97 protein-coding genes (2 of these 97 only partly in view) are annotated in these 113,711 nt (G+C 70.4%); 55 read left to right on the top strand and 42 right to left on the bottom strand.

Annotation, left to right across the window (positions count from 1 at the left end):
- From BM393_RS06765 to BM393_RS06750, 4 genes are all read left to right on the top strand, one after another.
- Positions 1 to 906 carry the 3' portion of an FAD-dependent oxidoreductase gene (locus BM393_RS06765; RefSeq protein WP_091723822.1) on the top strand. The gene continues 270 nt to the left of window position 1, outside the view, so the window shows 906 of its 1,176 coding nt (coding positions 271-1,176); its start codon lies off the left edge, out of view; the stop codon is at positions 904 to 906.
- A 221-nt stretch (positions 907 to 1,127) separates the two neighbouring features.
- Entirely contained in the window at positions 1,128 to 1,637 is a 510-nt protein-coding gene (locus BM393_RS06760) for a hypothetical protein (protein ID WP_217648394.1), read from the top strand.
- A gap of 121 nt (positions 1,638 to 1,758) precedes the next feature.
- Positions 1,759 to 3,765: an ABC transporter ATP-binding protein/permease gene (locus BM393_RS06755; RefSeq protein ID WP_091723816.1), complete on the top strand. Its 2,007-nt coding sequence runs from the start codon at positions 1,759 to 1,761 to the stop codon at positions 3,763 to 3,765.
- A complete protein-coding gene (locus BM393_RS06750) occupies positions 3,762 to 4,310 on the top strand; it encodes an MgtC/SapB family protein (RefSeq protein WP_091723814.1) in 549 nt (182 codons plus the stop codon). Before BM393_RS06755 ends, BM393_RS06750 begins: the two co-directional genes overlap by 4 nt.
- A 34-nt stretch (positions 4,311 to 4,344) precedes the next feature.
- On the opposite strand, the gene BM393_RS06745 is transcribed toward BM393_RS06750, so the two are convergent.
- Positions 4,345 to 6,474: a hypothetical protein gene (locus tag BM393_RS06745; protein ID WP_091723812.1), complete on the bottom strand. Its 2,130-nt coding sequence runs from the start codon at positions 6,472 to 6,474 to the stop codon at positions 4,345 to 4,347.
- A gap of 154 nt (positions 6,475 to 6,628) precedes the next feature.
- Here BM393_RS06745 and BM393_RS06740 point away from each other — a divergent pair, with 154 nt between their 5' ends.
- Positions 6,629 to 6,865: a hypothetical protein gene (locus BM393_RS06740; protein WP_091723810.1), complete on the top strand. Its 237-nt coding sequence runs from the start codon at positions 6,629 to 6,631 to the stop codon at positions 6,863 to 6,865.
- A 114-nt stretch (positions 6,866 to 6,979) separates the two neighbouring features.
- Here the strand turns inward: BM393_RS06740 and pdeM are convergent, their stop codons facing one another.
- From pdeM to BM393_RS06720, 4 genes are read right to left on the bottom strand one after another with little or no spacing between them, the layout of a single operon-like run.
- Positions 6,980 to 7,663, bottom strand: coding sequence for a ligase-associated DNA damage response endonuclease PdeM (gene pdeM, locus BM393_RS06735; protein WP_091723808.1), 684 nt, complete (start codon positions 7,661 to 7,663; stop codon positions 6,980 to 6,982).
- Complete coding sequence (locus BM393_RS06730; protein ID WP_091723806.1) at positions 7,660 to 10,338, bottom strand: ligase-associated DNA damage response DEXH box helicase; 2,679 nt, start codon at positions 10,336 to 10,338, stop codon at positions 7,660 to 7,662. Before BM393_RS06730 ends, pdeM begins: the two co-directional genes overlap by 4 nt.
- Positions 10,335 to 12,089, bottom strand: a complete 1,755-nt coding sequence (locus BM393_RS06725; RefSeq protein ID WP_091723804.1) for an ATP-dependent DNA ligase — start codon at positions 12,087 to 12,089, stop codon at positions 10,335 to 10,337. Before BM393_RS06725 ends, BM393_RS06730 begins: the two co-directional genes overlap by 4 nt.
- Entirely contained in the window at positions 12,086 to 13,237 is a 1,152-nt protein-coding gene (locus BM393_RS06720; RefSeq protein ID WP_091723801.1) for a ligase-associated DNA damage response exonuclease, read from the bottom strand. The genes BM393_RS06725 and BM393_RS06720 overlap by 4 nt, the downstream gene beginning before the upstream one ends.
- A gap of 242 nt (positions 13,238 to 13,479) precedes the next feature.
- On the opposite strand from BM393_RS06720, the gene BM393_RS06715 reads away from it, so the two are divergent.
- The 4 genes from BM393_RS06715 (at position 13,480) to BM393_RS06700 (ending at position 20,713) form a co-directional block, all read left to right on the top strand.
- On the top strand, positions 13,480 to 17,205 hold the full coding sequence (locus tag BM393_RS06715) for a response regulator (protein ID WP_254783235.1): 3,726 nt from the start codon (positions 13,480 to 13,482) through the stop codon (positions 17,203 to 17,205).
- Entirely contained in the window at positions 17,202 to 18,374 is a 1,173-nt protein-coding gene (locus BM393_RS06710; RefSeq protein ID WP_091723796.1) for a two-component system response regulator, read from the top strand. The genes BM393_RS06715 and BM393_RS06710 overlap by 4 nt, the downstream gene beginning before the upstream one ends.
- A gap of 206 nt (positions 18,375 to 18,580) precedes the next feature.
- Positions 18,581 to 19,642 (top strand): S1C family serine protease, encoded by a 1,062-nt coding sequence (locus BM393_RS06705; RefSeq protein WP_091723793.1) that lies wholly within the window; start codon positions 18,581 to 18,583, stop codon positions 19,640 to 19,642.
- A gap of 78 nt (positions 19,643 to 19,720) precedes the next feature.
- Positions 19,721 to 20,713, top strand: a complete 993-nt coding sequence (locus BM393_RS06700) for an LLM class flavin-dependent oxidoreductase (RefSeq protein WP_091723789.1) — start codon at positions 19,721 to 19,723, stop codon at positions 20,711 to 20,713.
- Between the two features lie 281 nt (positions 20,714 to 20,994).
- Here BM393_RS06700 and purL read toward each other — a convergent pair whose 3' ends face one another.
- Positions 20,995 to 24,999 carry a phosphoribosylformylglycinamidine synthase gene (purL, locus tag BM393_RS06695; RefSeq protein ID WP_091723787.1) on the bottom strand — a complete coding sequence of 1,335 codons (4,005 nt, stop codon included), beginning with the start codon at positions 24,997 to 24,999 and terminating at the stop codon, positions 20,995 to 20,997.
- 148 nt (positions 25,000 to 25,147) lie between these two features.
- On the bottom strand, positions 25,148 to 25,396 hold the full coding sequence (locus BM393_RS06690) for a hypothetical protein (protein ID WP_091723783.1): 249 nt from the start codon (positions 25,394 to 25,396) through the stop codon (positions 25,148 to 25,150).
- Between the two features lie 358 nt (positions 25,397 to 25,754).
- Between BM393_RS06690 and fusA the strand changes: the two genes are divergently transcribed.
- The 4 genes from fusA to BM393_RS06670 all read left to right on the top strand — a co-directional run bounded on the left by fusA (position 25,755) and on the right by BM393_RS06670 (position 33,174).
- The gene (gene fusA, locus BM393_RS06685) at positions 25,755 to 27,857 is read left to right on the top strand and encodes an elongation factor G (RefSeq protein WP_091723779.1); all 2,103 of its coding nucleotides are present in this window, start codon (positions 25,755 to 25,757) and stop codon (positions 27,855 to 27,857) included.
- A 298-nt stretch (positions 27,858 to 28,155) separates the two neighbouring features.
- Positions 28,156 to 28,428 (top strand): helix-turn-helix transcriptional regulator, encoded by a 273-nt coding sequence (locus BM393_RS06680; RefSeq protein WP_091723776.1) that lies wholly within the window; start codon positions 28,156 to 28,158, stop codon positions 28,426 to 28,428.
- Positions 28,409 to 29,647 (top strand): type II toxin-antitoxin system HipA family toxin, encoded by a 1,239-nt coding sequence (locus BM393_RS06675; RefSeq protein ID WP_254783233.1) that lies wholly within the window; start codon positions 28,409 to 28,411, stop codon positions 29,645 to 29,647. Before BM393_RS06680 ends, BM393_RS06675 begins: the two co-directional genes overlap by 20 nt.
- A gap of 161 nt (positions 29,648 to 29,808) precedes the next feature.
- Entirely contained in the window at positions 29,809 to 33,174 is a 3,366-nt protein-coding gene (locus BM393_RS06670; protein ID WP_091723774.1) for an amidohydrolase family protein, read from the top strand.
- 140 nt (positions 33,175 to 33,314) lie between these two features.
- Here the strand turns inward: BM393_RS06670 and dut are convergent, their stop codons facing one another.
- From dut to BM393_RS06615, 11 genes are all read right to left on the bottom strand, one after another.
- Positions 33,315 to 33,764 (bottom strand): dUTP diphosphatase, encoded by a 450-nt coding sequence (gene dut, locus BM393_RS06665; RefSeq protein WP_091723772.1) that lies wholly within the window; start codon positions 33,762 to 33,764, stop codon positions 33,315 to 33,317.
- Between the two features lie 128 nt (positions 33,765 to 33,892).
- Positions 33,893 to 35,122, bottom strand: a complete 1,230-nt coding sequence (gene coaBC / locus BM393_RS06660) for a bifunctional phosphopantothenoylcysteine decarboxylase/phosphopantothenate--cysteine ligase CoaBC (protein WP_091723770.1) — start codon at positions 35,120 to 35,122, stop codon at positions 33,893 to 33,895.
- A gap of 125 nt (positions 35,123 to 35,247) precedes the next feature.
- Positions 35,248 to 36,009 (bottom strand): tRNA (guanosine(46)-N7)-methyltransferase TrmB, encoded by a 762-nt coding sequence (trmB, locus tag BM393_RS06655; RefSeq protein WP_091723768.1) that lies wholly within the window; start codon positions 36,007 to 36,009, stop codon positions 35,248 to 35,250.
- 54 nt (positions 36,010 to 36,063) lie between these two features.
- Positions 36,064 to 37,383: a thymidine phosphorylase gene (deoA, locus tag BM393_RS06650; protein ID WP_091723766.1), complete on the bottom strand. Its 1,320-nt coding sequence runs from the start codon at positions 37,381 to 37,383 to the stop codon at positions 36,064 to 36,066.
- A gap of 166 nt (positions 37,384 to 37,549) precedes the next feature.
- Positions 37,550 to 38,314: a deoxyribose-phosphate aldolase gene (gene deoC / locus BM393_RS06645; RefSeq protein ID WP_091723764.1), complete on the bottom strand. Its 765-nt coding sequence runs from the start codon at positions 38,312 to 38,314 to the stop codon at positions 37,550 to 37,552.
- A 155-nt stretch (positions 38,315 to 38,469) separates the two neighbouring features.
- Complete coding sequence (locus BM393_RS06640; protein ID WP_254783231.1) at positions 38,470 to 39,327, bottom strand: purine-nucleoside phosphorylase; 858 nt, start codon at positions 39,325 to 39,327, stop codon at positions 38,470 to 38,472.
- 38 nt (positions 39,328 to 39,365) lie between these two features.
- Complete coding sequence (locus BM393_RS06635) at positions 39,366 to 39,809, bottom strand: cytidine deaminase (protein ID WP_091723761.1); 444 nt, start codon at positions 39,807 to 39,809, stop codon at positions 39,366 to 39,368.
- Between the two features lie 2 nt (positions 39,810 to 39,811).
- Complete coding sequence (locus BM393_RS06630; RefSeq protein WP_091723758.1) at positions 39,812 to 40,777, bottom strand: ABC transporter permease; 966 nt, start codon at positions 40,775 to 40,777, stop codon at positions 39,812 to 39,814.
- On the bottom strand, positions 40,770 to 41,903 hold the full coding sequence (locus tag BM393_RS06625) for an ABC transporter permease (protein ID WP_091723755.1): 1,134 nt from the start codon (positions 41,901 to 41,903) through the stop codon (positions 40,770 to 40,772). The genes BM393_RS06630 and BM393_RS06625 overlap by 8 nt, the downstream gene beginning before the upstream one ends.
- Entirely contained in the window at positions 41,900 to 43,495 is a 1,596-nt protein-coding gene (locus BM393_RS06620; RefSeq protein ID WP_091723752.1) for an ABC transporter ATP-binding protein, read from the bottom strand. The genes BM393_RS06625 and BM393_RS06620 overlap by 4 nt, the downstream gene beginning before the upstream one ends.
- Positions 43,496 to 43,520: 25 nt before the next feature.
- A complete protein-coding gene (locus BM393_RS06615; protein ID WP_254783229.1) occupies positions 43,521 to 44,525 on the bottom strand; it encodes a BMP family protein in 1,005 nt (334 codons plus the stop codon).
- 310 nt (positions 44,526 to 44,835) lie between these two features.
- On the opposite strand from BM393_RS06615, the gene BM393_RS06610 reads away from it, so the two are divergent.
- The 4 genes from BM393_RS06610 to BM393_RS06595 are packed head-to-tail and all read left to right on the top strand — an operon-like array spanning position 44,836 to position 49,169.
- On the top strand, positions 44,836 to 45,168 hold the full coding sequence (locus BM393_RS06610; RefSeq protein ID WP_091723750.1) for a FeoA family protein: 333 nt from the start codon (positions 44,836 to 44,838) through the stop codon (positions 45,166 to 45,168).
- Positions 45,161 to 47,026 (top strand): ferrous iron transporter B, encoded by a 1,866-nt coding sequence (locus tag BM393_RS06605; protein ID WP_091723748.1) that lies wholly within the window; start codon positions 45,161 to 45,163, stop codon positions 47,024 to 47,026. The genes BM393_RS06610 and BM393_RS06605 overlap by 8 nt, the downstream gene beginning before the upstream one ends.
- A 50-nt stretch (positions 47,027 to 47,076) precedes the next feature.
- A complete protein-coding gene (locus BM393_RS06600) occupies positions 47,077 to 48,930 on the top strand; it encodes a DUF885 domain-containing protein (RefSeq protein ID WP_091723746.1) in 1,854 nt (617 codons plus the stop codon).
- Positions 48,927 to 49,169 carry a SlyX family protein gene (locus BM393_RS06595; protein WP_091723743.1) on the top strand — a complete coding sequence of 81 codons (243 nt, stop codon included), beginning with the start codon at positions 48,927 to 48,929 and terminating at the stop codon, positions 49,167 to 49,169. Before BM393_RS06600 ends, BM393_RS06595 begins: the two co-directional genes overlap by 4 nt.
- A 71-nt stretch (positions 49,170 to 49,240) precedes the next feature.
- Here BM393_RS06595 and BM393_RS06590 read toward each other — a convergent pair whose 3' ends face one another.
- From BM393_RS06590 to BM393_RS06575, 4 genes are all read right to left on the bottom strand, one after another.
- A complete protein-coding gene (locus BM393_RS06590) occupies positions 49,241 to 49,951 on the bottom strand; it encodes a glutathione S-transferase N-terminal domain-containing protein (protein WP_091723740.1) in 711 nt (236 codons plus the stop codon).
- 117 nt (positions 49,952 to 50,068) lie between these two features.
- On the bottom strand, positions 50,069 to 50,770 hold the full coding sequence (gene lepB, locus BM393_RS06585) for a signal peptidase I (protein ID WP_091723737.1): 702 nt from the start codon (positions 50,768 to 50,770) through the stop codon (positions 50,069 to 50,071).
- Between the two features lie 144 nt (positions 50,771 to 50,914).
- The gene (locus BM393_RS06580) at positions 50,915 to 52,663 is read right to left on the bottom strand and encodes a hypothetical protein (protein ID WP_091723734.1); all 1,749 of its coding nucleotides are present in this window, start codon (positions 52,661 to 52,663) and stop codon (positions 50,915 to 50,917) included.
- Positions 52,663 to 54,405 (bottom strand): Hsp70 family protein, encoded by a 1,743-nt coding sequence (locus tag BM393_RS06575; RefSeq protein ID WP_091723731.1) that lies wholly within the window; start codon positions 54,403 to 54,405, stop codon positions 52,663 to 52,665. Before BM393_RS06575 ends, BM393_RS06580 begins: the two co-directional genes overlap by 1 nt.
- A gap of 189 nt (positions 54,406 to 54,594) precedes the next feature.
- Here BM393_RS06575 and BM393_RS06570 point away from each other — a divergent pair, with 189 nt between their 5' ends.
- The 3 genes from BM393_RS06570 to BM393_RS06560 all read left to right on the top strand — a co-directional run bounded on the left by BM393_RS06570 (position 54,595) and on the right by BM393_RS06560 (position 58,260).
- Positions 54,595 to 54,957: a hypothetical protein gene (locus BM393_RS06570; RefSeq protein ID WP_091723728.1), complete on the top strand. Its 363-nt coding sequence runs from the start codon at positions 54,595 to 54,597 to the stop codon at positions 54,955 to 54,957.
- Positions 54,958 to 55,065: 108 nt separating this feature from the next.
- Positions 55,066 to 57,252 (top strand): TonB-dependent receptor, encoded by a 2,187-nt coding sequence (locus BM393_RS06565; RefSeq protein WP_091723725.1) that lies wholly within the window; start codon positions 55,066 to 55,068, stop codon positions 57,250 to 57,252.
- Positions 57,253 to 57,360: 108 nt separating this feature from the next.
- Positions 57,361 to 58,260, top strand: coding sequence for a class I SAM-dependent methyltransferase (locus BM393_RS06560; RefSeq protein ID WP_091723722.1), 900 nt, complete (start codon positions 57,361 to 57,363; stop codon positions 58,258 to 58,260).
- A gap of 12 nt (positions 58,261 to 58,272) precedes the next feature.
- On the opposite strand, the gene BM393_RS06555 is transcribed toward BM393_RS06560, so the two are convergent.
- Together BM393_RS06555 and BM393_RS06550 are read right to left on the bottom strand one after the other, a co-directional pair.
- A complete protein-coding gene (locus tag BM393_RS06555; RefSeq protein WP_091723719.1) occupies positions 58,273 to 59,352 on the bottom strand; it encodes a substrate-binding domain-containing protein in 1,080 nt (359 codons plus the stop codon).
- A 140-nt stretch (positions 59,353 to 59,492) separates the two neighbouring features.
- A complete protein-coding gene (locus BM393_RS06550; RefSeq protein ID WP_091723717.1) occupies positions 59,493 to 60,542 on the bottom strand; it encodes an SRPBCC family protein in 1,050 nt (349 codons plus the stop codon).
- A 108-nt stretch (positions 60,543 to 60,650) separates the two neighbouring features.
- Here BM393_RS06550 and BM393_RS06545 point away from each other — a divergent pair, with 108 nt between their 5' ends.
- The 3 genes from BM393_RS06545 (at position 60,651) to BM393_RS06535 (ending at position 63,031) form a co-directional block, all read left to right on the top strand.
- Positions 60,651 to 61,139, top strand: coding sequence for a MarR family winged helix-turn-helix transcriptional regulator (locus BM393_RS06545; protein ID WP_091723715.1), 489 nt, complete (start codon positions 60,651 to 60,653; stop codon positions 61,137 to 61,139).
- A 169-nt stretch (positions 61,140 to 61,308) separates the two neighbouring features.
- Positions 61,309 to 62,292 (top strand): alpha/beta fold hydrolase, encoded by a 984-nt coding sequence (locus BM393_RS06540; protein WP_091723713.1) that lies wholly within the window; start codon positions 61,309 to 61,311, stop codon positions 62,290 to 62,292.
- A gap of 169 nt (positions 62,293 to 62,461) precedes the next feature.
- Positions 62,462 to 63,031 (top strand): N-acetyltransferase, encoded by a 570-nt coding sequence (locus tag BM393_RS06535; RefSeq protein ID WP_183478701.1) that lies wholly within the window; start codon positions 62,462 to 62,464, stop codon positions 63,029 to 63,031.
- Between the two features lie 112 nt (positions 63,032 to 63,143).
- Here the strand turns inward: BM393_RS06535 and BM393_RS06530 are convergent, their stop codons facing one another.
- From BM393_RS06530 to BM393_RS06515, 4 genes are read right to left on the bottom strand one after another with little or no spacing between them, the layout of a single operon-like run.
- Positions 63,144 to 63,860, bottom strand: coding sequence for an ABC transporter ATP-binding protein (locus BM393_RS06530; RefSeq protein WP_091723709.1), 717 nt, complete (start codon positions 63,858 to 63,860; stop codon positions 63,144 to 63,146).
- Between the two features lie 24 nt (positions 63,861 to 63,884).
- On the bottom strand, positions 63,885 to 64,676 hold the full coding sequence (locus BM393_RS06525) for an ABC transporter ATP-binding protein (RefSeq protein WP_091723707.1): 792 nt from the start codon (positions 64,674 to 64,676) through the stop codon (positions 63,885 to 63,887).
- Positions 64,677 to 64,698: 22 nt separating this feature from the next.
- Entirely contained in the window at positions 64,699 to 65,823 is a 1,125-nt protein-coding gene (locus BM393_RS06520) for an ABC transporter permease subunit (RefSeq protein ID WP_091723704.1), read from the bottom strand.
- Positions 65,824 to 65,833: 10 nt separating this feature from the next.
- Positions 65,834 to 66,757 carry a branched-chain amino acid ABC transporter permease gene (locus BM393_RS06515; RefSeq protein WP_091723702.1) on the bottom strand — a complete coding sequence of 308 codons (924 nt, stop codon included), beginning with the start codon at positions 66,755 to 66,757 and terminating at the stop codon, positions 65,834 to 65,836.
- 283 nt (positions 66,758 to 67,040) lie between these two features.
- On the opposite strand from BM393_RS06515, the gene BM393_RS06510 reads away from it, so the two are divergent.
- Entirely contained in the window at positions 67,041 to 68,933 is a 1,893-nt protein-coding gene (locus tag BM393_RS06510) for an ATP-binding protein (RefSeq protein ID WP_091723700.1), read from the top strand.
- Positions 68,926 to 70,266, top strand: coding sequence for a sigma-54 dependent transcriptional regulator (locus BM393_RS06505; protein WP_091723698.1), 1,341 nt, complete (start codon positions 68,926 to 68,928; stop codon positions 70,264 to 70,266). The genes BM393_RS06510 and BM393_RS06505 overlap by 8 nt, the downstream gene beginning before the upstream one ends.
- Before the next feature lie 319 nt (positions 70,267 to 70,585).
- Here BM393_RS06505 and BM393_RS25605 read toward each other — a convergent pair whose 3' ends face one another.
- Positions 70,586 to 70,960 (bottom strand): response regulator, encoded by a 375-nt coding sequence (locus BM393_RS25605; protein WP_175538209.1) that lies wholly within the window; start codon positions 70,958 to 70,960, stop codon positions 70,586 to 70,588.
- Positions 70,961 to 71,252: 292 nt separating this feature from the next.
- On the opposite strand from BM393_RS25605, the gene BM393_RS06495 reads away from it, so the two are divergent.
- From BM393_RS06495 to BM393_RS06465, 7 genes are all read left to right on the top strand, one after another.
- Positions 71,253 to 71,960, top strand: a complete 708-nt coding sequence (locus tag BM393_RS06495) for a biliverdin-producing heme oxygenase (protein ID WP_175538208.1) — start codon at positions 71,253 to 71,255, stop codon at positions 71,958 to 71,960.
- Positions 71,957 to 74,326: an ATP-binding protein gene (locus tag BM393_RS06490; protein WP_175538207.1), complete on the top strand. Its 2,370-nt coding sequence runs from the start codon at positions 71,957 to 71,959 to the stop codon at positions 74,324 to 74,326. Before BM393_RS06495 ends, BM393_RS06490 begins: the two co-directional genes overlap by 4 nt.
- An 11-nt stretch (positions 74,327 to 74,337) precedes the next feature.
- Positions 74,338 to 74,796 carry a response regulator gene (locus tag BM393_RS06485; RefSeq protein ID WP_091723694.1) on the top strand — a complete coding sequence of 153 codons (459 nt, stop codon included), beginning with the start codon at positions 74,338 to 74,340 and terminating at the stop codon, positions 74,794 to 74,796.
- 4 nt (positions 74,797 to 74,800) lie between these two features.
- The gene (locus BM393_RS06480; protein WP_175538206.1) at positions 74,801 to 76,825 is read left to right on the top strand and encodes a hybrid sensor histidine kinase/response regulator; all 2,025 of its coding nucleotides are present in this window, start codon (positions 74,801 to 74,803) and stop codon (positions 76,823 to 76,825) included.
- A gap of 264 nt (positions 76,826 to 77,089) precedes the next feature.
- Complete coding sequence (locus BM393_RS06475) at positions 77,090 to 77,641, top strand: antitoxin Xre/MbcA/ParS toxin-binding domain-containing protein (RefSeq protein WP_254783228.1); 552 nt, start codon at positions 77,090 to 77,092, stop codon at positions 77,639 to 77,641.
- Positions 77,638 to 78,114: an RES family NAD+ phosphorylase gene (locus BM393_RS06470; RefSeq protein ID WP_091723690.1), complete on the top strand. Its 477-nt coding sequence runs from the start codon at positions 77,638 to 77,640 to the stop codon at positions 78,112 to 78,114. The genes BM393_RS06475 and BM393_RS06470 overlap by 4 nt, the downstream gene beginning before the upstream one ends.
- A gap of 105 nt (positions 78,115 to 78,219) precedes the next feature.
- On the top strand, positions 78,220 to 78,444 hold the full coding sequence (locus tag BM393_RS06465; RefSeq protein ID WP_091723688.1) for a hypothetical protein: 225 nt from the start codon (positions 78,220 to 78,222) through the stop codon (positions 78,442 to 78,444).
- Between the two features lie 118 nt (positions 78,445 to 78,562).
- Here the strand turns inward: BM393_RS06465 and BM393_RS06460 are convergent, their stop codons facing one another.
- Both BM393_RS06460 and pmbA read right to left on the bottom strand, forming a co-directional pair.
- Positions 78,563 to 79,645 carry a TRAP transporter substrate-binding protein gene (locus BM393_RS06460; RefSeq protein WP_091723686.1) on the bottom strand — a complete coding sequence of 361 codons (1,083 nt, stop codon included), beginning with the start codon at positions 79,643 to 79,645 and terminating at the stop codon, positions 78,563 to 78,565.
- A gap of 191 nt (positions 79,646 to 79,836) precedes the next feature.
- Positions 79,837 to 81,204, bottom strand: coding sequence for a metalloprotease PmbA (pmbA, locus tag BM393_RS06455; RefSeq protein WP_091723683.1), 1,368 nt, complete (start codon positions 81,202 to 81,204; stop codon positions 79,837 to 79,839).
- 121 nt (positions 81,205 to 81,325) lie between these two features.
- Here pmbA and yjgA point away from each other — a divergent pair, with 121 nt between their 5' ends.
- From yjgA to BM393_RS06440, 3 genes are all read left to right on the top strand, one after another.
- Positions 81,326 to 81,937 carry a ribosome biogenesis factor YjgA gene (gene yjgA, locus BM393_RS06450; protein WP_091723680.1) on the top strand — a complete coding sequence of 204 codons (612 nt, stop codon included), beginning with the start codon at positions 81,326 to 81,328 and terminating at the stop codon, positions 81,935 to 81,937.
- Positions 81,930 to 82,544, top strand: coding sequence for a molybdopterin adenylyltransferase (mog, locus tag BM393_RS06445; protein ID WP_091723678.1), 615 nt, complete (start codon positions 81,930 to 81,932; stop codon positions 82,542 to 82,544). The genes yjgA and mog overlap by 8 nt, the downstream gene beginning before the upstream one ends.
- A gap of 86 nt (positions 82,545 to 82,630) precedes the next feature.
- Entirely contained in the window at positions 82,631 to 83,134 is a 504-nt protein-coding gene (locus tag BM393_RS06440; protein WP_091723675.1) for a peptidylprolyl isomerase, read from the top strand.
- Between the two features lie 60 nt (positions 83,135 to 83,194).
- On the opposite strand, the gene cysE is transcribed toward BM393_RS06440, so the two are convergent.
- Positions 83,195 to 83,962 (bottom strand): serine O-acetyltransferase, encoded by a 768-nt coding sequence (gene cysE, locus BM393_RS06435; RefSeq protein ID WP_091723672.1) that lies wholly within the window; start codon positions 83,960 to 83,962, stop codon positions 83,195 to 83,197.
- Between the two features lie 109 nt (positions 83,963 to 84,071).
- The gene (locus BM393_RS06430) at positions 84,072 to 84,893 is read right to left on the bottom strand and encodes an RNA methyltransferase (RefSeq protein WP_091723670.1); all 822 of its coding nucleotides are present in this window, start codon (positions 84,891 to 84,893) and stop codon (positions 84,072 to 84,074) included.
- A 122-nt stretch (positions 84,894 to 85,015) separates the two neighbouring features.
- On the opposite strand from BM393_RS06430, the gene BM393_RS06425 reads away from it, so the two are divergent.
- The 10 genes from BM393_RS06425 (at position 85,016) to BM393_RS06380 (ending at position 96,993) form a co-directional block, all read left to right on the top strand.
- Positions 85,016 to 85,975, top strand: a complete 960-nt coding sequence (locus BM393_RS06425) for an inositol monophosphatase family protein (RefSeq protein ID WP_091723668.1) — start codon at positions 85,016 to 85,018, stop codon at positions 85,973 to 85,975.
- A 240-nt stretch (positions 85,976 to 86,215) separates the two neighbouring features.
- On the top strand, positions 86,216 to 88,816 hold the full coding sequence (gene mutS, locus BM393_RS06420; RefSeq protein ID WP_254783227.1) for a DNA mismatch repair protein MutS: 2,601 nt from the start codon (positions 86,216 to 86,218) through the stop codon (positions 88,814 to 88,816).
- A gap of 44 nt (positions 88,817 to 88,860) precedes the next feature.
- The gene (locus tag BM393_RS06415; protein WP_091723666.1) at positions 88,861 to 89,688 is read left to right on the top strand and encodes an alpha/beta fold hydrolase; all 828 of its coding nucleotides are present in this window, start codon (positions 88,861 to 88,863) and stop codon (positions 89,686 to 89,688) included.
- Positions 89,689 to 89,759: 71 nt separating this feature from the next.
- Positions 89,760 to 91,436 carry a CTP synthase gene (locus BM393_RS06410; RefSeq protein WP_091723663.1) on the top strand — a complete coding sequence of 559 codons (1,677 nt, stop codon included), beginning with the start codon at positions 89,760 to 89,762 and terminating at the stop codon, positions 91,434 to 91,436.
- 71 nt (positions 91,437 to 91,507) lie between these two features.
- Complete coding sequence (locus BM393_RS06405; RefSeq protein ID WP_091723661.1) at positions 91,508 to 91,795, top strand: DUF1330 domain-containing protein; 288 nt, start codon at positions 91,508 to 91,510, stop codon at positions 91,793 to 91,795.
- Positions 91,796 to 91,974: 179 nt separating this feature from the next.
- Positions 91,975 to 93,261 carry a phosphopyruvate hydratase gene (eno, locus tag BM393_RS06400; protein ID WP_091723658.1) on the top strand — a complete coding sequence of 429 codons (1,287 nt, stop codon included), beginning with the start codon at positions 91,975 to 91,977 and terminating at the stop codon, positions 93,259 to 93,261.
- Between the two features lie 182 nt (positions 93,262 to 93,443).
- A complete protein-coding gene (gene ftsB / locus BM393_RS06395; protein ID WP_091723656.1) occupies positions 93,444 to 93,713 on the top strand; it encodes a cell division protein FtsB in 270 nt (89 codons plus the stop codon).
- Between the two features lie 29 nt (positions 93,714 to 93,742).
- On the top strand, positions 93,743 to 94,408 hold the full coding sequence (gene pnuC / locus BM393_RS06390; protein ID WP_091725116.1) for a nicotinamide riboside transporter PnuC: 666 nt from the start codon (positions 93,743 to 93,745) through the stop codon (positions 94,406 to 94,408).
- A gap of 40 nt (positions 94,409 to 94,448) precedes the next feature.
- Positions 94,449 to 95,120, top strand: coding sequence for an AAA family ATPase (locus BM393_RS06385; protein ID WP_091723653.1), 672 nt, complete (start codon positions 94,449 to 94,451; stop codon positions 95,118 to 95,120).
- 103 nt (positions 95,121 to 95,223) lie between these two features.
- Positions 95,224 to 96,993 (top strand): bifunctional UDP-sugar hydrolase/5'-nucleotidase, encoded by a 1,770-nt coding sequence (locus BM393_RS06380; protein ID WP_091723650.1) that lies wholly within the window; start codon positions 95,224 to 95,226, stop codon positions 96,991 to 96,993.
- Between the two features lie 3 nt (positions 96,994 to 96,996).
- Here the strand turns inward: BM393_RS06380 and BM393_RS06375 are convergent, their stop codons facing one another.
- The gene (locus BM393_RS06375; protein ID WP_091723647.1) at positions 96,997 to 97,977 is read right to left on the bottom strand and encodes an Hsp33 family molecular chaperone HslO; all 981 of its coding nucleotides are present in this window, start codon (positions 97,975 to 97,977) and stop codon (positions 96,997 to 96,999) included.
- Positions 97,974 to 98,543: a gamma carbonic anhydrase family protein gene (locus tag BM393_RS06370; RefSeq protein WP_091723644.1), complete on the bottom strand. Its 570-nt coding sequence runs from the start codon at positions 98,541 to 98,543 to the stop codon at positions 97,974 to 97,976. Before BM393_RS06370 ends, BM393_RS06375 begins: the two co-directional genes overlap by 4 nt.
- A 29-nt stretch (positions 98,544 to 98,572) precedes the next feature.
- On the opposite strand from BM393_RS06370, the gene BM393_RS06365 reads away from it, so the two are divergent.
- Together BM393_RS06365 and BM393_RS06360 are read left to right on the top strand one after the other, a co-directional pair.
- The gene (locus tag BM393_RS06365) at positions 98,573 to 99,451 is read left to right on the top strand and encodes a ferritin-like domain-containing protein (RefSeq protein ID WP_091723642.1); all 879 of its coding nucleotides are present in this window, start codon (positions 98,573 to 98,575) and stop codon (positions 99,449 to 99,451) included.
- Positions 99,452 to 99,508: 57 nt separating this feature from the next.
- Positions 99,509 to 100,402 carry a DMT family transporter gene (locus BM393_RS06360; protein ID WP_091723639.1) on the top strand — a complete coding sequence of 298 codons (894 nt, stop codon included), beginning with the start codon at positions 99,509 to 99,511 and terminating at the stop codon, positions 100,400 to 100,402.
- A gap of 16 nt (positions 100,403 to 100,418) precedes the next feature.
- Here the strand turns inward: BM393_RS06360 and BM393_RS06355 are convergent, their stop codons facing one another.
- Positions 100,419 to 100,892 (bottom strand): Lrp/AsnC family transcriptional regulator, encoded by a 474-nt coding sequence (locus tag BM393_RS06355; RefSeq protein WP_091723636.1) that lies wholly within the window; start codon positions 100,890 to 100,892, stop codon positions 100,419 to 100,421.
- A gap of 157 nt (positions 100,893 to 101,049) precedes the next feature.
- On the opposite strand from BM393_RS06355, the gene BM393_RS06350 reads away from it, so the two are divergent.
- The 6 genes from BM393_RS06350 (at position 101,050) to BM393_RS06325 (ending at position 107,542) form a co-directional block, all read left to right on the top strand.
- On the top strand, positions 101,050 to 102,369 hold the full coding sequence (locus BM393_RS06350) for an aspartate aminotransferase family protein (protein ID WP_091723632.1): 1,320 nt from the start codon (positions 101,050 to 101,052) through the stop codon (positions 102,367 to 102,369).
- Between the two features lie 53 nt (positions 102,370 to 102,422).
- The gene (locus tag BM393_RS06345; RefSeq protein ID WP_141225246.1) at positions 102,423 to 103,463 is read left to right on the top strand and encodes a DMT family transporter; all 1,041 of its coding nucleotides are present in this window, start codon (positions 102,423 to 102,425) and stop codon (positions 103,461 to 103,463) included.
- A 103-nt stretch (positions 103,464 to 103,566) separates the two neighbouring features.
- On the top strand, positions 103,567 to 104,505 hold the full coding sequence (locus tag BM393_RS06340) for a PIG-L deacetylase family protein (RefSeq protein ID WP_091723629.1): 939 nt from the start codon (positions 103,567 to 103,569) through the stop codon (positions 104,503 to 104,505).
- A 125-nt stretch (positions 104,506 to 104,630) separates the two neighbouring features.
- Positions 104,631 to 105,626: a succinylglutamate desuccinylase/aspartoacylase family protein gene (locus BM393_RS06335; protein ID WP_091723626.1), complete on the top strand. Its 996-nt coding sequence runs from the start codon at positions 104,631 to 104,633 to the stop codon at positions 105,624 to 105,626.
- Positions 105,627 to 105,648: 22 nt separating this feature from the next.
- Positions 105,649 to 106,338, top strand: a complete 690-nt coding sequence (locus tag BM393_RS06330; RefSeq protein ID WP_091723623.1) for a DsbA family oxidoreductase — start codon at positions 105,649 to 105,651, stop codon at positions 106,336 to 106,338.
- A gap of 187 nt (positions 106,339 to 106,525) precedes the next feature.
- Positions 106,526 to 107,542, top strand: a complete 1,017-nt coding sequence (locus BM393_RS06325; protein WP_091723621.1) for a recombination-associated protein RdgC — start codon at positions 106,526 to 106,528, stop codon at positions 107,540 to 107,542.
- A gap of 225 nt (positions 107,543 to 107,767) precedes the next feature.
- Here the strand turns inward: BM393_RS06325 and BM393_RS06320 are convergent, their stop codons facing one another.
- The 3 genes from BM393_RS06320 to BM393_RS06310 are packed head-to-tail and all read right to left on the bottom strand — an operon-like array spanning position 107,768 to position 110,003.
- Positions 107,768 to 108,349, bottom strand: a complete 582-nt coding sequence (locus BM393_RS06320) for a methylated-DNA--[protein]-cysteine S-methyltransferase (RefSeq protein WP_091723618.1) — start codon at positions 108,347 to 108,349, stop codon at positions 107,768 to 107,770.
- A 25-nt stretch (positions 108,350 to 108,374) separates the two neighbouring features.
- Positions 108,375 to 109,421, bottom strand: a complete 1,047-nt coding sequence (dusA, locus tag BM393_RS06315) for a tRNA dihydrouridine(20/20a) synthase DusA (RefSeq protein ID WP_091723615.1) — start codon at positions 109,419 to 109,421, stop codon at positions 108,375 to 108,377.
- Between the two features lie 9 nt (positions 109,422 to 109,430).
- The gene (locus tag BM393_RS06310; protein WP_141225245.1) at positions 109,431 to 110,003 is read right to left on the bottom strand and encodes a hypothetical protein; all 573 of its coding nucleotides are present in this window, start codon (positions 110,001 to 110,003) and stop codon (positions 109,431 to 109,433) included.
- Here BM393_RS06310 and BM393_RS06305 point away from each other — a divergent pair.
- Entirely contained in the window at positions 109,981 to 110,595 is a 615-nt protein-coding gene (locus BM393_RS06305) for a hypothetical protein (protein ID WP_091723609.1), read from the top strand. The genes BM393_RS06310 and BM393_RS06305 overlap by 23 nt on opposite strands.
- Positions 110,596 to 110,628: 33 nt before the next feature.
- Here BM393_RS06305 and BM393_RS06300 read toward each other — a convergent pair whose 3' ends face one another.
- The 3 genes from BM393_RS06300 to BM393_RS06290 form a co-directional block, all read right to left on the bottom strand.
- Positions 110,629 to 110,907 (bottom strand): DUF3325 domain-containing protein, encoded by a 279-nt coding sequence (locus BM393_RS06300; RefSeq protein WP_091723607.1) that lies wholly within the window; start codon positions 110,905 to 110,907, stop codon positions 110,629 to 110,631.
- Entirely contained in the window at positions 110,904 to 112,499 is a 1,596-nt protein-coding gene (locus BM393_RS06295; protein ID WP_310732146.1) for a PepSY-associated TM helix domain-containing protein, read from the bottom strand. The genes BM393_RS06300 and BM393_RS06295 overlap by 4 nt, the downstream gene beginning before the upstream one ends.
- Positions 112,500 to 112,591: 92 nt before the next feature.
- Positions 112,592 to 112,951 carry a DUF3649 domain-containing protein gene (locus tag BM393_RS06290; protein WP_091723602.1) on the bottom strand — a complete coding sequence of 120 codons (360 nt, stop codon included), beginning with the start codon at positions 112,949 to 112,951 and terminating at the stop codon, positions 112,592 to 112,594.
- Between the two features lie 156 nt (positions 112,952 to 113,107).
- Between BM393_RS06290 and BM393_RS06285 the strand changes: the two genes are divergently transcribed.
- Positions 113,108 to 113,711 carry the beginning of a penicillin acylase family protein gene (locus tag BM393_RS06285; protein WP_091723599.1) on the top strand. The gene runs 1,910 nt beyond the window's last position, so only the first 604 of its 2,514 coding nucleotides appear in the window; its start codon is at positions 113,108 to 113,110; its stop codon lies beyond the right edge, outside the window.

Raw genomic sequence — 113,711 nt, 5'->3', positions numbered from 1 at the left:
TCCTGGGGCTCGGCGACGCTGGGGGCGCTGCCCTTGATCCGTCGCACCGGGGAGCGGCGCATCGCCGTGATCGGCTGCGGCGCGGTGGGCCTGACCACCGCGCGCGTGGCGCAGCGCGCCGGCCTTCGGGTGCGCATCTACTGCCGCGAGCGCCCGCCCGCGGTGGCCTCCACCTTCGCCACCGGCATGTGGTCGCCCGACTCGCGCGTGGTCACGGCCGAGCATGCGACGCCGGCCTTCAACGCGATGTGGGAACGCATGGCCCGCCACAGTTTCCGGGCCTGGCAGGACCAACTCGGGTTGCCCGGCGCGCCGGTTGAATGGCGCGACGGCTATGTGCTGTCCGACCTGCCCTTCGACCAACCGCTGCCCGCCGGACAGGGCGGCCATGGCGGCCCGGCCGAGCCCGACTATCCCGAGCTGCTGGACCTCATCCCCGACCTGCATCCGCGCTCCGCGCCGCTGAGCCCGGCGCAGCACCCGTTCCCGGTGCCGCATGCGCGCCGCTTCACCCAGATGACCTTCAACATCCGCCCCTACCAGCGGCTGCTGATGGAAGACTTCTTCCGCGAAGGCGGCGAGATCGTCACCCGGGACTTCAACGACGCGCGCGATCTGGCCGGCCTGCCCGAGCGCACGATCGTCAACTGCACCGGCTACGGCGCGCGGGCGCTGTTCCGCGATGACACGCTGATCCCGGTGCGCGGCCAGATCGCGCGGCTGGTGCCGCAACCGGAGGTGGACTACATGGTCGCCTGGCGCGGGCACAACCTGATGGTCGTGCCGCGGCGTGACGGCCTGCTGGTCCAGGCCCAGGGCGAGCACGACTTCAACAACCCGGACCGCAGCATCGATCGGGCGATGAGCGAGGCCGCCGTCGCGCGCTTGGCCGCTCTGTTCGCCTGAGCCGCGTCGCGGACGTTCCCACGAAACGCGCTCGTGACGCGATGCGTTGAGGTCGATCAAGGACCTCGGACCTTTGACCTCGCCGCCACACCGGGCCATGCCGACGCCGACCTAGCATCGCTGGTTCCTCCCCTCTCAACAGGAACCCGCGCATGCATCACCGCTCTCCCTATCCGACCGCCAAGCCACAGCCCTCTTGGCATCCTGACTTCCCGCTGCTCATGCATCGTCTGGATGAGCACTCCGTCCACATCCACGAACTGCGCGGCGACGTCCGTGAGCTCAAGACCTCGATCGACGCCGTGCGCATCGAATCGCGCGACCAGGTGGATGCGCTGCGCAAGGACTCGCAGCAGCAACTCGAGACCTTTCGCAAGGATTCGCAGCAGCAACTCGAGACCTTCCGCAAGGAATCGCAGCAGCAACTCGACACGTTCCGCAAGGATTCGCAGCAGCAGCTCGACACCTTCCGCAGGGAGTCGCAGCAGCAACTCGACGCCTTCCGCAGGGAAACACAGCAGCACCTTCAGGAGATGCGTGCCGAGATCGCCAGCACGGTCCACTCCTGCGTGTCCGCTGCGGTGGCTCCGCTCTGCGAGCGCTTCAACACGCTGAACGAGCGCGTCAACAACGCCGGGCTTGCGTCGGACGCGCGCCTGCTGAAGTGGTTCGCCGGCTCGGCGGCCAGCTCCTCGGGTTTGGCGATCATCGTCTCCCGGATGCTCTCGTGAGCCCGCCCGCGGCCCCACGCCACGCGCCCTCCTCCGTCACCGCCAGTAGGCCTCGTCCTACCCGCCCCATGACCCGTCGGAGCTACCGTCTAGCCATCTCGGCAGACCGGGTTCCGACCTCATGGTGTCTCCCTCCACTCCCGCGACGGACCTGCCGCCGTCCGGCCCTCCGGGTGCTTCGAGCGCCCGTTCACCTTCCGCGGCGACCGCCTCCGCGACGACCGCTCCCGCGCCCTCCACCACTGCGGCGCCCAAGCGCCGGCGCCGTCGGCCACCGCGTCTCTCCGCGGCCGCCTGGCGCCAGTTCCTGCAGATCGCCAAGCCCTACTGGCTCGGCGACCAGCGCAAGGCCGCCTGGGGACTGTTGCTGCTCCTGATCGTGCTGATGCTGTGCGAGACCCAGCTCGCGGTGCTGCTCAACGCCAAGACCGGCGAGCTGACCTCGGCCCTGGCCGAACGCAACCACTCCCGCTTCTGGACCGCCGTGCGCGACAGCCTCATCGTCCTGGCCTTCGCCGTGCCGGTGTACGCCTTCTACTACTACATGCGGGACGCCTTCTCCAACCACTGGCGCCGCTGGCTCACCGGCCGTTTCCTCGACGGCTACCTCGACGGCCGCAAGTACTACGAGATCGGCACCGGCGCCGCCGGCGACATCGACAACCCCGACCAGCGCATCTCCGAGGACATCAACACCTTCACCGGCCGCTCCACCCACTTCCTGCTGCTGATGCTGGGCTCGGCGATGCAGCTGGTGGCCTTCTGCGCGGTGCTGTGGTCGCTGTCCAAGGTGCTGGTGGCCTTCCTGGCGGTGTACGCGACGGTGGGCACCTTCCTGGCGCTGTATGTCTTCGGCTCGCCGCTGATCCAGCTGAACTTCTGGCAGCTGCGCCGCGAGGCCGACTTCCGCTTCGGCCTGATGCGGCTGCGCGAGAACGCCGAATCCATCGCCTTCTACCGCGGCGAGCCGCAGGAGCGCGCCCACATCGAAGGCCGCTTCGAGTCCGTCTACCAGAACTACTGGAAGCTGATCCGCAAGCAGCGCTCGCTCAACCTCTTCCAGCGCGGCTTCAGCCAGCTGACGCTGGTCGTGCCCAGCGTGATCCTGGCCGAGCGCGTGCTGTCGGGCGATCTGGAGGTGGGCGCCGCCGTCCAGGCGGCCGGCGCCTTCGCGGCGGTGCTGACGGCGGTGTCCCTGATCGTCGACAACTTCGAGAGCCTGAGCCGCTTCGTCGCGGGCATCGACCGGCTGCATGCGCTGTCGGACGTGATGCATCAGCGCAAGCCCCGGGCGGAGCGCCAGCGCGAACGCATCGTGACGAGCCACGCGGACCAGCTCGCGCTGCGCGACCTGACGCTGTACACGCCGCAGTTCGACCGGCTGCTGGTCGAGAAGCTCAACGTCGCGCTGCAGCCCGGTGAGAGCCTGCTGATCACCGGCGTCAGCGGCTGCGGCAAGAGCTCGCTGCTGCGCGCGATCGCCGGCCTGTGGCGCTGCGGCGAGGGCACCATCGAGCATCCGCCGCTGGAGGAGGTCTTCTTCCTGCCGCAGCGCCCCTACCTGCAGCCGGGCACGCTGCGCAGCCAGATGATCTATCCCGACACGGCGACCGGGCTGGACGACGACGCGCTGCGCGCGATCCTCGACGAGGTCGGCCTGCCGGAGCTCGCCGAGCGCGTCGGCGGCCTGGACGCCACGCAGGACTGGGACAAGCTGCTGTCCATGGGCGAGCAGCAGCGGCTCGCCTTCGCGCGCGTGCTGGTGCGCCGGCCTCGGATGGTCATCCTCGACGAGGCGACCAGCGCGCTGGACAGCGGCAACGAGCGCCGCCTCTATGAGCGCCTGTGCCGCGACGGCGTCACGCTGGTCAGCATCGCCCACCGCCACGGCGTGCTGCGGCATCACACGCACGTGCTGCGCCTGACCGGCGGCGGCGCCTGGCAGCTGCACGCGGCCGAGGGCTACGACTTCGATGCCGCTGAAGCCGAAGCCGAAGCCGAAGCCGAGGCCGCCGCCGCGCAGACCGCGCAGACCGCCCAGGCTGCGGCGCCGGTCGCCGCGCCCGCGTCGGACGCCCTGACCGCGACGCGGCCCGGCTCGGCGCCGTGCGCCAAGGAGCCGCCATGAGCGCCGACACCTGGACCGAGATCGTCGACACACTGCGGTCCGAGTTCTCGGACCTGCCCGATGCCGCGCAGATCACCCGCATCGCCGTGCGGCTGCTGCTGGCCGCGCTGCTGGGCGGCATCCTCGGCTACGAGCGCGAGCACCACGGCAAGGCCGCGGGCATTCGCACGCACATGCTGGTCTCGCTCGGCGCGGCGCTGTTCGTGCTGGTGCCGCAACAGGGCGGCATGCCGATGCCCGACATGAGCCGCGTGCTGCAAGGCGTCATCGCGGGCATCGGTTTCCTGGGCGCGGGGGCCATCCTCAAGCTCAAGGACGAGGAACAGGTCCACGGCCTGACCACTGCCGCCAGCATCTGGATGACGGCCGCCATCGGCATCGCCTGCGGCCTCGGGCGCGAGGCCACCGCAGTGTTCAGCATGCTGCTCGCGCTGTTGATCCTGGCCGTGCTGCCACTGTTCACCCGGCCGTATCCCCAGGATGACGGTGGGCGTCGCGAAGACGCGCGCGGCGACGACCGGCGAGCGTCGCCGCGTGACGACTGATCGTCGCCGCGGACCGGGGACGCGGCGGCTGGCGCTACAGCGAGGGTTCCGACACCGCCACCGACGGCGCGCCCGCTGGCCGGGTGCCGTCACGCGCGGTGCGCCGCATCTCCTGCAGCTTCACCGCGTGCGGCACCGGCTGCGGCCGCTTCGTGAGCGAGCCGCCCAGGCGCGTGCTCAGCTTCATTCGGTTGTTGATGGCCCAGCCGCTGGCATCCAGGATGGGTCCGAGGCTGCGCTGGCGCAGCTTGAGCCAGGCGATCAGCATGCTCGGCCCGGAGATCGACAGCACGATGCCCAGCACCGCGAGCGGGATCCACCAGCCCAGGTCGACGAAGCGGCCGAAGATGCCGACGATCACCGTGCTGATGCTGCCCAGCGCGACGCCGATCGCGGCGACGGTGCCGACGTCCACCCGCCGCCCCGGCACCGGCAGTCCGGCCGGCAGTCCGGCCGGCGGAACGCCCGCCGCGCCAGTCGTCGCCGGCGCGGCCGCGGGCTGGTCCACCGTGGCGATGCGCCCGGCCCACTGGCCCAGGCGCCCCTGCTGCGTCGAATCGCTGGCGGCGGCGCGCTTGGCCACCTGCTCCTCGACCAGTCGCACCAGCTTCTTGTAGGGCGACAGGAAGGCCTGTCCGACGCTGATCGGGTTCTCGATCACCTTGACGATGCGCGCGTCCCAGTCGTGGCCCTCGCGGTCGTAGAACAGCCCGTTGCGGCCAACGAAGAGGAAGTCGACGTCGCCCGCGCTGACCACCGCGACGATGGTGCGCTTCTGGTTGAGCCGCACGCACTCGCAGTACGCGAGGTAGGCCTTGGCCAGGCCCGCGATGGGCGCGTGCCGCGCGGGATCCACGACCTCCACGGCGAGCTCGCACGCGCGACCGTCGATGAACAGCGTGCCGGCCTGGAAGACCGCGCCGCGGCCTTCGTAGAAGTCCTCGAAGGAGACGAAGTTGCGCGCCAGCCGCAGCAGATCGCGCTGGAGCAGCAGCAGCTTCTCGAGGTCGTTGAGCGCCGCGTGCCGGGGCGCGGCCGCGCGGTCCTCCACCACCTGCGCCAGCAGCCGGGCGCGGGCCGCCTCCGGCTGAGCGCCCGCCAGCGCGCTCAGCGCCTCCACGCCGAGCGCGGCCACCGGCCCGGTGGGCTGGCGCTTGAGCCATTCGCGGCAGGCCTGGACCTGCTCCTTCAGCGCGCGCCAGTCCGCTTCGACGAGTTCGTCGGCATCGCGTCCGAGCAAGGGCCGCACCGCCTGCTCGCGCAAGGCCGCCAGCGCCGCACGCCAGGCGGGATTCGCGCGCGCGTCGAGCGGCAGCGCCGCGCCCGCCGCGACCGGCGCCGCCGGCAGCTGCTTCAGCGGTCCCGACTCCAGCGACAGCAGGCCGGCCGCATGCTGCTTGAGCTGCTCGGGTTCGGTGGCGTTGAGCGTCGCGGCGACGCTGGCGTCGTAGCTCGCCAGCCGGCAGCGGGCGAAGAAGTCCTCCACCTTGTCGTGGACCGCCTGCACCGCCATGGCCGCGGCGCGTCGACCGGCGCAGTCAGCCTCGCCCTCGGCATGCCAGGCCTGCACCGCGGCGGCCTGGTCGAAGAAGGCCTGGATGCGCGTCTCGTCGATCCCGGGCTCGCCGCCGGCATCGGCGACCGCGCCCAACGCGTCGGCGACGGCCTGCGCCAGCGCGCGGTCGGTCGGGTCCTCGAAGGCCGCGACCGGCACGATGCCGTCGCCGTTGTGCCGCTCCGCGACGAGGTGCGACTGGCGCTCGCGGATCTCGTCCAGGCCGATGTCGGACCGCTCGGCCGGCGCGGCCTGTCCCGCCAGCGCCAGCGTGCGTTGCAGCTCCTCGGCCAGCGCCCGTCCCTCCTCGGTGTCGGACAGCGACGCCGCCGCCAGCCGCGATTCGCCGCGCAGCAGCGGCTGCCAGTCCTTGAGCCGCGCGCCGACCCATTCGCAGGCGGCGATCAGCTCCGGCGCGCGGATGCGGCCATCGCGATCGAGGTCGATCAGGTCGAGGGTGCGTTCGTCGAATTCGAGGCCGCGCGTGGGACAGGCCAGCGCGACCCAGCGCTTCTGGTCGAGGTCACGGAGATGGAGGAGGTCGTCGGCGGTGTCGATGCGTGCCTGATCGGCGCCGCCCGCCCGGAAGAATCGCCAGGGGTGTGTCATGGGTGCGCAGGATGCGGCAAGCGACATGCCGCCGCCGGCACGCCGCCCTGCGCCCGTGCGAGTGCCGGACCGTCCCCCGCATCCGCGACTCGGGAATGACAGTTGCCGCCCGGTGGGTTAGGGTCGCCGGGTCGGAGGCGCTCCGGAGCTCAGCATGGACCTCGATACCGTCTCATACGTCTTCCAGAGTCTGGAGGGCACATTCACGATCAAGCCGCGGCTGTCACGGCGTTGGCGGGTGAAGCACGACAGCATGCCGTGGGGGGATTCCTTCGCGACGGCGGAGGAAGCCGCGAAAGCGCTGGCCGAGCGTTTCGCCGTGCCAGCCAACCTGCAGGAATGGACCGAGATCGGCGACTTCCACACCGACGTCGGCGGCTTCCAGCCCTGACACGCCACGTCGCCTGCCTCATCACCCCCTCATCACCCCCTCGCCACCCCGGGCGTCATCCGCCTCGCGCGCGCCGCGCCGCTGAAGGCTCCCTCTCCCGCTTGCGGGAGAGGGTCAGGGGTGAGGGTCGGCCCACACCGCGCCCCCCCCGACGGCATGACACCTGGCCCCAGGCGGCAGCCCCTCCACGGTGGTCCCGGTGAACGCGCCGAACGCCGGCAGGATCATGAGCCCCTCCACCTCGCAGAAGCACGGCAGCCGCTGACGTTCATGCGCGCGGCCATGCAGCGTCATCGCGGGATGCAGGTGACCCGCGAGCACATAGGCCTGCGCCACCCGCCGCGGGTGATGACAGGCCGCGAAGGGCCCGAGGCGACGCGGCTCATCCGCGAGCTCGAATCGCAGCGTCGCCGGCGGATCCCCCGCATGGCTGTCGTGGTTGCCGCGGATCAGCAGGCAGTCGAGCCCCGCATGGCGTTCGCGCCAGCGGTGCGCCGGATCCAGCACCCCGGCCTGCCGCGCGGCGGCGGCGTGGAGGAAGTCGCCCAGCACCACCAGCCGGGCGGCCCGCACGCCGTCGACCAGCGCGCTCAGCCGATCGAGGTTGTCGCGCGTGGTGCCCGCGGGCACCGGCTGGCCGAGCGCGCGAAAGCTCGCGGCCTTGCCCAGATGCACGTCGGCGACGAAAACGGTGCGCGCCGCCGGCCACCAGAGCGCGCGCTCGGGCAGCAGCCAGACGCGCTCGCCGGCCAGCGTCGTCGCGAGCGCCCCCACCGGCGCATCGATGTCCGGCGTCATCGCCCTCGCCTCGCCCGCTCGCCGCGCGGCCGCCGACGCGCCGGCGGCGCCTCGCCGCGAGCTTCCAGCGCGAGCGACTCCTGCACCGTCGCGATCGCGAACTGCGGCGAATCCTGCTTCGCGAACACCGCCAGCGCGCGCTCGGCCGGCTCGCGCGCGGTGCCGACCGCCTCCCCGCCGGCGCTGCGCTCGAGCTCCGAGACCATGCGCGCGATGCGATCCCCCAGCGACTCGTTGCTGAGCTTCTCGCGGAAGCGCTCGACCATCAGCGGAAACGCCAGCGGCGTGGGCCTGCGCAGCGCATGCACCTGCAGCGTCTGCCCCGCCATCCGGCCCAGCGCCTCGGCCAGGCGGCGCACGTCGAGCTCCTGCGTCAGCAGCTCGCGCTCGGCCTGCGCCAGCAGCAGGTTGCCGGGGTCGTGCTGCTGGAAGACCTCGAAGAACAGCGTAGCGGAGGCCTGCAGCTGCCGGTTGCTGCGGCGTTCGCCGGGGTGACTCTGGAAGATCAACCCGGCGATGCGCGCGATCTCGCGGAAGCGGCGGCGCGCCAGCTCGGTCGCGTTCAGGCTGGCCAGCACCTCGTGCAGCAGCGTCTCCAGCGGCGGCACGCTGAGCAGGCCCGGCAGCCGCTCGGCCCAGTCGATGGGCTTGGCGCTGAGCAGCTCGATGCCATAGTCGTTCAGCGCGATCGAGAAGGTGCCGGTCTCCGGCTGCGCCGCGCGCCAGGCGATCAGGCCGGCCAAGCCCAGGTGCACCTGCCGGCCGGCGAAGGGGTAGAGGAAGAGGTGCCAGCCCTCGCGCGACTTCAACGTCTCCGCCACCAGTACGTCGGGCGCGGGCACGCCGGACCAGCGCCGCTGGATGTCGATCAGCGGGCGCACGCAGGCCATCTCGGGCGAATCGAAGCGGCCCGCGTCGGCCTCGGCCAGCTCGCGCAGCACCGCATCGGCCAGCGTGCTGGACAAGGGCATGCGGCCACCGTTCCAACGCGGCAGCGCGGCCCGCCCGGCGGTGGCGCGGCGCACCAGCGCCGTCATCTGCTCGACCCGCACCAGCTCCAGCAGGCGGCCGCTGAACATGAAGGCATCGCCCGGGCGCAGCCGCGCGATGAAGCTTTCCTCGACGCTGCCCAGCTTGCCGCCGCCCAGGTACTGCACGCTGATCGACGCGTCGCTGACGATGGTCCCGATGTTGACGCGGTGGCGTCGCGCCAGCCGCGCGTCCGGCACGCGCCAGACGCCGTGCTCGTCGGGCACGACGCGGTGGTAGTCCGGGTAGGCGGTCAGCGAGGCCCCGCCCTGGCGCACGAAGTCCAGCGCCCAGCGCCAGTTCGCGTCGCCCAGTGCCTCGTAGGCGACGGTGCCGCGGACCTCGGCCAGCAGCGCGTCCGGTTCGAAGCCGCCACCCAGCGCCACCGTGACCAGGTGCTGCACCAGCACGTCCAGCGGCTCGCGCGGACTGTGCCGGGCCTCGATGCGGCCGGCGCGCACCGCCGCGCGCGCGGCGGCGGCCTCGACCAGCTCGAGGCTGTGCGTGGGCACCAACGTGATCCGCGACGGCCGGCCCGGCGCGTGGCCGGAGCGCCCCGCGCGCTGCACCAGCCGGGCGACGCCCTTGGCCGAACCGATCTGCAGCACGCGGTCGACCGGCAGGAAGTCCACGCCCAGGTCCAGGCTGGAGGTACACACGGCGGCCTTGACGCGGCCCTCCTTGAGGCCGAGCTCCACCCACTCGCGCACCTCGCGGTCCAGCGAGCCGTGGTGCAGCGCCAGCACGCCGGCCCAGTCGGGGCGCGCCTCCAGCAGCGCGCGGTACCAGCGCTCGGCCTGCGAGCGCATGTTGGTGAAGACCAGGCAGCTGGCGCTGGCCTCGATCGCCTCGACCACTTGCGGCAGCATGCGCAGCCCCATGTGGCCCGCCCAGGCGAAGCGCTCGGCGGTGGCGGGCAGCAGCGTGTCGATGACCAAGGTCTTGTCGGTCTCGCCGTGGACCAGCACGGCGTCCGTGGCGGCGCCCTCGGCGCCCGTGCCGAGCAGCGTCCGCAGCGCCTCGTCGAGGTTGCCCAGCGTCGCCGACAGGCCCCAGGTCATCAGGGCCGCGCCGCTTCCGGCCCCGCGTTCGGCCCTGAAGCGGCGCAGGCGCGCCAGCGCCAGCTGCGTCTGCACGCCGCGCTTGTTGCCCATCAGCTCATGCCATTCGTCGACCACCGCCAGCCGCACCTGGCCGAGCTGCTCCCGCGCGTCGGCCCGCGACAGCAGCAGCGACAGGCTTTCCGGCGTCGTCACCAGCACGGTGGGCAGCCGCCGGTCCTGCGCGGCGCGCTGCGCGGAGCTGGTGTCGCCGCTGCGCAGCCCGATCGTCCAGCCCGGGCAGAACGCCGCCATCGGTCGCGTCAGGGCTCGCAGCGTGTCGGCGGCGAGGGCGCGCATGGGCGTGATCCACAGCACCGTCAGCGGCGGCGCGACGGCCTTGCCGCCGTGCTGGCGCGCCTCGCCGCCGATGGCCTCGCGCAGCGTGGCCAGCGCGCCCAGCCAGATCGCCAGTGTCTTGCCGCTGCCGGTGCTCGAATGCAGCAGCCCGCTGCGGCCCCGCGCGATCTCGTCCCAGACCTGGCGCTGGAACGGGAAAGAACGCCAACCTTGCGCGGCGAGCCAGGCGTCGATCGACACGCTCACGGTGCGGCCTCGTCCGCGTCTTCGAGCGAGCCCTGCTCCGGCGCTGCGCCCGTTGCCGGCGGCGTCCGCGGCGCCGCGCGGACGAGGGCCGCGTCGCCGCCGCCGGCGGGCAGCAGCGCCTGCAGCGTCTGCAAGGTGTCCGCCTCCTCGACCGGCTTGTCCTCGCGCCGGCGCAGCATGCGCGGGAAGCGCACCGCGATGCCGCTCTTGTGCCGGCCGCTGCGGGCGATGCCTTCGAAGCCGAGCTCGAACACCATCGTCGGCGTGACGCTGCGCACCGGGCCGAAGCTCTCGATCGTAGTGCGGCGGATCGCCGCGTCGACCGCCTGGATCTCCGCGTCGGTGAGGCCCGAATACGCCTTCGCGAACGGCACCAGCTGGCGCGCCGGATCCTCCTGCGGGCCGTTCCAGACGGCGAAGGTGTAGTCGGTGTAGAGGCTCGCGCGCCGGCCATGGCCGCGCTGCGCGTAGATCAGCACCGCATCCACCGACAGCGGATCGATCTTCCACTTCCACCAGACGCCGACGTCCTTGGTGCGGCCGACGCCGTAGCGCGCGTCGCGCCGCTTGAGCATCATCCCTTCGACGCCCAGCGCCCTTGCTTGCTCGCGCTGGCGCGCCAGCGCCGCCCAGTCCGCGCCGCTCACGAGCGGGCTGAGCTCGAGCCCCGGCAGCGGATGCTCGGCCACCAGGCGCTCCAGCCGCGCGCGGCGCTCATGCTGCGGCAGCTCGCGCAGGTCCTGGCCATCCTGCTCGAGCAGGTCGTACACGCACAGCGCCACCGGCAGCTCGCGCAGCAGCTTCGCGCCCAGCGTCTTGCGGCCGATGCGCCGCTGCAGTTCCGCGAAGGGCATGGCGCGGCCGTCGCGCCAGACGAGGATCTCGCCGTCGAGCACCAGGCCGTCCGGCAGCGCCGCGCCCATCGCGGCGAGCTCGGGGAAGCGCTCGGTGACCAGCTCCTCGCCGCGCGACCAGATCGCGACCTCGCCGCCGCGCCGCACCAGCTGCGCGCGGATGCCGTCCCACTTCCACTCGACCAGCCAGTCCGCGGCCGGCCCGATCGCCGCGTCGAACTGCTCGACCGGCAGGGCCAGCGGATGCGCGAGGAAGAACGGATACGGCTGCAGGCCGCGCGCGCCGCCCTCGCCGGCCGTGGCCTGCGCCGGCGCGACCAGCGCGGCATGGTCCGCCGCGGTCGGCCGCGCGCCGACATGCGTGTAGCCCATCAGCCGCTGCGCGACCAGCTTGGCATCCACGCCGCCGACCGCCGCCAGCGCCTGCGTCACCTGCAGCTTCGACACGCCGACGCGGAAGGCGCCGGTGATCAGCTTGAAGTAGACGAAGCGCTGCTCGACCGCCAGCGAGGCCCACTGGCTCTGCAGCGCCAGCGCGAGCGCCTCGGGCGGCTGGCCGCGCAGCGGCAGCAGATGCTCGGTCATCCACACGGACAGCGGGCGCTCGACGATGTCCGTCGGCTCGGGCAGCAGCAGCGCGATCGTCTCGGCCAGATCGCCGACGGCCTCGTAGCTCTCGTCGAACAGCCACTCCGGCAGGCCGGCCGCCAGCCGCGCCTGCTCGCGCAGCAAGCGGGTCGGCACCAGCTGCCGCGGCTTGCCACCGGCCAGGAAGTACACCGCCCAGGCTGCATCCGCCGGCGGCGCCTCGCGCAGGTAGGCCTGCAGCGCGGCCTGCTTGGCCAGGCTGGACGTCGAGGCATCCAGCTCGCGGTACAGCGCGGCGAAGGCCTTCATGACGGCGGCGCTCCATCCGCGGGCTCGGCGGGCTCGGCGGGCCCGGCGGTGTCGGCGGTGTCGGCGGTGTCGGCGGTGTCGGCGGTGTCGGCGGTGTCGGCGACGGCATCGTCCTCCTGGCCGTATTCGGTCGCGAAGGCCTGCGCCTGCAGGCCCTGCTCGTTGAGCCATCGCACCAGCACCGGCACGCTGCCGTGGGTGACGAAGACGCGCTCGGCGCCGGTGCCGCGGATGGCCGCCATCAGGCCCGGCCAGTCGGCATGGTCGGAGACGACGAAGCCGCGGTCCACGCCGCGCCGCCGACGCGTGCCGCGCAGCTGCATCCAGCCGCTGGCGAAGGCGTCCGCCGGATCCGCGCCGAAGCGCTTCATCCACGGCGAGCGCGCGGCCGACGGCGGCGCGATCACCAGCGCGCGCGACAGCGCCGCCTTGTCGAGCGCCGGGTCGGCCGCATGGAAGGTCGGCGGCAGGGGCACGCCGGCGGCGCGGTAGACGGCATTCAGCGGCTCGACCGCGCCATGGCTGACGATCGGCCCGATCGAGGCATCCACGCCATGCAGCAGCCGCTGCGCCTTGCCCAGCGCATAGGCGTAGAGCACCGACGCGCGTCCCGCCGCGGCATTGCGCCGCCACCAGGCGTCGATCTCCGAGAACAGCGCCGCCTGCGACGGCCAGCGGTAGATGGGCAGGCCGAAGGTGGACTCGGTGATGAAGGTGTCGCAGCGCACCGGCTCGAACGGCGCGCAGGTGCCATCCGCCTCCAGCTTGTAGTCGCCCGAGGCGACCCAGACCCGGCCGCCATGTTCCAGCCGCAGCTGCGCCGAGCCCAGCACATGGCCGGCCGGATGCAGCGACAGCCGCACGCCGTGGTGCACCACGGCCTCGCCGTAGGCCAGGGTCTGCAGGGTGATGTCCTCGCCGAGCCGGCGCCGCAGGATGGCGGCGCTGTCGTGGTGGGCCAGGTAATGGGCATGGCCCCAGCGCGCGTGGTCGCTGTGGCCGTGGGTGATCACGGCGCGGTCCACCGGCCGCCACGGGTCGATGTAGAAGTCGCCGGGCGGGCAGTAGAGCCCCTCGGGGCGGGCGACCACCAGGTCGCCCTGCCCCGACCCGTCGCCGGTCGCTTCGATGCTGGATGGCAGGCCCATGTCGGCCGATGCTAGCCAGGACCGGCGCCGGCCGCTGTAGGACGAGCCCGCGTCCGGCCCGACGGCCATCCCCCGCCCGCCATCCGCGCGCGGCGCTGCGTCCTGCGCCGCACGTCGGTGAAAGCCCGGCCTTCCCGCGCCAGTTCAGGGCTTGCGCCCCGCGCCGCCTCCCCTACACTGCCCCGGCGTTCATCCATCACGGCCCGGCGGCCTCCGACCGGGCCTTCCAGGGAGGGAAAGGGATGGGTCGTGTGTCCGACTGGCTGCTGGGACATCGCCGGACCGCGTGGCTGCTGGCGGCCGTCGTGGCGCTCGCGCTCGGCATCGCCGCGAGCGAGACGCACCGGCGCTCGCTCGAACACGACTTCCGGCACGCCCTGGCCAATGCCGCCCAGCGCGAGGCGCTCGCCCTGCAGGGCCTGACCCTGACCGGCAAGGGCATGGGCGCGGTCGTGCTGGCCGGCCAGCTCAATCCCGACCTCAAGAACGCCGCCGCGCTCACCGACACCGACGCCGCCCGCCGCACCCGCCCGGCCTTCGAGACGCTGGAGGTCATCGGCACCAGCGTCGGCGCGCAGCTGGCCTACGTCGTCAACACGCACGGCCGCATCATCGCGGCCTGGGACGACGAGGGCGTGTCCCCGATCGGCCTGGACGTGGCCTTCCGCCAGTACTACCGCCAGGCGATGCGCGGCCAGCCCAACGTCTTCGCCGGCATCAGCATCACCACCGGCCAGCGCGCCTTCTGGCTGGCCGCGCCGGTCTATCGCCAGCCCGGCCAGAGCGGCGAGATCGTCGGCGTGATCGCCGCCCGCCAGTACGCCGACACGCTCGACCGCTTCCTCGACACCCGCAGCTACGCCGGCGCGCTGCTGGTCTCGCCGCAGGGCGTGGTGCTCGCCGCCAGCCGGCCGGAATGGCGCATGAGCCTGGACGGCGCCGCGACGGCCGAGCGCTCGAAGACGCTGACCGCCAGCGGCCAGTACGGCAAGCTCTTCGAGGATCCGGCGCGCGCGCACAGCCTGCCCTTCGAGCCGCGCGCGCCGACGGTGTCGGTCGGCGGCGCCCGCCACGCCACCGCCCAGGCCGAGGTCGCCTGGAACGACCCCGCCGGCCCCTGGCGGCTGGTGCTCCTGGGCGACCTGGACGCGCTGGAGCCCACCGCCACCCGCGTGGGCATCGCGGCGCTGGTGGCGCTGCTGGCCTTCGGGCTGCTGGCGGCCTCGCTGCGCAGCCTGGCCCACGGCGCGGCGCGCGACCGCAAGGACCTCGAGCTGCAGGCGCACCACCGCCAGCTCGAGGCCCTGCTGGAGGACCGCGAACGCGCCCAGGACGCGCTGCGCCAGGCCAAGGAGGATGCCGAGGAGGCCACCCGGGCCAAGTCGGACTTCCTGGCCAACATGAGCCACGAGATCCGCACGCCGATGAACGCGATCATCGGCATGTCCCACCTGGCGCTGCAGACCGGGCTGGACGCGCGCCAGCGCAACTACATCGAGAAGGTGCACCGCTCGGCCGAGAACCTGCTGGGCGTCATCGACGACATCCTGGACTTCAGCCGCATCGAGGCCGGCAAGCTCAGCCTCGAGGAGGTGCCCTTCCGCATGGAGGACGTGCTGGATCACCTGGTCAACCTGATCGGCTTCCGCGTCGAGGACAAGGGGCTGGAGCTGCTGCTGAACGTGCCGCCGGATCTGCCGACCGCGCTGATCGGCGATCCGCTGCGGCTGGGCCAGGTGCTGGTCAACCTGGGCAACAACGCCGCCAAGTTCACCGACCGCGGCGAGATCATCGTCGGCATCGAGTCGGTCGCGCTCGGTGCGCGCGAGGCGGCGGCGCTGGACGCCCTCGCCACGCCGGAGGTCGAGCTGCACTTCCGCGTCCGCGACACCGGCATCGGCATGACGCCCGAGCAGCAGGCGCGGCTGTTCCAGAGCTTCAGCCAGGCCGACAGCTCCACCACCCGCCGCTACGGCGGCAGCGGCCTGGGGCTGGCGATCTGCAAGCAGCTCGTCGAGATGATGGGCGGCCGCATCTGGGTCGAGTCCGCGCCGGGCCAGGGCTCGACCTTCCACTTCACCGCGCGCTTCGCGCTCCAGCCCGAGGGCTCGGACCTGCCGGCGCGGCGCGCGTTGATGGCGCACGAGCTGGCGCGGCTGCGCACCCTGGTGGTCGACGACAACCGCGCCGCGCGCGAGATCCTGTCCACGCTGGGCGCGAGCTTCGGGCTGGACGTCACCACCGCCGCCGACGGCGCGGAGGCCGTGCGCGACGCCGAACAGGCCCAGGCCGAGGGCCAGCCCTTCGCGCTGGTGCTGATGGACTGGCAGATGCCGGTGGTGGACGGCCTGGAGGCGACGCGCCAGCTCGGCGACGGCCGGCTGCAGGCGCCGCCGGCGGTGGTGCTGGTGACCTCCTTCGGCCGCGACGACTCGCTGACCGCGGCGCTGGCCGGGGCCGGCACCCAGCGCCGGCCGGTGCTGCTGACCAAGCCGGTCACCGCCTCGTCGATGCTCAGCGCGATCGGAGAGGCCCTGGGCCATGCCGACCTGCCCGCGCCCGCGGCGCAGCGCCGCCGCGACACCGCCCGCGAGGCGATGCGCCGGCTCGCCGGCGCGCGCGTGCTGGTGGCCGAGGACAACGAGCTCAACCAGGAACTCGCGGCCGCGCTGCTCGAGGACGCGGGGCTGCATGTCACGCTGGCCGCCAACGGACGCGTCGCGCTGGACCTGCTGGCCGCGACGCCCGACGGCTTCGACGGCGTGCTGATGGACTGCCAGATGCCGGTGCTGGACGGCTACGCCGCCACGCGTGCGCTGCGGGCCGATCCGCGCTGGCGCACGCTGCCGGTCATCGCGATGACGGCCAACGCGATGAGCGGCGACCGCGAGAAGGTGCTGGCCGCCGGCATGAACGACCACATCCCCAAGCCGCTCAATGTCGACCTGCTGTTCGAGGTGCTGGCGCGCTGGGTCCGCCCGGCCATGCCGGCCTCGGACCTGCCGATGGACACCCGCTCTGGCGCGGGCCGGCGCATCGACACGCGGCGGGCGCTCAGCCAGACGCTGGGAACTGACCAGGAAGGCCAGGGCGGCCAAGCCGCGCCGGAGGGCTCACGGGACCCTCGCGGCAACGATCGCCCGGCGGGCCGCGATGCGGACGCCCCATCCGCCCCCGCGTCCGCGGTTTCCTCGTCCACCGCCTCAACCTCCGCCGCTACCACCGCCGCTTCGCCCAACGCCGCGGCCGCCACGGTCGCCGGGCGAGCCGACGGCCTGCCGCAGATCGCCGGACTCGACGTGCAGGCGGGACTGGCGACCGCCGGCGGCCACCTCACGCTCTACCGCAAGCTGCTGCGCACCTTCCACGACTCGCAGAGCGACTTCGCCGCGCGCTTCGCCGAGGCGGCCAGTGCCGGCGACCACACGACGATGACGCGACTGGCGCATTCCCTGCGCGGCGCCGCGGGCACGCTGGGCGCGCGGCCCCTGGCGGCGGCGGCCGGGGCGCTCGAGCAGGCCTGCGCGCAGCGCCAGCCCGCGGCCGAACGCGACCCGCTGCTCATCCGCGCGCAATCGCTGCTGGCCGCGCTGCTGGTCTCGCTGGGTCGCCACCTGGCGCGCGAGGCGATGCTGCAGGCCGCCCCACCGGTTGCCCCCTCGGCCACGGCGCCGGCGGTGCTCGACGCGGCGGCGCTGGCCGGGCTCGACGCCCTGCTGGCGCGGCTCGAGGCCCTGCTGGAGGACAGCGATTCCGGCGCCGCCGACGCGGGGCAGGAACTCGGCGCCCTGCTGGACCGCCTGCCGCTGCCGACCGCGCGGCTGCGGACGCTGCGCCGCGCGGCCGACGCCGCGCAACGCTTCGACTTCGACGGCGCGCTCGTGCTGGTCCGCGCCGATGCCACCGGCCGCCGCGGTCCCGCGAGCCAGGCCGACACCGATCCCACGTCGTCCGGGAGCCCCGCATGACCTCGCACTCCGCGCCGCCCTCCGACCCGACCGACGGCGCCACCGTGCTGGTCGTCGACGACACGCCCGACAACCTCGCGCTGATGAGCGAGCTGCTGCGCGACCGCTACCGCGTCAAGATCGCCAACAACGGCGAGAAGGCGCTGCGCATCGCCGGCGCCGAACCGCGGCCCGACCTGATCCTGCTCGACGTGATGATGCCGGGCATGGACGGCCACGAAGTCTGCGAGCGGCTCAAGGCCGATCCGGCCACACGCGACGTGCCGGTCATCTTCCTCACCGCCCGCTCCGACGTGGCCGACGAAACGCGCGGACTGGCGCTGGGCGCGGTCGACTACATCACCAAGCCGATCAGCCCGCCGATCGTGATGGCGCGCGTGCGCACGCACCTGCGGCTCAAGGCCAGCGCGGACTTCCTGCGCGACAAGGCGGCCTACCTGGAGGCCGAGGTCGCGCGCCGCACCGAGGAGCTGGCGGCGATCCAGGACGTGACCATTCTGGCGATGGCCTCGCTGGCCGAGACGCGGGACAGCGACACCGGCAACCACATCCGGCGCACCCAGCATTACGTCAAGGCGCTGGCGCAGGCGCTGCGCGGGCATCCACGCTGGCAGGCGCTGCTCACGCCGGAGTACATCGCCACGCTGTTCAAGTCGGCGCCGCTGCACGACATCGGCAAGGTGGGCATCCCCGACCGCATCCTGCTCAAGCCGGGACGCTTCACGCCGGACGAATTCGAGATCATGAAGTCCCACCCGGCGCTGGGCCGCGACGCGATCGCGCAGGCCGAGGCCCAGCTCGGCACGCCGGTCGCCTTCCTGTCCACGGCCAAGGACATCGCCTACGGCCACCAGGAGAAATGGGACGGCTCCGGTTATCCGGAGGGCCTGCGCGGCGAGGCCATCCCGCTGTCGGCGCGGCTGATGGCGCTGGCCGACGTCTACGACGCGCTGATCAGCCGCCGCGTCTACAAGGACGCGATGCCGCATGGCGAGGCGGCCGCGATCATCGTCGAGGGCCGCGGCAGTCATTTCGATCCGGAGGTCGTCGACGCCTTCCTGCGCATCCAGGACGAGTTCCAGGACATCGCGCGCCGTTTCGCCGACGACGACGAGACGCTGCGCCGCAAGCAGGACTGGATCGAATCGACGATGGCCGCGCCCGAATGACCCGACGTCGCCCACCGCAGTCCGCCCCACCGCAGTCCCCCACCGCAGCCCGCCATCGCATGTCGTCGAAGGATCTCGGTGATCGGGGACGGTGATGCGTGGGGTACCGGCGCTTGCCGCCGGTGCCCCATGCATCGGCGGCCAACGCCCGGGCCTTGGCAGGACGGGAGCGCCCCCAACGCGCCATCGCCCCATAATCCCGCGCCATGCGCCGCACGACCATCCTCCTGCTTGCCACCCTCTTCCTCGCCACCGGGGCCCACGCCCAGCAACCGCGCCCAGTGACGCCGCGCGGCCCGCTCGACGCCCAGGAGCAGAACAACATCGCGGTGTTCCGCAAGGTGTCGCCATCGGTGGTGCACATCACGACGCTGGCGCAGCAGCGCGACTTCTTCTCGCGCAACGTGACCGAGGTGCCCAGCGGCACCGGCTCGGGCTTCCTGTGGGACGAGCGTGGTCACATCGTCACCAACTTCCATGTGATCCGCGGCGCCTCGGCGGCGAAGGTCACGCTGTCGGACCAGACCGCGTATGACGCGACGCTGGTCGGTGTCGATCCTGACCGCGACCTGGCCGTGCTGCGCATCGCCGCGCCGCGGGAAAAGCTGCAGCCGGTGCCGATGGGCAGCAGCCGCGAGCTGCAGGTGGGCCAGACGGTGTACGCGATCGGCAACCCGTTCGGCCTGGACCAGACGCTCACGCGCGGCATCGTCTCGGCGCTGAATCGCGAGATCGAGTCGATGACGCAGCGCACGATCCGCGGCGCGATCCAGACCGATGCGGCGATCAACCCCGGCAACTCGGGCGGGCCGCTGCTCGATTCGGCGGGCCGGTTGATCGGCGTGAACACGTCGATCTTCAGCCCCAGCGGCGGCAGCAATGGCATCGGCTTCGCGATTCCCGCCGACGAGGTGAACCGCGTCGTGCCGCAGCTGATCCAGCATGGCCGCGTGATCCGCCCGGCGCTCGGGCTGACCGCGGGCACCGAGCAATTGCGCCAGGTGCTGCGCCTGCCCAAGGGCGTGGTGCTGATCGGCCTGCAGGCCGGCGGTGGCGCGCAGCGGGCGGGCTTGCAGCCCTTCATGCGGGGGCGCGACGGGCGCATCGTCGGTGGCGACGTCATCACCGCGGTGAACGGCAAGCCGGTGGCCGATCTCGACGAGCTGCTCAGCGAGCTCGAGGAGCGCCGCGTCGGCGACAAGGTCACGCTGACGGTGTGGAACGGCGGCAAGACGCGGCAGGTGCAGGCGGAGCTCGGCAGCGATTGACGGGCCACCGCCCCTACCCCATCCGGCGATAACCCTGCCGCCGCCCCGGTCCCGGACCCGCGCCTAGACTCCGCGGCCATGCATCCCCGTCTTTCGATCCTCGACCTCGCCCCCATCGTCGAGGGCGGCACCGCCGCCCAGGCGCTCCACGACAGCATCGCGCTCGCGCAGCACGCGGAGCGGCTGGGCTACACCCGCTACTGGGTCGCTGAACATCACAACATGGACGGCGTCGCGTCCTCGGCCACCGCGGTGCTGATCGGCCAGATCGCGGCGGCGACCTCGACGATCCGGGTCGGCTCGGGCGGGATCATGCTGCCCAACCACGCACCGCTGACCATCGCTGAGCAGTTCGGCACGCTGGCGACGCTCTTCCCCGGCCGCATCGACCTGGGGCTGGGCCGCGCGCCCGGCACCGATGGCCCGACGATGCGCGCGCTGCGCCGTCACCTGTCGACGGCGCACGAAGACCGCTTCCCCGAGGACGTGCTGGAACTGACCGCCTACCTCGCGCCCGAGCAGGAGGGTCAGGTCGTGCGCGCGATCCCAGGTCAGGGCACCGAAGTGCCGATCTGGCTGCTGGGGTCGAGCCTTTATGGCGCGCAGCTCGCGGCCTACCTGGGCCTGCCGTTCGCGTTCGCGTCACACTTCGCGCCGGCGATGCTCATGCAGGCGCTCGAGATGTACCGGGCTCAGTACCGGCCCAGCGCCCGGCATCCCCAGCCCTACGCAGCGGTCGGACTGAACGTCATCGTGGCCGATACCGATGCCCAGGCGCAGCGCCTGTTCACCTCGCTGCAGCAGCGCTTCCTCGGCATGCAGCGCGGGCAGCGCGGACCACTGCCGCGGCCAGTCGACCAGATGGCCGACCTGTGGACCGCGGGCGAGCAGCTGGCGGTGGAACGCATGCTGTCGGAATCCATCGTCGGGTCGCCGCGGACGGTGCGTGAAGGGCTCGCGGCGACGCTCGAACGCACCGGGGCGGACGAGTTCATCGTCGCTTGCGCAGTCCACGATGCGGCGGCGCGAAGGCGGTCTTATGAGCTGCTGGCGGGCGTGATGGCGGGGTGAGAGGGCGCTCTCCGCCTGCCCTCTCTCTGGGTCCGCATGGGGGAAAGATTTTCCCGGCTCCGCCGCGAAAACCCTTCCCCCATACACCGACACATCAGCCTACTTCCACCGTTTGGCGGTAGGGGCGTGCGGGAGAGCCCGGAAGGCGTGACGCGCAGGTCGGAGCAGCCAATGAAAAGGGCCACGCGTGAGCGTGGCCCTTTGTCTTGCGCGTCGATTGATGCGTCGATTTATGCGTCGATTTATGCGTCGTTTGGCGCGTGGGGTTCAGGGGGGCGTGTTCAGCCCACCCACTTGCGGGCGTTGCGGAACATCCGCATCCAGGGGCTGAACTCGCCAGCATCGCCGCCCGTCCAGCTCATCTGGATGTTGCGGAAGACACGCTCCGGGTGCGGCATCAGCGCAGTGAAACGACCATCCGCCGTGGTGACCGCGGTCAGGCCCTGCGGACTGCCGTTGGGGTTGAGCGGGTATTGCTCGGTCGGCTGGCCGTCACCATCGACATAACGCATCGCGCGCAGCACCTGGTCGGGGTTGCCGCGCTGCGAGAAGTCCGCGAAGCCCTCGCCGTGCGCGACCGCGATCGGCAGGCGGCTGCCCGCCATGCCGGTGAAGAAGATGCTCGGCGAGTCGACGATCTCGACCTGCGCCAGGCGGGCCTCGAACTGCTCGCTGCGGTTGCGGACGAACTTGGGCCAGTGCTCGGCGCCCGGGATCATCGGCGACAGCGCCGCCAGCATCTGGCAGCCGTTGCAGACGCCCAGCGCGAAGCTGTCCGGTCGGGCGAAGAAGGCCTCGAACGCGGCCTTCAGCACCGGGTTGAAGAGGATGGAGCGCGCCCAGCCCTCGCCGGCGCCCAGCGTGTCGCCGTAGCTGAAACCACCGCAGGCGACGAAGCCCTTGAAGTCCTTCAGGTCGACCGCGCCGGCCTGCAGGTCGCTCATGTGCACGTCGTAGGCGTCGAAGCCGGCCTGCGCCATGGCGTAGGCCATCTCGACATGCGAGTTGACGCCCTGCTCGCGCAGGATCGCGACCTTGGGGCGCGCGCCGCTGGCGATGAAGGGAGCGGCGACGTCCTCCTTGACGTCGAAGGTCGGCAGCCAGTGCAGGCCCTTGCCGGGCGTGCCGGCCAGCGCATGCTCCTGGTCCGCGCAGGCCGGGTTGTCGCGATCGCGGGCGATGCGCCAGGACACCTGGTCCCACTCCTGCTGCAGCTCGTTGAGCGGCGCGGCGAAGACCTTCTTGGCGTCGCGCCAGACCTCGGCCTGCTTCGTGTCGTTGGTCTTGCCGACGACGTGCGAGATCTTCGACAGGCCGTGCGCGCGCAGCGTCTGCAGGACGGCGTCGCGGTCGGCGGTGGGGACCTGCAGCAGGACGCCCAGTTCCTCGTTGAACAGGGCCTTGAGCGTCAGTTCCTCGCGGCGCGCGCTGACCTGCGAGGCCCAGTTCTTGGAGTCGCCCATCTCGGCGCGGCTGTCGCTGATGCCGTCGCCCTCGGTGACCAGCATGTCGACGTTGAGGCTGACGCCGCGCTGGCCGGCAAAGCCCATTTCCAGCGCCGCGGCGAAGAGGCCGCCGTCGCTGCGGTCGTGGTAGGCCAGCAGGCGGCCCTGGCCGCGCAGCTCGTTGACGGCGGCCACCAGCGCCTTGAGCAGCGCGGGCTCATCGAGGTCGGGCACCTCGGGGCCGAACTGGTTCAGGGTCTGCGCCAGGATCGAGCCGCCCATGCGCATGCGGCCCTGGCCGAGGTCGACCAGCACCAGCGTGGTGTCGCCGTCCCGCAGTTGCGGCGTGAGCGTGCCCCGCACGTCGGCCAGCGAGGCGAAGGCCGTGACGATGAGCGAGACCGGCGCGGTGACCTGTTTGGTGACGCCGTCCTCGGACCAGCGGGTGCGCATCGACAAGGAGTCCTTGCCCACCGGGATGGAGATGCCCAGCGCGGGGCACAGGTCCATGCCGACAGCCTTGACGGTGTCGTAGAGCGCGGCGTCCTCGCCGGGCTCGCCGCAGGCCGCCATCCAGTTGGCCGAGAGCTTCACCCGCGGCAGCTCGATCGGCGCGGCCAGCAGGTTGAGGATGGCCTCGGCGACCGCGACGCGGCCGGACGCGGGCGCATCGACGGCGGCCAGCGGGGTGCGCTCGCCCATGCTCATCGCCTCGCCGCTGAAGCCCTTGAAGTCGGAGAGCGTGACCGCGCAGTCCGCCACCGGCACCTGCCAGGGGCCGACCATCTGGTCGCGGTGGTTCAGGCCGCCGACGGTGCGGTCGCCGATGGTGACCAGGAAGCGCTTGCTGGCCACCGTCGGGTGGCGCAGCACGGTGCGCGCGGCCGTGGCCAGGTCGACACCGTCCAGCGAGAGCGCGCCGCCCGAGCGCGCCACGCGCGTCACGTCGCGGTGCATCTTGGGCGGCTTGCCCAGCAGGACGTCCATCGGCATGTCGATGGCGCGCTCGCCTTGCGGGCCGTCCTCCAGCACCAGCTCGCGCTGCTCGGTGGTGACGCCGACAACGGCGAAGGGGCAGCGTTCGCGCTCGCACATGGCGGTGAAGAGCGGCAGGCTTTCCGGCGCGATCACCAGGACGTAGCGCTCCTGGCTCTCGTTGCACCAGATCTCCTTGGGCGCCAGGCCGCTTTCCTCGAGCGGGACCTTGCGCAGGTCGAAGATGGCGCCGCGGCCGGCATCGTTGACCAGTTCCGGGAAGGCGTTGGAGATGCCGCCCGCGCCGACGTCATGGACCGCCAGGATGGGGTTGCGCTCGGCCAGGCCCCAGCAATGGTTGAGCACTTCCTGCGCGCGGCGCTGGATCTCGGGGTTGCCGCGCTGGACCGAGTCGAAGTCCAGGTCGGCGGTGTTGGTGCCCGCGGCCATCGAGCTGGCCGCGCTGCCGCCCATGCCGATGCGCATGCCGGGGCCGCCGAGCTGGATCAGCAGCGAGCCGGCGGGGAACTGGATCTTCTTGGTGAGGTCGGCGCGGATCGCGCCCAGGCCGCCGGCGATCATGATCGGCTTGTGGTACCCGCGGCGGATGCCGTCGACGTCCTGCTCGAAGACGCGGAAGTAGCCGCCCAGCGCGGGCCGGCCGAACTCGTTGTTGAAGGCGGCGCCGCCCAGCGGCCCCTCGGTCATGATCTGCAGCGCGCTGGCGATGTGCGCGGGCTTGCCGACCGGGTCTTTCTCCCACGGCTCGCTCAGGCCCGGCAGATGCAGGTTGGAGACCGAGAAGCCGGTCAGGCCGGCCTTGGGCTTGGCGCCGCGACCGGTGGCGCCCTCGTCGCGGATCTCGCCGCCGGCGCCGGTGGACGCGCCCGGATGCGGGGAGATGGCCGTCGGGTGGTTGTGGGTCTCGACCTTCATCAGCACGTGCGCGGTCTCGGCACGGGCCTCGTACTTCGGCGCGCGGCGATCGCCGGCCGCCATCCAGCGCTCGATCGCGTGGCCTTCCATCACCGCGGCGTTGTCGGCGTAGGCGATGACGGTGTGCTGCGGCGACACCTTCTCGGTGTTGCGGATCATGCCGAAGAGCGACAGCGGCTGCGCTTCACCGTCGATGGTGAACTGGGCGTTGAAGATCTTGTGGCGGCAGTGCTCGCTGTTGGCCTGCGCGAACATCATCAGCTCGACGTCGCTGGGGTCGCGGCCCAGCTTCTGGAAGGCGGCGACGAGGTAGTCGATCTCGTCATCGGACAGCGCCAGGCCCCAGGCGCCGTTGGCTTCCTCCAGCGCCGCGCGGCCGCGGGCCTGCACCGGCACGTGCGCGAGCGGCTGGGCCTGCTTGTCGTCGAAGAGGTGGGCGGCATCCTCGCGCGACAGCAGCACGCTTTCGGTCATCCGGTCATGCAGCAGGTCGGCGCAGGCCAGCAGTTCCTCCTGGGTCAGCGGCTTGGCGCCGCCGGTCAGCCCGGCCAGCAGCCCGGACTTGAGCGTCAGGCGGAACTCGGTGACGCGCTCCACCCGGTGCAGGGCCAGGCCGCAGTTGTGGGCGATGTCGGTGGCCTTGGAGGCCCAGGGGCTCAGCGTGCCCAGGCGCGGGGCGACGACGATCAGCGCGCCCTCGGTGGCGCCGTCGTAGCGGTCGCCGTAGTCCAGCAGCGAAGCCAGCTTGTCGCGGCCTTGCGCGTCCAGCGCCGCGTCGGTCCAGACCCAGTGGACATGACGGGCATGCACCGCGGTGATGCGGTCGCTGACGGCCTGCAGACGCGCCAGCAGCGCCGCGGCCCGGAAGGACGAGAGGGCATTGCCCCCCTCGAAGTGAATCAGATGCTTGGAGGAGGTGGTGCTGGCCATGGGATCCCAGGGGGTTGCGCCGCGCGCGCCGCGGCGGTGAAGCCCGGCATTCTAGCCAGCGCCGCCGGACGACCCGGGTTTACCCCGGCCGGCACGCCCCTTCGGCGGCCCTCCCGGACCGACCTTGGGGCGCCCTCCCGTTCCCCCTTCAGCGGCACTCGCTGAGGCGGTCCAGCGCGATGTGCAGCTGGTGCTCGGTCAGCTTGCCCCGCGAGGGCTGCACCCAGGCCCCCGGCGCACCGGTGGTCAGCGCCTTGATCGCCACCACCTTGACCGGCTCGGGCTGCACCGGCCGCTCGCGATCCAGCGACCACCAGCCATCGGCCACCGTGCAGTTCATGCCGACTTCCACCACCGGGGCGGCCCGGGCGACGACCGGGCCCGCCATGACGCTCATGCCCAGGGCGCCTGATGCCAACAGGCTGACAAAAACGTTCGATCTCACCGCAACTCCCTGATATCTCGTTCGAGTGAGCGAATGTATCGATGTGACGTGACGTAACCGCCCGGAAACTCCGGAATTCGCCCGCGGCGGCGCCCCTCATTCAGGGGATGCCGGCCGCGCCGGAGGAAAAAGTGACGCCGCCGTGCCCTCGGACGGGGGCCGGAAGACTCATCCCCAGGGCGCCGGGGCTCTTCCATGCGGCGGATGGCGGCCGTCATGGCTTGTCGCTACATTGATCGGCTTTCGGACCCGACGGCCGCCTCCCATGAAGCTGGCGTCCCCGGGTCGTTCATCGCCACTGGAGACCACCATGTCCCGCAAGACCCCCATCGAGCACTACCGCAACATCGGCATCTCGGCGCACATCGACGCCGGCAAGACGACGACGACGGAGCGCATCCTGTTCTACACCGGGGTCAATCACAAGATCGGCGAGGTGCACGACGGCGCCGCGACGATGGACTGGATGGAGCAGGAGCAGGAGCGCGGCATCACGATCACCTCGGCCGCGACGACCTGCTTCTGGAAGGGCATGGACCTGTCCTACCCGGAGCACCGCATCAACATCATCGACACCCCGGGGCACGTGGACTTCACCATCGAGGTGGAGCGGTCCATGCGCGTGCTGGACGGCGCGGTGATGGTGTACGACTCGGTGGGCGGCGTGCAGCCGCAGTCCGAGACCGTCTGGCGCCAGGCCAACAAGTACAAGGTGCCGCGACTGGCCTTCGTGAACAAGATGGACCGCATCGGCGCGGACTTCTACCGCGTGCGCCAGATGATGGTGGACCGGCTCAAGGCCAACCCGGTGCCCATCGTGCTGCCCATCGGCGCCGAGGACCAGTTCAAGGGCGTGATCGACCTGCTCAAGATGAAGGCCATCGTCTGGGACGAGGCCTCGCAGGGCATGAAGTTCGAGTACCAGGAGATCCCCGCCGACCTCAAGGCCAAGGCCGAGGAATGGCGCGAGAAGATGGTCGAGGCCGCCGCCGAGGCGGACGAGGAACTGATGAACAAGTACCTCGAGAGTGGCGAGCTGAGCGAGGACGAGATCAAGCGCGCGATCCGCCAGCGCACCATCGCCGGCGAGATCCAGCCGATGCTGTGCGGCACCGCGTTCAAGAACAAGGGCGTGCAGCGCATGCTGGACGCGGTGATCGATTTCATGCCTTCGCCGATCGACATCCCGCCGGTGCACGGGACCGACGACGACGAGCGGGACACGACCCGCAAGGCCGATGACAACGAGAAGTTCAGCGCCCTGGCCTTCAAGCTGATGACCGATCCGTATGTGGGCCAGCTGACCTTCGTGCGGGTGTACTCCGGCATCCTGAAGTCGGGCGACTCGGTCTACAACCCGACGCGCGGCAAGAAGGAGCGCATCGGCCGGATCCTGCAGATGCATGCGAACCAGCGCGAGGAGATCAAGGAGATCCTGGCCGGGGACATCGCGGCCTGCGTGGGCCTCAAGGACGTGACCACGGGCGAGACGCTGTGCGATCCGGAGGCGATCATCACGCTCGAGAAGATGGTGTTCCCGGAGCCGGTGATCTCGCAGGCCGTCGAGCCCAAGACCAAGGCCGACCAGGAGAAGATGGGCATCGCGCTGGGCCGGCTGGCGGCGGAGGATCCGTCCTTCCGCGTGCGCACCGACGAGGAATCGGGGCAGACCATCATCTCGGGGATGGGCGAGTTGCACCTGGAGATCATCGTCGACCGGATGAAGCGCGAGTTCAGCGTCGAGGCCAACGTCGGCAAGCCGCAGGTGGCGTATCGCGAGACGGTGCGCAAGAAGGTCGAGGACGTCGAAGGCAAGTTCGTGCGGCAATCCGGCGGCAAGGGCCAGTATGGCCACGTGGTGCTGACGGTGGAGCCGCTGGAGCCGGGCAAGGGCTTCGAGTTCGTCGACGCCATCAAGGGCGGCGTGGTGCCGCGCGAGTACATCCCCGCGGTGGAGAAAGGCGTGATCGACACGCTGCCCAACGGCGTGCTGGCGGGCTACCCGGTGGTGGACGTGAAGGTGACGCTGACCTTCGGCTCGTACCACGACGTGGACTCGAACGAGAACGCGTTCAAGATGGCCGCGTCGATGGGCTTCAAGGAAGCCTGCCGGCGCGCCAGCCCGGTGATCCTGGAGCCGATGATGGCCGTGGAGGTCGAGACGCCGGAGGACTACGCGGGCACGGTGATGGGCGACCTGTCCAGCCGCCGCGGCATGGTGCAGGGCATGGACGACATGGTCGGCGGCGGCAAGATCATCAAGGCGGAGGTGCCGCTGTCGGAGATGTTCGGCTACTCCACCTCGCTGCGTTCGGCCACGCAGGGCCGCGCGACCTACACGATGGAGTTCAAGCACTACTCCGAGGCGCCGAAGAACGTCGCGGACGCGATCATGACGGCGCGAGCCAAGTGAACGCGCCACGCGCGTTGCAGTAAAGGGACGGGCCGCATTCGCGGCCCGATTTCATTTCTGCGCTGATTTCGCCGGTACCACCCGACATGCGCTGTCAGCCCGGTGCATGCCTGCCGATTCAAGCTGCTGAGAAGGCGGATGGCATGCGGCATGTCTGTCCACGCCGTTCAATGAATGCAAGCTATGGCTTGCAAACTTCACGTAATTCGACCTCTTTGCAAGCCACGGCTTGCAGTTACCTCTATTAAACGTCAGCTGTAGCTTGCAAAAAATAAACATTGTGCATAAATTGCAAGCCATGACTGACACTGCCAGCTTTCCAGAGGACATCGGGTTGATCCTGAAGGAGCAACGCGAGTCGAAAGGCCTGTCGAAAACGGAACTGGCCTCCCTGTCCAATCGCGTGCGCGAGGTGATCTACCGCTTGGAGGCGGGGCAGGAATCCACCGTCTCCTCGCTCATGGCCGTGACCCGGGCGCTGGGTTTGCGCATCCGTTTCGAACGAGCGGGCATGCCGACGATGGAGGAGCTTGCCGAACGCTTCGCCCGGGATGACGACGATGCTGCCTGACAAGCTCCCGCTGCTCGACGTCAGCATCGGCGCTTTGCGCCAGGCCGGTCAACTCGTCAAAGGCTCGACCTACGAGTTCCGCTACCTCGATCCGTCGCCGGATCAGCCCGCTGTGTCGCTGCTGATGCCGCCGAGCGCCAAGCTGAGTTGGCAGGCCGGCGACCTGTTCCCCTCCATGGATCAGAACCTGCCGGAAGGCGATCTGTTCATGAGGATCCGGCAGCTGTTCCCGAAACAGCCGACCACGCCGATGCATCTGCTCGCCCTGATCGGGGAGAACGGCATCGGGCGACTGGGCTTCACGATGCCGGGCGCGGTCCCCTCTCCGCGCGCGCAAACACTGAGCCGCGACTCGCTGCTTCGAATGCGCTACACGCCGGAGCTGTTCGACGAGCTGGTTCGCGCCTACTTGAACACCGGCGCCGGCATCGCCGGGATGCAGCCCAAGATCATGGTGCCGGACCGGCCGACGGTGCCCATCCCATCGCTCATCGTCAAAGCGGCCAGCCCGGCCTATCCCGGCCTGGCGGCGAACGAGTTCCTCTGCCTGAGCGCGGCCCAACGCGCAGGCATCGAGGTGCCAGGCTTTGACCTCTCCGACGACGGTCAGTTGCTGCTGGTCGACCGCTTCGACGTGATCGCGCGTCCGGGCGGGAATGTGGAGCGCTTGGGATTCGAGGACGTGGCGGCGCTGTCCGGCAAGCGGGTGCGGGACATCCTCTCGGACCGCAAGTACCACGGCAGCTACCAGCGTGTCGCCGAACTGCTGCAACTGATCGGCCTGCCGCCGCCGCAATTGCGTCGGTTCTTTGAACAGGTGGCGTTCTCGGTGATGGTCCGCAATGGCGATGCGCACCTCAAGAACTTCGGCGTCCTTTATCGATCGGCCCAGGATGCATGGCTCGCGCCGATGTTCGACGTCGTGACCACGGCGGTCTATCGCTACACGCAATACGCCGGCGGACCGGAGCTGGAGGACCGCACCCTGGCGCTCAAGCTCTTCGCCGGCCGACATGCGACGAAGGCCTATCCGACGACGGAGGAACTGATCCAGTTCGGCAGGCTCTGCGGCGTCGACGCGCCCAAGCCGGTGCTCTCTCGCATCGCCGCCGCGATGCGAGAAACCCTCGACACTGCGGTCGGGGACGACCGTATTCCGAAGACCTTGCTCGCCGACATGTCCGAGGTGTGGGAGGGCGGTCTGATGCACGGACGCTGAGCATCGCGCCCGGCGCCGGCCGAACGGATCCAGCGACGAGCGCCTGCACAAACCACTTTTGACGCCCCTCGCACGTCCATTCGTCATGCCCTCGCAAACCCTCCCGGTTTCGCCAAGGGTCGACGAATATGCTCCCGGCACTCTCATCCCAGGGTGCCCCAATGCCGACCAAGACGCTCACGAAGCCGACCTCGCTCACCAGCCTCTTCACCGTCACGCCCGCCCGCGCGGGCGTGATCGCTTTTGGCCTCGCGCTGCAGGCCGCCGCCTTCGCCGCCGACGCGCCGGCCCCTTCAGCCGACGCCGCCAAGCCCAAGTGGAACGTCAACCAGCCCCGCGGCGAGCAGCGCATTGCCAAGCTCGACGTCCGCTCCGGCACCTGGATGTCCGTGGACGTCAGCCCCGATGGCAAGCGCGTCGTCTTCGACCTGCTCGGCGACCTCTACGTGATGCCCATCGACGGCGGCGAAGCCAAGGCCCTCACCCATTCCATTGCCTGGGAGATGCAGCCCCGCTTCTCCCCCGACGGCCAGCAGATCGCCTTCGTCTCCGACGCCGGCGGCGGAGACAACATCTGGGTCATGAACGCCGACGGCAGCAACGCCCGCGCGATCTCCACCGAAGACTTCCGCCTGCTCAACAACCCCGTCTGGCACCCCAGCGGCAAGTACATCGCCGCCCGCAAGCACTTCACCGGCACCCGCTCGCTGGGCAGCGGCGAGATCTGGCTCTATCACGTCGACGGCGGCAAGGGCCAGCAGCTCAACGAGAAGCCGAACTGGCAGAAGGACCTCGGCGAGCCCGCGCTCTCGCCCGATGGCAAGTTCCTCTACTACTCGCAGGACAGCACGCCCGGCCGCCAGTTCGAATACAACAAGGACAGCACCGGCGAGATCTTCCGGATCTATCGCCAGGACCTGACCGACGGCACCAGCGAGCCCTTCGTCACCGGCCCCGGCGGCGCCATCCGGCCCACGCCCTCGCCCGACGGCAAGTACCTCGCCTTCATCCGCCGCCTGCGCGACGCCTCGGGCAGCCGCACCACGCTGTTCCTCAAGGACCTGAAGACGGGCCGCGAGTTCCCCGCCTGGACCGGCATGGAGCGCGACCTGCAGGAGTCCTGGTCCGTGCACGGCGTCTACCCCGGCATCGCCTGGACGCCCGATGCCCGCCAGCTCGTCGCCTGGGCGCAGGGCAAGCTCTGGCGCATCGACCCGTTCAAGGGCTCGGCCGCCGAGATCCCTTTCCACGTGAAGGACGAGCGCCAGTTCACGCCCGCGGTCCGCTTCTCGCATGAGGTCGCGCCGGCCAGCTTCGAGTCGAAGATGCTGCGCTGGGTGAAGGTCTCGCCCGACGGCATGCGGGTGGTGTTCTCGTCCGCGGGCTACCTCTACACGAGCGAGCTGCGCGACGGCCAGCCGATCGGCGAAGCCAAGCGCCTGACCTCGCAGACCGAGCGCTTCGAATACTTCCCGGCCTTCTCGCGCGATGGCCGCCAGCTGGTTTACCTCGGCTGGAGCGACGCCGACCAGGGCCGCGTGCGCGTGCTCGACCTGGCCAGCGGCCGCGACACCGTCGTCACGCCGGAGCCCGGCAAGTACCTGGCGCCGGCCTTCTCGCCCGACGGCCGCACCATCGCGTACCAGAAGGCCAAGGGCGGCTACCTGACCTCGCCCTGGAACAGCCTGGAACCCGGCATCTACGTCGCACCGGCCGATGGCAAGGGCCAGGCGCGCCGCGTCACCAAGGACGGCGAGGCGCCGCAGTTCGGCGCCGACAACGACACGCTCTACGTCACCCGCAAGCAGACCACCGGCGAGGTCGATGCCAATCGCCAGCTGATCCGCCTGAACCTCGTCGAACGCAGCGAAGTGGCGGTCGCCAAGAGCGAATTCGCGACGCGCTTCACCGTGTCGCCGGACGGCCAGTGGCTGGGCTTCACCGAACGCTTCCACACCTACGTCACGCCGCTCGCGCCGGCCGGCAAGCTGCAGACCGTCGGCCCCAAGGCCGAGGCGATGCCGGTCAGCAAGCTCGACGTCAATGCCGGCGACGACCTGCAGTGGTCCGGCGACGGCAAGGCCCGGCCCTACGCGCTGCACTACGCGCTCGGCAACGAGCTGTTCACCGTGCCGCTGGCGCAGGCGCTGCAGCCGGGCTTCAAGCCGGCCGAGCGCGGTGCGACTATCCAGCTGACGCTGACCGCCGACAAGCCCAAGGGCCGCATCGCCATCGTCGGCGCGCGCGTCGTCACGATGAACGCGGCCAAGCCCGATGAAGTCATCGAGGACGGCGTCATCCTGGTCGACGGCGACCGCATCGCGGCGATCGGGCCGCGCGCCTCGGTGACCCTCCCTGCGGGCACGGAGACGATCCAGGCCGCTGGCAAGACGGTGATCCCGGGCCTGATCGACGCCCACTGGCACGGCACGATGGCCGAGAGCGAAATCATCCCGCAGCAGAGCTGGATCAACTACGCCTCGCTGGCTTTCGGCCTGACTACGCTGCACGACCCGTCCAACCGCACCAGCGACATCTACACCCAGTCCGAGATGCAGCGCACCGGCCGCGTGGTGGGGCCGCGGATCTTCTCGACCGGCACGGTGCTGTACGGCGCGAAAGGCGACTTCTCCGCCGTGATCAACAGCCTGGACGACGCCCTCACCCATCTGAAGCGGCTCAAGTCCGCCGGCGCGATCAGCGTCAAGAGCTACAACCAGCCGCGCCGCGACCAGCGCCAGCAGGTGCTCGAGGCCGCGCGCGAAACGCAGATGATGGTCGTGCCGGAAGGCGGCTCGCTGTTCCAGATGAACATGAACATGGTCATCGACGGCCACACCGGCATCGAGCATGCGCTGCCGGTGGCCAAGGTCTACGACGACGTGAAGCAGCTGTGGCCGCAGACGCAGGTCGGCTACACGCCGACGCTCAACGTCGCCTACGGCGGCCTGGACGGCGAGCACTACTGGTACGCGCGCACCGACGTGTGGCGCCATCCGCTGCTGAGCAGGTTCGTGCCCAAGGCCGTGCTCGAGCCGCGCAGCGTGCGCCGCGAAACGGCGCCGGAGGAGGACTTCAACGTCATCCAGGTCGCGAAGACCGCGACCGAGCTGCAGCGCGCCGGCGTGCCGGTGAACATCGGCGCGCACGGTCAGCGCGAAGGCCTGGGCGCGCATTGGGAGATGTGGATGATGGGCCTGGGCGGCATGTCCTCGCTCGAGGCGATCCGCACCGCGACGCTCAATCCGGCGCGCTACCTGGGGCTGGACAAGGACATCGGCTCACTCGAGCCGGGCAAGCTCGCGGACCTGGTGATCCTCGACGGGGACGTGCTCAAGGACATCCGGCAGAGCGATCGGATCTCGCAGGTCATGCAGGGCGGCAAGGTCTTCGACATCCCGTCGATGAACGAGGTCTGGCCCGTGAAGAAGGCGCGCAAGCCGTTCTTCTTCGATGGCGTCAATGCGAGCGTGCCGGTGGATGCCGAGGCGGCGGGCGTGGAGCACGGGCACGGGCACGGGGATTGACCTCGGACGGCCAGGCGCGGGCTCTCCACGGGGCATGGGGCCTCCCGTCCGGGAACCCCAAGCCCCATTCCGGCCCCACACGCGCTCGCTGACTCCGGCCTGCGAGTCGCAGCGTGGGCTGCGCGGGGTGGTGGCCCGGGTCAGGCCTTGCCGGTCGAGCCGAAACCACCCTCGCCGCGCGAGGAGGCGTCGAAGTCATCGACCACGCGGAAGGTCGGCTGCACCACCGGCACGATCACCATCTGCGCGATGCGCTCCATCGGCTGGATGGTGAAGCTGTCCTTGCCACGGTTCCACACGCTGACCATCAGCTGGCCCTGGTAGTCGGAGTCGATCAGGCCCACGAGGTTGCCCAGCACCACGCCATGCTTGTGGCCCAGACCCGAGCGCGGCAGGATCATCGCCGCCAGGCCGGCGTCGCCGATGTGGATCGCCAGGCCCGTCGGCACCAGCACCGTGTCGCCCGGCGCGAGCGTGATCGCCTCGTCCAGGCAGGCGCGCAGGTCCAGGCCGGCGCTGCCGGTCGTCGCGTAGGCGGGAAGCTGCTCGGCCATGCGGCGGTCGAGCACCTTGAGATCGATGGTGGTCATGGAGTCAACGGGAAGAGAGTCGGGATGCCGCCATCGCCCATCGCCGCCCTCGCCCCCGGAACGGCCGGGGCGGCGTGAGCGCTTCGGGCGACGCGCGCGCCGGACGGCGCACCGCGCGCGGCGGAAAGTCAGGCAGTGTAGGTGGTGAGCCGCTGCGCGATCTCGCGCACCAGCTCGCGGGCCAGCGTCAGCTTGTCGGCACGGGAGAGCTCGCGCTCGCCGCGCGCGTCGACCAGCGTCAGCGCGTTGTCGTCCTGGCCGAAGGTCGCCGGTCCGACATTGGCCACGATCAGCGGCACGTTCTTGCGCTGGCGCTTCTCGCGCGCGTGCTTGATCAGGTCCTGGCTCTCCGCCGCGAAACCGACGCACAGCGGCGGCTGCGGCAGCGCGGCCACCGTGGCCAGGATGTCGGGGTTCTCGGCCAGCGCCAGCGCGGGCGCGACCGCCTCGCCGGCCTTGGCGTTCTTCTTGATCTTGTGCTCGGCCGCCTGCGCCGGCCGCCAGTCCGCCACCGCCGCCGTGGCGACGAAGACCTGGTGCGTCGCCGCGCGCGGCAGCACCGCGTCCAGCATCTCGCGCGCGCTCTGCACGTCGATGCGGGTCACGCCCAGCGGCGTGGGCAGGTGCACCGGGCCGGCCACCAGCGTCACCTCGGCCCCGGCCTCCGCCGCCGCGCGCGCGATGGCGAACCCCATCTTGCCGCTGGAGCGGTTGGTGATGCCGCGCACCGGATCGATCGCCTCGTAGGTCGGGCCCGCGGTGATCAGCAGCTTGCGTCCGGCCAGCACCTTGGGCTGGAAGTGGGAGACGACGTGCTCGAGCAACTGCTGCGGCTCCAGCATCCGGCCATCGCCGACTTCGCCGCAGGCCTGGTCGCCGCTGCCGACGCCCAGCACCTGCGCGCCGTCCGCCCGGACCTGCGCCAGGTTGCGCTGCGTGGCGGGATGGGCCCACATCTCGCGGTTCATCGCCGGCGCCAGCAGCAGCGCGCAGCGCTGGGCCGGGCGCGCCAGCGCGGTCAGCGACAGCAGTTCGTCGGCGCGGCCCTGGGCCAGCTTGGCGATCATGTCCGCGCTGGCCGGCGCGATCAGCATCACATCGGCCTCTCGGGTGAGGTTGATGTGCGCCATGTTGTTCTCGGGCCGCGCATCCCATTGGCTGGTGAAGACCGGCCGGTTCGACAGCGCCTGCATCGTCACCGGCGTGATGAAGGCCTCGGCGGCCTCGGTCATCACGACCTGCACCGTGGCGCCGGCCTTGACCAGCAGCCGGGTGAGCTCGGCGATCTTGTAGCAGGCGATGCCGCCGGACAGGCCCAGCAGGATGTGCCGACCGGCGAGGGAGTTGGATTCGGACATGGGGCGGAACTCTACCAGCGCGCCCCTTTTGACGGCCTTGAATGGCCTTGCGGGCCGGTCCGTGCCTGACCTTGGTCACGCAGCGATGCACCGCGGCCGCGCGGTCGCGGGGCCAGCGGCGCGATTCAGCCCTTGCGCTTGAAGACCAGGTCCCAGACGCCGTGACCCAGCTTCAGGCCGCGATGCTCGAACTTGGTGAGCGGGCGGTAGTCCGGCTTGTCGGCGTAGCCGTCGGCGCGGGACGAGGCATTCACCAGGTCCGGATCGGCGCTCAGCACTTCCAGCATCTGCTGGGCGTATGGCTCCCAGTCGGTGGCCAGGTGCAGGTAGCCGCCCGGCGCGAGGTGCTTCACCAGCTTGGCGACGAACGGCGGCTGCACCAGGCGGCGCTTGTTGTGCCGCTTCTTGTGCCAGGGGTCAGGGAAGTAGATGTGCACGCCGGCCAGCGAGCCCGGCGGGATCATCTGGTCCAGCACCTCGACGGCGTCGTGCTGGAAGATGCGGATGTTCGGGATGTCCTGCTCGCCGATCAGCTTGAGCAGCGCACCGACGCCGGGCTCGTGGACCTCGCAGCCGATGAAGTCGGTCCCCGGCAAGGTCCGGGCGATCTGGGCGGTCGGGCCGCCCATGCCGAAGCCGATCTCGAAGACCACGGGCGCCTTTCGGCCGAAGGTGGCTTCGTAGTCGAGCGCTTCGGGCTTGAACGGCAGCACGAACTTGGGGCCGAGTTCCGCGAGCGCCTTGATCTGCCCGGTGCCCATGCGACCCGCGCGCACGACGAAGCTGCGGATGCGGGCGCGCGGGTGGTTGGCGCCCTCGCCCGCCGGCGATTCGCTGGCGTCGTCGCTGTCGATGGGATCGTCGTTGGGGTCGATGGAATCGGGCATGGCGGGAATCAGGGAACGAGGGGCCGGATTCTACCGATCGGCATCGCCCCGCAGTCAGCCCAACTCAGCCATGACGAGCGGTGCCGGCGCCCAGTTCGGCGCGTCCTCGATGGTGACTGCCGCCAGCACCTGCGCGATCGCGCGTTCAGCGGAGGCCTCGTCCGCCGCGTGGACGAAGGCGATCGGATCGCCCGCCGACACCAGGTCGCCCGATTGCGCGAAGCGATCCAGCCCGACCCGCATGTCGAGCGCGTCGCCCGGCAGGCGCCGGCCGCCGCCCAGCTCCACGATCACCAGCCCGATGTCCCGCGTCTTCATCCCGACGACCCGCCCCGCGCGCGGCGCAGGCACCGCGCGCACGACCGGCGCGGCCGCGAGATACGCATCCGGCCTCTCCATCAGGTCCGCCGGCCCGCCCAGCGCCGCGACCATCTTCGCGAAGCGCTCCGCCGCCGCGCCGCTGTCCAGCGCCGCCTGCAGCTTCACGCGCGCGGCCGCCGTGTCAGGCGCCAGCCCACCCAGCACCAGCATCTCGGCGCACAGCGCGAGCGTCAGTTCATGGGTGCGGGCCTCGCGCGGCCCGTCGCCCTTCAGGTAGTCGATGGCCCCGCGCACCTCCAGCGCGTTGCCCACTTCCCGGCCCAGCACCTGGTTCATGTCGGTGATCAGCGCCCGCGTGCGCAGGCCTGCGCCACCAGCCACCTCGACGATGCTGCGCGCCAGCTCCTGGCCGAACTCGGGGGTCGCCGCGAAGGCGCCGTTGCCGCACTTGATGTCCATCGCCAGGCCCTGCAGGCCGGCCGCCAGCTTCTTCGACAGGATGCTCGCGGTGATCAGCGGCACGCTCTCGACGGTGGCGGTGATGTCGCGCACCGCGTAGAAGCGCTTGTCGGCGGGCGCCAGGTCGCTGGTCTGGCCGATGATGGCGCAGCCCAGCGTGCGGACGATGCGGTCGAAGTCCGCCGGCGCCGGCGTCGTCGTGTAGCCGGGGATGGCCTCGAGCTTGTCGACGGTGCCGCCGGTGTGCCCCAGGCCACGGCCCGCGATCATCGGCACGTAGCCGCCGCAGGCCGCCACCATCGGCGCGATCATCAGGCTCAGCTTGTCGCCCACGCCACCGCTCGAGTGCTTGTCCAGCACCGGCCCCGGCATGTCGGGCCAGCGCATCACGCGGCCGCTGTCCATCATCGCGCGCGTCAGCGCGACCGCCTCGTCCCGTCCCATGCCGCGCAGGAACACCGCCATGCCGAGCGCGGCCACCTGGCCCTCGCTCCAGCTGCCGTCCACCAGCCCGCGCACGAAGTGCCGGATCTGGGCCTCGTCCAGCGCGCGCCCCTCGCGCTTGGCCCGAATGATTTCCTGCGCCAGCATGATCGCCGCGTCCCTTCGATGTGTGGTCGTTGTCTCAGCGCCCCTTGTCGGCCGGGGCGTCGCTTCGTGATGGCCATCGCGGCAAGGTCGCGGATTCGTCGCGATGCGCCGCTCGCCGAGCCGCTTCTTTGTCGCGTCTTTGCCGCTTCTGCGCCCGTGCGTCGTCGCGTCAGTAGGCCGCGCTGACGGCCGCGCTGTCCTGCCCGGCCAGCACCGCCTCGATGTCGCCCAGCAGCCCGCTGGCGCCGAAGCGCATGCGCTGGGCCGTCAGCGCGCTCACGCCCAGCGCATCGGCGGCAAGCTGCAGGTAGCCGCGCGCATCCGCCACCGAGCGGATCCCGCCCGAGGCCTTGAAGCCCGCGTTGCCCAGGCCGCTCGCCGCGATCTCGCGCAGCATCGTCGCGGCCGCTTCGGGCGTGGCCGACACCGGGCTCTTGCCGGTGCTGGTCTTGACGAAGTCGGCCCCGGCCATCAGCGCCTGGCGCGTGGCCTCGGCGATGCGCGCCGGCGAGCCCAGCTCGCCCGATTCGATGATCACCTTCAAGGTCAGCGGGCGCGTCGCGTGGCGGACCTCCGCGAGGAACTCCGCCACCTCGGTCGATTGCCCCGCCATCAGCGCCTTGTACGGCAGCACCACGTCGACCTCCTGCGCGCCGGCCTGCGCGATCGCGTCGACCTCGGCCAGCACGCGCGGCAGGTCGAGGCTGCCGTCGGGGAAATTGGCGACCGCCGCGACCCGGATGTCCGCGGGCAAGGCGGCACGCGCCTGCGCGACGAAGCGCGGCCAGACGCAGACCGCGGCGACATGGCCGCGCTCCGGCGCGCCGATGGCGCGGGCGCACAGCGCGTCGATGTCGGCCGCGGTGTCGCCGTCGTTCAGGCTGGTCAGGTCCAGGCATTGCAGCGCCAGTCGCGCCGCTTGTTCAAGACTCATCTCGGTCTTCATCTACTGCTCCCAGGGCTGCGTCACGCAGCGCGCGGCGTTGGCTGGCCGGCGCACGGCGCCGCGCGCCCCGTGCTCCGGACGGAGGGGCGATCACGGCCTCGCGAGGCCGGACCACCGGCCCGATCTTGCGCCTTCCGGGCGGATCAGCCCTTGAGCGATGCCAGCGTCGCCAACGAGGCCAAGTACTGGCCCAGGAAGGCCGCCGCGCGCTCGCCCGAGGCCTTGGCCTGCTGCAGCGTCAGCGCGTGCGTCAGCGCCTCGTCCGACATGCCCGCGGCCATGTTGGTGATCAGCGCCAGACCTGCGACGCGCAGCCCGGCATGACGCGCCAGGATGGTCTCCGGCACGGTGCTCATGCCGACCGCGTCCGCGCCCCAGGCGGCGAACATGCGGATCTCGGCCGGCGTCTCGAAGTGCGGACCGACGGCCCACACGTACACGCCTTCGGTCAGCACCATGTTGAGGTCGCGCGCGACCTTGAAGCCCTGCTGACGCAGCTCGGCGTCGTAGGCGACGCTCATGTCGCAGAAGCGGTCGCTGCCCGGCAGGCCGGTCAGCGGCGAGCGCTGCGGCGCATTGATGTGGTCCGAGATCAGCATCAGGCTGCCCGGCGGCTGGTGCGAGCGCAGGCTGCCCGACGCATTCGTCAGCACCAGCACCTTCACGCCCCAGGCCTTCAGGCTGCGGATCGCGCCGGCCATGCCGGTGCAGTCGCCGCTCTCGTAGGTGTGCGCGCGGCCGCGCAGCATCGCCACGCGCTGCTGGCCGACGCGGCCGACGGCGATCTCGGCCACGTGGCCCTCGACCTTGGGCTGGGGGAAGGCCGGCAGCTGCGCATACGGCAGGTGCTTCGCGTCCTGCAGCTGGTCGACGGCGCCGGCCCAGCCGGAGCCCAGCACCACGGCCACTTCGGGGCCTTGCTCGCCGAAGGTGGCCTTCAGCGTGGCGATGGACGTGGTGATGGCGGCGTCGAGCTCGGCGCCGTGCAGGGGCATGGACATGGTTCTCTCCTGTCGCGGCCGTCGTGGCCGCGTCGATGTCAGTTCTTCAGATGGTCGGGACCGAAGCTCGCCGGCAGCAGCTGCTCCAGGGTCCAGTGCGCGCGCACGCCGCTGGCGTCGCCCGCGATCACGATCAACTCTTCGGGCCGCGCGAATTCGCGCAGCTTCTGGCGGCAGCCGCCGCAGGGCGTGATGATTTCCGAGCCGGCGCCGGTCACCATCACCGCGCGGGCGATGCGCCCGCCGCCCATGATCATGTGGCCCAGCGCATTGGTCTCCGCGCACCAGCCTTGCGGGTAGGCAGCGTTCTCGATGTTGCAGCCGGCATGGATGCGGCCGTGCTCGTCCAGCACCGCGGCGCCGACGAAGTACTTCGAGTACGGCGCATGCGCATGCCGGCGCGCGTCGAGCGCGGCCTTCAGCAGGCGCTCGATGACGTCGGCGGGCAGCGGGATCGAGGCGATGAGGTTCTGCGCGCTCATGTTCAGCGCTCCTTCACGTAGGGCTTGCTCAGCGCCTTGGGCGCGATCGCCTGGCCGATGAAGCCGGCCAGCAGCACCACCGTCAGGAGATAGGGCAGCGCCTGGATCAGTTGCACCGGCACCTCGCCGATGCCCGGCAGCGACACGCCCTGCAGGCGGATGGCGACGGCGTCCAGGAAGCCGAACAGCAGGCAGGCGCACAGCGTCGGCACCGGCTTCCACTTGCCGAAGATCATCGCGGCCAGCGCGATGAAGCCGCGGCCCGCCGTCATGTTGGGTGAGAACGAAGCATTCTGCGCCAGCGTCAGGTAGGCGCCGCCCAGGCCGCACAGGATGCCGTTGAGCGCCAGCGCGGTGTAGCGCAGCCGCGGCACGGACACGCCGGCGGCGTCGACCATCGCCGGGTTCTCGCCGACCGCGCGCAGGCGCAGCCCCGGGCGGGTGCGCTCCAGGAAGAACCACACCACGACGACCAGCGCGAAAGCCAGGTAGACCAGCGCGTTGTGACTGAGCAGGCCGTGGCCGATGACCGATGCGGCCCAGCTCCCCCGCGCTGGCTCGGCCCACTGCGGCAGCAGGCCGGTGATGCGCTGCTCGGCGGCGATCGGCGGCGTCTGGCCGCCCTGCGCGAACCAGGCGATGCCCAGCACCACCGTCAGGCCGGCGGCCACCATGTTCAGCGCGACGCCGGAGACGACCTGGTCGCCCCGGTGCGTCACCGTGGCGAAGCCGTGGACCATCGACATCGCGATCGCCACGCCGATCGCGGCCAGCAGGCCCAGCGTCGTCGAGTGCGACACGCTGGCCACCGCGGCCGCGGCGAAGGCGGCCGAGAGCATCTTGCCTTCCAGGCCGATGTCGACCACGCCGGAGCGCTCCGACAGCAGGCCCGCGAGCGCGGCGAACAGCAGCGGCGTGGTGACGCGCAGCGTCGACGCCAGCACGGAGCCGATCAGCACCTCATCCATGGGACTTCCCCTCCGCCGCGCGCTGCTTGCGCGCGAATGCCGCGTAGAGCTTCGCGAACATCGGCGCGCTCACCATCGCCATCGCGCCGGCGAACAGCACGATCAGGCCCTGCACCGTCACCACCATCTCGCGGCTGAAGCCGGGCACCTCGAAGGAGACCTCGACGCCGCCCTGGTACAGCGTGCCGAACAGCAGCGAGGCCAGCACGATGCCCACCGGGTGGTTGCGGCCCATCAGCGCCACGGCGATGCCGGTGAAGCCGGCGCCGGCGACGAAGTCCAACGTCAGCTTGCCCTGCACGCCGGCGATCTCGTTGACGCCGACCAGCCCGGCCAGCGCGCCCGACAGGCCCATCGCCGCCAGCACCTGCCAGCGCGGCCGGATGCCGGCGTAATGCGCGGCGCTCGGGTTGGAGCCGACCGCGCGCAGCACGTAGCCGGCGCGGCTCTTCCACAGGAACCACCAGACGAAGACGCTGGCGGCCAGCGCCAGCAGGATGGACAGGTTCAGCGGCGAGGACGGCCACTCGATGCCCAGCTTCGCGAGCAGCTCATGGACCGCCGGCATGCGCGCCGAGTCGGCGAAGGCATCGCTCTCCACCGACATCGAACCCGCCGGACGCAGCCAGTTCACCAGCAGGTAGCCGTTCAGGCCGGCGGCGAGGAAGTTGAACATGATGGTCGTGATGACCACATGGCTGCCGCGCCAGGCCTGCAGGTAACCGGGCACCGCGGCCCAGACCATGCCGAACAGCGCCGCCGCGAGGATCGCCAGCGGGATCATCACGAAGCCCGGCAGCTTGGGCGCCAGCCACAGCGACAGCAGCGCCACGCCGATGCCGCCCAGCGTCGCCTGCCCTTCCCCGCCGATGTTGAACAGCCCGCCGTGGAAGGCGACCGCCACGGCCAGGCCGGTGAAGACGAAGGTGGTCGTGTAGTAGAGCGTGTAGCCCAGCCCGCGCGCGCTGCCCAGCGCGCCCTCGAGCAGCACCGTCAGCGCCTGCACCGGGCTGGCGCCGATCAGCAGCACCACGCCGCCGGCCACCGCCAGCGCGATCAGCAGGTTCCACAGCGGCAGCAGGACCAGGTCCATCCAGCGCGGCATCTGCAAGGCTTGGGCGCTCATGCGGCGGTCGCCGCGGCCGCGGCGTTCTCGTGGGAGGGGGAAGCGGACATCAGCAGGCCCAGGTTCTTCTCGGTGCAGGCATCGATCGCGAGCTCGCCGGTGATGCGGCCGGCGTTCATGACGATGACGCGGTCGGCCAGCGCCAGGATCTCGTCGAGCTCGCTGGACACCACCAGGATCGCGCAGCCCGCGTCGCGCAGGCGGCGCAGCTGGTTGTGGATGAATTCGATCGCGCCGATATCCACGCCGCGCGTGGGCTGGCCCACCAGCAGCACCGCCGGCTGCTGGCCGATCTCGCGCGCCAGGATCAGCTTCTGCTGGTTGCCACCGGAGAACTTGGACGAGCCCAGCTCCGGATTGCGCGGCCGCACGTCGAAGCGCTCCATCATCTCGGCGGTCTGCGCGCGCAGGTGGCGCTGGTCCATGCCCAGGCCCAGCGGGCCGGCACAGTACTGGTCCTGCTCGTGGTAACCGAGCGCGGCCGTCTCCCAGGCCGGGAAGCTCAGCACCATGCCGAGCGCGTGGCGGTCCTCGGGGACGTGCGCCAGCTTGAGCTCGCGCGCGGTGCGCGGGTCCATCCACGTGGCCGCCTGGAAATCGCGCCCCGCGACATGCAGCGCGCCGGCGTCGGGCGCGCGCATGCCGGCCAGCACCTCGAGCAGCTCGCTCTGGCCGTTGCCCGACACGCCGGCCACGCCGACGATCTCGCCCGGGCGCAGCGCCAGCGTGGCGTTGCTCAGCAGATGCACGCCGGAGCCGGTGTCGCTCGCCACGGTCAGGCCCTCGGCCTTGAGCACCGGCTGCTCCGACTGCGGCTTGGCCGCGCCGCCCTCGCGGCCCAGGTTGACCTTGCGGCCCACCATGCTCTCGGCCAGGTCCTCGGGACTCGTGTCGCCGATCGCGGTGGTCTTGACCACGGTGCCGGCGCGCATCACGGTCACCGCGTCGCACAGCGCCATCACCTCGCGCAGCTTGTGCGTGATCAGCAGGATGGTGGTGCCGCGCTCGCGCAGGCGGCGCAGCACCTCGAAGAGCTGGTCCGTCTCCTGCGGCGTCAGCACCGCGGTGGGTTCGTCCAGGATCAGGATCCGGGCGCCGCGGTACAGGGCCTTGAGGATCTCCAGCCGCTGCATCTCGCCCACCGGCAGGTCGGCCACCGTCGCGTCCAGCCGCACCGTCAGGCCGGTGTCGCGCATCAGCGTCTCGAGCTCGCGGCGCACCTGGCGCTTGGCGCGCGACAGGAAGAAGGCCGGCTCGGCGCCCAGCATGACGTTGTCCAGCGCGGACAGCGTGTCCACCAGCATGAAGTGCTGGTGCACCATGCCGATGCCCAGCGCGATGGCCTGATGCGAATTGGCGATCGAGACGCGCTGGCCGTCGACCTCGATGTGGCCCTCGTCGGCGTGGTAGTAGCCGTAGAGGATCGCCATCAGCGTGCTCTTGCCGGCGCCGTTCTCGCCGACCAGGCCATGCACCGTGCCGCGCTCGACGGCCAGGCTCACCGCCCGGTTGGCCTGCACCGCGCCGAAGCGCTTGGAGATCTCGCACAGACGGACCGCGGGCGCGGCGGCGCCGCGTGGGGACTGTGTCATGTCAGGGACGCTCGCTCGCGAGGGGTCAGTTCTTGCAGGCGTTGTCGGCCATGTAGTCGGCGACCTTGATCTTGCCGGCGATGATGTCGGCCTTGTAGCCATCGAGCTTGGCCTTGACCGCGGGCGCGATCAGCTTGGCGTTGTTGGCGTCGACGGCGTACTCCACGCCGCCTTCCTTCAGGCCCAGCACGCTGATGCCGGGCTTCCATTCCTTGAGCACGTTGTAGACGGCCACGTCCACGCGCTTGACCATGGAGCTCAGCATGGTGCCGGGCTGCAGGTGGTTCTGGTTGCTGTCCACGCCGATGGCGAACTTGCCGGCGTCCTTGGCCGCTTGATAGACACCCACGCCGGTGCCGCCGGCCGCGGCGAAGACCACGTCCACGCCCTTGGCGAACTGCGCCTTGGCCAGCTCGCCGCCGCGGGTCGGGTCGTTCCAGGCCGAGGCGGTCGTGCCGGTCATGTTCTTGAAGACCTCGACCTTGCCGTTGGCGGCCTTGGCGCCCTGCTCATAACCGCACTCGAACTTGCGGATCAGCGGGATGTCCATGCCGCCGACGAAGCCGACCTTGCCAGTCTTGCTGGTCAGCGCGGCCAGCGCGCCGACGAGGAAGCTGCCTTCCTGCTCCTTGAACAGCACCGACTGCACGTTGGGCTGGTTGACCTTCTCGTCGATGATGACGAACTTGGTCTTGGGGAAGTCCTTGGCCACCTGGTTCAGCGCCGAGGCCTGGGCGAAGCCCACCGAGATGATGGGGCTCGCGCCCCGCTCGGCCATGCGACGGATCGCCTGCACGCGCTGGGTCTCGTTGCTGATCTCGAACTCGAGGTACTTGCCGCCGGTGTCCTTCTTCCACTGCTCGACGCCGCGGTAGGCGGCCTCGTTGAACGACTTGTCGAACTTGCCGCCCATGTCGAAGATCACCGCCGGGGTGGTCTGCGCGGCCGCGGCGCCGGTCGCCAGGGCCAGCACAAGGCCGGCGGCGATCGAGGTGACGGTCGGGGCGAACGACAGGAAGGGCTTCATCATTGCGATCTCGATGCGAAGGGGTGAGGAGCAGCCGGGCATTCTAAGAAGGCGCGAGTGTAAGCCACGTCAAGGAAAACGCTAAACGTTTGCGGGCTCATCAAATCAGGGGCCGCCTCACTAAATCAGGCCATTGCACCCAGCTGGAATGCGGGCTAGTGGCTAGCAGTTCCCGTGCCGGCTCGCGCGGATCGCCAAACGCCCTCGGATTGACCGAAACATCACCCCGGCTCGGTCGAGCAAGTTGAGAATTACTATCATTTAGAATGTTTCGCTTCGCAAGCCCGCAGGCTCCTTCCGAGATCCCCACGACATGAGCGCTGTCCTTCCCGTCCCCACCCTCGCGCAGGCCGTCCTCGGCCAGGCGCACCGCGTCAAGTCGCTGCAGGCGCCGGCCCATGCGCCGGAATGGAAGCAGATGCTGGAGGAGCTCGGCTTCGTCGCCGGCGAGCACGTCGCCGTGCTGGCCCGCGCGATGCCCGGCGCCGACCCGCTGGTGGTGCGCATCGGCCAGTCGACCTTCGCACTGCGCCGGGCCGAGGCGGACTGCGTGCTGCTCGAGGGCGGCACGAGCGGCGGGCTCACCGTCCCGACCGATGCCGCGATCGATGCCGCGACCGGCCAGGCGGGGGCCGCCCATGCGTGAAGCCGTCGTCCACATTCACCCGGCCGGGCCGCTGCTGGCGCTGGTCGGCAATCCGAACTGCGGCAAGACCGCGCTGTTCAACCGGCTCACCGGCAGCCGGCAGAAGGTCGCCAACTACGCCGGCGTGACCGTCGAGCGCAAGGAAGGCCGCCTGAAGACCGCCGCCGGCAAGCTGCTGCGGGTACTGGACCTGCCGGGCACGTACTCGCTGTATCCGCGCTCGCCGGATGAGCGCGTGACCGTCGACGTGCTGGCCGGCCGAGCCACCGGCGAGAAGCGGCCCGACCTGGTCGTGTGCGTGCTGGACGCGACCAACCTGCGCCGCAACCTGCGGCTGTTCCTGTCGGTGCAGCGCCAGGGCCTGCCCTGCGTGGTCGCGCTGAACATGGCCGACCTGGCCCAGCGCCGCGGCATCGAGATCGACACCGGAAAACTCGGCGCGCTGCTGGGCGTGCCGGTGATCCGCACCGTCGCGACCGACGGCGCCGGCCTGGACGACCTGCGCGCGCTGCTGGACCAGCCCGAGCGCTGGGCCACCGCGTCGACGGTGCCCGAGGGCGAGGACACGGCCCGCATCAATCACATCCTCAAGGAGCTCGGCCTGGATCAGCTGCAGGGCGAGCTGCCCAGCGACAAGCTGGACCGCGTCGTGCTGCACCCGGTGATCGGCCCGATCCTGCTGGCGGTGCTGCTGTTCTTCCTGTTCCAGGCGGTGTTCGCGTGGGCCGAGGTGCCCAAGGGCTGGATCGAGGCCGGCACCGGCTGGCTCGGCGAGCAGGCCGGCGCGCTGCTGCCCGAGGGCCATCTGCGCAGCCTCGTGGTCGATGGCCTGATCGCGGGCGTCGGCGGCGTGCTGGTGTTCCTGCCGCAGATCCTGATCCTGTTCTTCTTCATCCTGTTGTTGGAGGAATCCGGCTACCTGCCGCGCGCCGCGTTCCTGCTGGACCGGCTGATGGGCTCGGTGGGGTTGTCGGGCCGCAGCTTCATCCCGCTGCTGTCGAGCTTCGCCTGCGCGATCCCCGGCATCATGGCCACGCGCTCGATCGCCAACGCGCGCGACCGCCTGGTGACGATCCTGATCGCGCCGCTGATGACCTGCTCGGCGCGGTTGCCGGTGTACGCGCTGCTGATCGGCGCCTTCATTCCGCAGCGCGAGCTGTGGGGCGGCATCGAGCTGCAGGGGCTGGTGCTCTTCGTCCTGTACTTCGCCGGCATCCTGGTGGCGATGGCGGTGGCCTGGGTGCTCAAGCGCTTCACCGACGCCGGCCGTCAGGTGCGGCCGCTGATGATGGAGCTGCCCAGCTACCACTGGCCGCATGCGCGCAACATCGCCATCGGCCTGCTCCAGCGCGCGGAGATCTTCATCAAGCGCGTGGGCGGCATCATCCTGGCGCTGACGCTGCTGCTGTGGGTGCTGTCGACCTTCCCCGGCGCGCCCGAGGGCGCCACCGGCCCGGCGATCGAGTACAGCTTCGCCGGCTACCTGGGCCGCGGCCTGGCGACGATCTTCGAGCCCATCGGCTTCAACTGGCAGATCAGCCTGGCGCTGGTGCCGGGCATGGCGGCGCGCGAGATCGCGGTCAGCGCGCTGGGGACGGTGTACGCGCTGTCGGCCACCGGTGACGACGCCACCGCGCAGGCGCTGACGCCGCTGATCTCGTCGACCTGGGGCCTGCCGACCGCGTTCTCGCTGCTGGCCTGGTTCATCTTCGCGCCGCAGTGCATCTCGACGCTCGCCGCGGTCAAGCGCGAGACCGGCGGCTACAAGATCCCGGCCGTCATGCTGGCCTACCTGTTCGGCCTGGCCTACCTGGCGTCCTGGCTGACCTTCCACATCAGCCGCTGGCTGCTGGCCTGAGGGCGGCCGGCGCGCGCCCTGCGGGCCCGGGCGGGCTATGCTCGCGCCCCATGACGCACCGCCCCACCCTTCGCGCGCTGGCCGTGGCCGCGCTGACCACCGTCGGCGCCTGGACCACCCTGCCCGCGCTCGCGGCCGATCCCGCCGCCCAGCCGACCCGCAACGTCCTGCGCCCCGAACCCGACGCGTCGGCTACCGCCGACGCGCGCTTCCAGCGCCTGGCCAACGACTACATCGAGGCGCTGTGGCGCCTGGATCCGGACGCCGCCATCGCCGCGGGCCGTTATGAATACGCCGACCGCCTGCCCGCGCCAGACAGCGCGATGCGCGCGCGCACGCTGGCCTTCGCGTCGGACTGGCTCCGGCGCTTCGAGGCCGTCGACGCGGCGACGCTGAGCGCGGCCTCGCGCACCGACCTGGGCCAGCTGCTCAACAAGCTGCGCAGCGACCGCTTCCAGCTGACCGAGCTGCGCGAGTACGAGTGGAACCCGTCCTTCCTCAACATCGCCGGGCCGATCGACTACATCCTCGCCACCGACTACGCTCCGTTGCCGGCACGCCTGAAGACGATCTCCGCGCGACTGGCGCAGGTGCCGGCCTACTACCGGGCCGGCGCGGCGCTGCTGAAGCAACCGACGCTGGAGCACACGCAGCTGGCGATCGACCAGGCGCCGGGCGTGCTGAGCGTGCTCGACGAAGTGGCCAAGGCCGCGCAAGGCGCGGACGCCGCGTCGCTGACCGTGGCCGAGCGCCAGCAGCTCACCGCCCGCATCGCCGCGGCGAAGGCGGCCGTCAATGGCTACACCGCGCGGCTGAAGCAATGGCTGGCCGAGGGCAAGGCCAACGGCAAAGCGCGCAGCTTCCGGCTCGGCCAGGCGCTGTACGAGAAGAAGTTCGGCTACGACATCCAGTCCACGCATTCGGCCGAGCAGATGTACCAGCGGGCGCTGCAGGCGCGCGAGGCGCTGCTGACGCAGATGGCGCAGCTGTCGGACCAGCTCTGGACGCAGACGATGGGCGACGCGCCCAAGCCCGAGGACCGCTTCGCGCGCATCGGCGCGGTGATCGGCAAGCTCAGCGAGCGGCACGTCAAGCGCGAGGACTTCGTCAAGGAGATCCGCGCGCAGATCCCGCAGCTCGAGCGCTGGATCAACGACCACGACCTGTTGACGCAGGACGCGAGCAAGCCGCTGATCGTGCGCGAGACGCCGGTGTACCAGCGCGGCGTCGCCGGCGCCGGCATCGAGGCGCCCGGGCCCTATCGCCCGCAGGACCGCACCTACTACAACGTCACGCCGCTGGACGACCTCACGCCCGAGCAGGCCGAGAGCTCGCTGCGGGAATACAACCACTGGATCCTGCAGATCCTCAACATCCACGAGGCCGTGCCCGGCCATTACACGCAGTTGGTCTACGCCAACAAGTCGCCGTCGCTGGTCAAGACCCTGTTCGGCAACGGCGCGATGGTCGAGGGCTGGGCCGTCTTCGGCGAGCGGATGATGCTGGAGTCCGGCTACGGCGGGAACGCGCCGGAGATGTGGCTGATGTGGGGCAAGTGGAACTTGCGCAGCGTCACCAACACGATCCTGGACTACAGCGTGCACGTGCTGGGCATGAGCGAGGCGCAGGCGCTGGACCTGCTGCAGCGCCAGGCCTTCCAGACCGAGCGCGAGGCGCGCGAGAAGTGGCGTCGCGTGCAGCTGAGCTCGGTGCAGCTGACAAGCTACTTCAGCGGCTACAGCGACATCATGGAACTGCGCGAGCGGCGCCGGCAGGCGCTGGGCAAGGACTTCAGCGTCAAGGCCTTCAACGAGCAGTTCCTGAGCTACGGCAGCGCGCCGGTGTCGGTGATCGCGGAACTGATGTCGCAGCCGGCCGCCGCGGCGCCCAAGGCACAGCCATGAGCGCGAGCGGAGCGGATGCGGCCGCGGAGGTCCGGGTCCTGGAGGCCCGGGTCACCGAGCTCGAGATCAAGGCCAGCTTCGCCGAGGACCTGGTCGACCACCTGAACGCGCAGGTCGCGCGGCAGCAGGAGCAGATCGACGCGCTGGTGCGCGAGATCGCGCAGCTGCGCAAGCAGGTGCCCGAGGGACGAGGCGACGGCGCGGGCTCGCTGCGCGATGAGCTGCCGCCGCACTACTGAGGTCCTTCGACGGCGGCTGGCCCTCACCCCTGCCCTCTCCCGCAAGCGGGAGAGGGAGTCGAAGAGCGTGCTCAGGCGGTCGGGCGCGCGGGGATGTTGAGCCCGCGCTTGACCGCGTCGCGCGCCAGGAAGGCCGCGAGCACGCGCTGGACTTCCTTGAACTCGCTGAAGCCCACCAGCTCGCCGGCGCCGTAGAAGCCCACCAGGTTGTTGACCCAGGGCCAGATCGCGATGTCGGCGATCGTGTACTCGTCGCCCATGATCCAGCCGCGGCCGGTCACGCGCTGCTCGAGCACGCCCAGCAGGCGCTTCGATTCGTTGAGGTAGCGATCGCGCGGGCGCTTGTCCTCGTAGTCCTTGCCGGCGAATTTATGGAAGAAGCCGACCTGGCCGAACATCGGCCCGATTCCGCCCATCTGGAACATCACCCACTGCAGCGTCTCGTAGCGGCGTGCCGGGTCTTGCGGGATCAGCCGGCCGGTCTTCTCGGCCAGGTAGACCAGGATCGCGCCCGACTCGAACAGCGGCAGCGGCGCGCCGCCGGGGCCGTCCGGATCGATGATCGCGGGGATCTTGTTGTTCGGGTTGAGCGACAGGAACTCGGGCGTGAGCTGGTCGTCGGTCTGGAAGCTGACCAGGTGCGGCTCGTACGGCAGGCCCAGTTCCTCGAGCGCGATCGAGACCTTCACGCCATTGGGCGTGGGCAGCGAGTAGAGCTGCAGCCGCTCGGGATGCTGCGCGGGCCACTTCTTCGTGATGGGAAAGCGGGAGAGGTCCGTCATGAGGGTTCCGTCGATCGTTGGATGAAGGGGACGGGCGATTCTCGGCGCGGCCTCAGAGACCCTGCGCGACACAGGTCAATGCGGACCGTGCTGCAGGGCCGACGTAGTTGACGCGCCTCAGCGCAGCGGCGCGGCGAACCGGTCCCAGCGCGGCGCCCAGCGGCCGGTGATGTCGGCAGAGACCAGCACGCGATGCGCCTGTCCGATGATGAGCCGGCGTGGCACGAAGCCGATGAAGCGCGAGTCCTCGCTGTTGTCGCGGTTGTCGCCCATCATGAAGAACTGGTCGGCGGGCACGACCACCGGGCCGAAGTCGCGCCGCGCACGGACCTCCGGCAGGAACTGCACGACGCGGCGCTGGTCGCCCCATTGCTCGATCTCGCGCAGGCCGCGCACCGCGACGCCGGGCACCAGCGTCTCGGCCACTTCATCGACCGGCGCGTAGGTCGCGGGCTGGCCGTTGAGGATCAACCGGTCGCCGCGCAGCTCCACCGTGTCGCCGGGCACGGCGACGATGCGCTTGATCAGCCGGGTGCCGTCGCGCGGCGAGCCGAAGGTGACCACGTCGCCGCGCCGCGGCTCGCCGGCGCGCCGCAGCGAGATGTCGGTCAGCGGCAACTTCCAGTCGTAGGCCACGCGCTCGACGAAGACGACGTCGCCTTCGAGGATGGTCGGCCGCATCGAGCCGCTGGGCACCGGGTTCCAGTCCGCGATCGCGGTGCGGAAGAACAGGAAGCCGACCAGGAACAGCAGGAAGCCGCGGTTCTCGCGCAGCAGCTCGCGCAGACGGGCGATCGGGGGATGCTTCGGGGACGACATGCGACACGCTCCGGGTCTCGGTGGATGAGCGCCCAGTGTGGGTCGCGCCGATCGCCGCCATCGCCCGCGCTGCGGTGGATGGCGGGAAATCGCGGGCGGATGGCGGTGAGCGCGCGATCGACAGCACACGCTCGACCGCCAGCGTCAGCGGCCGCCGGCCACGCAGGCCGGTGCCTTGTCTTCCCAGCTTTCGACCCTCGCCTCGGTGAGCTTGGGGTCGGTGGTGACCAGCGAATCCAGCTTGATCGGCGCCGGCGGGAGGCCCGCCAAGCCGTTCGGGTGCGTGGCCACCTGCCAGGCATCGGTGCGGCTCAGCAGCTTGAAGGCCCAATCGTCGGCCGACCACTCGCTCGCCAGGCTGAGCATCGACGGCGCGGCATCGCCCCGCGTCGGCCCGGCCATCTGCGAGCAGACGGCAGCCCGGCGCACGATCGCCTCCGCCGTCGGCCCATGCCCCATCCGCAGCCAGCCGCCCTGTCGATAGAGCTCCCAGGCCGCCCGGTCGCAGGGCTCCCCGCGCGTCGCGACCAGCAGCCCATCCTCCGGGTCGAGCACCACCTCGTCCTTGCCGAAGAAATACGTCATGTCGGCGGAGCCGCCGTCACGCGAGCTGACGATCACGACCGCAAGTCGGGTCAGGCGCTTCAGGTGCTCGCGGTCCTGGCACTTCGGCGGCGGCGCCTCGTGGGCGCAGCGGTTCAGCAGCTCGACCTGCCCGATGCTCAGCGCCTTCCAGTGCGCCTGCGACGCGGCGGCGAAACGGTCGGCGCAGCTCAGCGGCTTGGGCGCGTTGGGATCCTCGCCGCGCATCCACAGCAGCGACATGACCAGGCCCGCCGTCAGCAGCGGCGCGATCAGCAGCAGGAAGGCTGGCGACCTCAACCATTGCAGCCACTCGCGCCAGGTGGTGCGCGACGGCGGCGGTGGATCGCCGAGCCGGGGTGGCGGCGCTTCCCGCGGCGCCGGCGCGGCCGGCTCGCCGACCGCCAGCGCGTGCCAGCGTCCGAGCTCGCCCGGCTGGCAGCAGATCTCGCGCACGGCGCTGTTCCAGTCGAACTCGCGATGCAGCGGCACCGCGTCGATCAGCGCCGGGCGCGGCTCCTCCGCCAGCCACAGCCAGATCGTGCGGGTGCGCTCGTCGAGCAGCAAGGCCGCGTCGATCCATCGATGCAGGCCGGCTTCATCACCGCCCGCCGGCAGCAGCGGCTGGCGTTCCGACCAGCGGAAGGCCTCGATGGCGGCGAAGAGCAGCAGGCCGGAGCGGCGGCGCAGGCTGCGGCTCAACAGCGCGCCGACGACGCGGCGTTCAAACGCCTCGCGGACCGCCAGCGAGGCCAGCGCCGGCGATGCCAGCGCATTCCGCAGCAAGCCGACCGCGGCGGCCAGCGCGCGGGCGTCGACGCGCCAGAACGCCGCAAGGAAGTCCTCATAGGCGACCCCGGCGACCCGCTCCGGATCCACCTCCAGGTCGGGTTGGGGTGGCGGTCGTGGCCGGGGATCCGCCGGGGCCGCAGGCGCAGGCGCAGGCGCAGGTGATGGCGCAGGCGATGGCGCAGGCGATGGCGATGGCGATGGCGCGGAGGCCGGCGCTTCGTCGGGCACGTCGCTCGGCGCATGACCCGGCGCTTCGTCCGAAGCCTCGTCTGGAGCTTCCTCCGGCGCGTCGTCGTCGGTGGGATCGCCGTCCTGGATCTCGATCTCGTGGAACCCGCGCCCTTCGCGCAGGTGCGCGATGGCCGCCTCGTAGTGACCCCGCAAGGCCTGGAACCCCTGGGGGTCGCGCGCGCGGTCCAGGCGCTTGAGCCGCGCGGCGTAGGCGGCCTTGACGTCCCCCTCCGTGGCCCGATCGTCCAGGCCGAGCGCGACGAAGTAGCTGGGCAGGACGACTGGCATCAGACCCCCAGCGGCGAGTCCGCCTCGATCGCGCGCACCAGGCGCTGCAGCATCTCGCCGCCCTGCTCGATGCGACGCGGCTCCTGCGAGTCGAGGTCGAGCTCGAAGCGCGTGATCGCCGTGCCCAGCTGCTCACGGTCCTCGCGGCCGACCTGCATGAACAGGCGCTCGGCGCGGGCGACGAGCGCGCGCACCTCCATGCGCTCGCGCGGATGCAGCTTCAGCTCGGACAGCGCCTTCAGCCGCTGCGCCACCTCCTGCGGCGACAGCCGCTCGTCGGAGTTCTGGATCACCAGGCGCTGCGGCTCGCCCGCGGAGCGATCGGCCAGCATCGGCGTGGCCTCGACCTCGAGCAGGCCGTCGATGTCGTAGGTGAAGCGCACGTCGATGTGGGGCCGGTGCTCGGCGCTGAAGCGCGGCAGGTCCACGTCGAACTGGCCGAGCAGGATGTTGTCCTTCACCAGCCGCGCCTCGCCCTGGTACACGCGGACCTGGATGGACTTCTGCTGCGGATGGATGGGCGAGAACGACTCGACGCGGCTGGCCGGCACGACGGTGTTGCGCGGCAGGATCGGCGACATGAAGCCGGCCGTCAGCCGGTCGGCGCTCACCTGTCTGGCGCTCTCGATGCCCAGGGAATACGGGCAGACGTCGGTCATCACCCGCTCGGCCAGTTCCGCCGCATTGGCCTTCAGCCCGGCTTGCACCGCCGCGCCCAGCGCGACGACCTCGTCCGGGTTGATGCTGGCGTTCGGGAACTTGCCGAACATCCGCGTCACCAGCTGCCGCACCGCGTGCAGGCGCGAGCTGCCGCCGGCCAGCACGATCGCCGACAGGTCGGCGGTGCCGATGCGGGCGTCGCGGATCGCGGTCTCCACCGGCTGGCGCAGGCGCTCCAGCACGGGCTGGATCAGCCGCTCGAACTCCTCGGCGTGCAGCGTCAGGTCGACGGTGTGCGACTCGTGCTGGAACGCGATCGGCACCGCGCCGGACGGCCCCAGCGCGCGCTTGGCCGCTTCGCAGCGCGCCTTGAGCCTGGAGACGAAGCGCTCATCGCGCAGCAGCGCATCGGGCAGGCCGGCCGCGCTCATCACCCAGCGCTCGAGGCAGGCGTCCACGTCGTCGCCGCCGAGCTGGTTGTCGCCCGCCGTGGCGCGCACCTCCATCACGCCGGAGAACAGCTCGAGGATGGACACGTCGAAGGTGCCGCCGCCGAAGTCGAACACGAGGAACTGGCTGTCTTCCTGCTCGTTGAGGCCGTAGGCCAGCGCGGCGGCGGTCGGCTCGTTGAGCAGGCTGACCTCGACGAAGCCGGCGATCAGGCCGGCGTTGCGCGTCGCCGCCCGCTGCGCGTCGGAGAAGTAGGCCGGCACGGTGATCACGGCGCGGTCGACGTCCTGTCCGAAGCAGGCCCGCACGTCGGCGCGCAACGCGCGCAGCACCATCGCCGAGAGCTCCTCGGTGCGGAACTTCCGGTCGCCCAATGCGTAGCTGGTCGCCGTGCCCATGCCTCGCTTGAAGCTCGCCACCGTGCGGTCCGGATGCGATTGCAGCCGCTCGCGCGCCGCGACGCCGACCAGCACGCTGCCGTCCTCGTCCAGGCTCACCACCGACGGCGTGAGCGTCTGGCCCAGCGCGTTGGGGATCAGGTGGGAGGCGCCGTCGCGCCAGTAGGCGACCAGCGAGTGGGTGGTACCGAGGTCAATGCCGACGAGGTCGGGGACGAACGCAGAGGCAGTCATGGATCGAGGACGAGACAAGGGGGAAATCGGTGCGGGCCATGCCGCCGTGCGCGCGGCGGTCCGCGAGCGACGCGCCACACTATCCACCGGCCAGGCGATGCCCCATCGCCCTCGCGGGGGGTTGACGGGACAAGGCGACAGCGCGCGTGACGAATTGCGCGGATCGCGGCGGCCCCATAATCGCGCCCCATGCGCAAGCACCTCCTGCACTGGTTGCTCCCGCTGCTCATGCTGCTGTCGCAGCAGGGCGCGGTGTGGCACGGCATCGGTCACCTGACCGATGCGCGGGGGCATGCGCCGGCTGGCGCGACCGTCGCGCATGGGACCGACGCGCAGGACGGCCAGCCCCATGCCGACGCGGATCCGCTGCCCGTCGACCCGCTGTGCGAAACCTGCCTGGCCTTCGACGACCTGGCCGCCTCGGCGCGCGCCGAAGCGCCCGTGTTCGTGCTCGCCGAGGCCGCCCACGTCCAGACGGCGCCGGCCGAGCTCGCCCCGCGCGCGCTCCCCGCGCCGCCGCCGCGCAGCCGCGGCCCGCCCCTGGCGATCTGAATCCCCGCCTGACCGCGACGCCTGCCGCCCGCGCCTGAACGCTTTCTTGAAGCGCAGGCGGGGCGCCCGGCGCGCGCTCGACCGATTCCAGATTTCCAGAGAAACACCATGACTCAACCTCCGCTGCGCGTCCTCGCGCTGTCCCTGTCGCTCGCCTATCCGCTGCTGCTCGCCCTGCCCGCGCGCGCCGACGACGCGGTCCCCGCCTCGCCCTCGCCCTCCTCCTCGCCCGCCAGCGCCGACGCGACGCCCGCCGCCGGCCAGGCGCTGCCCACGGTCCAGGTCCAGGGCGCGCGCAGTCGCCTGGATGCCGCGCGCAACGGCCTGTCGCCCGACACCGGCAGCACGATCTACAAGTTCAACAAGGCCGACATCGGCCGCCTCCCGCAAGGCGACGACACGCCGCTGAACCAGGTCCTGCTGCAGGCCCCCGGCGTGGTGCAGGACTCCTATGGCGGCCTGCACGTGCGCGGCGACCATGCCAACCTGCAGTACCGCATCAACGGCGTCGTCATTCCGGAGGCGATCAGCGGTTTCGGCCAGACGCTGGAGACCCGCTTCGCCGACCGCATCAGCCTGCTCACCGGCGCCTTGCCGGCGCAATACGGCTACCGGACCGCCGGCATCGTCGACATCACCACCCAGGGCGTCGGCGACGACGACAAGCCCTTCGCCGGCAGCGCCGGCATCACGCTGGGCACGCAGCGCTCGCGCGAGCTCGACCTCTCGGTCCACGGCACGCAGGGCCGCCTCAGCTACGAGTTCAGCGGCTCCTTCCTCGGCAACGACCTGGGCATCGAGAACCCGACGGCCTCGCGCGACGCGCTCCACGACCGCACGCACCAGGGCAAGGCCTTCGGCCTCGTGTCCTACCTGCTGGGCGACGACAGCCGCATCACCGCCATGGCCGGCGTCACCAACAACCGGTTCCAGATCCCCAACTCCCCGGGGCAGTCGACCGCGTTCGCGCTGGACGGCACGCCGGACAAGGACTCGAGCACGCTCGACGCGCACCAGCGCGAGCGCAACCGCTTCGCCGTCGTGAGCTACCAGGCCGCGATCGGCGACACGGTCGACTACCAGGTCTCGCTCTTCCACCGCTACACCGACGTGCATTACTCGCCCGACGCCGTCGGCGACCTGCAGTACCTGGGCGTCGCGGCCGACATCCTTCGCCGCAACGAGGCCAACGGCGTGCAGGCCGACATGAGCTGGCGCCTGGACAGCGCGCACACGCTGCGCAGCGGCCTCTTCGCCCAGCGCGAGCACGCCAGCACGCGCAACGACGCGCTGGTCTTCCCCGCCGACGACGACGGCAACGCCACCAGCGCCACGCCGATCAGCATCGCCGACAGCGGCCGCCTGGGCGGCCACCTCTGGGGCGCCTACCTGCAGGACGAATGGAAGCTGGACCGCACGCTGACGCTGAACTACGGCGCGCGCTACGACCAGGTCGATACCCTCACCAAGGAACACCAGTTGAGCCCGCGCGTGGGCCTGGTCTGGGACGCCACGCCCGCGCTGCGCCTGCATGCCGGCTACGCGCGCTACTTCACGCCGCCGCCGACGGAGAAGATCGACACCACCTCGGTCAGCGCCTTCGCCGGCACGACCAACGCGCTGCCGTCGGACGCCAACACCGCGGTGCGCTCCGAGCGCTCGAACTACTACGATGCCGGCGCGGTCTGGCAGGTCACGCCCAAGCTCACCCTCGGCGTGGACGGCTACTACCGCGCGGTGCAGCACCTGCAGGACGAGGGCCAGTTCGGCAACGCGTTGATCTATTCCGCCTTCAACTACGCGCATGGCCGCATCTACGGCGTGGACCTGACGGCGAACTACAAGGAGAAGGACTGGTCCGCCTACGCCAACCTGGGCACCACGCACGCGCGGGCGAAGCAGGTCGAGACGGGCCAGTTCAACTTCGAGCAGGACGAGCTCGACTTCATCGCCAGCAACTGGGTGCACCTGGACCACGAGCAGAAGCTGAGCGCTTCGGCCGGGGTCAATGTGCGGGTCGGCGACGGTTATGCGGTCGGCGCGAGCGCGTTGTTCGGGTCGGGCCTGCGCAACGGTTTCGCCAACACCACGCACCTGCCGTCCTACACCACGGTCAATGCCGACCTCAGCAAGCGCCTGGACCTGGGCGGTGGCGGTCCGGTGGAGGCGCGGCTGTCGGTGGTGAACCTGTTCGACAAGGTCTACCAGTTGCGTGATGGCTCCGGCATCGGCGTCGGCGCGCCGCAGTACGGCCAGCGCCGCACCGTCTACGTGAGCCTGACAAAGGAGTTCTGAGCCCACGGGCCGCGCCCGCGCCGCCGGGCGCGGGCCCCTGTCGCCTGGATCGGGCGAAGGTGGTGTGGCGCACGGCGAAGCGGTCGTGGTCTTGGTAGGCTGCGGAGCATGACTGCACCGCCGCCCGACCGCACCGCCGCCAGCGCGACAGCCACCGCGCCCTCCGCGCGCGCTCACGACGAACCGCTGACTGCCTCGAAGCGGGAGGCGCCGGGGCCCCTTGAAGCGAATGCCGAGCGTGAGGAGGCGATTGAGCGGAAAGGGGCCCCGGCGCCTCCCGCTGGTGCTCGGTCGCCGCAGGAGGCCTTGGAGCCGCCCCCAACCGAAGCCGACGAGCCGCCAAGCGACGAGCCTCCTTCCGCCGTCTGGGACCGCCGCTACGCCGCCCACCCGCTGAGCCATCAGGATGCGTGGCTCACTGGCTGGCAGCATCGATTGCCGGGCGTGCGACGCGCGCTGGACATCGGCTGTGGCGATGGTTGGGAGACGGCTGCCTTGTTGGAGCTGGGCGTCGACGTCACTGGCATCGACATTTCCGCCGAGGCGCTGGCGCGCTGCCGGCGGCATTCGCCGCGGGCGCGCCACCTGCTGGCGGATGTGCGGGCGATGCCGATGCTGCGTGACGGTGAGTTTGACCTGGCCGTCGCGCAGCTGTCGCTGCATTACTTCGACCGCGAGGACACCCGCCGCGCGCTGTGCGAGATTGCGCGCGTGCTGGCGCCGGAGGGCAAGCTCATCGGCTGCGTGAACGCGGAGGATGACTGGCACTACGGCGCGCCGGACGACGCCTCGAGCTGGGCGCTGACGCCGGTCGATGGTGTCGCCAAGCAGTTCTTCACTCGCGCGAAACTCGAGGAGGTGCTCACGGCCTGCTTTGAGATCGAGCACCTGGACAAGCGCACGCTGAGCCGCTACGGCAGGCCGAAGTCGGTGTGGGAGTTCTTCTGCCGCCGCAAGCGTGATCACGGCGAGATGGATGCGCTGCCCTCGCCCGCGCTCGATGCATGAGCGCGTGGCCGCTCAGGGACGCGGTGAGCCCCCCGGCGCGCCGAACCACTCCAGCCGATAGGTTTCGCGGTACGACAACGCGTCGTCGATGCCGGCCGTCGCCGACAGCCCCTGCAGCAGCGCGGTCGTCACCGCGACCGGCTGCGCGACGCGACCGCTCGGCGGCTGACCGGCGAAGCCCCGCCGCAGCTCGTCCGCCAGCTGCCAGCCTTGCAACCCGGTCGGTTCGGCGATCGTGGCGAACTGCATCGAGCGGCCCGACCGGATGCGGCTGAGCGCGGTGCGCGAGCCGTCCCCGGCCGCGATGCCGACGATGTCCGACCGCCCCATCGCGCGCAGCGGAAAACTCAGCGAATCCATGTAGACGTCGTTGATCGCCAGCACATGGGTCCAGCGCGCGCCGTGGCGCTGCTGCAGCCGCGTCAGCGCCGCCGGCATCGCGCGCGAGGCGTCGGAGATCGGCATGTCCTCGACGCCAAGCACCTCGCAGCGCGCGCAGCGCTGCAGCACCTCGACCATGCGCCGCGTCTTGACGTTGGCGATCTCGAAGCGGCTGTCGCTGAAGATCACCACCCCCACGCGCGCCCGCTCGGACTGCACCACCAGTTCCACCGCCTTCTCGGCGACGGCGGCCGGTTCCGTCGTCACGTTGGCCTGCAGCAGCGGCGTGGCGCCCGGGCGGGCGGCTGCGTGCCAGCCCACCAGCAGGGGCTTGGCGGCGCCGGCCTCGGTCGGCATCAGGTCGGCGATGTCGGTCTCGTTGAAGCCGCCCAGCACGATGCCCTCGGCGCTGCTGGCGACCGCGCGCTCGAAATGCGCGCGCACCTTGGCGCGTTCACCGTTGCCGTTGCTGACGGTGAGCGTCCAGCCCAGTTCCCGGCAGGCCTCCTCGAAACCACGGAAGACGGCGGCGATGCCGCCGTTGCGGAAATCCTGCGCGATGAAGGTCACCCGGCGCGGCGCTTCCTTGCTCGCGCCCGGCGAGGCGGTCGGGCCGGACGAGGCCTGCGCCGCGGCGGCCAGTGCGAGACCGGCCACCACCGCGACCGACAGGGTGCGGCGGCGCAACCCGGCAGGGCGGCGGACGTTCATCGATAGGTCTCCTCGGGGCGCGATCTTGCTCCCGTCGGGACCGTCGCGCCATCGGGCAAGCGAGGGGGGCTGAGCGCGGTTCAAGCAAGGCCCGCCCGCCACGCCCGGACCGCACCTCGGGCTGCCCCTCCCGACCGCGCTCAGGCCGGGGTCTCGGCGCGGCGCTTGTAGAGCGCGAGCAAGCCGTCCACGAAGTCCCGCCCGAGGAACTCCGCCACGGCCACCGCATAACCGTTGAAGCTGGAGGTGACGCGGAAGTGGGACTCGATGTCCAGCCGCGTGCGGCCGGCCGGCAGCGGCGTCAGGGTGAAGCGTGTCTCGCCGAGGTCGAAGTAACGTCCGCCGATGACGACATGCTCGTCCATCGTGCCCGGCGGGAACGAGTCCGGTGAGAACTCGTAGCGCCACGCCAGCCGCCGTCCCTCGACGCGCTCGGTCACATGGCCGAGGAAATGCACGCCGCGCTCCCAGCGCGACACGCGGACCTCGCCGTGCGGGGTCATCTGCTGGATGCCCTCGACGGGCCGCGGCACACCGATCAGATGGATCCAGGTGCGGGGAAACTCATCGCGCCGGATGTCCCGCGCGGCGACGATCTCCGCCCAGAGACGCTCCGGCGGCGCCTCGACGACCACCGACCGGTCGATGCGCTGCCAGCGCTCCGCGGTCAAGGGGCCGTCGAACGCGGCGACCAGCAAGGGCAGGACCGCCAGCACGCCCAGTTGCAGTGTCCCCAGGCGCGTGTTGCGCAGGACCAGGTTCATCACCACGCCACCGATCGACGCCATCGCGAGAAAGAGCGGCGTCATCAGCACCACGCAGATCGCGCCCTCCAGCAGCGTCACCATCGCGCCGATCATCATCAGCGCCGTGGCCGCCCAGGGCGCGAAGGCCGCCTGTGTCCAGGTGGGCCGCGACGCGCGCATGCCGTAGATCGTGATCGCGCCCACCACCATCGGCGTCAGGTGCACGAAGCCCAGGCTCATCACGAAGCCGTCGTCCCGGGAAAGCCCCAGCCATGGCGCCCAGACCTGGACCTTCCCGAACACCACGCGCATCAGCAGCCCGTACAGCGCCCCCACCACCACCGCCACCCAGCCACGGCGCCCCCAGGTGTGAGGATGACGCGTGATCGCATCCAGTGCTGTCGCGCCGGCGCCGGGCGCCGGCTCATTCTGTTGGTCCTGCATCGTTCATTTCCTCCCGCGGCGCATTCTGCCCAGCCGAAGCCCCTCCCTCTAACCCCGGCAAATCTTTTCGCTTGCCATTCATTCGCATACAAAGTAAATTTCGTCTCCATGGCACGCACCACCTCCACCAAGCAGCAGACCACGACCGGCACGTCCGCCGTCTGTGTCCCGCAGCAGATCGATGAACAGCTCTGCTTCGCGATCTACTCGACGATGCTGGGACTGAACAAGGTCTACCGCGAGCTGCTGAAGGACCTCGAGATCACCTACCCGCAATACCTCGTCATGCTGGTGCTGTGGGAGCGCGACGGCCTGACCGTCGGCGAGATCGCGGAGCGGGTCTTCCTCGACTCCCCGACGGTGACGCCACTCCTCAAGCGCCTGGAGGCCGCCGGCCTGGTCAGCCGCGATCGTTCGCCGCAGGACGAGCGCCAGGTGCTGATCACGCTGACCCCTGCCGGCCGCGGCCTGCGCCAGCGCGCGAGCCACCTGCCCCAATGCATCGTCGATGCCTCGGACACCGAACTGGCCGAGCTCATCGACCTGCGCGACCGCCTGCTCGCCCTGCGCGAGCGCATGGCCCGCAAATCCGGCTGAAGCCGCCCTCCTCTCACCCCCTCCTCACTCTCCTCTCATCGCCAACAACCGTTCGTATGACTGCCATTTAATTCGCACACTAACTATTAGCAAGCAATCCGACATTCGTCCGCTTGCCTCCGCATCCCACCACCGCGCCTTGTCGCGATCCCCTGAAGGAGCCACCACCATGAACGCCCTCTCCACCCTCGCCCGTCAATCGCGCCGCCAGTTGCTGGCGCTCTCGACCCTGGCCATCGCCGCCGCCGGCGCGGTCGCCACGCCCGCGCTGGCCGCCCGCGCCAAGGCCGCGCCCGCGCCGGTGGCCAGCGCGCAGCCGTCCGGCAGTTTCATCACGACCAAGGACGGCGTGCAGCTCTATTACAAGGACTGGGGCCCGAAGAACGGCCAGCCCGTCGTCTTCAGCCACGGCTGGCCGCTGAACTCGGACAGCTGGGAGTCGCAGATGATCTTCCTGGCCGACCAGGGCTATCGCGTGATCGCCCATGACCGCCGTGGCCACGGCCGCTCCAGCCAGCCCTGGGACGGCAACGACATGGACCACTACGCCGACGACCTGGCCACTGTGATCGAGACGCTCGACCTGAAGAACGCGGTGCTGGTCGGCTTCTCCACCGGCGGTGGCGAGGTCGCGCGCTACATCGGCCGCCACGGTACCGCGCGCGTGGCCAAGGCGGTGCTGGTCTCGGCCGTGCCGCCGATCATGGTCAAGTCCGACAAGAACCCCAACGGCGTGCCCAAGGAGGTCTTCGACGGCATCCGCGCCGCGCAGCTGGGCAACCGCTCGCAGCTCTACAAGGACATCCCCAGCGGTCCGTTCTACGGCTTCAACCGCCCCGGCGCCAAGGTCTCGCAGGGCCTGATCGACAACTGGTGGTTCCAGGGCATGCAAGGCGGCCACAAGAACACCTATGACTCGATCAAGGCGTTCTCCGAGACCGACTTCACCGAGGACCTGAAGAAGTTCGACAAGCCCACGCTGGTCATCCATGGCGACGACGACCAGATCGTGCCGATCGACATCTCCGGCCGCGCGTCGGCCAAGCTGATCAAGGGCGCGAAGCTGATCGTCTACCCCGGCGCGCCGCATGGCCTGACCGACACGCACAAGGAGCGCGTCAACGCCGACCTGCTGGCCTTCATCCGCCAGTGATCCTCGACGCGGCGTGACCCGCCGCTGCCCTTCCCCCACCTTCGGGGGAAGGGCCACGCGGGATTTCGGCTGGCGTGACGTTTGGTACGCTCGGTGATCTTTCCGATGGACGGCGCCGCGAGGCGCCGGCTCGTGGACCTCGCCGATGCCGATCCCCCTTCCCCCCTCCTTGTCGCTGCCCCGCGTTCACGTGCTCGAACTCCAGGCCAGCGACGAGGACCTGCTGCAGCGGTTCTATGAACGGAACCCCCTCTACTTCGAGCAGGTCAACGGCGCCCCACCCCGTCCGGACGAGGCCCGCGAGGAAATCCGCGACCTTCCCCCCGAAGGATGGAGCTTCAGTGCCAAGCGCTTGCTGGGTTATGCGGACGACCAGGGCGAACTGGTCGCGATGGCCTCGCTGGTGTCCGACCTGATGGCGCCGCGGGTCTGGCTGGTGGGACTGTTCATCGTCGCCACCGAATTGCATGGCTCGCCGGCCGCGCGCGAGATCTACGCCGAACTCGAACGCTGGATGCGGCGCCGCGGCGCCGCGTGGGTGCGGCTGGGGGTGGTCGTCGGCAACGACCGCGCGGAACGTTTCTGGGAGCGCCAGGGTTTTGCCGAGGTGCGCCGGCGCGATGGCATCAGCATGGGCCAGCGCGTCAACTCGCTGCGGGTGATGGTCAAGCCGCTGGATGGCGGCCGCATCGCCGACTACCTCGAGATGGTGCCGCGCGACCGCCCGGGCGAGGCCTGAGGTGCGGCGCCGCCGACGGCGCTGACAGCGGCGCGCTGACCACCAATGAATCAGGGCCCCAGTGGGGCCCTGTGTCGTTGGCGGCGACGGGAAGGTCCCGTCGCGAGGTCGCTCACTCGCCGAGGTAGGCCGCGCGCACCTTCGGATCGTTCAACAGCGCCTTGCCGTCGCCCTTCATCGTGATCGCGCCCGACTCCATCACGTAGCCACGGGTGGCCAGTTCCAGCGCGCGGCTGGCGTTCTGCTCGACCAGCAGCACCGTCACGCCCTGCTGGTGGATGTCGTTCACGACCTCGAAGATCTTGTCGACCATGATCGGCGACAGGCCCATCGACGGCTCGTCCAGCAGCAGCAGCTTGGGGCGCGCCATCAGCGCGCGGCCCATCGCCAGCATCTGCTGCTCGCCGCCGGACATCGTGCCGGCAAGCTGCGCGCGGCGCTCCTTCAAGCGAGGGAACAGGCCGAACACTTTCTCGATGTCGTCGGCGATCTCGTTGTCCTTGCGGATGAACGCACCCATCTGCAGGTTCTCGGTGATGGTCATGCGCGTGAACGTGCCACGGCCTTCCGGCACCATCACCAGGCCCTGCTTGGCCAGGTTCCAGGCGCCCTGGCCCTTGATCGAGCGGCCCAGGAACTTGATGTCGCCCACGGCCACCGGCTGCAGCCCGGTGACCGCCTTGAGCGTCGTCGTCTTGCCTGCGCCGTTGGCGCCGATCAGCGAGACGAGCTCGCCCTCGCGCACGTCGAAGTCCACGCCCTTGACTGCCTGGATGCCGCCGTAGGCCACCTTGAGGCCCTCGACCTGGAGGAGGATGTTGTCTGCCATCTTTTCGATTTCCGTAGGTCGGGATCAGGGGGCCGCGTGCGCTTCCTGCGCCGCGTGGGCGCCGAGGTAGGCCTCGATCACCTTGGGGTTGCGCTGCACTTCCGCCGGCGTGCCGGAGGCGATGAGCTTGCCGTAGTCCAGCACCGACACGTGGTCGCACAGGCCCATCACCAGCTTCACGTCGTGCTCGATCAGCAGGATCGTGCGGCCGTCGTTGCGGATGCGGTCGATCAGCTCGCGCAGCACCACCTTCTCGGTCGCGTTCATGCCGGCGGCGGGCTCGTCCAGCGCGATCAGCTTGGGATCGGTCGCCAGCGCGCGCGCGATCTCGAGCCGGCGCTGGTCGCCGTAGGACAGCGTGCGGGCCTTGAAGTCGGCATGCCGCTCGATGCCGACATAGGCCAGCAGTTCGCGGGCGCGGGCGGTGATCTCGGCCTCTTCCTTCTTGAAGCCGGGTGTGCGGAACACGGCGCCCATCAGGCCCGAATGGGTGCGCACATGGCGGCCCACCATCACGTTCTCCAGCGCGGTCATCTCGGCGAACAGCCGGATGTTCTGGAAGGTGCGCGCGATGCCGGTCTTGGCCACCTGGTGCACGGCCTGCGGCTTGTAGGCCTGGCCGCCCAGCTCGAAGGTGCCGCCATCGGGCACGTACAGGCCGGTGATCACATTGAAGAAGGTCGTCTTGCCGGCGCCGTTGGGACCGATCAGGCCATAGACCTGGCCCTTCTTGATCTCGATGCCCACATCCGACAGCGCCTGCAGGCCGCCGAAGCGCTTGGACGCGCCGGCCACTTTCAGTACGGTTTCAGTCATTCTTTCTGGCTCCTGGCACGGATCAGGCGTTGATGGCGCTGCCGGCGTTCGCGGGCGGCTGCGCCCCGGGCGGCAGCGGCCGCGACTTGCCGTGCTCGGGCGACGGCCACAGGCCGCGCGGACGCATGAGCATGATCACGATCATCGCCAGCGCGATCAGCAACTGGCGCAGGATGGCCGCGTCCAGGCGGCCGTCGGTCATCTCCTGCAGCGGACCGGCGACGTAGCGCAGCACTTCCGGCAGCGCCGCCAGCAGCAGCGCGCCCAGGATCACGCCCGGGATGTGGCCGATGCCGCCCAGCACGACCATGGCCACGATCATCACCGACTCCTGCAGGCTGAACGACTCCGGCGAGACGAAGCCCTGGAAGGCGCCGAACATCGAGCCGGCCACGCCGCCGAAGGTCGCGCCCATGCCGAAGGCCAGCAGCTTCATGTTGCGGGTGTTGATGCCCATGGCCTTGGCGGCGATCTCGTCCTCGCGGATGGCCATCCAGGCGCGGCCGATGCGGGAGTTCTCGAGCCGGTAGCAGATCACCACCGACGCGATCACCAGCGCCAGGAACAGGTAGTAGTACATCGACACCGAGTTGATCTCGATCCCGAAGAAGGTGTGGTTCTGGCTGAACTCGAAGCCCAGGAAGTGGACGCCGTCGATCTGGCCGATGCCGCGCGGGCCGTTGGTGATGTTCAGCGGGTATTCCATGTTGTTCAGGAACACGCGGATGATCTCGCCGAAGCCCAGCGTCACGATGGCCAGGTAGTCGCCGCGCAGCTTCAGCGTCGGCGCGCCCAGCAGCACGCCGAACAGCCCCGCCAGCAGCGCCGCCAGCGCGATGGCCAGCAGCAGCGGCAGGTGCAGCCCGTTGGGGAAGGCGGCGGCGATGTGCTCGAAGTTCTCCGCCAGGTGCGGGCTGTTGAGCAGCGCGAAGAGATACGCGCCCACCGCGTAGAACGCGACGTAGCCCAGGTCCAGCAGGCCGGCGTAGCCCACGACGATGTTCAGGCCCAGCGCCAGCAGCACGTACAGCAGCGCCAGGTCGATGATGCGCACCGGGCCGTTGCCGAAGGACTGCGCGAACAGCGGCAGCACCAGCAGCAGCACGCCGGCGATCAGGAAGGTGATCAGCTTGGATTTGTTGTGCATGTGAGGCTCCTCAGGCGCGATCGGCGACGCGTTCGCCCAGCAGGCCCGACGGACGCAGCGTCAGCACCAGGATCAGCGCGATGAAGGCGAAGATGTCGGCGTAATGGCTGCCCAGCACGCCGCCGGTCAGGTCGCCGAGGTAACCGGCGCCGATGGCCTCGATCAGGCCCAGCAGCACGCCGCCGACCATCGCGCCGGCGAGGTTGCCGATGCCACCCAGCACCGCGGCGGTGAAGGCCTTCAGGCCGGGCATGAAGCCCATCGAATGCTGCACGGTGCCGTAGTTGGCGGCCCACATCAGGCCGGCCACCGCGGCCAGCGCGGCGCCGATGATGAAGGTCAGCGAGATGACCGCGTCAGGCTTGACGCCCATCAGCGCGGCCACGCGCGGGTTCTCGGCGGTGGCGCGCATCGCGCGGCCCATCTTGGTGTGGTTCACCAGGAACAGCAGGCCGCCCAGGATCACGACCGTGGTGACCAGGATCAGCACCTGCGTCACCGTGATCACCGCGCCACCGATCTGGATCGGGTCGGTGGGCAGCAGCTGCGGGAAGGGCTTGGGGTTCGGCTTCCAGATGATCATGGCCAGCGTCTGCAGCAGCAGCGACATGCCCATGGCGGTGATCAGCGGCGCGAGTCTGGGGGCGTTGCGCAGCGGCCGGTAGGCGATCTTCTCGATCGCGAAGTTGAGCAGCGTGCAGACGACGATCGCGCAGGCCAGCGCGATGATCATCAGCAGCCAGCCCGGCAGGCCCAGGCCAGCCAGCGCCGTGACGACGGTCCAGCTCACCAGGGCGCCTGCCATCAGCACCTCGCCGTGCGCGAAGTTGATGAGGTTGATGATCCCGTAAACCATCGTGTAGCCCAGCGCGACGAGGGCATACATGCTCCCGAGCACCAGCCCGTTGATGATCTGCTGAAAAAGTATCTCCATAAGGCCCCAGCATGTTGTTGGACACGGCTCGCGCCGCGTGACGGCGCTTGCGGGTGCAACCCGCGTGCCAATCCGTCCGTTTCAAGGGTATTCACCGACGCGGGCGCCACCATGCGCACCCGCCGGGCATGTCTCCCCAGTCTCGGCGACGCAACGAAGTGCGGAAATCCGCACAAACCGCCTAGCCAGCCGGGCGAATCCTCGCCAGTCGCAAAAAAGCCGGTACGCCGGGTGCAAGGCGCGCGCCAACTTGGGCACACTGGACGGCGATTTTTCGTCTCCCATGGAACCGGTCGTCACCTCCTCCTTCGCCACCTCCTCCGCCCGCCAGCGGCTGGCGTACTTCCTGGGCCGGCCGACCTTCTACCTCTACCTGACCGGCGTGCTGATGCTGCTGGGGCTGCTGCTGGGCCACCGCCTCAGCGAGCGCGCCAGCCTCGACCAGCTCAGCGCCCTGGCCACCGAGCGGCTGGAGCTCTACGCGTCCAACCTGCAGACCGAGCTGGGCCGCCATGCCTACCTGCCCAGCCTGCTGGCCATCGACGGGGACGTCACCCGGCTGGTCGAGCATCCCGACGACGAGGCCCTGCGCAAATCGGCCAGCCTGGCGCTGGCGCGGGTCAACGTGCGCGCGGGCACGACCCAGATCTTCGTCGCCGATCCCGAGGGCCGCGTGCTCGCCTCCAGCGAGCCGCTGACCCCGCCGCTGCGCCTGCAGCAGGCCATCGAGCAGGACCGCCATCACTTCTTCGCCTCCGACGCCGGCCAGGCGGGGCTGAGCGGCTCGACCAACTTCTTCCTGCTGCATCCGCTGCGCCGCCACCAGCAGCTGCAGGGCGTGATCGTGGTCAAGCTCAACCTGGCGCCGCTGGAATCGACCTGGGTCGACCTGGGCCTGCGCTCGCAGGGGGAGCGCATCCTGGTCTCCGACGACCAGGGCGTGGTGATCATGAGCTCGGTGGAGGAATGGCGCTACGCCGTGCTCAACCGCGCCGACGCGTCCGAGCGCGACCGGCTGCAGGCCAGCGCGCGTTATCCGCGCGTTGGTCCGGACCTGGGCCTGCCCGGCGCGCTGGAGGCCTACAACAGCCTGCTGGTGCGCGCGCCGGCGCCGGCCAGCACGACGCTGCTGGCGCAGGAGCGCCAACTGTTGCCGCTGGGCCTGCGGCTGCTGGCGCTGTCCGACCTGTCCGAGGTGCGGCGCCAGGCGCGGCTGGCGGCCTGGAGCGGCGCGGCCTTCGGCGCGGCGATCGGGATGCTGCTGCTGTACCTCGCGTCGCGCCGGCGCGCGCTGCGACAACTCTTCCAGGCCAAGACCGAATTGCAGAACGCGCACGCGCAGCTGGAAAGAATCGTCGACGAACGCACGGCGGAACTCCGCCAGATCAACGAGGAGCTGCTCGAACAGATCGCCCAGCGCAGACAGGCCGAGGGCGAGCTGCTGCAGACCAGCAAACTCGCGGTGCTGGGGCAGATGTCGGCCGGTTTGTCGCATGAGGTCAACCAGCCGCTGACGGCCTTGCGCGCGCTGGCACGGAATTCGCAACGGCTGCTGGAGGCCGGCCGCCTGCAAGCGGTCGCGGACAACCTGCAGACGATGGACGACATGGTCGAGCGCATGGGACAAATCACCCGCCAGCTCAAGAGCTTCGCCCGCAAGGCGGAGCCGGCGCGCACGGCCGTGTCGCTGCTGGCCTGCGTGAACAACGCGCGGCTGCTGCTGGAACACCGCACCCGCGCGCTGGACCTGGCGGTGGAGGTCGACGTGCCGCCGGGGCTGCGCGTCAGCGCCGAGTCCAACCGGCTCGAGCAGGTGCTGGTGAATCTGCTGGGCAACGGCATCGACGCGATCGCGTCGGAGCCGCCGCCCGACGGCCCCGAGGACCCGCGCCGGCTGCGCGTGGCGGCGGTGCCGGCGGACGAAGGCCGGCGCGTGCTCGTGCAGGTGCAGGACAGCGGGCCGGGCTTGAGCGAGGCGCTGCTGCCGCGGCTGTTCGAGCCGTTCTTCACCACCAAGCCCGCCGGCGAAGGCCTGGGGCTGGGACTGGTGATCTCGTCCAAGATCGTCCACGAGTTCGGCGGCGCGCTGCGGGCGCACCGGCTGGACCAGGGCATGATTTTCGAATTCGACCTGGAGGTCGACACCTGGCAGGCCGAGGAGGGTCAGTATGTTTGAGGGCTACAAGGTCGTGTTCGTCGAGGACGACCTGCCGGTGCGGGTCAGCCTGACCCAGACGCTGGAGCTCGAGGGGCTGAGCGTCGTGCCCTGCCGCTCGGCCGAGGAGGCGCTGCCGCACGTGCAGCCCGGCGCGCAGGTGATCGTGATCACCGACGTGCGGCTGCCCGGCATGGATGGCCGCGCGCTGCTGGCGCACGTCCAGGCGACCGATCCCCAGATCCCGGTGATCCTGATCACCGCGCACGGCGACGTGAACATGGCCGTGCAGGCGATGCGCAACGGCGCCTACGACTTCATCGAGAAGCCCTTCGCGCCGGAGCGGCTGCTGGACACCGCGCGCCGCGCGCTGGACCTGCGGATGCTGCGCCACTCCGCGGACGAACTGCGCGCGCAGCTCTCGGCCGCCAGCGGCATCGAGGCGGCGCTGCTGGGCAAGTCCCCGGCGATGCAGCAGCTGCGGCGCCAGGTGCTGAACCTGGCCTCCACCTCGGCCGACGTGATGATCCTGGGCGAGACCGGCACCGGCAAGGAGCTCGTCGCGCGCTGCCTGCACGACCAGAGCCCGCGCCGCGACCGGCACTTCGTCGCCATCAACTGCGGCGGCCTGCCCGAGGCGCTGTTCGAGAGCGAGCTGTTCGGCCACGAGTCGGGCGCCTTCACCTCGGCGGGCAAGCGCCGCATCGGCAAGATCGAGCATGCCAACGGCGGCACCCTGCTGCTCGACGAGATCGAGACCATGCCGGTGCCACTGCAGATCAAGCTGCTACGCGTGCTGCAGGAGCGCCGCGTCGAGCGGCTGGGCTCCAACGAGGAGCAGGTCATCAACGTGCGCTTCATCGCCGCGAGCAAGGCCGACCTCAAGGAAATGGGCGAGCGCGGGCAGTTCCGCAGCGACCTCTACTACCGGCTCAACATCGCCACGCTGGTGCTGCCGCCGCTGCGCGAGCGCCGCGAGGACATCCCGCTGCTGTTCGAGCACTTCGTCGCGCAGGCCTGCAAGCGCTATGAGCGCGAGGCGCCCGAGCTCACGCCGGACAAGCTGCGCGAGCTGATGGCCCACGACTGGCCCGGCAACGTGCGGGAGATCCGCAACGCGGCCGACCGCTTCGTGCTCGCGCTGGACGACCTGGACTCCACCGCCGCGATCCAGGCGGTGCCCAACCTGGCGCTGGCGCGCCAGATGGAGATGGTCGAGAAGGCGCTGATCGAGCAGGCGCTGCGCCGCTCCGGCGGCAAGGTGCCGGCGGCGATGGAATTGCTGGGAACGCCGCGCAAGACGCTGTACGACAAGCTGCACCGGCACGGGATCCAGCTCGACGATTTCCGTTGACACGTCGAACGAGGGGGAACCCCCTCACCCTAACCCTCTCCCCCTCTGGGGGCGAGGGGATGAATGTGCCCCTTGTGCGTGCGAGAGGACGGGGGGAGTTTCACCCTCTCCCGCTTGCGGGAGAGGGAGGGGTGAGGGTCTTCTCACTCCCCACGGCGCTCGGTGCTTGTTGAAGCGCTACCTTCCTGCCATCTCTCTGCGCCAGCATGGGGGAGAGATTTTCCCGGCAGGCCGCGAAAACCCCTCCCCCATACCCCGACACGTCACCGTCCTGCGACGGCCCCGCACCGAGGCCTTCCCAGACGGCGTCGCGCCAGGTTCAGGCAGCCTGACGCACGCCCTGCTGCGCCTCGTCCAGCACCGCCTTGAGCTGCTGGATGGTGGCGGGCTTGACCAGGTAGGCGCTGGCGCCGCGCCGGATCGCCTCGGCGGCATCGCCCGGATCCGAGGTACCGGTCAGCATGACGATCGTCATCGGACCACCGCTGAGCGCCTCGCTGACGAAGTCCATGCCCTGCCCGTCCGGCAGTGCCCGGTCCAGGATCAGCGCGTCCGGCCGCCGCGCGGCAATGCGGGCGCGCGCCTCGGCCAGGGTCGCGGCGGTGGCGGCGGTGTAGCCCTCCAGCTCCAGAAGGATGGCCAGCGTCTCGCTGGATTCGAGGTTGTCGTCGACGATGACGGCGTACGGTTGCATGGCAAACCCTGCGGCAAGAGGTCCATGGAGAAGTTCCCGTACATGCGCGCCAGCGGCGCTCGACGGGCAGGCATGGCCCTCTGTTGGCAATTCCCGTGCCCTCGCCATCTTCGGCGCGCCGAGGAACGAACGACGCTTCAGGCTGCCACCGGAATGGGGGGACGGCGATTCCACCCCGGGTCGGGACGGATCTTTGCCCTGCGCCTTTCTGACCATAATCCGCGCCTTGGCGACCGGGTCCGGCCCTCGCGCCGCCCCCGCCGTCCGCGCGCCCGACCGCCCGCCGAGTTCCATGACGACGACCGACGCTCCCATTTCCACCGAGTTGCTGCCCCGCCTGCGCCGCTGCACCGCCCCCCTGCACGACGAGATCGAGGCGCTGCTCCGGCTCGGGGCGCCGATGCCGCTCGCACGCTACGGTCGGATCCTGCGCGGCTTCCATGAATTCCTTCAGCTCTGGGAACAGCGCGTGCGCCACGCGCTGCCCGAGTCGCTGCGGCCGTGGTTCGACGCGCGCCGGCGCGCCCCGTTCGCCGCGCACGACCTGGCCGTGCTCGCGCTCCCCCACGACGACACGATGCGCGCCGCGGCCCGGGCCTCGCAGCACCGGCTGCGACTGGACAGCCCGGCCGCCGCCTTCGGCTCGCTGTACGTGCTGGAGGGCTCGGCGCTGGGCGGCCAGGTGCTGACGCCGATGCTGCTCGCGCGGCACGGCCTGACCCCGGAGCGCGGCGCCGCCTATTTCCACGGCTTCGGCGAGCGCACCGGCGCGATGTGGCGCGAGTTCCGACAGCTCGCCGATGCGCAGGCCGGCGCCGAGGAGACAGATCGCAACGCCGCCTGCCGCGCGGCCGTCCAGACCTTCCAGGCGCTGATCGAGACCTTCGAGTCCGTGGGCGCCGCGGCGCCGGACCTGCCGGTCGCAGCGACCGCTCCGACCGCTCCGTCGATGTCATTCGTTTCGACCGCCGCGGCCACGTCGGTCGCAACCCCGCAATGAACGGGGACGTCGCCACCTTGGGCCAGGGGCCGTCGCCGACGTCGATGGACCGCCAGATGGCGCAGTGCGCCAATGAGCCGATCCGCATCCCCGGCGCGATCCAGCCACACGGCTGGCTGGTCGCGGTGGACTGGCGCGATGGCGCGCTGGTCGCCTACAGCGAGAACTGGCGCACGCTGCTGCCGGAGTCGGGCGACCTGCTGCCGGCGCGCATCGAGGGCGTGCTCGATCCGGTACGCGCGGCCCGCCATGCGTGGATCGACGGCGAGGGCCCGGTGTCCTGCGGCACGTTGGTGATCGGGGGGCGTCGCCTGCATGTGTCGGGCCATCGGCTCGGCGAGCGCGGTTATTTCGAGCTGGAGGCCGACGTCGAGGAGAGCGGCAACCGCGCGCCGATCTACAGCCTGGCCCGGCACCTGGTGCCGATGATGCAGCGCACCGCCGCGGTGGACGAGCTGTGCCGGGTGGTGGTCGCGGAGATGAAGCGCCTGACCGGCTTCGGCCGCTGCCTGGCCTACCGCTTCGATGCCGAGGGCCATGGCGAGGTGCTCGCCGAGGCGCTCGACGGCGGCTACGACGCCTATGCCGGCCACCGCTTTCCGGCCTCGGACATCCCGCCGCAGGCGCGCGAGCTGTACCGCCTCAATCACATCCGCCTGATCGCCGACGCCCATTACGAGCCGGTGCCGGTGCGCTTCGTCGACGGCCGCGACGGGACGGCGCTGGACTTGTCCCAGGCCGCGCTGCGCAGCGTGTCGCCGGTCCACCTCGAATACATGCGCAACATGCGGACGCTGGCGTCGATGTCGGTGTCCATCATCGTGCGCGGACAGCTGTGGGGGCTGGTGTCCTGCCACGACCACGCGCCGCGCCAGCTGTCCTGGCAGACGCGCATGGCCTGCGAGCACCTGGGGCAGCTGCTGTCGCTGCAGATCGAGGCGAAGGAAGAGAACGAGCAGGTCACCGAGCAGCTGCGCCTGCGCCAGCTGACACTGGCGATCGTCGCGCACCTGGCGGACAGCGACGCGACGCTGCAGCGCCTGGTGGAGGAACCGGGGCCGCTGCTGCGACTGGGCCGGGCCTGCGGCGCGGCGGTGATCCTGAACGACAGCTGCTGGTCGGTGGGCGAGACGCCGGACCGCGAGACGCTGCTGACGCTGGGCCAGTGGCTGGCCAATCGCGCCGACCCGGTCTGGCACAGCGACCGCCTGGCGCTGGACGTGCCGCCGTCGCTGGCGACGGCGCTGGCCGGCACCGCGGGCGTGCTGGCGATCTCGATCTCCCGGCTGCATCGCCATCACATCGTGTGGTTCCGTCCCGAGATCGTGCAGACCGTGGTGTGGGCCGGCAATCCGCACAAGACGCCCACGACGGAGCGCGACACGCGGCTGCATCCGCGCCGCAGCTTCTCGAGCTGGAAGGAGCAGGTCGGCGGCCGCTCGCTGCCCTGGACCTCGGGCGAGGTCCATGCGGTGCAGGAGCTGCGGCAGGCGCTGATCGGCGTGGTGCTGCGCCGCGCCGAGGAGATGGCCGAGGTGGCCATGGAGCTCGGCCGCGTGAACAAGGAGCTGGAAGCCTTTTCCTACACCGTGTCGCATGACCTGCGCGCGCCGATGCGCCACATCGCGGGCTTCGTCGACCTGGTGCTGGAGATGGAGGGCCAGGGGCTGTCGGCCCGCTCGCAGCGCTACCTCGCGCATGTGAAGGAGGCCTCCGCCCATGCCGGGCAGTTGGTGGACGCGCTGCTGGACTTCTCGCGGATGGGACGCTCGGCGATCAAGCACGCGTCCATCCACACCGGCCCCATGATCGACGACCTGGTGGCCGAGCAGAACGCGATGAACAAGGACCGCCGCATCGACTGGGTGATCCAGCGGCCGCTGCCGCGGCTGTGGGGCGACCCGGTGCTGCTGCAGGTGGCCGTGCGCAACCTGGTGGCCAACGCGGTGAAGTACACGCGTCCGCGCGAGGTCGCGCGCATCGAGATCAGCGCCGTCGAGGACGAGACCGGCGTGGGCCTGAGCATCGCCGACAACGGCGTGGGCTTCCAGATGAAGTACGTGGGCAAGCTGTTCGGCGTGTTCCAGCGACTGCACCAGAGCGAGAGCTTCGAGGGCACCGGCATCGGCCTGGCCAGCGTGCGGCGCATCGTCGAGCGCCATGGCGGCCAGGTCGACGCCTGGGGCGAGCCCGAGCGCGGCGCCCGCTTCAGCTTCACCCTGCCCACGCGCGCGATGCAGGAGGCCCAGGCGCCCGAGGGCGACGCGGCGGCCGAGGCCAACATCGACACCGACACCCACCGATCACTGTCCCCCGGCGGCGCAGGGGCGCCTCGCGCCGCCGATTCCCTCTCTCCTGATTCCTGAAGCCGAACGCCATGCTCAAGCCCATCCTGCTTGTCGAAGACGACGCCCGCGACCTCGAGCTGACGCTGGTCGCGCTCGAACGCAGCCAGCTCGCCAACGAGGTGATCATCGTGCGCGACGGCGCCGAGGCGCTGGACTACCTCAACCGCGAAGGCGCCCATGCCGACCGCGCCGAGGGCAATCCGGCGGTCATCCTGCTCGACCTGAAACTGCCCAAGGTCAACGGGCTGGAAGTGCTCAAGGCGGTGCGCGCCACCGAGGCGCTCAAGAGCATCCCGGTGGTGATGCTGACCTCGTCGCAGACGGAGTCGGACGTGGTGCAGAGCTATGCGCTGGGGGTGAATGCCTACGTGGTCAAGCCGGTGGACTTCAAGCAGTTCGTCGCCGCGATCGCCGACCTGGGCGTGTTCTGGGCGGTGCTGAACGAGCCGCCACCGGGCTCGCTGCGCGCCGCGCGGCGCTATGAATGACGCGATGGCCGATTCCGCGCCCCTTCCCCCGTCCGGTGCGCCGACGAGCGCCGCATCCGCCATCGCGGCTGGCGCGCCGCCGCTGGAGATCCTGCTGCTGGAGGATTCCACTTTCGACGCGGAGCTGCTGCTGGCCTCGCTGGAGACCACGCATCCGCGGGCGCGCGTGACCTGGGTGAAGGACGAGCCGGGACTGCTGGGCGCGCTGGAGACGCAGCGCTTCGACCTGATCCTGTCGGACTACCAGCTGCCGGGCTTCACCGGCGCGGAGGCGCTGGCGCTGGCGCAGCGGCTGGTGCCGGGCACGCCCTTCATCTTCGTGTCGGGCGTGATCGGCGAGGAGAACACGGTGGAGCTGCTCAAGCGCGGCGCCACCGACTACGTCATGAAGGGCCGCCTGGCGCGGCTGCCGGTGGCCATCGACCGCGCGCTGCGCGAGGTGCGCCAGCGCGACGCGCAGCGGCAGGTCGAGGCGCAGCTGCGCGAGGCCGACGCGCTGTATGCGCGGGTGGTGGATTCGCTGCAGGACCATGCGGTCATCCTGCTCGACGCCGAGGGCCGGATCCGCGACTGGAACCGCGCCGCCGGCACGATCTTCGGCCATGCGCTGGAGGCGGTGCGGGGCATGTCGGCGGAAATCCTGCTGACGCCGGAGGACCGCGCCGCGGACGTGCTCGAGAACGAGCTGGCGCTCGCGCTGACGCAGGGCTCGGCCCGGGATGACCGCTGGCTGATGCGCCAGGACGGCACGCGGCTGCGCGCCGAGGGCGTGGTGACGCCGCTGTTCAGCGCGTCGGGCGCGCTGACCGGGTTCTCGAAGATCATCCGCGACTCCACGCCGGCCTACGAGGCGCAGCAGGCGCTGCGCCAGGGCAAGGAGGAGGCGGAGCGGGCCAACGAGCTGAAGGACCAGTTCCTGGCGGTGCTGTCGCACGAGCTGCGCTCGCCGCTGAGCGCGATCACCGGCTGGGCGGACATCCTGTCTAATTTCTCGGACGCGCATCCGATGCTGGGCAAGGCCGCGGCGGTGATCCGGCGCAATGCGCAGCTGCAGGGCCGGATGATCAACGACCTGCTCGACATGAGCGCGGTGGCCGCCGGCAAGCTGGTGCTGCAGACGGCGCCGCTGGACCTGTCGGCGCTGGCCTCGGAGTCGGTGCTGGGCGCGCTGCACGAGGCGCAGGGCAAGGGCGTCGCGCTGAACTGCGCCGCGCCCGAGCCGGTGTGGATCGCCGGCGACGCGCAGCGGCTGGCGCAGGTGCTGACCAACCTGATCGGCAACGCGATCAAGTTCACCGACGGCGGCGGACGCGTGGACGTGCAGGTCGAGGTCGCGGACGGCGAGGCGCTGCTGCGCGTGCAGGACACCGGGCGCGGCATCTCGCCGGAATTCCTGCCCTACGTCTTCGACCGGCTGCGGCAGGAGGACGGCTCGTCCACGCGCAAGGTCGGCGGCCTCGGCCTGGGCCTGGCGATCGCGCGCGCGATCGCGCAGTTGCACAAGGGCCGCATCAGCGCCGCCAGTCCCGGCCCGGGCGGCGGCGCCTGCTTCGAGCTGCGCCTGCCGATGCTGGCCGACCAGGCCCTGCCGCCGCCGCCGAGCGCGGCGCCGGTGGAGCTCTCGGAGGAGACGCTGTCGGGCGTGCGGGTGCTGCTGGTCGACGACGAGGAGGACGCGCGCGAAGTGGGCCAGGTGGCGCTGAGCCGGCTGGGCGCGAAGGTCAGCGTCGCGGGCAGCGCGGCGGAGGTGCTGTCGCGCCTGACGGACGGCGAGCGCTTCGACCTGCTGGTGTCCGACATCGGCATGCCGGAGATGGATGGCCGCTCGCTGATCCGGGCGGTGAGGCAGCTGCCGGGCGGCAGCGCGGAGGAGTTGCCGGCGCTGGCGCTGACGGCCTTCGCGATGGTCGCGGACCGGCAGGAGGGGCTGGCGGCGGGGTTCCAGGGGTATGTCGCCAAGCCGATCGAACTGGGGGCGCTGACGCGGACGATCCAGGAGGTGTTGGGGCGAAGGATTGGGGCGGATTGAGGGGACGCGCGCGGCAAGTGCTGTGGACATATCCCCACTGATTCCAGTCGGCGGCCCCACTCGCTCACGTCGCCCATGACGTCATCAGCGCAGCTTTGACGGATGGCTCGCCATCGGTGAAGGGAGAACACTTGCTTCATGCGAGCAAGCCCTTCCCTACCCCGCTCCGCGCCCCCTGGAATTAGCTGGCCATTCCCACCGGGCTCCGCCATGGATGCATTACCCGCTCAAATGAGCAATACTGAGCGCTCGAAGGAGCGCATCATGGCCAAGTCGATTTCAGCAGCACGCCAAGCAATGAAGACCTCATCCAAGGCGCTCACCCAGAGCGGACGGCTCACATCGACCAGGAAGGTATTGGCGTTCGCCTGCACGGAACATCTGAACGCCGAGACCTACCGGATCCTGTTCTACGCCGAGCCCATGGAACGGGTCGTCATCGTCAAGCAGGGCATCCATCCCTGCGTCGTAGAAGACCTCGCGAAGCAGATGGCGATGCCGAAGGAGAAGTTTCTGGGCACGCTCGGACTGGCGCGTGCGACCGTTGAGCGCAAGGCCCGCGAGAACAAGCTGCTCTCGCCGGACGAAAGCTCGAAGGTCATCGGCATGGCGCGCCTCGTCGGCCAAGTGCAGGCGATGGTCGAGGAGTCCGGCGACCCGACGGACTTCGATGCACCCGCCTGGACCGCGACGTGGCTGGATCGTCCGCTGCCGGCGTTGGGCGGCAGGAAGCCCGCTGATTTCATGGATACCGCGGAAGGTCAGCAGTTGGTGTCCAACCTGATCGCGCGCATGCAGAGCGGAGCCTACGCGTGAGCATCCAGCTCTGGCGGATCGCGACGGACACCCGCGAGTACCTGGCCGAGGACCTCAGCGGCAAGGGCGCGGAAATCTCGGGCGGCCGTTGGAATCGTGCTGGGCGTCCGGTTGTCTACACATCGGTCACCGCCTCCCTGTCCTGCCTGGAAACTGTCGTGCATCTGCAAGATGGCTCGCTCCCGCTCAATCGCTATCTCATTCGGATCGACGTGCCGGAGGAGGTGTGGGCCTGCAAGTCCGTTCTTCGGGCGGAAGACCTGAACCCGGGTTGGAGCGCTATTCCCGAGGGACGGGTTTCGTTGGACATCGGTGACGCATGGCTCACGCAAGGCGAATCACCGCTCCTGGTGGTGCCGTCGGTGATCGTTCCCGAAGAATCGAACGTGCTCATCAACCCGATCCATCCAGCGATCAAGGACATCACGGCCACCAAGCTGCGAGCGTGGCACTACGACCGCCGCATCAAATGAACGGGCTGATGGGCGTGGCCGGTGGCCGCAGTTGAGCGCCGCGGCCGAGGCTGTCTCTCATTTCAATGAATCGACTTGGGGCCAGCTTGGAGTAGGCTTTGCCCCATGCGAAATCCCGCCCGAATCGACGAGATCCTGTCAGCGTTGCGAGCCGCCTGGGAAGAGTCACCCGACCTACGCCTTGGGCAGTTGATCGTCAACGCCGTTCGTCCCACCAACCCCTGCCCTGAAGTCTTTTACGCTCGGGACGAGGATCTAGTTCGAAGACTGATGGACTATCGCGCGATGGTGCGCGCGGCCAAGCAAAACGCGGATTCGGGACGAAGCTGACGACTAGATCCGGCCACCCGCGATGCCTCGCTTCCGGCTGGTCAGCAACACGCCCCTCCAAAAGCCAACAAGCCGTGCCCTCCCGGACACGGCTCGCTTCAATCAGGCCTGAGCTCGCTCAGAACCGCTGCGACTGCATGAAGTCGTCGAAGCCCGCTTCCGCGAAGCGGAACCACAGGTTCTGGTCGCGCCGGAAGTTGGCGTAATCCTCGTACACCTTCTTCCAGTTCGGGTTCTTCGCCGACAGCTCGCTGTACAGCGCCATCGACTCCTTGAACGCCAGGTCCATCGCATCCTTCGGGAAGCGCATCAGCTTGGTCTTGGCCGCCACCAGCTGCTTGAGCGCCTGCGGGTTCAGCACGTCGTACTTGGCCTGCATGTCCACATGGGTGTAGGCCGACGCTGCCTCGACGATCGCCTTGTACTCCGCCGACAGGCCCTCGTAGGCCTTGGTGTTGATGTAGAAGTCGACCTGCGGGCCGCCTTCCCACCAACCGGGGTAGTAGTAGAACGGCGCGACCTTGTTGAAGCCCAGCTTCAGGTCGTCATACGGTCCCACCCACTCGGCCGCATCGATCGTGCCCTTCTCCAGCGCCGAATAGAGTTCGCCGCCCGGCAGGTTCTGCGGCACGCCGCCCATGCGCTCGATCACCCGGCCGGCGAAGCCACCGATGCGGAACTTGAGGCCCTTGAAGTCGGCCGCCGACTTGATCTCCTTGCGATACCAGCCCGCCATCTGCGCGCCGGTGTTGCCGCCGGGGAAGTTGATGATGTTGTAGTTCCGGTAGAACTCGCGCATCAGCTTCAGGCCGTTGCCGTGGAAGGTCCACGCGGTCATCTGCCGCGAGTTCAGCCCGAACGGGATCGACGCGCCGATCGCGAAGGTCTCGTCCTTGCCGAAGAAGTAGTACGGCACCGTGTGCGCGATCTCCACCGTCGCGTTCTGCACGCCGTCGACGACGCCGAAGGCCGGCATCAGCTCGCCGCCCGCATGCACGCTGATCTGGAACTTGCCACCGCTGAGCTCGCTGACCTTCTTGGCGAAGACCTCGCCGCCGCCGTAGATCGTGTCGAGCTGCTTGGGGAAGCTCGAAGCCATGCGCCAGCGGATGTTGGCCTGCGCATGCACGATGGCCGGGGCCGCACCGGCGGCCAGCACGCCGGCCAGGCCGGCATTCTTGACGAAGGAACGACGCTCCATGAAGTCTCCTGTTTCGCTGCTTTCGTTGGTATGGACCACCCTCCCGGGGCGGCCTTGGGCGCACGCAGGATTAACCACCGCCGGGCTGGCGTCAACCTGACAAGCCCGGGGGGCGCCCAGGACCGCAGCACGAAAAAACAGAAGCGGCGCCGGGGCGCCGCTTCGTCGGAGAACGGGGAAGCCCGGGCCGCTCAGGCGCCGGCCAGCTTCATGCGCTCGATCAGGATCGATCCCACCGTCTTGCTGCCCAGCGTGTAGGTGTCGGCGCCGATGCCGACGATCTGCTGGAACATCTCCTTGACGTTGCCGGCGATGGTGATCTCGTGAACCGGATGCGCGATCACGCCGTTCTCGACCCAGTAGCCGCTCGCGCCACGCGAGTAGTCGCCAGTCACGTAGTTGACGCCCTGCCCCATCAGCTCGGTCACGAACAGGCCGGTGCCCAGCCGGCGCAGCATCGTCGGCAGGTCGTCGCCGGGCGCGGTGGCCTTGCTGCGCATCGTCAGGTTGTGGGAACCGCCCGCATGCCCGGTCGTGCGCATGCCCAGCTTGCGCGCCGAGTAGGTCGACAGGAAGTAGCCCTTGAGCACGCCCGCCTCGACCACGGTGCGGGCCTTGGTCGTCACGCCCTCGTCGTCGAATGGCGAGCTGCCCTTGCCCTTGAGCACATGCGGGTCCTCGACCACCTCCACATGCGGTGCCAGGACTTGCTGGTCCAGGCTGTCGAGCAGGAAGCTCGCACGGCGGTACAGCGCGCCGCCGCTGGTGGCCTGCACCAGCGCGCCCAGCAGGCCGGCGGCGACCGGCGCCTCGAACAGCACCGGCACGCTCGCCGTTCTGACCTTGCGGCCCTTGAGGCGGGCCAGCGCGCGCTCGGCGGCATAGCGGCCGATCGATTCAGGCGACGACAGCTCGGCCGCGTCGCGCATCGAGCTGTACCAGGCGTCGCGCTCCATGCCGGCGCCGCGGCCGGCGATCGGCGCCACCGACACCGAATGCCGCGAGCTCGCATAACCGCCGCGGAAGCCGCGCGAGTTGCCCGAGAAGAAGTGCGACTGCTGCGCCGACACCGCCGCGCCTTCCGAATTGGTGATGCGCGGGTCGGTCTTCAGCGCCGCGTCCTCGCAGCGCAGCGCCAGCTCGGCCGCCTGCTCGGCGGTGATCGCCCAGGGATGGAACAGGTCCAGCGACGGCCGCGCGGCTTCGTCCAGCGACAGGTCCTGCTCGTCGGGCAGGCCGGCGAACTCGTCCTCGGCGGTGAAGCGGGCGATGTCGTAGGCGGCGCGCACGGTGTCGCGCAGCGCCTGCGGCGAGAAGTCCGAGGTGCTGGCGTTCCCTCTGCGCTGGCCCAGGTAGACCGAGATGCCCAGCGACTTGTCGCGGTTGCGCTCGACGTTCTCGAGCGCGCCGCGCCGCACGGACACCGACATGCCGCTGCCCTCGGACACTTCCGCGCCGGCGTCGCTGGCGCCCAGGCGCTTGGCCTCGGCCAGGACGTCCTCGATCAACTGGCGGAAATGGTCCTGGCTGTAGGCGAATCCTTGCTCGGCTTGACTCATGAATGCGGTCTCTGTGAAAGCAGCGCGGCCTGGGGAGATCCGAGGCCGCGGCGGGGTGGCGACTATCATACGGGCGCTGTGCCCCGCCCCTTCCGGTCGGGGCTTCTCGCTTTCTTCCCCCATGCACCCCGATCACGACGACCACGACGACCGCGCGGACTTCGACGACTTCGAAGACGACCGCCCCAGCAAGAGCCAGCTCAAGCGCGACATGGACGCGCTGCAGGCGCTGGGCGCCGAACTGCTGACGCTGCCCGAGAAGCGCGTGGCCGCGCTCGACCTGCCCGAGGCGCTGATGGACGCGATCAAGGAAGGCCGCCGCATCGTGGCCGGCACCGCCCGCAGCGGCAAGAAGCGCCATCTGCAACTGATCGGCAAGCTGATGCGCCAGGTCGATCCGGCGCCGATCAGGGAGGCCGTGGCCGAGTTCAAGCTCGGTCGCGCGCAGGACTCGCTCGAACTGCACCAGGCCGAGCGCTGGCGCGACCGCCTCGTCGAGGACGACAACGCGCTGCAGGGCTTCATCGACAGCTTCGAAGAGGTCGACGTGCAGCAACTGCGCAGCCTGATCCGCGCCGCCCGCAAGGACCGAGCGCAGGCGGTCGAGCAGCGCAACGGCCGCGCCTGGCGCGAGCTGTTCCAGTTCATCAAGGCGCACCTGCTGGCCGCCAAGGGCGGGTCGCGCGACGAAGACACCGCGGACGATGGTGACGACGAGGGCGACGATGAGTGACGCCGCCCCGGTCGACGCCGCCGCGCTGCCCCCGCCAGAGCCGGTACGGATCGGCATCGTCTCGATCAGCGACCGCGCCTCCAGCGGCGTCTACGAGGACAAGGGCCTGCCCGCGCTGCAGGACTGGCTGCGCTCCGCGCTGATCAATCCGATCGAGTTCCAGCCGCGGCTGATCCCCGACGAGCGCGAGCAGATCGCCGCCACGCTGCGGGACCTGGTCGACGAGGCCGCCTGCGACCTGGTGCTGACCACCGGCGGCACCGGTCCCGCGATCCGCGACGTCACGCCCGAGGCGACGATGGACGTCGCCGACCGGGTGATGCCGGGCTTCGGCGAGCAGATGCGGCAGATCTCGCTGCACTTCGTGCCCACGGCCATCCTCTCCCGGCAGGTCGCGGTGATCCGCGGCCGCGCGCTGATCATCAACCTGCCCGGCCAGCCCAAGGCAATCGCCGAGACGCTGGCCGGCCACGCCGCGGCCAGCGGCATCTTTGCCGCGGTGCCCTACTGCATCGATCTGCTCGGCGGCCCCTATCTGGAAACCCGCGACGCGGTCTGCGCCGCGTTCCGTCCCAAGACCGCGCAGCGCCCACCGCGTCCGGCGTGACCGCGACGACGGCGGCCGCCGCAGGCCCCTGCCCCGCCGACGCTTCAACCGCTTCCACGAGAAGCCCCAACGAGAAACGACACCCCATGAAGATCACCAAGGACACCATCGCCACCGTCGAGCTGAAGGTCGCCAACAAGCTCGGCCAGGTCATCGAGAAGACCGACGAGCCGATGGCGCTGCTGATCGGCGGCTACGGCAACACGCTGCCGGCCATCGAGACCGCGCTGGAAGGTCAGGAAAAGGGCTTCGCCACCACCATCGAACTGACGCCGGAGACCGGCTTCGGCGAGCGCGACGAAAGCCTGCTGATCACCATCCCCAAGAAGGACTTCCCGCCCGGCGTGAAGGTCGGCGGCCAGCTGCAGATCCGCCAGGCCAAGGAGGGCGAGGAGGAACCGGCCGCGGATGACGGATTCCACGTCTTCACCGTCGTGAAGATCAAGGGCGACACCGTGCACCTGGACGGCAACCATCCGCTGGCGGGCCAGCACCTGAAGATCAGCGTCAAGGTCAAGGACGTGCGCGCCGCCACGCAGGAAGAGATCGAGCACGGCCACGCCCACGGCGATCACGGCCACCATCACTGATCTCTCATTCCCTCTCCCCCGCGAGGGGGAGAGGGAGTTGGAGAGCGCCGCGTCAGCGACTCACTTCACCAATCTCGACAGCTCGGCGGCGTCGAAGTTCTCGGCCTGCTGGGCCTCTTGCGGCACGCAGTCCTTGCGCTCCGCCTCCGACAGCTTCGCGATCGCCTGCCACAGCAGCGCGATCTGGTGCTCGTGCCCCGCCGCGTTGTCGATCAGGCCCTTCATGGCCTGCGCGACCGGGTCGTCGCCCTGCGTCACGCCGTAGGCCGAGAATCCCATGCGGGCCGCGGCCTCCTCGCGCTGCGCCTCGACCTTGGCTTCGATGATCCGGGCCGGGTTGCCGACCGCCGTCGCGCCCGGCGGCACCGGCTTGGTCACGACCGCGCCGGAACCCACCCGCGCGCCCTCGCCGACCGTGAAGCCGCCGAGGATGCAGGCGTTGGCGCCGACGATCACGCCGCGCTCCAGCGTCGGATGCCGCTTGGCGCCCTTCACCAGCGAGGTCCCGCCCAGGGTCACGCCCTGGTAGATCGTGACCTCGTCGTGGATCTCGGTCATCTCGCCGATGACGATGCCCATCCCGTGATCGATGAAGACCCGCCGGCCGATGGTCGCGCCGGGGTGGATCTCGATGCCGGTCAGGAAGCGGCCGATGTGCGAGGTGAAGCGCCCCAGCCACCGGAAACCACGGGTCCAGAACCAGTGCGCGCAGCGATGCACCATCAGCGCATGCAGACCCGGATAACAGGTCAGCACCTCCCAGGCCGAGCGGGCGGCGGGGTCGCGTTCGAGGATGCAGGCGATGTCTTCGCGAAGACGCTGGAACATGGTGGGGGAACCCGATGCAAGCCCGCGTGGGGCTCGGTGATGAGGGTCGGCCAGTTTAGCGGCGGGCCTCAACCTTGCCCGCCTCAGGCCTTATGGGGAGCACGTCCGGCTACTCGTCTCCCCCGAGTGCGGGGGGCGTGTCCGCCGCCGGGCGGGTCTTCTCGATCGCACGGGCGATGCCGCGCAGGATGTGGACCTCTTCCTGCGTCAGCCCGGCGCGGTTGAAGAGCTGGTTCAACCGCGGCATCAGCTTCTTCGGCGCGGCGGGATCCAGGTAGCCCAGGTGAACCAGGCTGCCCTCCAGATGGGTGAGCAGGCCCTGCACCGCCCGCGCGTCGGCCAGCTGCGGATCGGCGGTGCGCGCCGCGACCTCGTAGCCGCCCAGCGCCTGGCGCCAGTCGTAGGCCAGCAGCTGCACCGCCTGGGCCAGGTTCAGCGAGCCGTAGTCGGGATGCGTCGGGATCGACAGCACCGCATGCGCGCGATAGACATCCTCGTTGCTCATGCCGTAGCGCTCGGAACCGAAGAGGAAGGCCACCCGATGGGGGTGGCCGGCGGGGTCGGCGGGGTCGGCGGGATTGGCGAGTCGCGCGAAGAGCTCGCGCGGCTGGTGGGTCGGCGGACCGAAATCGCGCGGCGTCATCGCGGTGGCGCAGACGAAGGTGCAGCCGTCCAGCGCGTCCTCCAGCCGGTCGACGATGCGGGCGCGGGCGAGGATGTCGGCCGCGCCGCTGGCCATCGCGACGGTCTCCTCCTGGCTGAGCACGTCCGCGAAGCGCGGACGCACCAGGACCAGGTCGCGGAAGCCCATCACCTTCATCGCCCGGGCGGTCGAGCCGACGTTGCCGGGATGGCTGGTCTCGATCAGCACGAAGCGTGTCGGATCGGACGCCAGGGGGGTTGCGTTCAGGCCGGAGTCAGCCGGGGGCATAGGGGAAACCACGAGTCTGTGCCAAAATCGCGCATTATCCGCGCCGGACGTTGGTCGACATCGACGTCCGGCGCTTGCTCTTTCCCTTCGCCAGTCCACTTCTTCCACAGGAATCGTCCCGCATGACGCAAGCCGCCCTCCATCCCATGCTCAACGTCGCCATCAAGGCGGCGCGTACCGCCGGCGCGATCATCAACCGCGCGTCGCTGGACCTGGACATCCTGAAGATCAACACCAAGTCGCCCAATGACTTCGTGACCGAAGTGGACCAGGCCGCCGAGCAGGCGATCATCGAGACGCTGCTGCAGGCCTACCCCGACCACGGCATCCTGGCCGAAGAGTCCGGCCGCGAACACGGCGCCAAGCACTCGGAGTTCCAGTGGATCATCGACCCGCTGGACGGCACCACCAACTTCATTCACGGCCTGCCCTTCTATTGCGTGTCGGTCGCGCTGGCGCACCGTGGCGTCGTGCAGCAGGCCGTCGTGTACGACCCGACCCGCAACGACCTGTTCTACGCGACGCGCGGCCGCGGCGCCTTCCTCAACGACAAGCGCATCCGCGTGTCCAAGCGCACCCGCATGAGCGATGCGCTGATCGGCACCGGCTTCCCGTTCCGCCGCGGCGACAACTTCAAGCGCTACCTGAAGATGTTCGAGGAGATCTCGCAGCAGGTCGCCGGCGTGCGCCGCCCCGGCGCCGCGGCGCTGGACCTCTGCTACGTGGCGGCCGGTCACTACGACGGCTTCTTCGAGACCGGCCTGAACCCGTGGGACGTGGCCGCGGGCTCGCTGATCATCACCGAGGCCGGCGGCCTGGTGGGCAACTTCACCGGTGAGCCGGACTTCCTGCACCAGCGCGAGATCGTCGCCGGCACGCCGCGCATCTACGGCCCGCTGGTGCAGATCCTGGCGCCCTACTCCCGCGTGATCTCGCAGGACGACCTGGACGCCGACGCGGCGGCCACCGAGACGCCGGCCGACAAACCCGCCCCCAAAAAGAAGGCCGCCGCGGAAGGCGACGCCCCCAAGAAGCGGGGCCCGGTCCGGATCAAGAAGTCGGACGACGGCGCCGAGGCCTGACGCCATCCCCGATGCCATCGGCCTGAACAGCCGCCGCGGCGTTCCTGACGCCAGTATCGCGAAGCCCTCCCTTGGAGGGCTTTGTCGCTTTTGGCGCAAGTGCATCGAGCCGCCCGCGCCGCATCGGACCTAGCATGGCCTCCTGCCTCTCTCGCCGCGTGCGGCCATGCCCTACACTCCCTTCCCAGCCACCCAACGCGACGCCCTCCCACCGAGGGCGTTGTCCATTTCCCTCCTCCGATGAGCAGCGCCGCGACCGACGATTTCAGCCAGCACACGCCGATGATGCAGCAGTACTTCCGCATCAAGGCCGAGCATCCCGACACGCTGGTGTTCTATCGCATGGGGGACTTCTACGAGGTCTTCTTCGACGATGCCCGCAAGGCCAATGCGCTGCTGGACGTCACGCTGACCACGCGCGGCCAGAGCGGCGGCGAACCGGTCGTCATGGCCGGGGTGCCGGTGCACGCGCTCGAGTCCTACCTGGGCAAGCTGATCCGGCTCGGCGAATCGGTGGCGATCGCCGAGCAGGTCGGCGAGGTCGGCGCGACCAAGGGCCCGGTCGAGCGCAAGGTGGTGCGCGTCGTGACGCCCGGCACCATCACCGATTCGGAGCTGCTGGCCGACAAGCAGGACGCGATCCTGCTGTCGCTCTCGACCCAGGGCAAGACCATCGGCCTGGCCTGGCTGTCGATGACGCAGGGCGAGATCGGCCTGGCGCAATGTGGCGAGCGCGAACTCGGCGCGTGGCTGGCGCGCCTGTCGCCGGCCGAGGTGCTGGTCGACCGCGAGAAGCATCCGCAGGCGGTGCTCGCCGCGCGGCTGCCGATCACCAACCGCCAGGCCTGGCAGTTCGACGCGGCGCTGGGCCTGCGCAAGCTCTGCGCGCAGCTCGGCGTGGCCAGCCTGCAAGGCCTGAACGCCCAGGACCTGCCCGCCGCGCATGCGGCCGCCTCCTGCCTGCTGGCCTATGCCGAGAGCACCCAGGGCAGCCGCGCGCTGACGCATGTGAAGCGGCTGCAGGTGCTGCGCGCCACCGACCTGCTGGACCTGCCCCCCGCCACCCAGCGCAACCTGGAACTGACGCAGACGCTGCGCGGCGAGACCTCGCCGACGCTGCTGTCCCTGCTGGACACCTGCCGCACCGGCATGGGCAGCCGCGCGCTGCGCCACTGGCTGCTGCATCCCCAGCGCGAGCGCGCCACGGCCCATGCGCGCCAGGACGCGATCGCCGAGCTGATGACGACCGGCTTCGAACCGCTGCGCGAAGCGCTGCGGCAAGTTTCCGATGTCGAGCGCATTGCGGCGCGCATCGCGCTGCGCCAGGTGCGTCCGCGCGAACTGGCCGGCCTGCGCGCCACGCTGCAGATCCTGCCGGAACTGGCGCAGACGGTGCCCGCCGGCGCCGCGCTGCTGGATCAGCTGGGCGAAGGCCTGCGCGCCTCGCCGCACATCGCCGAGCTGCTGACGCGCGCGATCGCCGAGGAACCGGCCGCGCTGATCCGCGAGGGCGGCGTCATCGCCAAGGGCTTCGACGAGGAGCTCGACGACCTGCGCGCCGTCCAGACCAACTGCGACGATTTCCTGATCGCGCTGGAGACCCGCGAGCGCGCCCGCACCGGCATCGCCAACCTGCGCGTCCAGTACAACAAGGTGCATGGCTTCTACATCGAGGTCACCAACAGCGGCCTGGAGAAGATCCCGGCCGACTACACCCGCCGCCAGACGCTGAAGAACGCCGAGCGCTTCATCACGCCGGAGCTCAAGGCCTTCGAGGACAAGGCGCTGTCGGCGAACGAACGCGCACTGGCCCGCGAGAAGATGCTGTACGAGCTGGTCATCGATCAGCTGTCCGAGGAAATGCAGGCGCTGGGCCGGCTGGCGCGCTCGCTGGCCGCGCTGGACGTGCTCGCCGCGCTGGCCGAGCGCGCCGCCACGCTGAACTGGTGCCGCCCCGAGTTCGTCTCGCATCCCTGCATCGACATCCAGGGCGGCCGCCACCCGGTCGTCGAGGCGCGACTGCGCGAGACTGGCGCCGGCGAGTTCATGGCCAACGACTGCCGGCTCGACGCGCGTACCAAGCTGCTGGTCATCACCGGCCCGAACATGGGCGGCAAGAGCACCTTCATGCGGCAGGTCGCGCTGATCGCGCTGCTGGCGGCGATCGGCGCCTACGTGCCGGCCACCGCCTGCCGGCTGGGGCCGATCGATGCGATCCACACCCGCATCGGCGCCGCCGACGACCTGGCCAACGCGCAGTCGACCTTCATGCTGGAGATGACCGAGGCCGCCGCGATCCTGCACGCGGCCACGGAGCAATCGCTGGTGCTGATGGACGAGATCGGCCGCGGCACCTCGACCTTCGACGGCCTGGCGCTGGCCGGAGCCATCGCGACCCACCTGCACGACAAGTGCCGCGCCTTCACCCTGTTCGCGACCCACTACTTCGAGCTGACCGAGTTCCCGGCCAAGCACCCGCAGGCGGTCAACATGCATGTGTCGGCGGTCGAGAGCGGCGAGAACATCATCTTCCTGCACGAGATCCAGCCCGGCCCGGCCAGCCGCAGCTACGGCGTGCAGGTCGCGCGCCTCGCCGGCATGCCCTCGCCGGTGGTGCGTCAGGCCCGCGCCGCGCTCGAGGCCCTGGAGGCCCGCGCCACCGAAGGCGAGACGCAGATCGACCTGTTCGCCCCGCCGCCCGAGCCGGCGCGCGGCGCCTCGGCCGCGGAGCCCTCGGAGCTGCTCGACGCGCTGCGGGACCTGGATCCCGACGCGCTCAGCCCGCGCGAGGCGCTCGCGGCGCTCTACCAGCTCAAGACGCTGGCGACGACGCGCGCCTGAGCCTCCGGCCGCCGCAACGACCCGCCGCCCCGCCGCCCCACGCCATGGCACCGTCCCGCACCCTCGTCTTCTCGCACGCCAACGGCTTCCCCTCCGGCTGTTACCGCGTGCTCTTCGAGGTGTGGCGCGACGCGGGTTGGACCGTGCACGCGCTGCCGCGCATCGGCCACGACCCGCGTTATCCGGTCACCAGCAACTGGCCGCACCTGCGCGACGAACTGCTGCAGTTCATCCAGGACCAGGTGAAGCCGACCGGACCGGTGATGCTGGTGGGGCATTCGCTCGGCGGCCTGCTGTCGCTGCTGGCGGCGTGTCGCAAGCCGGCGCTGGCCCAGGGGCTGGTGATGCTGGATTCACCGGTCGTCGACGGATGGCGCGCGCACAGCCTGCGGGTGGCGAAGTCCGCCGGCCTCATCAAGAAGGTGTCGCCCGGCAAGATCTCGCACCAGCGCCGCTACGAATGGCCCAGCCGCCAGGACGTGCATGCGCATTTCGCGTCCAAAAGCAAGTTCGCGCGCTGGGATCCGCGCGTGCTGAAGGACTATGTCGACAGCGGCTTCGACGACCACGCCGACGGCCAGGTGCGACTGGGCTTCACCCGCGAGATCGAGACCCGCATCTACAACACGCTGCCGCACAACCTGCCGCGCATCCTCAGACGCCACGCGCCGAAGTGCCCGGTGGCCTTCGTCGCGGGCACGCAATCCGAGGAACTGCGCCAGGCCACGGCCGCTGGCTCCAAGGCCCTGGCCAAGGACCTGTTCCGCTGGTTCGAGGGCACCCACCTCTACCCCTTCGAGCGTCCCGACGACACGGCCCGGCTGGTGCTCGAGTTGATCGACGAAATGAAGGGCAGGACGGCGTCGCTATAATCGCGCTTTACCACCACGGCGTTTTGAGGTCCGGTACGACGCATCCGGACGCAATCAGGCGCTGCAAGACAATGACCAAGTACGTCTTCGTCACCGGCGGTGTCGTGTCCTCCCTCGGCAAGGGCATCGCATCGGCCTCTCTCGCGGCCCTTCTCGAGTCCCGCGGCCTCAAAGTCACCCTGATCAAGCTGGATCCCTACATCAACGTGGATCCGGGCACGATGTCCCCGTTCCAGCACGGCGAAGTCTTCGTCACCGACGACGGCGCCGAGACCGACCTGGACCTGGGCCACTACGAACGTTTCATCACCACGCGGATGAAGCGCTCCAACAACTTCACGACCGGACAGATCTACATGTCGGTCCTGGAGAAGGAGCGCCGCGGCGACTACCTCGGCAAGACCGTCCAGGTGATCCCGCACATCACCAACGAGATGCAGGAATTCATCCGTCGCGGCGCCGGTCACGGCACCGCCGACGCGGTGGACGTGGCGATCGTCGAGATCGGCGGCACCGTCGGCGACATCGAATCGCTGCCCTTCCTGGAAGCCGCCCGCCAGATGAGCCTGAAGATGGGTCCGACGAACGTCGCGTTCGTGCACCTGACCTACGTGCCGTGGATCGCCGCCGCGGGCGAGCTCAAGACCAAGCCCACCCAGCACACCGTGCAGAAGCTGCGCGAGATCGGCATCCAGCCCGACGCGCTGCTGTGCCGCGCCGACCGCCGCGTGCCCGACGACGAGCGCGAGAAGATCTCGCTGTTCACCAACGTGCCCGAGTACGGCGTGATCTCGATGTGGGACGTGAACACGATCTACAAGGTCCCGCGCGTGCTGCATGAGCAAGGCCTGGATCAGCTGATCTGCACCAAGCTGCAGCTCAACACCAAGTCCACCGACCTCAAGCGCTGGGACATGCTGGTCAACGAGGTCGAGAACCCGAAGACCGAAGTCACGATCGCGATGTGCGGCAAGTACACCGACCTGTCGGACAGCTACAAGTCGCTGAACGAGGCGCTGCGCCACGCCGGCATCCACAACCATGCCCGCGTCAACATCGAATACGTCGACTCCGAGACGCTGGACGCCGAGCACGTCAAGCAGCTCGACAAGTACGACGCGATCCTGGTGCCCGGCGGCTTCGGCAAGCGTGGCGTCGAGGGCAAGATCCTCGCCGCCCAGTACGCCCGCGAGCACAAGACGCCCTACCTCGGCATCTGCCTGGGCATGCAGGTCGCGACCATCGAGTACGCGCGCCACAAGGCGCAGCTGGACGGTGCGAACTCGACCGAGTTCGAACCCGACGCGCCGCACAAGGTGATCGCGCTGATCGACGAATGGCAGGACGCGGATGGCTCGATCCAGAAGCGCACCGCGCAGTCGGACCTCGGCGGCACGATGCGCCTGGGCGCGCAGAGCTCGGATGTCAAGCCCGGCACGCTGGCCTACGAGATCTACGGTCCGGTCGTCAACGAGCGCCACCGTCACCGCTATGAAGCCAACGAGCAGTACCTGGACCAGCTGCAGGATGCCGGCCTGGTGATCTCGGCGATCACCCAGCGCGAGAAGCTGACCGAGATCGTCGAGCTGCCGCGCAACGTGCACCCGTGGTACATGGGCGTGCAGTTCCACCCCGAGTTCAAGTCGACGCCGTGGGACGGCCACCCGCTGTTCATCGCCTTCATCAAGGCCGCGCTGGAACACAAGGCCAAGGTCGGCCACGAGGTCAGCGCTCCCGCGGCCGCCTGAGCCTGACGCCCGCGTGGCCTGAGGCCACGCCTCCGGCGACTTCCCGATCCACGACGAAAGAGACACCGCCCATGCCCGCCTTCATCATTGCCGACGTGACCGTGACCGACGCCGACCAGATGGCGAAGTACCGCGAATGGAGCACGAAGGCGATGCAGGAGCATGGCGCGGAGGTCCTGGTGCGCGGCGGCACGATCGAAGTGCTGGAAGGCGACTGGACGCCGAGCCGGCTGGTCGTGCTGAAGTTCCCGGACCGCACGGCGGCCCGGCGCTTCTACGAATCCGAGACCTACCAGCATGCGAAGTCGCTGCGCCAGCAGGCCGGCGTGATGCGCATGGTCGTCGTCGACGGCGTCTGACCCTTCGCCATGCCCCCGCACCAGCCATCGCGCGGCAGGACTCCCTCGCCCGCTTGCGGGAGAGGGCGGGGGTGAGGGTCTTCCGTCCCCCTTTCAGGCCACCGGTTGTTCAGCACAGGTAACCCGTTGCTGGCACCATGCGCGCCGACCGAGTTTTTTCACTTCTGGAGACTGTTCCCATGAGCGCCATTGTTGACATCGTCGGCCGCGAGATCCTCGACAGCCGCGGCAACCCCACCGTGGAATGCGACGTGCTGCTGGAATCCGGCGTGATGGGCCGTGCCGCCGTGCCGTCGGGCGCGTCGACCGGTTCGCGCGAAGCCATCGAACTGCGTGACGGCGACAAGTCGCGCTACCTGGGCAAGGGCGTGCTCAAGGCCGTCGAGCACATCAACACCGAGATCTCGGAAGCCGTGCTGGGCCTGGACGCCTCCGAGCAGGCCTTCCTGGACAAGACCCTGATCGACCTGGACGGCACCGAGAACAAGAGCCGCCTGGGCGCCAACGCGATGCTGGCCGTGTCGATGGCCGTGGCGCGCGCCGCCGCGGAAGAGTCGGGCCTCCCGCTGTACCGCTACTTCGGCGGCATGGCCGGCAACCAGCTGCCGGTGCCGATGATGAACGTCATCAACGGCGGCGCCCACGCCAACAACTCGATCGACCTGCAGGAACTGATGATCATCCCCGTGGGCGCGCCGTCATTCCGCGAAGCGCTGCGCTGGGGCGCCGAGGTCTTCCATGCGCTGAAGAAGATCATCGACGCCAAGGGCATGTCCACGGCCGTCGGCGACGAAGGCGGCTTCGCCCCGAACGTCGAGAACCACGAAGCCGCGATCCAGATGATCCTGGAGGCGATCGACAAGGCCGGCTACACCGCCGGCGAGCAGATCGCGCTGGGCCTGGACTGCGCCGCCAGCGAGTTCTACAAGGACGGCAAGTACGTGCTGGAAGGCGAAGGCGGCATCCAGCTGACGGCCGAGCAGTGGACCGACATGCTGGCCACCTGGGTCGACAAGTACCCGATCATCTCGATCGAGGACGGCATGGCCGAAGGCGACTGGGACGGCTGGAAGCACATCACCGAGAAGCTGGGCGACAAGGTGCAGCTGGTGGGCGACGACCTGTTCGTCACCAACACCAAGATCCTGAAGGAAGGCATCGACAAGGGCATCGCCAACTCGATCCTGATCAAGATCAACCAGATCGGCACGCTGACCGAGACCTTCGCCGCCATCGAGATGGCCAAGCGCGCCGGCTACACGGCCGTGATCTCGCACCGCTCGGGCGAGACCGAGGACTCGACCATCTCCGACATCGCCGTCGGCCTGAACGCCGGCCAGATCAAGACGGGCTCGCTGTCGCGCTCGGACCGCATGGCCAAGTACAACCAGCTGCTGCGCATCGAGGAAGACCTGGGCGACGTCGCCGTCTACCCCGGCCGCGCCGCGTTCTACAACCTGCGCTGAGCCTGCGCGCGGCCTGACCCCATCGGGGTCCGGCCGCCTGGCGACGAAGAAGGGCGAGTCCATCGGGCTCGCCCTTTTGCATTGCCGGATGCGTCGCGAACGCCACGGATCCCCGTGAATCCGGGGCTCGCGCGGGCGGCCTGGGCACGGGCTGCCACGCGAGGCGGCTACACTCGCGGCCTGTGAAAGCCCTGGCCATCGTCCTCACCGCCTTCCTTGTCGCCATCCAGGCCCAGCTCTGGTTCGGCAAGGGCGGTCTGGCCCGTGGTGTCCAGCTGCGCGCGGAACTGCGCGAGCAGGCCGAGGCCAACGAGAAGGCCCGTGCCCGCAACGCGCAGCTGCAGGCCGAACTGCTCGACCTGCGCGAAGGCCTCGAGATGGTCGAGGAAAAGGCCCGCATGGAGCTGGGCATGGTCAAGCCGGACGAGGTCTTCGTCCCGCTGCGCCGCTGAACTTCCCCACTTCCTGCATGCTCTCGCGGATGGATGCGCTGCTCGGGCCGTTGTCGGCCGCCCTCGATCAATCGCTCAACCTGGCCCTCGCGCCGGCGTTCACCGCGCTGGGCAGCCCTATCAGCTGGCTGGAGCTGGTCGCCTTCGTGCTCGCGATCTGGATGGTCGTGTGCAACATGCGGGTGCAGGTGCTGGCCTGGCCGCTGGCGCTGACCAGCTCGCTGCTCTACTTCCTGCTGTTCTGGAGCGGCAAGCTCTACGGCGAGGCCTCGCTGCAGCTGCTCTTCGCCGCGCTGGCGCTGTGGGGCTGGTGGCAATGGCTGCGCGGCCGCACCGCCGAGGGCGACACGCTGCATGTGCGCACGCTCGGCCCCAAGGGCCGCCTCGCCGCGCTGCTGGTCACGCTGGCCGCCTGGCCGCTACTGGGGCTGTTCCTGCAGCACCGCACCGATTCCCCCCTCCCCTATTGGGATGCCCTCCCCACGGTGGCCAGCATCACCGGCCAGTGGCTGCTGGGCCGGAAGTACCAGGAGAACTGGCCCGTCTGGGTGATGGTCAATCTGGTCAGCATCGGGCTCTTCGCGCTGAAGGGCTACTGGCTGACGGTGGTGCTGTACGCGGTGTTCGTGCCGATGTCGGTGGCCGGCTGGCGCGCGTGGCAGCGACAGCTGCGGCCGGCGACGGTCGCCGCCTGATCCCGCGGCCGACCGCCGCCGTCCTCGCAGACCCTCCCCCATGACGCTGCACATCGCCCTGGTCGGCGCCGAGAGCACCGGCAAGAGCCAGCTCGGCGTGGACCTGCTCGATCACCTGCGGTCGCAGACACGGCTGCGCTGCGCGCTGGTGGGCGAATTCCTGCGCGAGTGGTGCGAGCGCGAAGGCCGCACGCCGCGCCCTGACGAGCAGCGCTCGATCGCCGAGGAACAGTGGCGCCGCGCCGAGGCCGTCGCCGCCGACCACGACCTGGTCCTGCACGACACCACGCCGCTGATGACCGCGGTCTACAGCGAGCAGCTCTTCGGCGACACCTCGCTCCATCCCTTCGCGCTGCGCGTCCAGGCCCGCATGGATGCGACCCTGCTGATGGCGCTGGACCTGCCGTGGGTCGGCGATGGCATGCGCGACGGCCCCCATGCGCAGCAGCCCACCGATCGCCTGCTGCGGCGGGCGCTGCGCGACGCGGGGCTGGGCTACAGCCTGGTGTCGGGCGCCGGTCCGGAGCGGCTGCGGCAGGCGCTCAACGCGCTGGGGCCGCTGCTGCGTCCGCACCTCGGTCGCGAGGACGGTCTCTTCGGCCGGCTGCTGCAGCGCGGCGAACAGCTCGGCGGCGACTGGCGCTGCGAACGCTGCGACGACCCGGCCTGCGAGCACGCCGCCCGCCTTCTGGAACGCCAGCCGCGCGCCTGAACGCGGCCCTCACGATCGGGCCATGCCGGCGAGGCACAATCCGCCGCGTTCCGGACCGCAAACATTTGCGATCCTCTGATCCGGCGCCCCAGGAGCCTTCCCGATGACCCGTCCTTCCGTGCGCCGCCCGCTGGGCGCGCTGTCGATGCTGCTGAGCGCGGCGCTGCTCGCCGCCTGCGGCTCGCTGAGTTCCACCGCCCCCCAGGCGCCGCTGCCGCCCACGTTGGACGCGCCGGTGACGCCGGCCAAGGCCGCCACCGGGACGGTCGCCGTCAAGGTGCTGGCGATCAACGATTTCCACGGCAACCTGCTGCCCCCGGCCGGTGGCATCAAGCTGCCGGACCCGCAGGATCCGGCCAAGACGGTCACCCTGCAGGCCGGCGGCGCCGAACGCATGGCGACGCTGGTCGCGCAACTCAAGGCGAAGAATCCCAATCACGTGTTCGTGGCCGCCGGTGACCTGGTCGGCGCCAGCCCCTTGCTGTCGGCGCTGTTCCATGACGAATCGACGATCGAGTCGCTGGGCCTGATGGGGCTGGACATCTCCTCGGTCGGCAACCACGAGTTCGACCAGGGCATCACCGAACTGCTGCGCAAGCAGCGCGGCGGCTGCCACCCGAAGGACGGCTGCAAGGGCCCGACCGAGTTCAAGGGCGCGAAGTACCAGTACCTGGCCGCCAGCACCATCGACGAGAAGACCGGCCAGCCGGTGCTGCCCGCCTATGCGATCAAGCGCTTCGACGGCGTGCCGGTGGGCTTCATCGGGCTGTCGCTGAAGGGCACGCCGGAGCTGGTGAGCCCCACCGGCATCCGCGGGCTGCGTTTCGACGACGAAGCCGAGACCATCAACCGCCTGGTGCCCGAACTCGAGCGCCAGGGCGTGCATGCGATCGTCGTGCTGATCCACGAGGGCGGTTACCCGAGCGGCGGCATCAACGACTGCCCCGAGATCTCCGGGCCGATCGTGGACATCGTCAAGAAGCTGGACAAGCGCGTCGGGCTGATCGTGTCGGGCCACACGCACCGCGCCTACAACTGCCGCATCGACGGCCGCCTGGTCACCAGCGGCGACAAGTACGGCACCCTGGTCACCGAGATCGACCTGACGCTGGACCGCGCCACCGGCACCCTGACGGAGGCCCGCGCCAACAACGTGGTCGTGCGTCCGGAGACCGCCAGGGACCCGCGCCAGACCCTGCTGATCAGCAGCTACCAGCAGGTGGCGCAGCCGCTGATCGAGCGCCGGGTCGGCTTCCTCGCGCAGGCGCTGAGCAAGGAAGGCGATGACCGCGGCGACGGCGGCGGCACGACGATGGGCCAGCTCGTGGCCGATGCGATGCTGGCCGCGACGCGCGCGCCGGAGAACGGCGGCGCGCAGGTCGCCTTCCAGAACGTCGGCGGCGTGCGCACCGGCCTGATCCATCGTCCGGACGACAGCGTCACCTTCGGCGACCTGTTCGCGGCGCTGCCGTTCTCGAACGCGCTGGTGGTCGTGGAGATGTCGGGCGCCCAGCTGCAGCGGGCGCTCGAGGAACAGTGGTGGGCCGGCGACGCCAAGTGGCTGCCGCTGCAGACCTCGCAGGGCTTCAGCTACCGCTGGGACAAGCGCCGCCCGGTCGGGTCGCGCGTGGTGCCCGGCAGCATGACGCTGGACGGCCGCGTGATCGCGCCCGAGCAGAAGGTCCGCGTCGCCATCAACAACTTCCTGCAGGTCGGTGGGGACAGCTTCAAGACCTTCACCGAAGCCCGCTTCCTGCAGACCGGGCCGATGGACGTCGAGGCCCTGGAGGCCTACTTCAAGGCGCAGGGCAATGGGCGGGTGAAGGCCACCGCGCTGGATCGCGTGATCCGCGTGGACCAGGATCCGCGCTGAAGCTCACTGGACCTGTCTGGAGCCCGGAGCCTGGTTCTGCGGGTCGGTGAAGAGCTCGCCGACATCGACCGCGTCGAAGACGTAGTGGTTGCCGCAGAACTCGCAGCCGATCTCGACGCCGCCCAGCTCCGCCAGCACCTCGTCCACTTCCTGGCGACCCAGCCCCAGCAGCATGCGGCCGACGCGCTCGCGCGAGCAGGTGCAGGCGAAGCGCGGGTACTGCGGGTCGAAGCGGCGCACCGTCTCCTCCCAGAACAGCCGGCGCAGGATGGTGTCGCTGTCCAGCGTCAGCAGCTCCTCGGCCGTCAAGGTGGCGGCCAGCATGCTGATGCGGTTGTAGGCCTCTTCCATCTCCTCGCGCACGACGCCGGAACTAGCGCCCGCCTCGAGGTTGCCCTCGCCTTCGATGGGCAGGCGCTGGATCAGCAGGCCCGCCGCGAGCTGGTCGTTGGCCGCCAGCACCAGCGTGCTCTCGAGCTGCTCCGACTGGCGCATGTAGTGCTGGAGCACGTCGCTCAGCTTTTCCAGCGGCTGGCCGTCCGGCCCGCTCAGCGGCACCACGCCCTGGTAAGGCTGCTGGCCCGGCAGGCGGTCCTTGGGATCGAGCGTGATCGCGCAGCGCCCCTGGCCGTGGACGTTGAGCATCTGCTGCAGCGTGGCGTCGTCCGGCACGGCCTCGCGCGTCTTGGCCGTCGAGCGGAAGCTCATGTCCGGCTGGACCTCAACCACCGCCAGCTTCAACGGCCCGTCCCCCATCACCTGGAAGACCAGCGCGCCGTTGAACTTGATGTTGGCCTGCATCAGCACGCCCGCCGCCGTCATCTGGCCCAGCAGGTCGCGCACCGCCGGCGTCAGCGGCTCCTTGCGCCGGCCCAGCAGCTCCTTCCAGCTCTCGTCCAGGCGGACCAGCATGCCGCGCACCGGCAGGCCTTCGAAGAGGAACTTGTGGAGCTCGCTGGGCGCGGGCTTGGTCGACGTGGTCATGGGACTCCTTTGAATTCGGGTGATCTGGGGGCGGAACGCGGATCGTCAATGCGAACCAGCTCTTCGGCGTAGCGCCGCCCGTTGCGCACGTAATGGGCCGCGCTCATGGCCAGGCCCTGGATCTGCTGCGGGGTGAGCGCGCGCACGACCTTGGCCGGCGAGCCCATGATCAGGCTGCCGTCGGGGAACGTCTTGCCCTCGGTGACCAGCGAGCCGGCGCCCACCAGGCAGTTCGCGCCGATGCGCGCGCCGTTGAGCACCACGGCGCCGATGCCGATCAGCGCGTTGTCGCCGACGGTGCACCCATGCAGCATCACCTGGTGGCCCACCGTGACGTTGCGCCCGAGCGTGAGCGGCATGCCGGCATCGGCGTGCAGCACGCTGCCGTCCTGGATGTTGCTGCCGGCGCCGATGGTGAGGTGGTCGCTGTCGCCGCGCAGCACCGCGTTGAACCAGATGCTGACCTCGTCCTCGAGCGTGACGCGGCCGATGACCTGCGCGCTCTCGGCGACCCAGACGCCGGCGCCGAGTTCCGGCGTGTGCTCGCCGAGGCGGTAGACGGCCATGCGTTTCTCCAAAAGGGATAATTCTACGAATGGAACTTCGAACCCGCGCGCTGCAGGTCCTTCTGATCGCGGACCCGCAGGCCAAGGCGGCCGCGGCTCGCGAACTGCACGCCGCCGCGACGGCCATGACAGGCACACCGTCCGCCTCGCCCGCCGCCGACGGCGCGCCCATCACCCCCAGCCCCGACTGCGGCACCAGCCCCGCCCTCGCGCCCGAGGTCTGGCTCGACACCAGCGCCATCCTGGTCCCGGAGACCGAGCCCCCCGGCCGTCCCGCCCGGCCCCGGCTGGTGGCCGCGCTGCAGGTGGCCTCGCGGTCGCCCTACACGCCTGAAGGTCGCGCGGCGCTGCTGCACGCGATCGCGCACATCGAGTTCAACGCGATCAACCTGGCGCTGGACGCCGTCTGGCGCTTCCCCGACATGCCGCGCGCCTACTACCTCGACTGGCTGCGGGTCGCGGCCGAGGAGGCGCTGCACTTCACGCTGCTCGACGAGCACCTGCGCGGCCTGGGCCGCGCCTATGGCGACTTCGACGCGCACGACGGCCTGTGGACGATGGCGATGCGCACCGCCGGCGACGTGCTCGCCCGCATGGCGCTGGTGCCGCGCACGCTGGAAGCGCGCGGGCTGGACGCGACGCCGCCGCTGCAGGCCAAGTTCGCCAAGGCCGGCGACGCGCGCGCGGTGGAGATCCTCGGCGTGATCCTGCGCGACGAGGTCGGCCATGTGCGCATCGGCAACCACTGGTACCGCCACCTGTGCCGCGAGCGCGGCCTGGATCCGGTCGCGCTCTACCCCGAGCTGGTCGAGCGCCACGAGGCCCCGAAGCTGCGCCCGCCCTTCAACCTCGAGGCCCGCGGCGCCGCCGGCTTCAGCGACGAAGAACTGGCCTATCTCCGCTCATGAAGGCTGGCGCGAAGCTGCGCCCCGGCCCGTCCTCCGCCATCGTCGACACTCCGCCCCATGACCCGCATCCAAGCCAACCTGCTGCTGACCCTCATCGCGATGATCTGGGGCTCGGCCTTCGTCGCCCAGGCCCACGGGATGGAGAGCATCGGGCCGATGATGTTCACCGGCATCCGCTTCCTGATCGGCGCGCTGGTGGTGCTGCCGCTGATCGTGCGGGAACGCCGCGCGCCCGGCGCGACGGTGCTGCGCGGCGGCGACGCGCTGAAGATCATGGGCCTGGGCGCGCTGCTGACCACCGGCGCGGCGCTGCAGCAGATCGGCATCCAGTACACGACCGTCACCAACGCCGGCTTCCTGACCGCGCTGTACGTGCCGCTGGTGCCGCTGCTGGGCTGGCTGCTGCTGCGCCACCTGCCGCACTGGTCGGTGTGGCCGGGCGCGCTGGCCTGCCTGGTCGGCGCCTTCCTGCTGTCGGGCGCGCATGAACTGGACATCGGCCTGGGCGACGCCTGGGTGATCGCCTCCGCGCTGCCCTGGGCGGTGCACGTGCTGCTGGTGGGCATGGTCGCGGACCGGATGAACGCGCCGTTCACCGTCGCTGGCGGCCAGTTCCTGTTCTGCGGCGTGGTGGCGCTGGCCTGGGCCCTCGCCTTCGAGTCATGGAACTGGGCCGGCATCCAGGCCGCCGCCGGGCCCATCCTCTACACCGGCGTGCTGTCGGTGGGCATCGCCTTCACCGGGCAGGTGGTGGCGCAGCGCTATGCCCACGCGGCGGACGCCGCGATCATCCTGTCGTCCGAGACGCTGTTCGCCGCCGTCTTCGGCTACCTGATGATGGGCGACCGGCTCAATGCCGCCGGCCTGCTGGGCTGCGCGCTGATCCTGGGCGCGATGCTGCTGATCCAGCTGCTGCCGATGCTGCGCGTGCTGCGGCCGCGCGCGGCCTGAGCGCCCGACGTCGCGCTCAGTCCAGCGGAAAGGCGCTGGTCTTCTTCACCGTGCGCAGCACCAGCATCGAATTGGCCTTGGCCACGCCCGGCAGCTGCATGAGCACGTGGGTGTGCAGGCGCTCCAGGTCCTCGGCGTCCTTGTAGGCGAAGCGCAGCAGGTAGTCGTTGGTGCCGGCGACGTAGAAGCAGTCGAGCAGCTCCGGCGCGTCCTTCACCGCCTGCTCGAACTCGGCCAGCGCCGCCGGGGTCATGCGCTCCAGGTTGACGATGGTCCAGCTGGTGCCGGGCTTGCCGATCGCCTTCGGATTGAGCAGCGCGACGACGCGGTCGACGACGCCGCTGTCCTCCAGCCGCTTCACGCGCCGCAGGCAGGCCGACGGCGACAGGTGGACCTGCTGGGCGAGGTCCTGGTTGGAGATCCGCGCGTCGCGCTGCAAGACCGCGAGGATCGCGCGGTCGATCGCATCCAATTGCACTTCCTTGAGCATGGGCGGCATTGTGTTCGACGAAATGCGTTCGCAGCCGCATGGGATTGCGCCGTCGCGGGTTTACCCGCTGCCGGAACGCTCACCGATTGCGCGCCGGCTTGCCTAGACTGCCCTGATCGATCACCCGCGCCGAACGCGCCGCCCCGGGAGCCCCGCCATGTCCACCCCCACCCGTCCCGACCTCGACGCCTATTGGATGCCGTTCACCGCCAACCGGCAGTTCAAGCAGTCGCCGCGCCTGCTGACGCGTGCGGACGGCATGTACTTCACCGACGACCAGGGGCGCCAGATCCTGGACGGCGTCGCCGGCCTGTGGTGCGTGAACGCGGGCCACAACCGGCCGCGCATCGTGCGGGCGATCCAGGAACAGGCGGCGGAGCTGGACTTCGCGCCGCCCTTCCAGATGGGCCATCCCAAGGCCTTCGAGCTGGCGTCGCGGCTGGCCGGCATCGCGCCCGAGGGCATGAACAAGGTGTTCTTCACCAACTCCGGCTCGGAGTCGGTGGAGACGGCGCTGAAGATCGCGCTCGCCTACCACCGCGCCCGCGGCGAAGGCCAGCGCACCCGCCTGATCGGCCGCGAGCGCGGTTATCACGGCGTCAACTTCGGCGGCATGTCGGTGGGCGGCATGGTCGCCAACCGCAAGATGTTCGGGACGCTGCTGGCGGGCGTCGACCACCTGCGCCATACCCACGACATCGTCCGCAATGCCTTCAGCGTCGGCCTGCCGGCGCATGGCGCGGAACTGGCCGACGACCTGGAGCGCCTGGTCGCGCTGCATGACGCGTCGACGATCGCGGCGGTGATCGTCGAGCCGGTGGCCGGCTCGGCGGGCGTGCTGATCCCGCCGCAGGGCTACCTGCAGCGCCTGCGCGAGATCTGCGACCGGCACGGCATCCTGCTGATCTTCGACGAGGTCATCACCGGCTTCGGCCGCACCGGCCAGGCCTTCGCGGCGCAGACCTTCGGCGTGACGCCGGACCTGATGACGGTCGCCAAGGGCCTGACCAACGGCTGCGTGCCGATGGGCGCGGTGCTGGCGCAGCAGCGCATCCACGACGCCTTCATGACCGGGCCGGACCACCTGATCGAGTTCTTCCACGGCTACACCTACTCGGCGCATCCGCTGGCCTGCGCGGCGGGACTGGCGACGCTGGACACCTATGCCGAGGACGGCCTGCTGACGCGGGCCGCGGAGCTCCAGGGCTACTTCGCCGAGCAGCTGCATGCGCTGCGCGGCGAGCCGCATGTGATCGACGTGCGCAACCTCGGGCTGGTGGGCGGCGTCGAGCTGTCGCCGCGCGCCGGGGAGCCGACCCGCCGCGCCTTCGAGACCTTCCTCGACTGCTGGCAGCAAGGCGTGCTGATCCGCACCACGGGCGACATCCTGGCGCTGTCGCCCCCGCTGATCGCGGAGCGCGAGCACCTGGACCGCATGATCGACGCGATCCGCGTGGCCTTGCGACGCCTGAAGTAACCCCGCCCCGAGGCCGGGCGCGCCCGCCGCGGCCTCGGGCATCATCCCGCCCCATGTCCAGCGTCACGACCGATACGCCTGCCGCGCCCGCCGCGGCGCTCACACCGCCCGACAGCCCCGCGCCGCACGGCCGGCACGGCCCACACGACCCTCACGGCCTTCCCGGCCATCCAGGCCATCACGTCCCCTGGCTCTCCTACCTGAGCCTGGCCGCCAGCACCAGCGTGATCGGCAGCTACGTCGGGCTGTCCAAGCTGCTGGTGCTGGTCTTTCCGGTCTTCCTGCTGGCCTTCCTGCGCTTTGGCATGGCCGCGGTGTTCATGCTGCCGTGGCTGCGTCGCGGGCCGGCCGAGGCACCGCTCTCCCGCCGCACCCGATGGCTGCTCTTCCTCGAATCCTTCTTCGGCAACTTCCTGTTCTCGATCTGCCTGCTGTTCGGGATGAAGCACAGCTCGGCGGTCGTGGCCGGCGTGATCATGGCCGGCATCCCGGCGACGGTCGCGCTGATGAGCTGGCTCTTCCTGCGCGAGCGCATCGCCCCGCGCACGCTGGCCGGCATCGCGATGGCGGTCGGCGGCATCGCGCTGGTGGCGCTCAGCAAGCACGGCGACGGCGCCGGCGCGCCGACCTCGGGCTGGGGCGCGCTGCTGCTGGTCGGCGCGATGTGCTGCGAGGCCAGCTACGTCGTCATCGGCAAGCGCCTGACCGCGGACCTGCCGCCGCGCCGCATCAGCGCGCTGATCAACCTCTGGGGCCTGGTGCTGGTCACGCCGCTGGGCCTGTGGCAGGCGATGGACTTCGACTTCGGCGCCGTCGCGGTGAAGGACTGGGGCCTGCTGCTCTTCTACGCGATCGCCGCCAGCACCATCACGGTCTGGCTCTGGATGAAGGGCCTGCAGCACGTCAGCGCGGCCAAGGCCGGCGTCTTCATGGTGTTCCTGCCGGTGTCGACGGCGCTGGTGGGACTGGTCTTCCTCGGCGAACGCATGAACGCCATCCAGCTGGTGGCCTATGCGCTGGCGCTTGGCGGCGTGATGCTCGCCACCTGGCCGGCGCGCCAGACCAGTCGAACCCAGGGATTCCACCGGTCTTAGTCCAGTTTTACTACCAATGTAATACCATTTAGGGATTCACCCGCTAAGATGGGCTGATCGAACTTGCCGGAAGCGCTCGCTTCCGAACCGCCCATCCCCGCCGATGAACGCGAACGCCCCTTCCCCGGCCCTCACGCCTCCGCTTCCGACCGTCGTCGCCGCCACCGCCAGCCAGGCGGACTGGGAGTCCTGGATCAGCAGCTGGTATGCCCTCCTGGGGCAGCCACTGCGTACCGGTGTCAGTCCTTTGACGCCTTCGGGCGCCCGCGGCGCTGCCGATGCCTCGGCCCATCCGTCCCCGCAAATCCTGGTCTTCGCGCCGCATCCGGACGACGAATGCATCGTCGGCGCGCTGCCGCTGCGCCTGCGCCAGGAAGCCGGCTGGCGGGTGACCAACGTCGCGGTGACCCTGGGCAGCAAGCAGCAACGCCGTGCCGAGCGCTGGGCCGAACTGGGCGCCGCCTGCGACGTGCTGGGCTTCGACCTGCGCCTGCTGGCCGCCGACGGCTTCGAGCAGGTCAAGCCCGAAGCGGCGGCCGCGCGCACGGCGCTGTGGCAGGAACAGGTCAGGCTGGTCGCCGAGTTGCTGGCGGCGGAGCAGCCGGCGCTGATCCTCGTGCCGCATGCGGGCGACGGCATTCCGACCCACATCGGCGTCCACCTGCTGGTCACCGAGGCGCTGACCCAGGCGCGGATCTCCACCGTCTTCGCCCACACCGAGTTCTGGGCGACACAGCCGGCGCCGACCACGCTGATCGAGACCGGCCAGCGCGACACCGCCCGGCTGGTGCGCGCGCTGGCCTGCCACCACGGCGAGATCGCGCGCAATCCGTATCACCTGCGCCTGCCCGCCTGGATGGCCGACAACGTGCGTCGCGGCGGCGAGCTGCTCGCCGGCGCGGGCGAGGCGCCGCCGGACTTCGCCTTCGGCACGCTGTACCGGCTGACGCGCTGGGTCGACGGCGCGCCCGCCAGCGACCTGCCCAGCACGCACTGGTCCTGCGACACGCCGCTCGACGCGAAGGCGCTGCTCGGCGGTTGAGCGCCGTCCGCGCCCCAACCTGAACTCATCGCCGGTCGCGCTTTCGGCATACGCGGCGCGCACGCGCGTCCGCGCGGCGGGCCTATGCTCGGCGCTTCCCTCTTTCGAGCTCCCTCCCTCACCCCATGAGCGACGCCCGCACCGACCACCCGACCCACCTCCGCGTCCACCAGTTCGCCGGCCTGAAACCCGGTCCGAAGCTGCTGGTGACGGCCGCCGTGCACGGCAACGAGGTCGCCGGCGTCGGCGCGATCGAGCGCGTGATGCGGATGTTCGACGAGGGCCGGCTCACGCTGCTCAAGGGCACGCTGACGATGATCCCCATCGTCAATCCGCTGGCGCACCGGCTGCAGCGCCGCGAGGGCGAGCGCAACCTCAACCGCAACCTGCGCGTGAACCCGATCCCGCAGGACTTCGAGGACCGCATCGCCAATCGCCTGTGCCCCTGGATCGCCGCCAGCGACGTGATGCTGGACCTGCACAGCTTCAACAATCCCGGGCCGGCCTTCGCGATGCTCGGCCCGCGCGACAACGACGGCGAGCTCGAGCCCTTCCGCCACCAGGCCGCCGAGAGCGCGCTGGCGCTGGCGGTGGGCACGTCGCGCATCGTCGAGGGCTGGCTCTCGACGTATGCGCTCGGCCTGAAGCGCCGCGCCGAGAAGGCCGCCGACGGCTCGCGCCGCATGGCGCTGCAGCAGGATCCGCATTACGGCGTCGGCACCACCGAGTACATGCGCAGCACCGGCGGCTACTGCATCACGCTGGAGTGCGGCCAGCACGCCGATCCCCAGGGGCCCGAGGTCGCCTTCAAGGCGATCCTGCGCACGCTGGCGCTGCTGGGCATGGTCGCGCCGGAGGCGGTGGAGCCGGCCGATCCGAAGCGGCCGGTCGAGCTGCTGCAACTCTACGAGGTCATCGACCGCGAAAGCGTCGACGACCGCTTCGAGCGCCAGTGGGCCAGCTTCGACCCGATCGCGGAAGGCGAGCGCATCGGCACGCGCGCCGACGGCACGCCGGTGCTGGCGCCCTTCGGCGGCCGCATCGTGTTCCCCAACAACAACGCCGAGCCCGGCCATGAGTGGTTCTACCTGGCAAAGCCCAGCGACCGCGTGTTGACTTGAGCTTCTGGCTAGAGTCGCCGGCATGAACGATACCCCCGCCGCCACCGCCGCCACCCTCCCCCCGCTGCGCATCGACTTCGTCTCCGACGTCGCCTGCCCCTGGTGCGCGGTGGGATTGAAGTCGCTGGAGACCGCCCTCGCCCGCCTGCCGGACGTGGCCGTCGACCTGCACTTCCAGCCCTTCGAGCTCAACCCCCAGATGGCCCCGGAGGGGGAGGACATCGAGGAGCACCTCACCCGCAAGTACGGCTCGACCAGCGAGCAGCGCCAGCAGATCCGGGCGCACCTGCGCCAGCGCGGCGCCGACGTGGGATTCACCTTCACCGAGGGCGCGCGCAGCCGCATCTGGAACACCTTCGACGCGCACCGGCTGCTGCACTGGGCGGGCCTGCAGTCCGCGCAGGCGCAGCGCGACCTGAAGCTGGCGCTGCTGACCGCATATCACACCCATGGCCGCAATCCGGGTGACCGCGAGACGCTGCTGGCGGCGGTCCGCGAGATCGGCCTGGACGCCGCCGAGGCCGCCCGCGTCCTCGACAGCGGCGAGTTCGCCGAGGACGTGCGCCAGACGGAATCGCTGTGGCTGGGCCGCGGCATCAGCTCGGTGCCGGCGGTCGTGATCAACGAGAAGTACCTGATCCAGGGCGGCCAGCCGCCGGAGGCCTTCGAACAGGCGCTGCGCCAGATCGCCGCCGAAGCGGGGCAGGCCTGACCGGCAAGCCCCGGCGTCCTGGAGCACGCGCACGGGTCGTCACGCAAGGGGGTTGATCCGCGTCCGGACCGGCCGCCGGATTTGAGACAATCCGCCCATCGTTTGAACGGGGCCACGCGTCGTCCGCTTGGCCCCGTTGTCATTCCTGGCGCGTGCGCGCGCCGTCACCGCCTGACGCAGTTTCCAGATGTTCAAGAACCTGATCGTTTACCGCCTGTCCAACGACTGGCAGCCCAATGCCGAGAAGCTCGAGGACGCCCTCGAGAACGAGCGTTTCGCGCCCTGCGGCGCCACGGAAGCCCTGTCGGCCGGCTGGGTGCCGCCGCGCGGCGAGCCCGGCGCCCGGCTGCTGGAGGAGATCGACGGCCACTGGCTACTGAGCCTGCGCATGGAGAAGCGGGTGCTGCCCGGCTCGGTGGTGCGGGAGAAGGTCGAGGAGATGGTCGAGCGGATCGAGCTCGAGACCGGCCGCCGGCCCGGCAAGAAGCAGCAGCGCGACATGAAGGAGCAGGCCACGCTGGAGCTGCTGCCGCGCGCGTTCACGCTGCAATCGCACCTGCGGGTGTGGATCTCGCCCAAGCAGGGCCTGCTGATGGTGGATGCGGGCTCGATCGGCAAGGCCGACGAACTGATCACGCTGCTGGTGAAGGCCGATTCGTCGATCAACCTGCACCTGCTGCAGAGCGCCGAATCGCCGGCCGCCTGCATGGCGGCATGGCTGATGGACGGCGTGCCGCCCAAGGACTTCGTGATCGACCGCGATTGCGAGCTCAAGGCCGCCGACGAGATGAAGGCGGCGGTGCGCTACGCCCGCCACAACCTGGACACCGACGAGGTCAAGGCGCACCTGACCAGCGGCAAGATGCCGACGCGCCTGGCGATGACCTGGAAGGAGCGCGTGTCCTTCACCCTGACGGACACGATGCAGATCAAGGGCATCAAGTTCCTGGACGTGGTCTTCGACGGGCGGGACAAGCCGGCCAAGGACGAGGCCTTCGACGTGGACGCGGCGCTGGCGACCGGTGAGCTCGCGCAGCTGATCCCCGACATGATCGAGGGCCTGGGCGGCGAGCTGGACTTCATCGGCCAGTCGGCCAAGATCGCGGCCGAGCACGCGCCGGGCGGCGCGAAGGCGCCCGCGCCTGCGGCGGCCTCGCCGGCCAAGGATGAGGACCTGGCCACCGAAGCGGCGCCCTGGGATTGAGGCACCGCGCGCTGCGACGACCCTCACCCCTGCCCTCTCCCGCAAGCGGGAGAGGGAGTGTTCAGCGCGCAGTCCGCCGCCCGCTCCCAAGTTAACTCTCAGGGAGCAGCCCTCAACCAGATTTCCGCTCGTCAGCGAGCCATCCCCTCGCCCCCAGAGGGGGAGAGGGTTAGGGTGAGGGGGCTCTCCCTCAAGCGGGAACGGTGGTCCGCAGGGAAACGCCGCTCAGAACAGGTCCTGCTGTTCGCCCGCCTGCTGACCGGTGGCCCGGGCCTCGATCGCCAGGATCTTCAGCTTGGTCGCCACGCCGCCTGCCGCGGAGAACCCCGTGAGGTTCGCCGCCTTGCCCGCCGAGGGGGCGCCCATCACGCGATGGCAGGGCACGATCGGCGCGAACGGGTTGTGCCCCTCCGCGCGGCCGACGGCGCGCGCCGCGCCGGGCTGGCCCAGCCGCATCGCGACCTCGCCGTAGGTCAGCGTCTGCCCGACCGGAATGCGGCGCGTCAGCGCCAGCACCTCGCGATCGAAGGCCGGTACCGCGCTGTCGTCGAGCTCGACCTCGAGCAGGTCGCGCGCCTCGCCCGCGAGCAGCGCCCGCACGCCCTCGCAGGCCGCCTGCACCGCCGCAGGCAACTCCCCGAACGCCGCCACCTCGCGCGCCGCCGGAAATCGCACCCACATGCGATCGCGGGTCAGCGACGGCGTCTCCTCCGGCAGCTGCGATCCGACGACGCCGCGCTCGGTCCACGCGATGCCGCAGTGGCCGAGCACCGTCGGATAGCAATGGAAGAACACCTGCGGAGCCATGGCGCGATCCTGATCCGCGTCGCGGTCAGCCCGTGGCAGGAGCGGACTCGACGGGCGGCTTGAACGCCGGATGCTGGCTGGCGATCTCTGCCGCTTGCAGTCGGGCCTCGGTGGCGAGGCGGGCCACCTCGCGCGGCGCCATCGCCTTGAGCTTGTGGTCGGACCACACCTGGCGCCAGCGGCGCGCGCCGGGCAGGCCGTTCCACAGTCCCAGCGCGTGGCGCATCGCCTGCGACCACGGCCGGCCCAGCGCGACCTGGCGGTCCAGGTAGGCCAGCCACTGCTCCTCGACCTCCTCGCGGCGCGTGACCCGCGGCTGCGCCTCGCCGAAGAAGCGCTGGTCCCAGTGCGCCATCTGCCAGGGCTCGTGATACGCCTGCCGGCCGATCATCACGCCGTCGACGTGGTTCAGCTGCTCGGCGATCTCGTCGTCCGACTTCAAGCCGCCGTTGATCGCGATCGTCAGCCGCGGGAATTCGCGCTTGAGGCGATGGACCAGCTCGTAGCGCAGCGGCGGGATGTCGCGGTTCTCCTTCGGCGACAGCCCCTGCAGCCAGGCATTGCGCGCATGGACGATGAAGACCTCGCAGCCGGCCTCGGCGACCTGGCCGACGAAGTCCCGCACGAAGTCGTAGCTCTCGATCCGGTCGATGCCGATGCGGTGCTTGACGGTGACCGGGATGGAGACGGCATCGCGCATCGCCTTGACGCCATCGGCGACCAGCGCCGGCTCGGCCATCAGGCAGGCGCCGAACGCGCCGCGCTGCACGCGCTCGCTGGGGCAGCCGCAATTCAGGTTGACCTCGTCATAGCCCCACTGCTCGGCCAGCCGGGCGCAGGCGGCCAGGTCGGCCGGCTCGGAGCCACCCAGCTGCAGCGCGACCGGATGCTCCTCCGGATTGAAGTCGAGGTGGCGCGGCTGGTCGCCGTGCAGGATGGCGCCGGTGGTCACCATCTCGGTGTAGAGCAGCGTGTGGCGCGTCAGCAGCCGATGCAGGAAACGGCAATCGGCGGTCGTCCAGTCCAGCATGGGAGCGACGGACAGGCGCCAGGGGGAAAACGTCGGGGACATGGGCGCGGATTATCCCGGAGCGCGAATCCCCACACGCCCGGGCGCTGCGCCCGCCTTGCCAAGGAAGCACACCGCCGTCGTACCATGCCGACCGCTCATGTACCCGTCCCCTCGCCCGCTCCGGAGCCTTCGGCGTCTCCGCGGCTTCGTCCTCGCGCTGTTGATCTCGGCGTGGCTGCCCCTGCCGCGGGCCGTGGCCGCGACCGAGACCGCGGCGCCGGCGAAGGTCGCGAACAGCGCGAAGACCACCAGCGCCCAGTCGTCCAAGCGGAACTCGGCGTCGTCGACGCGCCCCCCAAAAACCTTGAAAGCTGCGCCAGTCGCGAAACCGACGAGCGCCGCGAAGACGTCGACCGGCCCGAAAGCCCCGAAGACATCAAAGACTTCGAAGCCATCGAAGGCCTCGCAAGCGTCGAAGGCATCGACGGGCTCGAAGGCCGCCAGACGCTCGACGTCGACCGGCATCGCCAAGCCGGGCGGCGCCTCGAAAGCGACGGCGCTGGCAGCGACGGCTGCGGCGACGGCATCCATCTCCACGGTCGCCACCGCCGCGCCGGCGGTGAACGCCGAGGCCGCGGACATCGACGAGCTGCGCGCACGTCTGGCCGCTCGCACGCTGCTGCTGATGCGGCGCGTCGAGGTCGACGATGTCTCGATCGAGGTCTGGTCGAACGCGGTGCCTCGGCGCTTCTACGTGGCCGTCCTGCAGCACGGCGAGCTGCGGCGCACGCTGGTGTCGTCCGACGAGGCCGAGGCTTGGCAACGCTTCGACAGTTTCCGGCGCATGGCCGCCGCCGGCGAAGTCGGGCGCCCGGTGCTGCTGGGCCGGATGACCGAGGCCACGCTCCCCGAGCCGCTGCTGCCGGCCGTGCCGCTGACGCCGATCTCCGACGGCCCGGACCTGCGCTTCTTCGGCAGCGCGGTGGAGACCCTGCGCCGCCAGCGCTTTGGCGACGAGGTCGTGCGCCTGGTCTGGAGCGCGGAGACGCAGGAATATTTCGCCGCCCTCACCCGCCACAGCACGGTGGTCATGATGCTGCGCAGCCGCGACGCCGACGACGCCACCCGCGCCTACGACAACTTCCTGCGCCAGGCCGAGGCCCGCGCCACGCTGCTGCCGGCCACCGCCGCTTCGGCGGCGGTGTCGACGCCGGCATCGGCACCGGCTCGCTGACGCCTCACCGGCCCAAGGCCCGCCCGGTCGCCCTCAGCCCTTGCGCCGCTGACGCGCGATCAGGCCCAGGAAGACAAGGCCGGCCGCGACGCTCGTGTGGCCGCTGTAGCTCACCAGTCCCAGGCCCCACCCCTGCGCGCCGACGACGACCGCCAGGCTCGCGAGCAGCAGCGCCCAGCCGATGATCCGCAGCGCGCGCGTCGCGTCTCGCGACAACGTCCGCTCAAGGACGTCCTGCTGGGCGCGCTCCGTCGCCATCGCCAGCGCGGCGAAGGCCCCGACGCAGATCAGCAGGCTGGCGAAGTGCGTCATCGCGCGCCCTCCACCGCCGCGGCGGTGTCGGCCGCTGGTCGTGCCGGCGTTCCGATGGCCCTCGCCCGGCCTGGCCGCGCGCCCTTGAGCCGATGCCGCGCCACACGCCTCGCCAGCCCGGCGAGCAGCGCCGCGAAGGCCAGTCCCACGAGCTCGACGCCGGCGAAGGCCCAGTCGCCCTGCGCCAGGCTGCGCCACAGCGGGCGATCCGTCGTCAGCGCATTGAGCACCGGCAGCAGCGCCAGGGCCGCGGCGCCCAGCGCGAACAGCTCGATCCAGGCGCGCCGGGGCGGCCGCAGCACCGCATGCGCCAGCGCCAGTGCCCAGACGATGAAGACGACGTGGATCTCCCACTCGCCGCGCCGCGACAGGTCCAGCGGCAGCAGGCGGTTGGCCCAGAGCATGGCCGCCATCGCCAGCGGCAGGCCGGCGATCGCGGCGATGTTGAGCCGCTCCACGATCCGGAAGCCCAGATGGGGCCGCTCCGGATCGGCCAGCTTCTGGCGTCGCTTGACCGTCCACATCACCAGGCCAGAGCCCACCATCGCGGTGCCGGCCAGGCTGACGAGGAAATACAGCCAGCGCGTCGCGCCATCGCCGAAGCGCCCCAGGTGCAGCCCGTACATCACGCCTCGCGTCTCGGCCGCCGCGCCCACGCCCTGCTTCTCCTCGACCACGCGACCGGAGACGCCGTCGAACAGCAGGTACTGGGGGCTCATCGACAAGCGCCCGCCCTCGCCGCGCGCGATCGCCACGCGCGCCGCCGCGTCGCCCGGATTGGCCGCGGTCACCCGCGCCACGCTGCCCGGGCCCCAGCGCCGCTCGGCCTCGCGCACCATCGCCTCGATCGACGCGAGCGGCGCCGCTTCGCCGGACGGCTTGGCCGGCTGGAGGAAGGCATTCATCTCCGAGGTCAGCTGACGCTTCATCGCCGGCGACTCGATGCCGGCCATTTCAGGCCACGGCATGTAGAGCGTCATCAGCGTCACCAGCCCGGTGTACGTGATCATCAGGTGAAAGGGCAGCCCGAACACCGACAGCGCGTTGTGCGCGTCCAGCCAGGACCGCTGGCCCTTCCCCCATCGGAAGGTGAAGAAGTCCGTGAAGATCTTCTTGTGGGTGATCACGCCGCTGACGATGGCCACCAGCATGAACATCGCCGCCAGCCCGGCCAGCCAGCGCCCCCAGGCCACCGGCATGTAATGGAACTGGAAGTGGAAGCGGTAGAAGAATTCACCGCCCGGCGTCTCGCGGGCCGCGACCTTGAGGCCGGTCTGCGGATCGAAGTTGGCGTCCTTGAAGGCACGCTTGGCGCCATCCTTGGGCGGCACGCGCCAGAAGGCGTTCGCGATCGGGTGGCGCTCGTCGGGCAGGCGCAGACTCCATTGGGTGGTGCCGGGCGCGACGGTCTCCAGCGTCTTGGCGATGCGTCCCGCCACGACGGCCGCCTCCGGCCGGTCGGCCTGGTGCGCGATCTCGGGCCGCATCCATTGCGACAGCTCTTCCTTGAAATAGCTGACCGTCCCGGTGAGGAACATCGCGAACAGGAACCAGCCCAGCAGCAATCCGGTCCAGATGTGCAGGTCGGACATCGTCTGCCGGAGGCCGCGCGGCGCGGCCGGGACGCGCGCTCCGGTACCGCTGGCGGCGTCGGGCGTGGCGTGAGGGGAAAGGTCAGGGGCGCTCATGGCGAGACGGCCGGCGCGGCGCCATGCCAGACGGACCACGCCAACGGCAGCAGCGGCAGCGCGGCCACCAGCAGGCCGATCCAGGCGCGGGTGGCGCTGCGCACGGCGAAGACCCACACGACCGCCGCGGCGTAGACCGCGAAGCTGCCCAGCATGCCGCCGATGACGGCCTGGATGCGGCTGACGGGCAGCGCCAGCACGGCGACGCTGGCCAGCGCGGCGAGCGCGTAACCGCCGCCCACCGCCGCGACGATGCGCGAGATCAAGGGCAGCACGGCCCGCAGCCGCGCCAGCCCGCCGGCGGAAGAGGCGCCGACGCGGCGCGCGGAGGGGGTCGGTGAGACGGTGACGTTCATGTCATCAGTGCGAACAGTTCTCAAATGAGAATTCCTCGCATCATAGTGGCGGAAACGCCTGGAAACGCGGTGCGGTCGGCTCGACTGGCGCTCCTCGCCCTATTCTTGTGGCGCTCCGGCCCGCCCGGGCCGAGACAGGCATAAGGGAGACAAGACATGCGAATTTCCGTTCGAGGCGGCCAGCGGCCGCTGCTCGCGCTGACCCTGGGAATGGCCGCGCTGCTGGCCGGCTGCAACGGCGACGGCGACGACGGCGGCGAGCCCGCCGCCACCTACCGCGCGGAGATCCGCCGCACCACGATGGGGGTGCCGCACATCAAGGCGCCGGACTGGGGAGGTGCCGGCTACGGCTACGGCTATGCGCAGGCCCAGGACGACCTGTGCACGATCGCCAACGCGATGCTGACCTTCCGCGGCGAGCGCTCCCGCCACTTCGGCGCCGACGCGACTATCCCCTTTCAGGGCACCATCGGCCAGCCGCGCAACCTCGATGCCGACTTCTATCACCGGCACGTGCTCAACGACGCGGTGATGCAGCGGCTCATCGCCGCGCAGCCGGACAAGCTCAAGCAGCTCGTGGCGGGTTTCGCTGCCGGCTACAACCGCTATGTCCGCGAGATCAAGGCCGGCGCCGAGCCTGGCGCCCACGCGGCCTGCCGCAACGAGGCCTGGGTCGTGCCGATCAGCGACACCGACGTCTTCCGGCGCCTGTACGCGGCGCACTTCGCGGCGGGCTACAGCAACTTCGTCGCGCCGATCG

It is taken from the genome of Mitsuaria sp. PDC51, from assembly GCF_900113225.1.
In the GTDB taxonomy this organism is placed as follows: domain Bacteria; phylum Pseudomonadota; class Gammaproteobacteria; order Burkholderiales; family Burkholderiaceae_C; genus Roseateles.
Note: the sequence above shows the minus strand (reverse complement) of the source record. Positions and strands in the feature narration are given on the sequence as shown.

Bases quoted from the DNA above. Each gene is read 5' to 3' on its own strand.
- BM393_RS06760 (WP_217648394.1), top strand. From the start codon at position 1,128: ATGCATCGTCTGGATGAGCACTCCGTCCACATCCACGAACTGCGCGGC.
- BM393_RS06755 (WP_091723816.1), top strand. From the start codon at position 1,759: ATGGTGTCTCCCTCCACTCCCGCGACGGACCTGCCGCCGTCCGGCCCT.
- BM393_RS06750 (WP_091723814.1), top strand. From the start codon at position 3,762: ATGAGCGCCGACACCTGGACCGAGATCGTCGACACACTGCGGTCCGAG.
- BM393_RS06745 (WP_091723812.1), bottom strand. From the start codon at position 6,474: ATGACACACCCCTGGCGATTCTTCCGGGCGGGCGGCGCCGATCAGGCA.
- BM393_RS06740 (WP_091723810.1), top strand. From the start codon at position 6,629: ATGGACCTCGATACCGTCTCATACGTCTTCCAGAGTCTGGAGGGCACA.
- pdeM (WP_091723808.1), bottom strand. From the start codon at position 7,663: ATGACGCCGGACATCGATGCGCCGGTGGGGGCGCTCGCGACGACGCTG.
- BM393_RS06725 (WP_091723804.1), bottom strand. From the start codon at position 12,089: ATGAAGGCCTTCGCCGCGCTGTACCGCGAGCTGGATGCCTCGACGTCC.
- BM393_RS06720 (WP_091723801.1), bottom strand. From the start codon at position 13,237: ATGGGCCTGCCATCCAGCATCGAAGCGACCGGCGACGGGTCGGGGCAG.
- BM393_RS06715 (WP_254783235.1), top strand. From the start codon at position 13,480: ATGGGTCGTGTGTCCGACTGGCTGCTGGGACATCGCCGGACCGCGTGG.
- BM393_RS06710 (WP_091723796.1), top strand. From the start codon at position 17,202: ATGACCTCGCACTCCGCGCCGCCCTCCGACCCGACCGACGGCGCCACC.
- BM393_RS06705 (WP_091723793.1), top strand. From the start codon at position 18,581: ATGCGCCGCACGACCATCCTCCTGCTTGCCACCCTCTTCCTCGCCACC.
- BM393_RS06700 (WP_091723789.1), top strand. From the start codon at position 19,721: ATGCATCCCCGTCTTTCGATCCTCGACCTCGCCCCCATCGTCGAGGGC.
- purL (WP_091723787.1), bottom strand. From the start codon at position 24,999: ATGGCCAGCACCACCTCCTCCAAGCATCTGATTCACTTCGAGGGGGGC.
- BM393_RS06690 (WP_091723783.1), bottom strand. From the start codon at position 25,396: ATGAGCGTCATGGCGGGCCCGGTCGTCGCCCGGGCCGCCCCGGTGGTG.
- fusA (WP_091723779.1), top strand. From the start codon at position 25,755: ATGTCCCGCAAGACCCCCATCGAGCACTACCGCAACATCGGCATCTCG.
- BM393_RS06680 (WP_091723776.1), top strand. From the start codon at position 28,156: ATGACTGACACTGCCAGCTTTCCAGAGGACATCGGGTTGATCCTGAAG.
- BM393_RS06675 (WP_254783233.1), top strand. From the start codon at position 28,409: ATGACGACGATGCTGCCTGACAAGCTCCCGCTGCTCGACGTCAGCATC.
- BM393_RS06670 (WP_091723774.1), top strand. From the start codon at position 29,809: ATGCCGACCAAGACGCTCACGAAGCCGACCTCGCTCACCAGCCTCTTC.
- dut (WP_091723772.1), bottom strand. From the start codon at position 33,764: ATGACCACCATCGATCTCAAGGTGCTCGACCGCCGCATGGCCGAGCAG.
- coaBC (WP_091723770.1), bottom strand. From the start codon at position 35,122: ATGTCCGAATCCAACTCCCTCGCCGGTCGGCACATCCTGCTGGGCCTG.
- trmB (WP_091723768.1), bottom strand. From the start codon at position 36,009: ATGCCCGATTCCATCGACCCCAACGACGATCCCATCGACAGCGACGAC.
- deoC (WP_091723764.1), bottom strand. From the start codon at position 38,314: ATGAGTCTTGAACAAGCGGCGCGACTGGCGCTGCAATGCCTGGACCTG.
- BM393_RS06640 (WP_254783231.1), bottom strand. From the start codon at position 39,327: ATGTCCATGCCCCTGCACGGCGCCGAGCTCGACGCCGCCATCACCACG.
- BM393_RS06635 (WP_091723761.1), bottom strand. From the start codon at position 39,809: ATGAGCGCGCAGAACCTCATCGCCTCGATCCCGCTGCCCGCCGACGTC.
- BM393_RS06630 (WP_091723758.1), bottom strand. From the start codon at position 40,777: ATGGATGAGGTGCTGATCGGCTCCGTGCTGGCGTCGACGCTGCGCGTC.
- BM393_RS06625 (WP_091723755.1), bottom strand. From the start codon at position 41,903: ATGAGCGCCCAAGCCTTGCAGATGCCGCGCTGGATGGACCTGGTCCTG.
- BM393_RS06620 (WP_091723752.1), bottom strand. From the start codon at position 43,495: ATGACACAGTCCCCACGCGGCGCCGCCGCGCCCGCGGTCCGTCTGTGC.
- BM393_RS06615 (WP_254783229.1), bottom strand. From the start codon at position 44,525: ATGATGAAGCCCTTCCTGTCGTTCGCCCCGACCGTCACCTCGATCGCC.
- BM393_RS06610 (WP_091723750.1), top strand. From the start codon at position 44,836: ATGAGCGCTGTCCTTCCCGTCCCCACCCTCGCGCAGGCCGTCCTCGGC.
- BM393_RS06605 (WP_091723748.1), top strand. From the start codon at position 45,161: ATGCGTGAAGCCGTCGTCCACATTCACCCGGCCGGGCCGCTGCTGGCG.
- BM393_RS06600 (WP_091723746.1), top strand. From the start codon at position 47,077: ATGACGCACCGCCCCACCCTTCGCGCGCTGGCCGTGGCCGCGCTGACC.
- BM393_RS06595 (WP_091723743.1), top strand. From the start codon at position 48,927: ATGAGCGCGAGCGGAGCGGATGCGGCCGCGGAGGTCCGGGTCCTGGAG.
- BM393_RS06590 (WP_091723740.1), bottom strand. From the start codon at position 49,951: ATGACGGACCTCTCCCGCTTTCCCATCACGAAGAAGTGGCCCGCGCAG.
- lepB (WP_091723737.1), bottom strand. From the start codon at position 50,770: ATGTCGTCCCCGAAGCATCCCCCGATCGCCCGTCTGCGCGAGCTGCTG.
- BM393_RS06580 (WP_091723734.1), bottom strand. From the start codon at position 52,663: ATGCCAGTCGTCCTGCCCAGCTACTTCGTCGCGCTCGGCCTGGACGAT.
- BM393_RS06575 (WP_091723731.1), bottom strand. From the start codon at position 54,405: ATGACTGCCTCTGCGTTCGTCCCCGACCTCGTCGGCATTGACCTCGGT.
- BM393_RS06570 (WP_091723728.1), top strand. From the start codon at position 54,595: ATGCGCAAGCACCTCCTGCACTGGTTGCTCCCGCTGCTCATGCTGCTG.
- BM393_RS06565 (WP_091723725.1), top strand. From the start codon at position 55,066: ATGACTCAACCTCCGCTGCGCGTCCTCGCGCTGTCCCTGTCGCTCGCC.
- BM393_RS06560 (WP_091723722.1), top strand. From the start codon at position 57,361: ATGACTGCACCGCCGCCCGACCGCACCGCCGCCAGCGCGACAGCCACC.
- BM393_RS06555 (WP_091723719.1), bottom strand. From the start codon at position 59,352: ATGAACGTCCGCCGCCCTGCCGGGTTGCGCCGCCGCACCCTGTCGGTC.
- BM393_RS06550 (WP_091723717.1), bottom strand. From the start codon at position 60,542: ATGCAGGACCAACAGAATGAGCCGGCGCCCGGCGCCGGCGCGACAGCA.
- BM393_RS06545 (WP_091723715.1), top strand. From the start codon at position 60,651: ATGGCACGCACCACCTCCACCAAGCAGCAGACCACGACCGGCACGTCC.
- BM393_RS06540 (WP_091723713.1), top strand. From the start codon at position 61,309: ATGAACGCCCTCTCCACCCTCGCCCGTCAATCGCGCCGCCAGTTGCTG.
- BM393_RS06530 (WP_091723709.1), bottom strand. From the start codon at position 63,860: ATGGCAGACAACATCCTCCTCCAGGTCGAGGGCCTCAAGGTGGCCTAC.
- BM393_RS06525 (WP_091723707.1), bottom strand. From the start codon at position 64,676: ATGACTGAAACCGTACTGAAAGTGGCCGGCGCGTCCAAGCGCTTCGGC.
- BM393_RS06520 (WP_091723704.1), bottom strand. From the start codon at position 65,823: ATGCACAACAAATCCAAGCTGATCACCTTCCTGATCGCCGGCGTGCTG.
- BM393_RS06515 (WP_091723702.1), bottom strand. From the start codon at position 66,757: ATGGAGATACTTTTTCAGCAGATCATCAACGGGCTGGTGCTCGGGAGC.
- BM393_RS06510 (WP_091723700.1), top strand. From the start codon at position 67,041: ATGGAACCGGTCGTCACCTCCTCCTTCGCCACCTCCTCCGCCCGCCAG.
- BM393_RS06505 (WP_091723698.1), top strand. From the start codon at position 68,926: ATGTTTGAGGGCTACAAGGTCGTGTTCGTCGAGGACGACCTGCCGGTG.
- BM393_RS25605 (WP_175538209.1), bottom strand. From the start codon at position 70,960: ATGCAACCGTACGCCGTCATCGTCGACGACAACCTCGAATCCAGCGAG.
- BM393_RS06495 (WP_175538208.1), top strand. From the start codon at position 71,253: ATGACGACGACCGACGCTCCCATTTCCACCGAGTTGCTGCCCCGCCTG.
- BM393_RS06490 (WP_175538207.1), top strand. From the start codon at position 71,957: ATGAACGGGGACGTCGCCACCTTGGGCCAGGGGCCGTCGCCGACGTCG.
- BM393_RS06485 (WP_091723694.1), top strand. From the start codon at position 74,338: ATGCTCAAGCCCATCCTGCTTGTCGAAGACGACGCCCGCGACCTCGAG.
- BM393_RS06480 (WP_175538206.1), top strand. From the start codon at position 74,801: ATGGCCGATTCCGCGCCCCTTCCCCCGTCCGGTGCGCCGACGAGCGCC.
- BM393_RS06475 (WP_254783228.1), top strand. From the start codon at position 77,090: ATGGCCAAGTCGATTTCAGCAGCACGCCAAGCAATGAAGACCTCATCC.
- BM393_RS06465 (WP_091723688.1), top strand. From the start codon at position 78,220: ATGCGAAATCCCGCCCGAATCGACGAGATCCTGTCAGCGTTGCGAGCC.
- BM393_RS06460 (WP_091723686.1), bottom strand. From the start codon at position 79,645: ATGGAGCGTCGTTCCTTCGTCAAGAATGCCGGCCTGGCCGGCGTGCTG.
- pmbA (WP_091723683.1), bottom strand. From the start codon at position 81,204: ATGAGTCAAGCCGAGCAAGGATTCGCCTACAGCCAGGACCATTTCCGC.
- yjgA (WP_091723680.1), top strand. From the start codon at position 81,326: ATGCACCCCGATCACGACGACCACGACGACCGCGCGGACTTCGACGAC.
- mog (WP_091723678.1), top strand. From the start codon at position 81,930: ATGAGTGACGCCGCCCCGGTCGACGCCGCCGCGCTGCCCCCGCCAGAG.
- BM393_RS06440 (WP_091723675.1), top strand. From the start codon at position 82,631: ATGAAGATCACCAAGGACACCATCGCCACCGTCGAGCTGAAGGTCGCC.
- cysE (WP_091723672.1), bottom strand. From the start codon at position 83,962: ATGTTCCAGCGTCTTCGCGAAGACATCGCCTGCATCCTCGAACGCGAC.
- BM393_RS06430 (WP_091723670.1), bottom strand. From the start codon at position 84,893: ATGCCCCCGGCTGACTCCGGCCTGAACGCAACCCCCCTGGCGTCCGAT.
- BM393_RS06425 (WP_091723668.1), top strand. From the start codon at position 85,016: ATGACGCAAGCCGCCCTCCATCCCATGCTCAACGTCGCCATCAAGGCG.
- mutS (WP_254783227.1), top strand. From the start codon at position 86,216: ATGAGCAGCGCCGCGACCGACGATTTCAGCCAGCACACGCCGATGATG.
- BM393_RS06415 (WP_091723666.1), top strand. From the start codon at position 88,861: ATGGCACCGTCCCGCACCCTCGTCTTCTCGCACGCCAACGGCTTCCCC.
- BM393_RS06410 (WP_091723663.1), top strand. From the start codon at position 89,760: ATGACCAAGTACGTCTTCGTCACCGGCGGTGTCGTGTCCTCCCTCGGC.
- BM393_RS06405 (WP_091723661.1), top strand. From the start codon at position 91,508: ATGCCCGCCTTCATCATTGCCGACGTGACCGTGACCGACGCCGACCAG.
- eno (WP_091723658.1), top strand. From the start codon at position 91,975: ATGAGCGCCATTGTTGACATCGTCGGCCGCGAGATCCTCGACAGCCGC.
- pnuC (WP_091725116.1), top strand. From the start codon at position 93,743: ATGGATGCGCTGCTCGGGCCGTTGTCGGCCGCCCTCGATCAATCGCTC.
- BM393_RS06385 (WP_091723653.1), top strand. From the start codon at position 94,449: ATGACGCTGCACATCGCCCTGGTCGGCGCCGAGAGCACCGGCAAGAGC.
- BM393_RS06380 (WP_091723650.1), top strand. From the start codon at position 95,224: ATGACCCGTCCTTCCGTGCGCCGCCCGCTGGGCGCGCTGTCGATGCTG.
- BM393_RS06375 (WP_091723647.1), bottom strand. From the start codon at position 97,977: ATGACCACGTCGACCAAGCCCGCGCCCAGCGAGCTCCACAAGTTCCTC.
- BM393_RS06370 (WP_091723644.1), bottom strand. From the start codon at position 98,543: ATGGCCGTCTACCGCCTCGGCGAGCACACGCCGGAACTCGGCGCCGGC.
- BM393_RS06365 (WP_091723642.1), top strand. From the start codon at position 98,573: ATGGAACTTCGAACCCGCGCGCTGCAGGTCCTTCTGATCGCGGACCCG.
- BM393_RS06360 (WP_091723639.1), top strand. From the start codon at position 99,509: ATGACCCGCATCCAAGCCAACCTGCTGCTGACCCTCATCGCGATGATC.
- BM393_RS06355 (WP_091723636.1), bottom strand. From the start codon at position 100,892: ATGCTCAAGGAAGTGCAATTGGATGCGATCGACCGCGCGATCCTCGCG.
- BM393_RS06350 (WP_091723632.1), top strand. From the start codon at position 101,050: ATGTCCACCCCCACCCGTCCCGACCTCGACGCCTATTGGATGCCGTTC.
- BM393_RS06345 (WP_141225246.1), top strand. From the start codon at position 102,423: ATGTCCAGCGTCACGACCGATACGCCTGCCGCGCCCGCCGCGGCGCTC.
- BM393_RS06340 (WP_091723629.1), top strand. From the start codon at position 103,567: ATGAACGCGAACGCCCCTTCCCCGGCCCTCACGCCTCCGCTTCCGACC.
- BM393_RS06335 (WP_091723626.1), top strand. From the start codon at position 104,631: ATGAGCGACGCCCGCACCGACCACCCGACCCACCTCCGCGTCCACCAG.
- BM393_RS06330 (WP_091723623.1), top strand. From the start codon at position 105,649: ATGAACGATACCCCCGCCGCCACCGCCGCCACCCTCCCCCCGCTGCGC.
- BM393_RS06325 (WP_091723621.1), top strand. From the start codon at position 106,526: ATGTTCAAGAACCTGATCGTTTACCGCCTGTCCAACGACTGGCAGCCC.
- BM393_RS06320 (WP_091723618.1), bottom strand. From the start codon at position 108,349: ATGGCTCCGCAGGTGTTCTTCCATTGCTATCCGACGGTGCTCGGCCAC.
- dusA (WP_091723615.1), bottom strand. From the start codon at position 109,421: ATGTCCCCGACGTTTTCCCCCTGGCGCCTGTCCGTCGCTCCCATGCTG.
- BM393_RS06310 (WP_141225245.1), bottom strand. From the start codon at position 110,003: ATGTCCGCGGCCTCGGCGTTCACCGCCGGCGCGGCGGTGGCGACCGTG.
- BM393_RS06300 (WP_091723607.1), bottom strand. From the start codon at position 110,907: ATGACGCACTTCGCCAGCCTGCTGATCTGCGTCGGGGCCTTCGCCGCG.
- BM393_RS06295 (WP_310732146.1), bottom strand. From the start codon at position 112,499: ATGTCCGACCTGCACATCTGGACCGGATTGCTGCTGGGCTGGTTCCTG.
- BM393_RS06290 (WP_091723602.1), bottom strand. From the start codon at position 112,951: ATGAACGTCACCGTCTCACCGACCCCCTCCGCGCGCCGCGTCGGCGCC.